Source organism: Micromonospora coxensis (assembly GCF_900090295.1).
Classification (GTDB): Bacteria; Actinomycetota; Actinomycetes; order Mycobacteriales; family Micromonosporaceae; genus Micromonospora; species Micromonospora coxensis.
Map to the genome: position 1 here is coordinate 6353852 of NZ_LT607753.1, position 115343 is coordinate 6469194.

The 115343-nt window shown below is 74.3% G+C and carries 62 protein-coding genes and 2 pseudogenes (2 of these 64 running past the window's edge); 39 read left to right on the forward strand and 25 right to left on the reverse strand.

The window, feature by feature from the left end:
• The 8 genes and pseudogenes from GA0070614_RS28400 to GA0070614_RS28435 form a co-directional block, all read left to right on the forward strand.
• On the forward strand, positions 1 to 678 hold the 3' portion of the coding sequence (locus GA0070614_RS28400) for a type I polyketide synthase (protein ID WP_197701358.1). Its footprint begins 13629 nt before the window's first position; only the last 678 of its 14307 coding nucleotides appear in the window; the start codon falls outside the window, past its left edge; its stop codon occupies positions 676 to 678.
• 47 nt (positions 679 to 725) lie between these two features.
• Positions 726 to 11645 carry a type I polyketide synthase gene (locus GA0070614_RS28405; RefSeq protein WP_088978822.1) on the forward strand — a complete coding sequence of 3640 codons (10920 nt, stop codon included), beginning with the start codon at positions 726 to 728 and terminating at the stop codon, positions 11643 to 11645.
• A 36-nt stretch (positions 11646 to 11681) separates the two neighbouring features.
• Positions 11682 to 16670: a type I polyketide synthase gene (locus GA0070614_RS28410; RefSeq protein WP_088978823.1), complete on the forward strand. Its 4989-nt coding sequence runs from the start codon at positions 11682 to 11684 to the stop codon at positions 16668 to 16670.
• Between the two features lie 46 nt (positions 16671 to 16716).
• Entirely contained in the window at positions 16717 to 26136 is a 9420-nt protein-coding gene (locus GA0070614_RS28415; RefSeq protein ID WP_088978824.1) for a type I polyketide synthase, read from the forward strand.
• 25 nt (positions 26137 to 26161) lie between these two features.
• Positions 26162 to 31612: pseudogene (locus GA0070614_RS31485) on the forward strand (type I polyketide synthase); the annotation flags it as partial.
• Between the two features lie 96 nt (positions 31613 to 31708).
• On the forward strand, positions 31709 to 32743 hold the full coding sequence (locus tag GA0070614_RS28425; RefSeq protein ID WP_088978826.1) for an ABC transporter ATP-binding protein: 1035 nt from the start codon (positions 31709 to 31711) through the stop codon (positions 32741 to 32743).
• Complete coding sequence (locus GA0070614_RS28430; RefSeq protein ID WP_088978827.1) at positions 32740 to 33579, forward strand: ABC transporter permease; 840 nt, start codon at positions 32740 to 32742, stop codon at positions 33577 to 33579. Before GA0070614_RS28425 ends, GA0070614_RS28430 begins: the two co-directional genes overlap by 4 nt.
• Positions 33580 to 33590: 11 nt before the next feature.
• Positions 33591 to 34979, forward strand: coding sequence for a glycosyltransferase (locus tag GA0070614_RS28435; RefSeq protein WP_088978828.1), 1389 nt, complete (start codon positions 33591 to 33593; stop codon positions 34977 to 34979).
• A 71-nt stretch (positions 34980 to 35050) separates the two neighbouring features.
• On the opposite strand, the gene GA0070614_RS28440 is transcribed toward GA0070614_RS28435, so the two are convergent.
• Together GA0070614_RS28440 and GA0070614_RS28445 are read right to left on the reverse strand one after the other, a co-directional pair.
• Positions 35051 to 37855: an ATP-binding protein gene (locus tag GA0070614_RS28440; protein ID WP_088978829.1), complete on the reverse strand. Its 2805-nt coding sequence runs from the start codon at positions 37853 to 37855 to the stop codon at positions 35051 to 35053.
• A 565-nt stretch (positions 37856 to 38420) separates the two neighbouring features.
• Complete coding sequence (locus GA0070614_RS28445) at positions 38421 to 41189, reverse strand: AAA family ATPase (protein ID WP_088978830.1); 2769 nt, start codon at positions 41187 to 41189, stop codon at positions 38421 to 38423.
• Positions 41190 to 42644: 1455 nt separating this feature from the next.
• Here GA0070614_RS28445 and GA0070614_RS28450 point away from each other — a divergent pair.
• A complete protein-coding gene (locus GA0070614_RS28450) occupies positions 42645 to 44021 on the forward strand; it encodes an AMP-binding protein (protein WP_088978831.1) in 1377 nt (458 codons plus the stop codon).
• 103 nt (positions 44022 to 44124) lie between these two features.
• A complete protein-coding gene (locus GA0070614_RS28455) occupies positions 44125 to 44781 on the forward strand; it encodes a 4'-phosphopantetheinyl transferase family protein (RefSeq protein WP_088978832.1) in 657 nt (218 codons plus the stop codon).
• Between the two features lie 39 nt (positions 44782 to 44820).
• On the opposite strand, the gene GA0070614_RS28460 is transcribed toward GA0070614_RS28455, so the two are convergent.
• The gene (locus GA0070614_RS28460) at positions 44821 to 46230 is read right to left on the reverse strand and encodes an acyl-CoA synthetase (protein WP_088978833.1); all 1410 of its coding nucleotides are present in this window, start codon (positions 46228 to 46230) and stop codon (positions 44821 to 44823) included.
• Positions 46231 to 46472: 242 nt separating this feature from the next.
• Here GA0070614_RS28460 and GA0070614_RS28465 point away from each other — a divergent pair, with 242 nt between their 5' ends.
• From GA0070614_RS28465 to GA0070614_RS28485, 5 genes are all read left to right on the forward strand, one after another.
• Positions 46473 to 47201 (forward strand): HAD-IA family hydrolase, encoded by a 729-nt coding sequence (locus GA0070614_RS28465; protein WP_088978834.1) that lies wholly within the window; start codon positions 46473 to 46475, stop codon positions 47199 to 47201.
• A gap of 144 nt (positions 47202 to 47345) precedes the next feature.
• Complete coding sequence (locus GA0070614_RS28470) at positions 47346 to 48287, forward strand: ABC transporter ATP-binding protein (RefSeq protein ID WP_088978835.1); 942 nt, start codon at positions 47346 to 47348, stop codon at positions 48285 to 48287.
• Positions 48284 to 49021 (forward strand): ABC transporter permease, encoded by a 738-nt coding sequence (locus tag GA0070614_RS28475; RefSeq protein ID WP_088978836.1) that lies wholly within the window; start codon positions 48284 to 48286, stop codon positions 49019 to 49021. The genes GA0070614_RS28470 and GA0070614_RS28475 overlap by 4 nt, the downstream gene beginning before the upstream one ends.
• Before the next feature lie 240 nt (positions 49022 to 49261).
• A complete protein-coding gene (locus tag GA0070614_RS28480; RefSeq protein WP_231933422.1) occupies positions 49262 to 49576 on the forward strand; it encodes a DUF5988 family protein in 315 nt (104 codons plus the stop codon).
• 18 nt (positions 49577 to 49594) lie between these two features.
• Positions 49595 to 49975 carry a VOC family protein gene (locus GA0070614_RS28485; protein ID WP_088978837.1) on the forward strand — a complete coding sequence of 127 codons (381 nt, stop codon included), beginning with the start codon at positions 49595 to 49597 and terminating at the stop codon, positions 49973 to 49975.
• 159 nt (positions 49976 to 50134) lie between these two features.
• Here the strand turns inward: GA0070614_RS28485 and GA0070614_RS28490 are convergent, their stop codons facing one another.
• Both GA0070614_RS28490 and GA0070614_RS28495 read right to left on the reverse strand, forming a co-directional pair.
• Positions 50135 to 50968 (reverse strand): glycosyltransferase family 8 protein, encoded by an 834-nt coding sequence (locus GA0070614_RS28490; protein ID WP_157745110.1) that lies wholly within the window; start codon positions 50966 to 50968, stop codon positions 50135 to 50137.
• A 248-nt stretch (positions 50969 to 51216) separates the two neighbouring features.
• Complete coding sequence (locus GA0070614_RS28495; protein ID WP_088978839.1) at positions 51217 to 51993, reverse strand: alpha/beta fold hydrolase; 777 nt, start codon at positions 51991 to 51993, stop codon at positions 51217 to 51219.
• Between the two features lie 68 nt (positions 51994 to 52061).
• Here GA0070614_RS28495 and GA0070614_RS28500 point away from each other — a divergent pair, with 68 nt between their 5' ends.
• Positions 52062 to 55139 carry a BTAD domain-containing putative transcriptional regulator gene (locus tag GA0070614_RS28500; protein ID WP_088978840.1) on the forward strand — a complete coding sequence of 1026 codons (3078 nt, stop codon included), beginning with the start codon at positions 52062 to 52064 and terminating at the stop codon, positions 55137 to 55139.
• Here GA0070614_RS28500 and GA0070614_RS28505 read toward each other — a convergent pair.
• Both GA0070614_RS28505 and GA0070614_RS28510 read right to left on the reverse strand, forming a co-directional pair.
• On the reverse strand, positions 55108 to 55659 hold the full coding sequence (locus tag GA0070614_RS28505; RefSeq protein ID WP_088978841.1) for a dihydrofolate reductase family protein: 552 nt from the start codon (positions 55657 to 55659) through the stop codon (positions 55108 to 55110). The two genes, GA0070614_RS28500 and GA0070614_RS28505, sit on opposite strands and share 32 nt — an antisense overlap.
• Before the next feature lie 109 nt (positions 55660 to 55768).
• A complete protein-coding gene (locus GA0070614_RS28510; RefSeq protein ID WP_269459465.1) occupies positions 55769 to 56137 on the reverse strand; it encodes an acetylxylan esterase in 369 nt (122 codons plus the stop codon).
• Between the two features lie 134 nt (positions 56138 to 56271).
• Between GA0070614_RS28510 and GA0070614_RS31720 the strand changes: the two genes are divergently transcribed.
• Positions 56272 to 56691, forward strand: a complete 420-nt coding sequence (locus GA0070614_RS31720; RefSeq protein ID WP_157745111.1) for a glycoside hydrolase family 3 N-terminal domain-containing protein — start codon at positions 56272 to 56274, stop codon at positions 56689 to 56691.
• A 142-nt stretch (positions 56692 to 56833) separates the two neighbouring features.
• The gene (locus GA0070614_RS28515; RefSeq protein ID WP_172892523.1) at positions 56834 to 57820 is read left to right on the forward strand and encodes a LacI family DNA-binding transcriptional regulator; all 987 of its coding nucleotides are present in this window, start codon (positions 56834 to 56836) and stop codon (positions 57818 to 57820) included.
• 119 nt (positions 57821 to 57939) lie between these two features.
• On the opposite strand, the gene GA0070614_RS28520 is transcribed toward GA0070614_RS28515, so the two are convergent.
• Both GA0070614_RS28520 and GA0070614_RS28525 read right to left on the reverse strand, forming a co-directional pair.
• A complete protein-coding gene (locus tag GA0070614_RS28520; protein ID WP_088978843.1) occupies positions 57940 to 59316 on the reverse strand; it encodes an endo-1,4-beta-xylanase in 1377 nt (458 codons plus the stop codon).
• 76 nt (positions 59317 to 59392) lie between these two features.
• Positions 59393 to 60826 carry a non-reducing end alpha-L-arabinofuranosidase family hydrolase gene (locus GA0070614_RS28525; RefSeq protein WP_197701360.1) on the reverse strand — a complete coding sequence of 478 codons (1434 nt, stop codon included), beginning with the start codon at positions 60824 to 60826 and terminating at the stop codon, positions 59393 to 59395.
• A gap of 358 nt (positions 60827 to 61184) precedes the next feature.
• Here GA0070614_RS28525 and GA0070614_RS28530 point away from each other — a divergent pair, with 358 nt between their 5' ends.
• Positions 61185 to 64214: a tetratricopeptide repeat protein gene (locus GA0070614_RS28530; protein WP_088978845.1), complete on the forward strand. Its 3030-nt coding sequence runs from the start codon at positions 61185 to 61187 to the stop codon at positions 64212 to 64214.
• Positions 64215 to 64383: 169 nt separating this feature from the next.
• Here GA0070614_RS28530 and GA0070614_RS28535 read toward each other — a convergent pair whose 3' ends face one another.
• Complete coding sequence (locus tag GA0070614_RS28535; RefSeq protein WP_088978846.1) at positions 64384 to 65226, reverse strand: S1 family peptidase; 843 nt, start codon at positions 65224 to 65226, stop codon at positions 64384 to 64386.
• Positions 65227 to 65472: 246 nt separating this feature from the next.
• Between GA0070614_RS28535 and GA0070614_RS28540 the strand changes: the two genes are divergently transcribed.
• Positions 65473 to 66726, forward strand: a complete 1254-nt coding sequence (locus tag GA0070614_RS28540) for a glycoside hydrolase family 16 protein (protein WP_088978847.1) — start codon at positions 65473 to 65475, stop codon at positions 66724 to 66726.
• Positions 66727 to 66927: 201 nt separating this feature from the next.
• A complete protein-coding gene (locus GA0070614_RS28545) occupies positions 66928 to 68304 on the forward strand; it encodes an FAD-dependent oxidoreductase (RefSeq protein ID WP_172892524.1) in 1377 nt (458 codons plus the stop codon).
• A gap of 51 nt (positions 68305 to 68355) precedes the next feature.
• Here the strand turns inward: GA0070614_RS28545 and GA0070614_RS28550 are convergent, their stop codons facing one another.
• Entirely contained in the window at positions 68356 to 69129 is a 774-nt protein-coding gene (locus GA0070614_RS28550) for an alpha/beta fold hydrolase (RefSeq protein WP_088978848.1), read from the reverse strand.
• A 251-nt stretch (positions 69130 to 69380) separates the two neighbouring features.
• Between GA0070614_RS28550 and GA0070614_RS28555 the strand changes: the two genes are divergently transcribed.
• The 3 genes from GA0070614_RS28555 to GA0070614_RS28565 all read left to right on the forward strand — a co-directional run bounded on the left by GA0070614_RS28555 (position 69381) and on the right by GA0070614_RS28565 (position 73327).
• Positions 69381 to 70448, forward strand: coding sequence for a DUF2855 family protein (locus GA0070614_RS28555; protein ID WP_088978849.1), 1068 nt, complete (start codon positions 69381 to 69383; stop codon positions 70446 to 70448).
• Between the two features lie 299 nt (positions 70449 to 70747).
• Positions 70748 to 72397 carry a glycoside hydrolase family 10 protein gene (locus tag GA0070614_RS28560; protein ID WP_088978850.1) on the forward strand — a complete coding sequence of 550 codons (1650 nt, stop codon included), beginning with the start codon at positions 70748 to 70750 and terminating at the stop codon, positions 72395 to 72397.
• A gap of 285 nt (positions 72398 to 72682) precedes the next feature.
• On the forward strand, positions 72683 to 73327 hold the full coding sequence (locus tag GA0070614_RS28565) for a dihydrofolate reductase family protein (RefSeq protein ID WP_088978851.1): 645 nt from the start codon (positions 72683 to 72685) through the stop codon (positions 73325 to 73327).
• Between the two features lie 288 nt (positions 73328 to 73615).
• Here GA0070614_RS28565 and GA0070614_RS28570 read toward each other — a convergent pair whose 3' ends face one another.
• A complete protein-coding gene (locus GA0070614_RS28570; RefSeq protein WP_157745112.1) occupies positions 73616 to 74197 on the reverse strand; it encodes a hypothetical protein in 582 nt (193 codons plus the stop codon).
• Between the two features lie 283 nt (positions 74198 to 74480).
• Positions 74481 to 74900: a hypothetical protein gene (locus GA0070614_RS28575; protein ID WP_197701361.1), complete on the reverse strand. Its 420-nt coding sequence runs from the start codon at positions 74898 to 74900 to the stop codon at positions 74481 to 74483.
• 413 nt (positions 74901 to 75313) lie between these two features.
• Between GA0070614_RS28575 and GA0070614_RS28580 the strand changes: the two genes are divergently transcribed.
• From GA0070614_RS28580 to GA0070614_RS28595, 4 genes are all read left to right on the forward strand, one after another.
• Complete coding sequence (locus GA0070614_RS28580) at positions 75314 to 75763, forward strand: Fur family transcriptional regulator (RefSeq protein ID WP_088978853.1); 450 nt, start codon at positions 75314 to 75316, stop codon at positions 75761 to 75763.
• Positions 75764 to 78040, forward strand: a complete 2277-nt coding sequence (gene katG / locus GA0070614_RS28585; RefSeq protein WP_088978854.1) for a catalase/peroxidase HPI — start codon at positions 75764 to 75766, stop codon at positions 78038 to 78040.
• Positions 78041 to 78324: 284 nt separating this feature from the next.
• Positions 78325 to 79233: a phosphotransferase family protein gene (locus tag GA0070614_RS28590; RefSeq protein WP_231933423.1), complete on the forward strand. Its 909-nt coding sequence runs from the start codon at positions 78325 to 78327 to the stop codon at positions 79231 to 79233.
• A 450-nt stretch (positions 79234 to 79683) separates the two neighbouring features.
• Positions 79684 to 85140, forward strand: coding sequence for an ATP-binding protein (locus GA0070614_RS28595; protein ID WP_088978856.1), 5457 nt, complete (start codon positions 79684 to 79686; stop codon positions 85138 to 85140).
• 59 nt (positions 85141 to 85199) lie between these two features.
• Here the strand turns inward: GA0070614_RS28595 and GA0070614_RS28600 are convergent, their stop codons facing one another.
• The 4 genes from GA0070614_RS28600 to GA0070614_RS28615 form a co-directional block, all read right to left on the reverse strand.
• Complete coding sequence (locus GA0070614_RS28600) at positions 85200 to 86099, reverse strand: CU044_5270 family protein (protein ID WP_088978857.1); 900 nt, start codon at positions 86097 to 86099, stop codon at positions 85200 to 85202.
• Complete coding sequence (locus GA0070614_RS28605) at positions 86092 to 86706, reverse strand: RNA polymerase sigma factor (RefSeq protein WP_088978858.1); 615 nt, start codon at positions 86704 to 86706, stop codon at positions 86092 to 86094. The genes GA0070614_RS28600 and GA0070614_RS28605 overlap by 8 nt, the downstream gene beginning before the upstream one ends.
• A gap of 164 nt (positions 86707 to 86870) precedes the next feature.
• Positions 86871 to 88211, reverse strand: coding sequence for a DJ-1/PfpI family protein (locus GA0070614_RS28610; RefSeq protein WP_088978859.1), 1341 nt, complete (start codon positions 88209 to 88211; stop codon positions 86871 to 86873).
• Between the two features lie 63 nt (positions 88212 to 88274).
• A complete protein-coding gene (locus GA0070614_RS28615; RefSeq protein WP_197701362.1) occupies positions 88275 to 88697 on the reverse strand; it encodes a hypothetical protein in 423 nt (140 codons plus the stop codon).
• A 124-nt stretch (positions 88698 to 88821) separates the two neighbouring features.
• Here GA0070614_RS28615 and GA0070614_RS28620 point away from each other — a divergent pair, with 124 nt between their 5' ends.
• The 3 genes and pseudogenes from GA0070614_RS28620 (at position 88822) to GA0070614_RS28625 (ending at position 91163) form a co-directional block, all read left to right on the forward strand.
• Positions 88822 to 89928 carry a GlxA family transcriptional regulator gene (locus GA0070614_RS28620; RefSeq protein WP_088978860.1) on the forward strand — a complete coding sequence of 369 codons (1107 nt, stop codon included), beginning with the start codon at positions 88822 to 88824 and terminating at the stop codon, positions 89926 to 89928.
• 84 nt (positions 89929 to 90012) lie between these two features.
• Positions 90013 to 90164, forward strand: a pseudogene (locus GA0070614_RS31770) (mechanosensitive ion channel family protein); the annotation flags it as partial.
• 81 nt (positions 90165 to 90245) lie between these two features.
• A complete protein-coding gene (locus GA0070614_RS28625) occupies positions 90246 to 91163 on the forward strand; it encodes an SCO6745 family protein (protein ID WP_231933424.1) in 918 nt (305 codons plus the stop codon).
• Positions 91164 to 91284: 121 nt separating this feature from the next.
• Here GA0070614_RS28625 and GA0070614_RS28630 read toward each other — a convergent pair whose 3' ends face one another.
• The gene (locus GA0070614_RS28630) at positions 91285 to 92310 is read right to left on the reverse strand and encodes an LLM class F420-dependent oxidoreductase (protein WP_088978862.1); all 1026 of its coding nucleotides are present in this window, start codon (positions 92308 to 92310) and stop codon (positions 91285 to 91287) included.
• Between the two features lie 16 nt (positions 92311 to 92326).
• Positions 92327 to 92743 (reverse strand): nuclear transport factor 2 family protein, encoded by a 417-nt coding sequence (locus tag GA0070614_RS28635; RefSeq protein WP_088978863.1) that lies wholly within the window; start codon positions 92741 to 92743, stop codon positions 92327 to 92329.
• A 77-nt stretch (positions 92744 to 92820) separates the two neighbouring features.
• On the opposite strand from GA0070614_RS28635, the gene GA0070614_RS28640 reads away from it, so the two are divergent.
• The 5 genes from GA0070614_RS28640 (at position 92821) to GA0070614_RS28660 (ending at position 97002) form a co-directional block, all read left to right on the forward strand.
• Positions 92821 to 93384 (forward strand): PadR family transcriptional regulator, encoded by a 564-nt coding sequence (locus GA0070614_RS28640; protein ID WP_088978864.1) that lies wholly within the window; start codon positions 92821 to 92823, stop codon positions 93382 to 93384.
• 166 nt (positions 93385 to 93550) lie between these two features.
• Complete coding sequence (locus tag GA0070614_RS28645) at positions 93551 to 94291, forward strand: SHOCT domain-containing protein (protein ID WP_088978865.1); 741 nt, start codon at positions 93551 to 93553, stop codon at positions 94289 to 94291.
• A gap of 362 nt (positions 94292 to 94653) precedes the next feature.
• Complete coding sequence (locus GA0070614_RS28650; RefSeq protein WP_088978866.1) at positions 94654 to 95199, forward strand: RNA polymerase sigma factor; 546 nt, start codon at positions 94654 to 94656, stop codon at positions 95197 to 95199.
• A complete protein-coding gene (locus GA0070614_RS28655; protein ID WP_088978867.1) occupies positions 95196 to 96149 on the forward strand; it encodes a CU044_5270 family protein in 954 nt (317 codons plus the stop codon). Before GA0070614_RS28650 ends, GA0070614_RS28655 begins: the two co-directional genes overlap by 4 nt.
• Positions 96150 to 96396: 247 nt before the next feature.
• Positions 96397 to 97002 (forward strand): YdeI/OmpD-associated family protein, encoded by a 606-nt coding sequence (locus GA0070614_RS28660; RefSeq protein WP_088978868.1) that lies wholly within the window; start codon positions 96397 to 96399, stop codon positions 97000 to 97002.
• Between the two features lie 43 nt (positions 97003 to 97045).
• On the opposite strand, the gene GA0070614_RS28665 is transcribed toward GA0070614_RS28660, so the two are convergent.
• Positions 97046 to 98500, reverse strand: a complete 1455-nt coding sequence (locus GA0070614_RS28665; protein ID WP_157745113.1) for a hypothetical protein — start codon at positions 98498 to 98500, stop codon at positions 97046 to 97048.
• Positions 98501 to 98652: 152 nt separating this feature from the next.
• Between GA0070614_RS28665 and GA0070614_RS28670 the strand changes: the two genes are divergently transcribed.
• Positions 98653 to 99213, forward strand: coding sequence for a dihydrofolate reductase family protein (locus tag GA0070614_RS28670; protein ID WP_088978870.1), 561 nt, complete (start codon positions 98653 to 98655; stop codon positions 99211 to 99213).
• A 59-nt stretch (positions 99214 to 99272) separates the two neighbouring features.
• Here the strand turns inward: GA0070614_RS28670 and GA0070614_RS28675 are convergent, their stop codons facing one another.
• The 5 genes from GA0070614_RS28675 to GA0070614_RS28695 are packed head-to-tail and all read right to left on the reverse strand — an operon-like array spanning position 99273 to position 112776.
• Positions 99273 to 99488, reverse strand: coding sequence for an MbtH family protein (locus GA0070614_RS28675; RefSeq protein WP_088978871.1), 216 nt, complete (start codon positions 99486 to 99488; stop codon positions 99273 to 99275).
• A complete protein-coding gene (locus GA0070614_RS28680) occupies positions 99485 to 105016 on the reverse strand; it encodes a non-ribosomal peptide synthetase/MFS transporter (RefSeq protein WP_088978872.1) in 5532 nt (1843 codons plus the stop codon). The genes GA0070614_RS28675 and GA0070614_RS28680 overlap by 4 nt, the downstream gene beginning before the upstream one ends.
• Positions 105009 to 108095 (reverse strand): non-ribosomal peptide synthetase, encoded by a 3087-nt coding sequence (locus tag GA0070614_RS28685; RefSeq protein ID WP_088978873.1) that lies wholly within the window; start codon positions 108093 to 108095, stop codon positions 105009 to 105011. The genes GA0070614_RS28680 and GA0070614_RS28685 overlap by 8 nt, the downstream gene beginning before the upstream one ends.
• Entirely contained in the window at positions 108092 to 111154 is a 3063-nt protein-coding gene (locus tag GA0070614_RS28690; RefSeq protein ID WP_157745114.1) for a non-ribosomal peptide synthetase, read from the reverse strand. The genes GA0070614_RS28685 and GA0070614_RS28690 overlap by 4 nt, the downstream gene beginning before the upstream one ends.
• Complete coding sequence (locus GA0070614_RS28695) at positions 111151 to 112776, reverse strand: condensation domain-containing protein (protein ID WP_088978875.1); 1626 nt, start codon at positions 112774 to 112776, stop codon at positions 111151 to 111153. The genes GA0070614_RS28690 and GA0070614_RS28695 overlap by 4 nt, the downstream gene beginning before the upstream one ends.
• A gap of 169 nt (positions 112777 to 112945) precedes the next feature.
• Here GA0070614_RS28695 and GA0070614_RS28700 point away from each other — a divergent pair, with 169 nt between their 5' ends.
• Positions 112946 to 114550, forward strand: coding sequence for a class I adenylate-forming enzyme family protein (locus GA0070614_RS28700; protein WP_088978876.1), 1605 nt, complete (start codon positions 112946 to 112948; stop codon positions 114548 to 114550).
• On the forward strand, positions 114537 to 115343 hold the 5' end (the start) of the coding sequence (locus tag GA0070614_RS28705) for a non-ribosomal peptide synthetase (protein ID WP_088978877.1). Its footprint extends 2256 nt past the window's final position; only the first 807 of its 3063 coding nucleotides appear in the window; it begins with the start codon at positions 114537 to 114539; its stop codon lies off the right edge, out of view. The genes GA0070614_RS28700 and GA0070614_RS28705 overlap by 14 nt, the downstream gene beginning before the upstream one ends.

Here is a 115343-nt window from a genome sequence, read left to right on the forward strand (position 1 = left end):
CGACGTGAGCCGGCGACGCTGGTGGCCGCCGTCGACTGGGCCCGGTACGTGCCCGGCTTCGTCGCCGTGCGGCCCAGCCCGCTGCTCACCGGCGTCCCCGAGGCCGCGCGCGCCGCCGCCGAGCGGGCCGACGACGCCGTGACCTCCGCCGAGAACCTCGCCACCCTGCTCGCCGGGCAGAGCGACGCCGAGCGGCGCAAGACGCTGCTGGACCTCGTCCGCGGTCAGGCCGCCGCCGTGCTCGGACACGCCGCCATGGACGCCGTCGAACCCGACCGGGCCTTCCGGGAACTCGGATTCGACTCGCTGACCGCCGTGGAGCTGCGCAACCGGCTCAGCGCGGCGACCGGCGTCCGGCTGCCCGCCACGGTCGTCTTCGACTACCCGACCGCCGCCGGCCTCGCCGAGTACGTCCGGGCGGCGATCGTCGACGGCGGGGTGGTCGGCGTCGCGCCGGTCTTCGGCGAACTGGACAGGTTGGAAGCGGCGCTCGCCGGCTCCGCGCCGGACCGCAGCGCCCGGATTCGGATCACCGAACGGCTGCGGACGCTGCTGGCCTCCCTCAACGAGGACGACGTCGCGGCCGGCGGCGGCGGGGACACCGTCGCCGAGAAGCTCCAGGACGCCACCCCGGACGAGGTCTTCGACTTCATCGACCGGGAGCTGGGGGTGTCCTGACGTGATCGCTGCTGGGTCGACGGGTCAACACAAGGAGTGGGCGGTCCATGGCTGACGAGGCGAAACTTCTCGACTACCTCAAGCGGGTCACCGCCGACCTGCACCAGGTGCGCCAGCGCCTGCGCGAGGTCGAGGCCGGTGAGCAGGAGCCGGTCGCCATCGTCGCCATGAGCTGCCGCTTCCCCGGCGGGGTGCGCTCACCGGAGGACCTGTGGGAGGTGGTCGCCTCCGGCCGGGACGTGGTCTCCGACTTCCCCGACGACCGGGGCTGGGACCTGGGCGCGCTGTACGACAGCGACCCGGAGCAGTCCGGCACGTCGTACACCCGGCAGGGCGGGTTCGTGCACGACCTGGCGGACTTCGACCCCGGGTTCTTCGCCATCTCCCCGCGCGAGGCGCTGGCCATGGACCCGCAGCAGCGCTGGCTGCTGGAGACCTCGTGGGAGGTCTTCGAGCGGGCCGGCATCGACCCGCACTCGCTGCGCGGCAGCCGCACCGGCGTCTTCGCCGGCAGCACCGGGCAGGACTACGGCGGCGTGCTGATGGGCGCCGCGCAGGGACTCGAAGGCCACCTGATGACCGGCAACGCCGGCAGCGTCGTCTCCGGCCGCATCTCCTACACCTTCGGCCTGGAGGGCCCGGCGGTCACCGTCGACACCGCCTGCTCGTCCTCGCTGGTCGCCCTGCACCTCGCCGGGCAGGCGCTGCGGCAGCGGGAGTGCACCCTCGCCGTGGTCGCCGGGGTCACCGCCATGTGCACCCCGGCCGCGTTCGTCGAGTTCTCCCGGCAGCGCGGCCTCGCCGCCGACGGCCGCTGCAAGGCGTTCGCCGCCGCCGCCGACGGCACCGGCTGGTCCGAGGGCGTCGGCGTCCTGCTGCTGGAGCGGCTCTCCGACGCCCAGCGCAACGGCCACCCGATCCTCGCCGTGGTGCGCGGCAGCGCCGTCAACCAGGACGGCGCGTCCAACGGCCTCAGCGCCCCGAACGGGCCGTCGCAGCAGCGGGTGATCCAGCAGGCGCTGGCCAACGCCGGGCTCGCCGCCGGCGGCGTGGACGTGGTCGAGGCGCACGGCACCGGCACCCGGCTGGGCGACCCGATCGAGGCGCAGGCGCTGCTCGCCACGTACGGGCAGGACCGGGGGTCGGCGGCGCCGCTGCTGCTCGGCTCGGTCAAGTCGAACCTCGGGCACGCGCAGGCCGCCGCCGGGGTCGCCGGTGTGATCAAGGTGGTGATGGCGATGCGGCACGGCGTCGTGCCGCCCACCCTGCACGTGGACGCCCCGACCCCCCAGGTCGACTGGGAGGCGGGCGCCGTCGAACTGGTCACCGAGGCGACGCCGTGGCCGGCGGTGGACCGGCCGCGCCGCTCGGCGGTGTCGTCGTTCGGCGTCTCCGGCACCAACGCGCACACCATCCTCGAACAGGCCCCCGAGCCGACCCCGGACACCGCCGCGCCGACGGTGGAGCGGCCGGTCCTGCCGGTGACGGTGTCGGCCCGCGACGCCGCCGCGCTCGCCGCGCAGGCCGGTCGTTGGGCGGCCTGGCTGGAGGCCGACGGCGACCTGCGTCCACTCGACGTGGCGTTCTCGTCGGTGGCGACGCGGTCGACGTTGGACAGCCGTGCGGTGGTGGCCACGACGGGTCGGGACGATCTGCTGGCCGGGCTGCGGGCGCTGGCGGCGGGGGAGCCGTCCGGCGCGGTCGTCACGGGTCAGGCCGGAGACCGGGGTCCGCTCGCGGTGCTCTTCTCCGGTCAGGGCGCGCAACGCGCCGGCATGGGCCGCGAGTTGTACGCCGCGTTCCCGGTGTTCGCCGCCGCGTTGGACGAGGTCTGCGCCCACCTGGACCGGCTGCTGCCGCAGCCGCTGAAGCCGGTGCTGTTCGCCGACGAGTCCGGGCTGGTGGACCAGACCGTGTTCACCCAGGCCGGCCTGTTCGCGGTCGAGGTGGCGTTGTTCCGGCTGGTGGAGTCGTTCGGTGTGGTGCCGGACTTTGTGGGTGGGCATTCGGTCGGGGAGATCACGGCCGCGCACGTGGCGGGGGTGTTGTCGCTGGCGGACGCGTGTGCGTTGGTGGCGGCGCGGGGTCGGTTGATGCAGGCGTTGCCGGCCGGTGGTGGGATGCTCGCTGTCGCCGCGGCCGAGGAGGCCGTGGCGGAGTCGATCGAGGGTCTGACCGACGTCGGTGTCGCCGCCGTCAACGGGCCGACCTCCGTCGTCGTCTCGGGTGCGCTCGACACCCTGGACGAGGTGGAACGGGCCTGGAAGGACCGGGGCATCCGGACCCGCCGGCTGACGGTCAGCCACGCGTTTCACAGTCCGTTGATGGCGCCGATGCTCGACGAGTTCCGCGCCGTGCTCGACGGGCTGACCTTCGCCGCCCCGCTGCTGCCGGTGGTGTCGAACCTGACGGGCGCGTTCGTCGACGGCGACGAGGTCCGTACCCCGGACTACTGGGTGCGGCACGTGCGTGAGGCGGTCCGGTTCGCCGACGGCATCACCGCCCTGCGCGCGGCCGGTGTCGACACGTTCCTGGAGATCGGCCCGCAGAGCGTCCTGACGGCGATGACCGCCGACGCGCTCCCCGACGACGGTGTGCTCGCCGTGGCCGCCCAGCGCAAGGACCGCACCGAGGTACAGGCGCTGCTCGCCGCCCTGGCCGAACTGCACGTCGCCGGGGTGCCCGTCACCTGGCAGCCCTGGTTCGCCGACACCGGCGCGCAGCGAGTCGACCTGCCCACGTACGCCTTCCAGCACCAGCGGTACTGGCCCGAGGCGGGCGCCGGGTGGACCGGCGACGTCACCGCCGTCGGCCTGCGCCCCGCGCAGCACCCCCTGCTCGGCGCCGCCGTCGGCGTCGCCCACGCCGAAGGATTCCTGTTCACCGGGCGGCTGGCCCGGCGCACCCACCCGTGGATCTCCGACCACGTCGTCTTCGACACCGTGCTGCTGCCCGGCACCGGCTTCGTCGAACTCGCCCTCCAGGCCGGCGCGCACGTCGGCGCGGACCACGTCCGCGAGCTGACCCTGGAATCCCCGCTGATCCTGCCCGAGACCGGCGGCGTCGACATCCAGCTCTGGATCGGCCCGGCCGACGAGACCGGCTGCCGGTCGGTGTCCCTGCACTCCTCGTCCGACGACGCGCCCGGCGAGGGGGAGCGGGCCTGGACCCGCAACGCCAGCGGCGTGCTCGCCACCGGCCCGGCGAGCCCGACCGGCCCGCCCGGCTGGTCCGACCTGACCGCCTGGCCGCCCCCGGACGCCACCGAGGTCCCCACCGACGACCTCTACCTGAACCTCGCCGCCCAGGGCTACGACTACGGCCCGTCCTTCATCGCGCTGCGTTCCGCCTGGCGGCGCGGCGACGACCTCTTCGCCGAACTGGCCCTGCCGGAGACCCCGGCCGCCGAGGCCGGCGGGTACGGCCTGCACCCGGCGCTGCTCGACGCCGCCCTGCACACCCTCGGCCTGACCACCCCCAGCGGCGAACCGTCCGGCGCCGACGTCCCACCCGGATACGGCCGGCTGCCGTTCTCCTGGAACGACGTCGCCCTGCACGCGGCCGGCGCGGCGGCGGCCCGGGTGCGCGTCTCGCACACCGGCACCGACAGCGTCTCCCTGCTGCTCGCCGACGTCACCGGTGCGCCGATCATCTCCGTCGGCTCCCTCGTGCTGCGGCCGGTCTCCGCCGACCAGCTCCGGACCGCCTCCGGCGGCGGCGCCGAGTCGCTGTACCGCATCGAGTGGACCCCGCTGGCCCTGCCCACCGGCCCGTCGAGCGCCGGCTGGGCGGTCGTCGGGGACGACGCCGGCCTCACCGACGCCGTCGCCGCCACCGGGACGGCCGTCACCGCGTACCCGGACCTGACCGCCCTGGGCGGCGCGCTGGACGAGGGTACGGACGCGCCCGGCGTGCTGGTCGTGCCGTTGCTCGACCCGCCCCCGGCGACCGACGTGCCCCGCGCCGTCGCCGAGGCGACCCACCGGGCGCTCGCCGTGCTCCAACAGTTCCTCGCCGACGACCGGTACGCCGACTCCCGGCTGGTCGTGCTGACCCGGGGCGCGGTCGCCACCGACGCCGACACCGACCTGACCGACCTGGCCGGGGCGGCGGTCATCGGCCTGGTCCGCTCCGCCCAGTCGGAGAACCCCGACCGGTTCCTGCTGGTCGACGTCGACGACGTGACCGGCGGCGCCGCCGCGCTGGTGGCGGCCGTCGGCACCGACGAGCCGCAGGTCGTCATCCGCGCCGGTGTCGCCGCCGGGGCCCGGCTCACCCGGGTGCCGGCCCCCGCCGAACCGCCCGCCGCCCCGTTCGACGGCGACGGGACCGTGCTGATCACCGGCGCCACCGGCACCCTCGGCCAGCTCATGAGCCGGCACCTGGTGACCGTGCACGGCGTGCGCCACCTGATCCTCACCAGCCGGCGCGGCCGGGCCGCCGAGGGAGTCGCCGAACTCTGCGCCGACCTGGCGGCGCGGGGCGCGACCGTCACCGTCGCCGCCTGCGACGTCGCCGACCGGGATGCCCTGGCCGACCTGCTCGCCGGCATCCCCGCCGCGCACCCGCTGACCGCCGTCGTCCACGCCGCCGGTGTCCGCGACGACGGCGTCATCTCCTCGCTCACCCCCGAGCGGATGGACGGGGTGCTGCGCCCGAAGGTCGACGCCGCCTGGAACCTGCACGAGCTGACCGCCGGCCTCGACCTGAAGGCGTTCGTCTCGTACTCGTCGCTCGCCGCCACCGCCGGCGGCCCCGGCCAGGGCAACTACGCCGCCGCGAACGCCTTCCTCGACGGCCTGGCCCACCACCGCGCGGCACACGGCCTGGCCGCCCTCACCCTCGCCTGGGGCCTCTGGGCCGACCGCAGCGGCATGACCACCGAGCTGGACGACGTCCACCTCAACCGGATCTCCCGCTCCGGCGTCGCCGCCATGGAGGCCGAGGAGGGCCTCGCCCTCTTCGACGCCGCCTGCCGTACCCCCGCCGCCGCGCTGGTCCCGGCCCGCCTCGACCTCGCCGCGATGAAGGCGCAGTTCGCCGGCGGCAGCATCCCACCGCTGTACCGGTCGCTGATCCGCGTCCCCGCCCGGGCCGCCACGGCGACCACCACCGGCGCGTCCCTCGTCGGGCAGCTCGCCGCGCTCGGCGACGCCGACCGGCTCACCGCGCTGGTGGAGATCGTGCGCGGGCAGGCCGCCGCCGTGCTCGGCTACCCCGACCCGGCCGCGATCGAACCGCGCCGCGCGTTCAGCGAGTTCGGCTTCGACTCGCTCACCGCCGTCGAGATGCGCAACCGGCTCAACAACGCCTTCGGGATGCGACTGCCGGCCACCCTCGTCTTCGACTACCCGACGCCGCACGACCTGGCCGCGTTCCTCGGCACCGAGATCGCCGGCGCCCCGGTCCCGGTGCCACCCGCACCGGCCACCGTCGCCGTCGGCGACGACGAACCCCTCGCCATCGTCGGCATGGCGTGCCGCCTCCCCGGCGGCGTCTGGTCGCCCGACGACCTGTGGCGGCTCGTCGCCGACGGCGTCGACGCGATCACCGACCTGCCCACCGACCGGGGCTGGGACCTCGACTCGCTGTACAGCGCCGACCCCGACGCCAGCGGCACCTTCTACGCCCGGGGCGGCGGCTTCCTGCGCGGCGTCGACCGGTTCGACCCCGGCTTCTTCGGCATCAGCCCCCGCGAGGCCCTGGCCATGGACCCGCAGCAGCGGCTGCTGCTGGAGACCACCTGGGAGACCTTCGAGTCCGCCGGCATCGACCCGGCCAGCACGCGGGGCAGCAGCACCGGCGTCTTCGTCGGCACCAGCGGCCAGGACTACGGCTCGCTGCTCGCGTACTCGCCGGAGGCCGCCGAGGGATACATGCTGACCGGGATGACCAGCAGCGTCATCTCCGGCCGGGTGGCGTACACGTTCGGGCTGGAGGGGCCGGCGGTGTCGCTGGACACCGCCTGCTCGTCGTCGCTGGTGGCGCTGCACTGGGCGGGTCAGGCGCTGCGCCGGGGCGAGTGCGACATGGCCCTGGCCGGCGGCGTGATGGTGATGGCCACCCCGACCGCGTTCGTCGAGTTCTCCCGCCAGCGTGGGCTCGCCCCCGACGGGCGGTGCAAGTCCTTCGCCGCCTCGGCCGACGGCACCGGCTGGTCCGAGGGCGTCGGCATGCTGCTCGTGCAGCGGCTCTCCGACGCTCGCCGGCAGGGCCGTCAGATCCTCGCGGTGGTCCGCGGCTCGGCGATCAACTCGGACGGCGCGTCCAACGGGCTGACCGCGCCGAACGGTCCGTCGCAGCAGCGGGTGATCCGGCAGGCCCTGGCCTCGGCGCGGTTGTCGACTGCTGACGTGGACGTGGTGGAGGCGCACGGCACCGGCACGACGTTGGGTGATCCGATCGAGGCGCAGGCGTTGTTGGCCACGTACGGGCAGGACCGCGACGGGCACGCGCCGTTGTTGTTGGGGTCGGTGAAGTCGAACATCGGGCATGCGCAGGCGGCGGCGGGTGTGGCCGGTGTGATCAAGATGGTGCAGGCGATGCGGCACGGTGTGGTGCCGGCGACGTTGCACGTGGACGCGCCGTCGCCGCACATCGACTGGTCGGCCGGTGCGGTGGAGTTGGTGACCGAGGCGCGGGCCTGGCCGCAGGTGGACCGGCCGCGTCGGGCGGCGGTGTCGTCGTTCGGCATCTCCGGCACCAACGCGCACGTCATCATCGAGCAGGCCCCGGCCGCGCCGGCCCGCACCGACGACGCCGTCGCCCTGGTCCAGGCCGACGCGACGGTGTGGCCGGTCTCCGCGCGGTCGAAGGCCGCGCTCGCCGGCCAGGCCGCCCGCCTGGCCGGGTACGTGCGGGAGCACGGCGACGTGGACCTGGCTGCCGTCGGATGGTCCCTGGCCACCCTGCGGTCGACGTTCGACCAGCGGGCCGCCGTGGTCGGGTCGACCGTCGACGAACTGCTGACCGGGCTGGACGCCCTGGCCGCCGGCGCCCCGGCCGGCACCGTCGTCACCGGCCTCGCCTCCGGCCACGGCGCCGGCCCCGTCTTCGTGTTCCCGGGTCAGGGCGCCCAGTCGGCGCGGATGGCCGCCGGTCTGGTCGGCCGGACCCCGGTGTTCGACGCGAAGCTCGCCGAATGCCAGCGGGCCCTCACCCCCTATCTCGACGTGGATCTCGTCTCGGTGCTCACGGGCGAGGACGAGTCGTGGCTGGAGCGGGTCGAGGTGGTGCAGCCCGTGCTGTGGGCCGTCGGCATCGCCTTGGCCGCTGTCTGGCAGCACGTGGGTGTGACCCCGCAGGCCGTGATCGGGCACTCGCAGGGGGAAATCGGTGCGGCCTGTGTGGCCGGGATCCTCACCCTCGACGACGCGGCGAAGACCGTGGCGCTGCGGTCGCGGGCCCTGGCGGTGCTGCGGGGCACGGGCACGATGGCCTCGATCGACCTCGCCGCTGACGCGGTCACCGAGCGGCTGCCCGCCTTCGAAGGCGTCGGCGTCGCCGCCGTCAACGGTCCCTCCACGGTGGTCGTCTCGGGCCCGCCGCAGCCGGTGGCGGATCTGGTCGACGCCTGCCAGGCCGACGGCATCCGCGCGAGGCTGATCCCGGTCGACTACGCCTCGCACTCCGCCGCTGTGCAGGAGGTCGCCGAACAACTCCGCGCCGACCTCGCCGACGTGCGACCGCAGCCCGGCCACACCCGGCTCGTCTCCACCCTGACCGGCGACTGGGTCGACCCGGCCACCATGACGGCCGACTACTGGTACGACAACCTGCGCCGCACCGTGCAGTTCGACGCCGCCGTCCGGGTCGCGATCGCGGCCGGGCACACCACGTTCGTCGAGATCAGCCCGCACCCGGTGCTGACCATGCCGGTCACCGCGATCCTCGACGACACCGACACCCCCGGACACACCCTCGGCAGCCTCCGCCGAGGCGACGACGACCCCACCCGGCTACTGACCAACCTCGCCACCGCCCACACCATCGGCCTACCCGTCGACCTCACCCGCGTCCTCGCCGGCACCGACACCGTGCCACTGCCCACCTACGCCTTCGAGCACCAGCGGTACTGGGTGGACCCGCCCGTGCACCGCAGCGGTGACGTCGCCTCCGCCGGCCTCCAGGACGCCGGCCACCCGCTGCTCAGCGCCACGCTGACCTTCCCCGACAGCGAGCGGATGGTCTTCACCGGCCGGCTGTCGGTGCGTACCCACCCGTGGCTCGGTGAGCACCGGGTGATGGACACCATCCTGCTGCCCGGCACCGCGTTCGTGGAGCTGGCCAGCTACGCCGGTGAGCAGGCCGGCTGCCCCACGGTCGAGGAGCTGACCCTGCTCGCCCCGCTCGTCCTGCCCGAACTCGGTGCCCTCCAGGTGCAGCTCACCGTCGCCGAACGCGACGACGACGGCCGCCGCGCCGTGCAGCTGCACTCCCGCCCGTACCGGGACGGCTCCGACGAGATCCTCGCCGACGTGGCGTGGACCTGCCACGCCACCGGCCTGGTCGCCCCCCGGCAGGCCGACGCGCCCGCCTTCGACCTCGGGGTGTGGCCGCCCCCCGGCGCCACCCGGGTCGAGAACGACGACTTCTACTCCGGCATCGAGGCCACCGTCTTCGGCTACGGCCCGGCGTTCCGCGGCCTGCGCGCCGCCTGGACCCGGGGCGACGAGGTCTTCGCCGAGGTGGAGCTACCCGCCGAACACCAGGCCGAGGCGGGCCGCTTCGGCGTGCACCCGGCCCTGCTGGACGGCGCCTTGCAGGCCATGTCGATCGGCGGCTTCCTCGGCCGGATGGGCGACGGCGCCGACGCCACTGTTCCCCGCCTCCCGTTCGCCTGGACCGGGGTGTCCCTGCTCGCCGCCGGGGCCACCGCCCTGCGGGTCCGCGTCGCCGCGGCCGGCGAGGTCGGCGTGACCTTCCAGGTGGCCGACGCCACCGGCGCGCCCGTGCTGCACGTGGACTCGCTGATCATGCGCCGGGTCTCCGGCGACTCCCTCGGCGCGGCCCGCTCCGGCCGGCACGAGTCCCTGTTCCAGGTGGACTGGCCGGCGCTGCCGGTGCCCACCGGCCCGGTGCCGGCGGCCACCCGCTGGGTGGTCCTCGGCGACGACCTGACCCTCGCCGGCGCCTGCGAGTCGGCCGGCGCGCGGGTACGCACCGACGTCGACCTTGACTCCCTCGGCGACCTGCTCGTCGGCGGCGAACCCGCGCCCGAGGCGGTGATCGTCGCCGTCGGCGGCAGCGGCGGGGACGACACGGACCCGGCGCTCGCCGCGCAGGCGCGCGCCACCACGCACCGTACCCTCGCGGCGGTGCGGACCTGGCTCGCCGACGACCGGTTCGCCGGGTCCCGGCTGGTGCTGGTCACCCGCGACGCCGTCGCGGTGGGGGAGCAGCCGGTGGTCGACCTGCGCCAGGCACCGGTCTGGGGCCTGCTGCGCACCGCCCAGCTCGAACACCCGGGCCGGCTGCAACTCGTCGACTGCGACGGCGACCCGGACAGCGCCGCCGTGCTGGCCGCCGCGATCGGTTCCGGGGAGCCGCAGCTCGCCCTCCGCGCCGGGCAGGTGCGCACCCCGCGCCTCGGGCGGGTCCCGGCCGGCGTGGACCTGTTGCCCGGCGGCATCGACCCGGACGGCACCGTGCTGATCACCGGCGGCACCGGCGTGCTCGGCCGCCTGCTGGCCCGGCACCTCGCCACCACCCACGGCGTACGGCACCTGCTGCTGGCCGGGCGGCGCGGCGCGGCGGCCGACGGGATCGGCGACCTGGTCGCCGACCTCGCCGACACCGGTACCCGGGTGACCGTCGCCGCCTGCGACGCCGCCGACCCGGACGCCCTGGCGGCGCTGCTCGCCGGGGTGCCCGAGGCGCACCCGCTCACCGCCGTGGTGCACGCCGCCGGTGTCCTCGACGACGGGGTGCTGGAGTCGATGACCCCCGACCGGATCGACGCCGTGGCGGTGCCGAAGATCGACGCGGCGTGGCACCTGCACCGGCTCACCGAGGGACACGACCTCGCCGCGTTCGTGCTGTTCTCCTCGGCGGCGGCGACCCTGGGCAGCGCCGGCCAGTCCAACTACGCCGCGGCGAACGCCTTCCTCGACGCCCTCGCCGCGCACCGGCGGGCCCGGGGCCTGCCCGGCATCTCCCTCGCCTGGGGCCTGTGGGAGCAGGCCAGCGGCATGACCGGGCACCTCGCCGACGCCGACGTACGGCGCATCGCCGGACAGGGCGCGGCGGGACTGCCCACCGGTCAGGCGCTGGACCTGTTCGACGCCGCGTGGCGGCTCGACGCGGCGGCCGTCGTGCCGATGCGGCTGGACGTCGGCACGCTGCGGACGCAGGCGGAGTCCGGCGCCCTGGCCCCGATGCTGCGCGCCCTGGTCCGGGTGCCGCTGCGCCGCTCGGCCGACGCCGCCGGCGCCCGCACCGGCGGGGTGCCGCTCGGCCAGCGGGTCGCCGGCCTGGCCGGCCCCGAACGGCTCAAGGTGGTGCTCGACGTGGTCCGGGCCAACATCGCCGCCGTCCTCGGCCACGCCGGCGCCGACGCGGTCGACCCGGGCCGGCTCTTCACCGATCTGGGCTTCGACTCGCTCACCGCCGTCGACCTGCGCAACCGGCTCAACGCCCTGTCCGGGCTGCGGCTGCCGGCGACGCTGGTCTTCGACTACCCCACCCCGACCGCCCTGGCCGAACGGCTGGCCGGTGAGATCGCCGCCGACGCGGCGCCCTCCACCCAGCCGCTGTTCCAGGGCATCGACACGGTGGAGAGCCTGCTCAGCACCATCCCGCTCGATCCGGCGGCCCGGGACCGGTTCACCGCCCGCATGCAGGACCTGCTCGCCAAGGCGTCCGACCTCGCCGCCGGGCCCGCGGCCGAGCAGGACCGGCCCGATCTCGACTCGGCCAGCGACGACGAGATCTTCGACTTCATCAGCAAAGAGTTTGGAATCTCCTGAGATGACCGACTTCCGGATCGAGGCAGGTGCGACCCGATGAGCGACGACAAGCTGCGGTACTTCCTCAAGCGGGTGACCGCCGACCTGCACGACACCAGGCGCAAGCTGCAGACCGTCGAGGCGCGCGACGCCGAACCCCTCGCGATCGTCTCGATGAGCTGCCGGTTCCCCGGTGGTGTCCGGTCGCCGGAGGAGCTGTGGGACCTCGTCGCCGACGGCCGCGACGCCCTCACCGAGTTCCCGGCCGACCGGGGCTGGGACCTGGAGTCGCTCTACGACCCGGACCCCAACAAGCCGGGCAAGAGCTACACCCGCGTCGGCGGGTTCCTCGACGACGCCGGGGCGTTCGACCCGACCCTGTTCGGCATCTCGCCGCGTGAGGCGCTGGCGATGGACCCGCAGCAGCGGCTGCTGCTGGAGACGTCCTGGGAGGCCGTCGAGCGGGCCGGCATCGACCCGCTGTCGCTGCGCGGCAGCTCCACCGGCGTCTTCGTCGGGCTGAGCACCTCCAACTACGGCATGGGCCTGCCGCACGTGCCCGAGGGCGTCGACATGTACCTCGGCACCGGCAACACCACGAGCGTGGCGTCCGGGCGGATCTCGTTCACCCTCGGCCTCAACGGCCCGGCCGTCACCGTCGACACCGCGTGCTCGTCCTCGCTGGTGGCGCTGCACCTGGCGGTGACTGCGCTGCGTCGCGGCGAGTGCGACCTCGCGATCGCCGGTGGTGTCACCGTGATGGCCACCCCCGGCGTCTTCGTCGTCTTCTCCCGGCAGCGCGGCATGTCCGTCGACGGCCGGTGCAAGGCGTTCGCGGCCGGCGCGGACGGCACCGGCTGGGGCGAGGGCGGTGGCGTGCTCGTCGTCGAGCGGCTCGCCGACGCCGAACGCAACGGCCACCCGATCCTCGCCGTCATCCGGGGCAGCGCCCTCAACCAGGACGGCGCGTCCAACGGGCTCACCGCCCCGAACGGCCCGTCGCAGCAGCGGGTCATCCGGCAGGCGCTGGCCAACGCCCGGCTCGGCACCGCCGACGTGGACATGGTCGAGGCGCACGGCACCGGCACCACCCTCGGCGACCCGATCGAGGCGCAGGCGCTGATCGCCACGTACGGGCAGGACCGGCCCGCCGACCGACCGCTCTGGCTCGGCTCGGTCAAGTCGAACATCGGCCACACGCAGAGCGCCGCCGGGGTCGCCGGTCTGGTCAAGATGGTGATGGCGCTGCGCAACGGGGTGATGCCGGAGACCCTGCACGTCGACGAGCCCTCCCCGCACGTGGACTGGACCGCGGGGGCGGTGTCGCTGCTCACCGAGACCCGGCCGTGGCCGGAGCTGGGGCGTCCCCGCCGTGGCGGCGTCTCCTCGTTCGGGGTCAGCGGCACCAACGCCCACGTGATCCTGGAGGAGTACCAGCCGCGCGCCGCCGCCCCGGAGACCGTCGACGGGGAGCAGGCCCCCGAGGCCGCCGCCGAGACCACCGGCCGGGCCGGCCTGGTCGACGCGGACGTGACGGTGTGGCCGGTGTCGGCGCGCGCGAAGGCCGCGCTCGCCCGGCAGGCCGAGCGGATCGCCCGGCACGTACGCGCGCACGGCGACGTCGAGCCGGCGGCGGTGGCGTGGTCGCTGGCCACCACCCGGTCCACGTTCGACCAGCGGGCGGCCGTGGTCGGGTCGAGCGTCGAGGAGCTGCTGGGCGGGCTGGACGCCCTGGCCGCCGGCATCCCGGCCGGCACCCTCGTCACCGGTACGGTCACCGGCTCGTCCGCCGGACCCGTCTTCGTCTTCCCGGGTCAGGGCGCCCAGTCGGCGCGGATGGCCGCCGGTCTGATCGGCCGGACCCCGGTGTTCGACGCGAAGCTCGCCGAGTGCCAGCAGGCCCTCGCCCCCTACCTCGACGTGGATCTCGTGTCGGTGCTGACCGGCGACGACGAGTCGTGGCTGGAGCGCGTCGAGGTGGTGCAGCCCGTGCTGTGGGCCGTCGGCGTCGCCCTCGCCGCCGTCTGGCGGTCGGCCGGCGTCGCGCCGGACGCGGTGATCGGCCACTCCCAGGGCGAGATCGGCGCCGCCTGCGTGGCGGGGATCCTCACCCTCGACGACGCGGCGAGGACCGTGGCGCTGCGCTCGCGGGCCCTGGCGGTGCTGCGGGGCACCGGCACGATGGCCTCGATCGACCTGCCCGTCGACACGGTCACCGAGCGGCTGCCCGCCTTCGAGGGCGTCGGTGTCGCCGCCGTGAACGGTCCGTCCACGGTGGTGGTGTCGGGTCCGCCGCAGCCGGTGGCGGATCTGGTGGACGCCTGTCAGGCCGACGGTATCCGCGCGAGGTTGATCCCCGTCGACTACGCCTCCCACTCGGCGGCCGTGCAGGAGGTCGCCGAACAACTCCGCGCCGACCTGGCCGACGTCGCCCCGCAGCCCGGCCACACCCGGCTCGTCTCCACGCTGACCGGTGACTGGGTCGACCCGGCCACCATGACGGCCGACTACTGGTACGACAACCTGCGCCGCACCGTGCAGTTCGACGCCGCCGTGCGTACCGCGATCGGCGCCGGGCACTCCACGTTCGTCGAGATCAGCCCGCACCCGGTGCTCACCATGCCGGTCACCGCGATCCTCGACGACGCCGGCGTCTCCGGGCACACCCTGGGCAGCCTGCGCCGGGGCGACGACGACGCCACCCGGCTGCTGACCAACCTGGCGACCGCCCACACCATCGGTCTGCCCGTCGACCTCACCGCCGTGCTCGCCGCGACCGACACCGTGCCGCTGCCCACCTACGCCTTCGACCACCAGCGGTTCTGGCTGGACGGCAGCGGCGGCGTCGACCTGGAGACCCTGCTCCAGGCCGCGGCCGAACCCACCGACGCCTCCTTCTGGGCCGCCGTGGAACGCGGCGACCTGACCGCCCTCGCCGAGACCCTCGCCACCGAGGACACCCCCGCCGACCGGGCCCTCGACGTGCTGGCCCCCGCCCTGCCGCTGCTCACCTCGTGGCGCCGGCAGCGCCGCCGGCAGTCCGACATCGACCGCTGGCGCTACCAGGACACCTGGAAGCCGCTGACCGGGGTGGCGAACCGGGGCATGAGCGGCACCTGGCTCGTGGTCATGCCGACCGGCGACATCGTCGAGCCCTGGCAGGACGCCGCCGTGGCCGCGATCACCGCCGCCGGCGCGAGCGTCGTCCCGGTGCCCGTCTCCACCACCGACGCCGACCGTGACCTGCTCGGCAAGCTGCTGCGCGAAGCGGTCGCCACCGCGCCCGGCCACGGCGACGACGCCACCGAGGTGACCGGCGTGGTGTCCCTGCTCGCCTTCGACGAACTGGTCCACCCGCTGCACCCGTCCGTGCCCGGCGGCTTTGCCGCCACCGTCGCCCTCTTCCAGGCCCTCGGCGACGTCGGACTGCATGCGCCGATGTGGAGCGTCACCTCCGGCGCCGCCTCCGTCGGCCGTACCGACCTGCTGCGCTCCCCGACCCAGGCGCTGGTCTGGGGCTTCGGCCGGGTCGCCGCGCTGGAGCACCCGCAGCGCTGGGGCGGCCTGGTCGACCTGCCCGAGGCCGTCGACGAGCGCTGCGCCGACCTGCTGGTCGCGGCCCTCACCGCCGCCGGCGAGGAGGACCAGATCGCGGTACGCCCCGGCGGCCTGCTGGCCCGTCGGCTCACCCGGGTGCCGCTCGGCGACAGCCAGCCCGCACACCCGTGGGAGCCCTCCGGCACCGCGCTGGTCACCGGCGGCACCGGCGCGCTCGGCGGGCACGCCGCGCGCTGGCTGGCCCGCAGCGGGGTGGAGAACATCGTCATCGCCAGCCGGCGCGGCATGGCCGCCCCGGGCGCGCAGCACCTCGTCGACGACCTCACCGCACTCGGCGCGCAGGCCACCGTCGTCGCCTGCGACGCCTCCGACCGCGACGCCCTGGCCGAGCTGATCGAGTCGATCCCCGCCGACCAGCCGCTCACCACGGTCGTGCACGCCTGCGCGGTGCTCGACGACGCCATGATCAACGACATCCGGCTGGAGCAGATCGAACGGGTCCTCGCCGCCAAGGTCGACGTCGCGTACCACCTGCACGAGCTGACCCTCGACCTGGACCTGTCGGCGTTCGTCATGTTCTCGTCCTTCGCCGGCAGCGTGGCCAGCTCCGGCGTCGGCAACTACGCCCCCAGCAACGCCTTCCTCGACGCGCTCGCCCAGCACCGGCGCGGCCTCGGCCTGCCCGCCACCTCCATCGCCTGGGGCGCCTGGGCCGGCGGCGGCATGGCCGACGGGCCCCTCGGCGAGCTGCTGCACCGCCACGGTGTGCCCGAGATGGCCCCCGAGGCGGCGATCACCGCGCTGCACCAGGCGGTCGACCACGGCGAGGCGTTCCTCACCATCGCCGACATCGCCTGGGAGAGGTTCCACGTCGCCTTCACCGCCACCCGGCCCGGGCCGCTGATCAGCGACCTGCCCGACGTCCGCCGGCTGCGCGCCGAGGAACGGGTCGCCGCCCCCGACGCCGGGGACGGCCCCGACACGTTGCAGGAGCGGTTGGCCGGGCTACCCGCCGCCGAACGGCTCGCCGTGCTGCTCGGCCTGGTCCGCGGTCAGGTCGCCGCCGTGCTCAACTACCCGTCCGCCGAGTCGGTGGACGAGCACCGGGCCTTCCGGGAGCTGGGCTTCGACTCGGTCACCGCCGTCGAGCTGCGCAACCGGCTCGGCTCGGCCACCGGCGTGGCCCTGCCCGTCACCCTGGTCTTCGACTACCCGACCCCGACCACCCTGGCCGAGTACCTCTTCGCCGAGGTGGCCCACGACGACGTGGTCACGCCGACGGTCCTCCTCGACGACCTCGACCGGATCGCCGACAGCCTCGACGTGGTGGCCCGGGACGAGGCGGCGCGGGTGCGGGCCACCGTACGCCTGCAGGCGATGCTCTCCCGGCTCGGCCAGGACAGCGGCGGCGCCATCGGCCGGCACCTCGACGACGCCACCGACGACGAACTGTTCGCGATGGTGGACAAGGACCTCGGCATCTCCTGACCCCGCTCCGGCTCTCACCCGTCCCTCCCGAGGAAGCGGCACTCCGATGGCCAATGAAGACAAGCTCCGCGACTACCTCAAGCGGGTCATGGCGGACCTCCACGACACCCGCCGCCGGCTCAGCGAGGCACAGTCCCAGGAACTGGAGCCGGTCGCGATCGTGGCGATGAGCTGCCGGCTGCCCGGCGGGGTACGCAACCCGGGCGACCTGTGGGAGCTGCTGCGCGACGGGCGGGACGCCGTCGCCCCGTTCCCCGACGACCGGGGCTGGGATTTGGAGCGGCTCTACCACCCCGACCCCGACCACCCCGGCACCTCGTACGCCCGCGAGGGCGGGTTCGTCGACGGGGCCGGCGACTTCGACCCGGCGTTCTTCGGCATCTCGCCCCGCGAGGCGCTGACCATGGACCCGCAGCAGCGGCTGCTGCTGGAGACGTCCTGGGAGGCCGTCGAGGCGGCCGGCATCGATCCGTCGTCCCTGCGCGGCAGCCGCACCGGGGTGTTCGTCGGCACCAACGGGCAGGACTACGGCACCCTGCTGATGATGTCCCCGGACGGCGACGAGGGACACTCGATGACCGGCGGCGCGGCGGCCGTCGCGTCGGGCCGGGTGTCGTACACCCTCGGGCTGGAGGGGCCGGCGGTCTCCATCGACACCGCCTGCTCGTCGTCGCTGGTGGCGCTGCACCTGGCGGTGCAGGCGCTGCGGGCGGGGGAGTGCGAGCTGGCCCTGGCCGGCGGGGTGACGGTGATGGCCACCCCCGGGCTGTACATCGGGTCGAGCCGGCAGCGGGCCCTCTCGCCGGACGGGCGGTGCCGGTCGTTCGCCGCCGCCGCCGACGGCGCCGGGTTCTCCGAGGGCGTCGGCTGGCTGCTCGTCGAGCGGCTCTCCGACGCCCGCCGCAACGGCCACCCGGTCCTGGCCGTGGTACGCGGCTCCGCCGTCAACCAGGACGGCGCGTCCAACGGGCTCACCGCCCCGAACGGGCCGTCCCAGCGACGCGTCATCAGCCAGGCGCTCGCCTCGGCCCGGCTCTCCACCGTGGACGTGGACGTGGTGGAGGCGCACGGCACCGGCACCACCCTCGGTGATCCGATCGAGGCGCAGGCGTTGCTGGCCACGTACGGGCAGGACCGCGACGGGCACGCGCCGCTGCTGCTCGGGTCGGTCAAGTCGAACATCGGGCACGCGCAGGCCGCGGCGGGTGTCGCCGGTGTGATCAAGATGGTGCTCGCGATGCGGGAGGGTGTCGTCCCCGCGACGTTGCACGTGGACGCGCCGTCACCGCACATCGACTGGTCCGCCGGGGCGGTGGAACTGGCCACCGAGGCGCGGCCGTGGCCGGAGACGGGCCGCCCCCGGCGGGCCGCCGTCTCCTCCTTCGGCATCTCCGGCACCAACGCGCACGTCATCATCGAGCAGCCGACGGAGACCGACGACGCCCTCGCCGCGACGCGGTCCCCGGGGATGGTCGATGCGGCGGTGTCGGTGTGGCCGGTGTCGGCGCGGTCGAAGGCCGCGCTGGCCGGTCAGGCCGCCCGGCTGGCCGGGCACGTGCGCGGGCAGGCCGAGGGTGTGGATCCGGCTGCGGTCGGGTGGTCCCTGGCGACGACGCGGTCGGTGTTCGACCAGCGGGCGGTGGTGGTCGGGTCGAGCGTCGAGGAGCTGCTGTCCGGTCTGGACGCTGTGGCCTCCGGTCTGCCGGCGGGCAACGTGGTGTCCGGTGTCGCTGCGGCGCAGGGCACCGGCCCGGTGTTCGTGTTCCCGGGTCAGGGCGCGCAGTCGGCGCGGATGGCCGCCGGTCTGATCGGCCGGACGCCGGTGTTCGACGCGCGGCTGGCCGAGTGTCAGCAGGCCCTCGCTCCCTACGTCGACGTGGACCTCGTCTCGGTGCTCACCGGCGACGACGAGTCGTGGCTGGAGCGGGTCGAGGTGGTGCAGCCCGTGCTGTGGGCGGTCGGCATCGCTCTGGCGGCCGTGTGGCAGCACGTGGGTGTGACGCCGCAGGCGGTGATCGGGCACTCGCAGGGGGAAATCGGTGCGGCCTGTGTGGCCGGGATCCTCACCCTCGACGACGCGGCGAAGACCGTGGCGCTGCGGTCGCGGGCCCTGGCGGTGCTGCGCGGCACGGGCACGATGGCCTCGATCGACCTCGCTGCTGACGCCGTGACGGAGCGGCTGCCCGCCTTCGAGGGCGTCGGGATCGCCGCTGTGAACGGCCCGTCGACGGTGGTCGTCTCGGGTCCGCCGCAGCCGGTGGCCGCGCTGGTGGCCGCCTGTCAGGCCGACGGTATCCGCGCCCGCCTGATCCCGGTCGACTACGCCTCGCACTCCGCCGCTGTGCAGGAGGTCGCCGAACAACTCCGCGCAGACCTCGCCGACGTCACCCCGCAGCCCGGCCACGTTCGGCTCGTCTCCACCCTGACGGGGGAGTGGGTGGACCCGGCCACCATGACGGCCGACTACTGGTACGACAACCTGCGTCAGACCGTGCAGTTCGACCCCGCCGTGCGTACCGCGATCGGCGCCGGGCACACCACGTTCGTCGAGATCAGCCCGCACCCGGTACTCACCATGCCGGTCACCGCGATCCTCGACGACACCGACACCCCCGGACACACCCTCGGCAGCCTCCGTCGCGGCGACGACGATGCGACCCGGCTACTGACCAACCTGGCCGCCGCCCACACCATCGGCCTACCCGTCGACCTCACCCGCGTCCTCACCCCCACCCGGACCGTCGACCTGCCCACCTACGCCTTCGACCACCACCGGTACTGGCCCGCGCCGCCGCTGTTCCTCAGCCAGGGCGACGACGAGCCCGACATCGACCGGTGGCGCTACCGGATCACCTGGCCGGCCCTGCCCGACCTGCCGCTGAACGGGCTCGACGGAACCTGGCTGGTCCCGGTCCCCGCCGGGCTCACCGACGACCCGCTGGTCGCCGAGGTGCTCGACGCGCTCGGCAGCGTCGGCGCGGACGTCGTACCCGTCGAACTGGACCCGACCGGCGACCCGGCGGCCCTGGCCGACCCGCTGCGCGCCGCGCTCCCCGCCGACGGCGGACCCGTCACGGTGCTGTCCCTGCTCGGCCTGGACGAGCGGGCGCACCCCGAGCACCCGGCCACCTCGCGCGGCGTCACCGGGACCGTCCTGCTGGTGCAGGCGCTCGGCACGCTCGGCGTCGAAGCACCGCTGTGGTGCGTCACCCGCCGCGCCGTCGCCGTCGACGCCGGGGACCCGCCCCCGAACCCGGCCGCCGCCGCGGTCTGGGGCCTCGGCCGCGCGATCGCCCTGGAACACCCCGCCCGCTGGGGTGGCCTGGTCGACCTGCCCGACACCCTCGACCCGTGGACCGGCATGCGGCTCTGCGCGGCGCTCGGCGACACCGGCGGCGAGGACCAGCTCGCCGTCCGCGAGTCCGGCGTGCACGCCCGCCGGCTCACCCGGATCACCGACCCCGAGCCGCCCGCCGACGAGGGCGACGACGCCCGGTGGACGCGCGGCACCGTCGTGATCACCGGCGGCACCGGTGGCCTCGGCGGGCACCTGGCCCGCTGGGCGGCCCGTCGCGGCGCGGCGCACGTGCTGCTGGCCAGCCGGCGCGGCCCGGACGCCCCCGGCGCCGCCGAGCTGGAGACGGAACTGACCGACCTCGGCGCCCGGGTCACCGTGGCCCGCTGCGACGTCACCGACCGCGCCCAGGTCGCCGCGCTGCTCGCCGGAGCGCCCGACGACGCGCCGGTGACCGCCGTGCTGCACACCGCCGCCGTCCTCGACGACGGCATCGTGGACACCGCCACCGCGCGACGCCTGCACACCGTCGCCGCCCCCAAGTGCGCCGCCGCCGTGCACCTGGACGAGCTGACCCGCGACCTCGACCTCGACGCCTTCGTGCTGTTCTCCTCGGTCGCCGGCACCACCGGCAACGCCGGCCAGGGCGCGTACGGGGCGGCCAACGCCTTCCTCGACGCCCTCGCCCAGCGCCGCCGGGCCGAGGGACTGCCGGCGCTCTCCGTGGCGTGGGGCGCGTGGCGCGGCGCCGGGCTGCCCGCCGACAACGAGCGCGCCCAGCAGCGGCTGCGCCGCGGCGGCATGGTCGGCATGGACCCGGAGCTGGCCGTCGAGGCCCTCGCCCGGGCGCTGCGCCGGGACGAGGCCAGCACGCTGATCGCCGACATCGACTGGGCCCGCTTCGCCCCCGCGTTCACCCTGGTCCGGCCCAGCCCGCTGATCGCCGACCTGGCCGAGGTACGCGACGCCGCCCACCGGCTCGCCGAGGAGACCGCCGAGCGGGAGGCCGACACCTCGTCCGCGCTGGCCCGCCGACTCGCCGGGCTCTCCCCGGCGGAGCGCTCCGCGACGCTGCTCGAACTGGTCCGCCAGTGCGCGGCCACCGCGCTCGGCTACGGCGCGGCCGACGACGTCCCCGCCGACCGGCCGTTCCGTGACCTCGGGCTGGACTCGCTCACCGCCGTGGACATGCGCAACTTCCTGGCCACCGCCACCGACCTGCGGCTGCCGGCGACCCTCGCGTTCGACTACCCGAACCCGACGGTGCTCGCCGCGCACCTCGGGGAACTGCTCACCGGCGTCGCCCCGGACACCGTCGCCCCCGCCCCGGCCGTCACGGTCGACGACGAGCCGATCGCCATCGTCGCGATGAGCTGCCGGCTGCCCGGCGGCGCGGACAACCCGGAACAGCTGTGGCAACTGCTCGCCGCCGGTGGCGACGCGATCGGCGAGTTCCCCACCGACCGGGGCTGGGACCTCGACCGGCTCTTCGACGCCGACCCGGAACACGAGGGCACCAGCTACGCCCGCGAGGGCGGCTTCGTCACGTCGGTCGCCGACTTCGACCCCGGCTTCTTCGGCATCAGCCCCCGCGAGGCCCTGGCCATGGATCCGCAGCAGCGGCTGCTGCTGGAGGCGTCCTGGGAGGCGATCGAACGGGCCGGGATCGACCCGCAGGCGCTGCGCGGCAGCCCCACCGGGGTCTTCGTCGGCACCAACTACCAGGACTACCGCAACCTCATGTTCAGCGCCGAGGGCGCGGAGGGGCACCTGATGACCGGCAACGCCGGCAGCGTGCTCTCCGGGCGGGTGTCGTACACGCTCGGGCTGGAGGGGCCCGCCGTGTCGGTGGACACCGCCTGCTCCTCGTCGCTGGTGGCCCTGCACTGGGCGTGCCAGGCGCTGCGCCGCGCGGAGTGCTCCCTCGCCCTCGTCGGCGGCGTCACCGTGATGTCCACCCCCGGGGTGTTCGTCGGCTTCAGCCGGCAGCGGGGACTGGCCCCGGACAGCCGGGTCAAGGCGTTCGCCTCCGCCGCCGACGGCACCAGCTGGGGCGAGGGTCTCGGCGTGCTGCTGGTCGAACGGCTCTCCGACGCCCGCCGCAACGGCCACCCCGTCCTCGCCGTGGTACGCGGCAGCGCGCTCAACCAGGACGGCGCGTCCAACGGGCTCACCGCCCCCAACGGGCCCGCCCAGCAGCGGGTGATCCGGCAGGCGCTGGCCAACGCCGGCCTCACCGCCGCCGAGGTGGACGCCGTCGAGGCGCACGGCACCGGCACCCGGCTCGGCGACCCGATCGAGGCGCAGGCGCTGCTCGCCACGTACGGGCAGGACCGGGCGGACGGCGCGCCGCTGCTGCTCGGCTCGGTCAAGTCCAACATCGGCCACACCCAGGCCGCCGCCGGCGTCGCCGGGATCATCAAGATGGTCCTGGCCCTGCGCTACGGCTACCTCCCGCCGACCCTGCACGTCGACGAGCCGACCGACCAGGTGGACTGGAGCGTCGGCGCGGTCGAACTGCTCACCGAGGGCCGGCCCTGGCCGGTGACCGGGCGTCCCCGCCGGGCCGCCGTGTCGTCGTTCGGGATCAGCGGCACCAACGCGCACACCATCCTGGAACAGGCACCCGACGAGCCCGCCCCGGCCGCCCCGGCGGGGGACCCGGACCGGCTGCCGGTGGTGCCGGTGCTGCTGTCGGCGCGCACCGCCCCGGCGCTGGCCGCCCAGGCCGGCCCGTGGGCCGACCAGCTCACCGGGCCGGAGGCCGCGCCGATGGTCGACGTCGGCTGGTCCTCCGTGGTGTCCCGGGCCGCCCTGGAGCACCGCGCCGTCGTCCTGGCCACCGACCGCATCGCGCTGCGCACCGGGCTGCGCGCCCTCGGCGCGGGGGAGGACTCCCCGCTGGTGGTCACCGGCACGGTCGCCGCCCGGCCGAAGGTGGCGTACCTGTTCTCCGGGCAGGGCGCGCAGCGCGCCGGGATGGGCCGCGAGCTGGCCGCGACGTTCCCCACCTTCGCCGCCGCCCTCGACGAGGTCTGCGCCGCCCTCGACCCGCACCTGCCCCGTCCGCTGAAGCCGGTGCTCCTCGCCGAGCCCGGCACCGACGACGCCGCCCTGCTGGACCGCACCGAGTTCACCCAGCCGGCGATCTTCGCCGTCGAGATGGCGCTGTTCCGCCTGTTGCAGGCGTGGGGGGTACGCCCCGACGCCGTCGCCGGGCACTCCATCGGCGAGTTCGCCGCCGCCCACGCCGCCGGAGTGCTCTCCCTGGCCGACGCCGCCGAACTGGTCGCCGCCCGGGGCCGGCTCATGCAGGCCCTGCCCGACGGCGGGGCGATGCTCGCCGTCGCCGCGACCGAGGCCGACGTGCTCGCCTCGCTCGGCGACCGCGCCGACCGGGTCTCCGTCGCCGCCGTCAACGGCCCGGCCGCCGTCGTGCTCTCCGGCGACGGCGACGCCGTCGAGGAACTGGCCGCCGAGTGGACCGGCCGGGGGGTGCGGGTCCGGCGGCTGACCGTCAGCCACGCCTTCCACAGCCCGCTGATGGACCCGGTCCTCGACGACCTCGCCGCCGTGGCCGGCCGGCTCACGTACCGGGACCCGCAGGTGCCGATGGTCTCCACGGTCACCGGCGGGCCGGTCGACGCGGCCGACCTCGCCGCCCCGACCTACTGGGTCCGCCACGCCCGCGACGCCGTGCGCTTCGCCGACGCCGTCGCGGCCCTGCGCGAGCAGGGCTGTACCGGGTACGTCGAGATCGGCCCGGACGGCGTGCTCACCGCCCTCGCCCAGGCCGTCCTCGCCGACGGTGCCCCGGCCGGCGCCCGGCCCCCACTGGTCGTGCCCACCCTGCGCCGGGAACGGCCCGAGCCGGCCACCCTGCTGCGCGCCGTCGCCGCCCTGCACACCCACGGCGTCAGCCCGGACTGGTCCGCCCTGTACGAGGGCACCGGCGCCCAGCGCGTCGACCTGCCCACGTACGTGTTCGACCGGCAGCGGTACTGGCCGGAGCCGCCGGCCTGGGCCACCCTGCCCGCCGACGACGACCGCACCGAGGTCGAGCGCCGGTTCTGGGCCGCCGTCGAGGCCGAGGACTTCGACTCCCTCGTACACGAGCTGGAGGTGGACCGGGACCAGCCGTTCGGCACGGTGCTGCCGGCGCTGTCGGCGTGGCGGCGGCGCGGCCGGGAACGGTCGCTGGTCGACGCCAGCCGGTACCGGGAGGTGTGGGAGCCGCTCGCCGCGACCCCGGCGGCACAGGAGCCCGGCCGCTGGCTGGTGCTGCTGCCCGCCGACCGGGCCGACGACCCGGACCTGGACTCCTGCACCTGGACCCTCGGCACGGACGTCGCCATCGTGCCGGTCGACACCGCCGCCGACCCCGACGAGCTGGGTGGACAGCTCGCCGACGTGCTCGGCGACGCGCTCGACGCGGGCGACGGTCCACTGTCGATCCTGTCCTTCCTCGGCCTCGACGACGCCCCGCACGCCGAGCACCCGGCGCTGCCCCGCGGCCTCGCCGCGACCGTACGGCTGCTGCAGGAACTCACCGACCTCGACGCGGCGGCCCGACTGTGGTGCGTCACCCAGGGCGCGGTCGGCGTCGACGGGGACGACGCCCCGGTCAACCCCCGGCAGGCGGCGCTCTGGGGCCTGGGCCGGGTGGCCGCCCTGGAGCAGCCCACCCGCTGGGCCGGCCTGGTCGACCTGCCCGCCACCATCGAGAGCTGGACGGCGATGCGGCTCGGCGGGGTCGTCACCGGCGACGGCACGGAGGACCAGCTCGCCGTGCGGGAGTCCGGCGTGCTGGTCCGCCGGCTCGCCCCGGCGGTGACCGAGGGGGAGCCCGAGCCGTGGCGGCCGCGGGGCACGGTGCTGATCACCGGCGGGGCAGGGGCGCTCGGCGGACACGTGGCCCGCTGGGTGGCCGGTGCCGGCGCCGAGCGGGTGGTGCTCACCAGCCGGCGCGGCGCCGACACCCCCGGCGCGGCGCAGCTGCTGGCCGAGCTGACCGACCTCGGCGTGGACTGCCGCGTCGCCCGGTGCGACGCCGCCGACCGGGCCGCCATGACCGACCTGGTCGCCGAGCTGCGCCGGGAGGGCCCGCCGCTGCGCGCGGTGGTGCACGCCGCCGGGGTCAGCGAGGTCGTGCCGTTGGCCGAGACGACGCTGGAGGACCTGGCGTACGTCGTCGCCCCGAAGCTGCTCGGCGCGCAGCTGCTCGACGAACTGCTCGACGGCGTGGAGCTGGACGCGTTCGTGCTCTTCTCGTCGATCGCGGCGGTGTGGGGCAGCGGCGGGCAGGGCGCGTACGCCGCCGGCAACGCCTACCTGGACGCGTTCGCGCAGTGGCGGCGCGGCCGGGGCCTGCCGGCCACCTCGGTGGCCTGGGGGCCGTGGACCGAGTCGGGCATGTTCACCGACGGCGCGCCGGAGCAGCTGCGCCGCCGGGGCCTGCGGGTGATGCCGCCGGGCGTGGCGATGGCCGGGCTGCGGCACGCCCTCGCCGTCGGCGACACCTGCGTCACCGTCGCCGACGTCGACTGGGCGACCTTCCACCAGCTGTTCACCGCGCTGCGGCCCAGCCCGCTGCTGGCCGACCTGCCGGCCGTACGGGCGTTGACCGCTCCCGCCGCCGTGCCGCAGGCGTCCGCGTCGGCCGGCCGGGACCTGCTGGCCGGGCTGCGGGCGCTGCCCGGCGAGGAGCGGCGGGCCGCGGTGCTGGAGATGGTCCGGGTGGACGCGGCGAAGGTGCTCGGGCACTCCTCCGCCGACGCGATCGAGACCGACCGGGGCTTCCTCGACCTCGGCTTCGACTCGCTCACCGCGGTGGAGCTGCGCAACCTGCTCACCGCGGCGACCGGGCACGAGCTGCCCACCACTGTCGTCTTCGACTACCCGACCCCGGCCGGTCTCGCCGACCACCTGTACGCCGAACTGTTCGGCGACCCCGGCGCCGGCGACGGCGACGAGGAGCAGGTCCGCCGGGTCCTCGCCGCGATCCCGCTGGACCAGCTGCGCCAGGCCGGCCTGCTCGACCAGCTGCTCCAGCTGGCCGGCCCGGCCGCCGCGCCGGTGCCCGCCGTCGCGGCCCCGGCGCCGGAGGCGGAGATCCGCGAACTCGACGTCGCCGGCCTGGTCCGGATGGCCCTCGAAGGCACCGACTCGTGACCCGGCCGGCCGCAAGGAGCCCCCGATGAGCGTCTCACTGGACGAGGTCGTCAGCGCGCTGCGCGCGTCCCTGCTCGACAACCAGAAACTGCGGCAGCAGAACCAGCAGCTCGCCGCCACCCTCACCGAACCGGTGGCGATCATCGGGATGAGCTGCCGCTTCCCCGGCGGGGTCCGCTCGCCCGAGCAGCTGTGGGACCTCGTCGCGGCGGGCGGGGACGCGATGGCCCCGTTCCCGGACGACCGGGGCTGGCACCTCGACGCGCTCTACGACACCGACCCGGCCAGCCGGGGCACCTCGTACGTGCGCGAAGGCGGGTTCCTGCCCGACGCCGGGGACTTCGACCCCGCGTTCTTCGGCATCAGCCCCCGCGAGGCCCTGGCCATGGACCCGCAGCAGCGGCTGCTGCTGGAGACGGCCTGGGAGGCGTTCGAGCGGGCCGGCATCGACCCGACCACCCTGCGCGGCGCGCCCACCGGGGTGTACGCGGCCACCAGCAGCCAGGGCGACTACGCGGCCCTGCTCGCCGGGGTCGGCGGCGGCGTCGAGGGCTACCTCGGCACCGGCAGCGCCGCCGCCGTGGCCAGCGGCCGGATCTCGTACGCCCTCGGCCTGGAGGGGCCGGCGGTCACCGTGGACACCGCCTGCTCGTCGTCGCTTGTCGCGCTGCACCTGGCCTGCCAGGCGCTGCGGCTCGGCGAGTGCACCCTGGCGCTGGCCGGCGGGGTGTCGGTGATGGCCACCCCCACGGTCTTCGTCGAGTTCTCCCGCCAGCGCGGCCTGGCCACCGACGGGCGGTGCAAGTCGTTCGCCGCCGCCGCCGACGGCACCGGCTGGTCGGAGGGGGTCGGCATGCTGCTCGTCGAGCGGCTCTCCGACGCCCGCCGCAACGGGCACCCGGTCCTGGCCGTGGTGCGCGGCAGCGCCGTCAACCAGGACGGGGCGTCCAGCGGGCTCACCGCCCCGAACGGCCCCTCCCAGCGCCGGGTCATCACCCAGGCGCTGGCGAACGCCGGGCTGAGCGCCGACGAGATCGACGTGGTCGAGGCGCACGGCACCGGCACCACCCTCGGCGACCCGATCGAGGCGCAGGCGCTGCTGGCCACGTACGGCCGGCAGCGGCCGGCGGACCGTCCGCTGCTGCTCGGGTCGGTGAAGTCGAACATCGGGCACACCCAGGCCGCCGCCGGGGTGGCCGGGGTGATCAAGATGGTGCTCGCCATGCGGCACGGGGTGCTGCCGCCGACCCTGCACGTCGACGCGCCCACCCCGCACGTCGACTGGTCCGCCGGGGCGGTGACCCTGCTGACCGGGACGACGCCGTGGCCGGCGACCGGCCGGCCGCGCCGGGCCGGGGTCTCCGCGTTCGGGGTCAGCGGCACCAACGCGCACACCATCGTCGAGCAGGCCGACCCCGCCGACGCCGGGACCGCCCGGCCGGCCGGGACGCCCGCCCCGGCGGGCCCGTGGATCGTCTCGGCCCGTTCCGCCCCGGCCCTGGCCGGGCAGGCCCGCCGGCTGCTGGCGCACCTGGCCGCCCACCCCGAGCTGCGCCCGGCCGACGTGGCGTACTCGCTGGTCACCACCCGGGCGGCGCTGCCGCACCGGGCCGTGGTGACCGGCGACGACGCCGACGCGCTGCGCGCCGGCCTGCGGGCCGTCGCCGAGGACGCCGCGCACCCCCACGTGGTACGAGGGGTGGCCCGCCCCGCCGGCAAGCTCGCCGTCCTCTTCACCGGTCAGGGCGCGCAACGCCCCGGCATGGGGGCCGAGCTGCACCGCCGCTTCCCGGTGTTCGCCGCCGCCTTCGACGAGGTGGCCGCCGAACTCGACCGGCACCTGACCCACCCGCTGCGCGAGGTGGTCTTCGCCGCGGCCGGCACGCCGCAGGCGGCCCTGCTGGACCGCACCGAGTTCACCCAGCCGGCGCTGTTCGCCTACGAGGTGGCCGCGTACCGGCTGGTCACCGCGTGGGGCCTGCGCCCGCAGCAGCTGCTCGGCCACTCCGTCGGCGAGCTGGCCGCCGCGCACGTCGCCGGGGTGCTGTCGCTGGCCGACGCCGCCGCCCTGGTGGCCGCCCGGGGCCGGCTCATGCAGGCCCTGCCCGAGGGCGGGGCGATGCTGGCGGTACGCGCCACCGAGGCCGAGGTGACCCCGCTGCTCGGCGCCGGGGTGGCGCTGGCCGCGGTGAACGGGCCGACGTCGGTGGTGCTCTCCGGCGACGCCGACGCGGTGCTGGCGGCCGGGGACCGGCTCACCGCCCAGGGCCGGCAGGTGCGCCGGCTGCGGGTCAGCCACGCCTTCCACTCCGCCCGGATGGACGCCGTGCTGGCCGACTTCCGGGTCGTCGCGGAGAAGGTCACCTGGCATCCGCCGACGCTGCCGCTGGTCTCCGACCGCACCGGCGCGGTGCTCACCGCCGCCGAGGCCACCGACCCCGGCTACTGGGTCGACCACGTCCGCGACACGGTGCGCTTCCACGCCGGCATGGCCACCCTCGCCGCCGCCGGTGCCGGCACGTTCCTGGAGCTGGGCCCGGACGGCGCGCTCACCGCGCTGGCCCGGGAGTGCCTGCCCGACGCCGAGGCGGCGGCCTTCGTCCCGGTCGGCCGCCGCGACCAGCCGGAGGCCGCCACCCTGCTCGCCGCCCTGGCCGCCGTCGACCTGCGCGGGGCCGGCGTCGACTGGGCCGCCCTGTTCGCCGGCACCGACGCCACCCGGGTCGAGCTGCCCACCTACGCCTTCGACCACCAGCGCTACTGGCCCGAGCCGGTGGTGCTCGACCTCGACCCCCGGCCGGCGGCCGACACCGCCGACGGCGAGTTCTGGGCCGCCGTGGAGAGCGACGAGCCGGCCGCCCTGGCCGCCGTCCTCGGTGTCGACGCCGAGCGGGGCGCCGCGCTGGCCGACCTGCTGCCCGCCCTGGCCGCGTACCGGGGACGGCGACGCCGCCGCGACGAACTGGACGCGCTGCGGTACCGCGGCACGTGGACCCGGGTCGACCCGCCGCCCGCCGTCGCGCCGGCCGGCGCCTGCCTGGTCGTCGCCGACCCGGACGCCGCGACCGGGACGCTGCTGGCCGCGCTGGCCGCCGCCGGCCTGTCCCCGGTGCGCGTGTCGCCCGACGACCTGCCCGCCGCCGTCGCCGGCGCAACCCCGGCCCTGGTGCTCTCGCTGCTCGCCGTCGACACCACCAGCCGGGACGGCGGGGTGGCGGGTCCGCTGGCCGGCACCGCCACCCTGGTCCGGGTCCTCGCCGACGCCGGGTGCACCGCGCCGGTGTGGTGCGTGACCCGGGGCGCGGTCGCCGTCGACGCCGACGACGCCGCGCCGGACGTCGCCGGGGCGTGCCTGTGGGGGCTCGGGCGGGTGCTGGCGCTGGAGGCGCCCCGGCTCTGGGGCGGCCTGGTGGACCTGCCGGCCGACCCGGACGCCGCCGCGTACGCCGCGCTGGCCCGGGCCGTCACCGGCGACGGCGGGGAGGACCAGCTCGCCGTACGCGCCGGCGGGCTCCACGCCCGACGGCTGGAACGTGCCCCCACCGGCCCGGCCTCCGACGAGGACTGGCGGCCCCGGGGCGCGGTGCTGGTGCACGGGACGGCGGCCGTGCGCGCCCCGCACCTGCTGCGCCGGCTCGCCGAGCACGGCGCGCCCCACCTGCTGCTCGCCGGACCGGACGCCCCCGCCGACCTGGGCGTCGAGGTCACCGTGCTCGACGATCCCGCCGCGCTGCCCGCCGCGCTGGACCGGCTCGCCGCCGCCGGGACGCCGGTGCGCACGGTGGTGCACGTCGCCGACTCCGGCGGCGCCGGCGACCCGGTCACCGCGACCGACCCGGCCGTGCTGGCCGCCGCCGTCGACGCGCAGGTCACCGCCGTGGCGGCGCTCGACGCCGCCGTCGCCGACCGCCCGGTCGACGAGTTCGTCGTCTTCACCTCCACCGCCGCCACCTGGGGCAGCGGCGGCGCGGCCGTCACCGCCGCCACCGGCGCGGGTCTCGCGGCGCTGGCCGCCCACCGCCGGGCCGCCGGCCGGCCGGCGACCGTGCTCGCCTGGGTGCCCTGGGCCGACGAGGTCGCCGATTCGGCCCCGCTGCGCCGCCGGGGCATCCGGCCGCTCGCCGCCGACCTGGCCGTCGCCGCGGTGCGGCAGGCGCTCGGCCGCGGCGACGACGAGGTCGCCGTCGCCGACGTCGACTGGCCCACGTTCACCCCGGCCTTCACCGCGGTACGCCCCAGCGCGCTGCTGCGCGGCGTGCCCGAGGCGGTCGTCGAGCCGTCCGGGCGTGACGGCGCGGAGCCGGCCGACCCGGCCCGGGTGCTGCGCGACCGGCTGGCCGGCAGCGCCGCCGTCGACCGGCACCGCATCCTGCTGGACCTGGTCCGGGCACACGTGGCCACCGTGCTCGGGCACGCCTCACCGGGGGCGATCGAGGCCGACCGGGACTTCCTGGAGCTGGGCTTCGACTCGCTGACCGCGCTGGAACTGCGCGACGCGTTGCGCCAGGACACCGGCGCTGAGCTGTCGGCCACCCTGCTGTTCGACCACCCCACCCCGAGCGCGCTGGCCCGGCACCTGCTCGACCGGATCCTCGGCGCGGACGCGGCCGGCGACCCGGCCGGCGGCCCCGCCGAGGGCGCTCCGGAGGGGGCGGGCGGCATCCTCGGCGGCCTGTTCCGCCAGCCGAAGGCGCGCGAGGACGCGGCCGGGTACGCCGAGCTGCTGGTCAAGCTCGCCCGGTTCCGGCCCGCCTTCACCGAGCCGGCGCAGCTCACCCGCCCGGCCGGCGTGCTGCGACTGGCCGAGGGCCCCGGCGTCCCGGTCGTCTGCTGCTGCACCATGTCGCTGCTCTCCGGCCCGCACGAGTACGCCCGCGTCGCGGCCGGCTTCCGCGGCCGGCGGGACGTGTGGGCGTTGCCCAACCCCGGCTTCGGCGTCGGCGAGGAACTCCCGGCCGACCTGCCCGCCCTGCTGCGGGTGCACGCCGACACCGTGCGGCGCACCGTCGGCGACGGCCCGTTCGTGCTGGCCGGGCACTCCGGTGGCGCGATGGTGGCCAACGTGCTCGCCCGCGAGCTGGAACGCCAGGGCCGTCCGCCGGCGGCGGTGGTGCTGATGGACACCTACCCGGCCGACAGCGAGGTGCTCGGCGGCTGGACGTCGCAGCTGCTCGACGGGATGGTCGAGCGGGACAGCGCGTACACCCCGATGGACGACTACCGGACCACGGCGTGGGCCGGGTACCTGCCGCTGTTCCTGGACTGGCAGCCCGCCCCGATGGACGCGGCGACCCTGCTGGTGCGGGCCAGCCGGCCGCTGGGGGAGTGGACCGGCGAGCCGGACGGCTGGCGGTCGCGGTGGCCGTACCCGCACGAGGCGGTGGACGCGGCCGGCGACCACTTCACCATGGTCGGCGAGCGGGGCCCGGAGCTGGCCGCGACCGTCGACGAGTGGCTGACCGGACGCGGTTGGTGACCAGGGGTGCGGCGCGCCCCTGGCCTGCCCCTAGCACCCCCTATCGACGTGACGGACATCTGTCCCCTGAGGGGACCCGGACGGGAGCATGGCGACGTGGACGAAGCAGTGGTGGTCGAGGAGCTGGTCAAGCGGTACCAGCCCAACATGCCGCCGGCGGTGGACGGACTGAGCTTCTCCGTCGCCGCCGGTGAGGTCTTCGGTCTGCTCGGGCCGAACGGCGCCGGTAAGACCACGACGATCGGGGTGCTGACGACCCGGGTACGGGCCACCTCGGGACGGGCCACCGTCTGCGGGGCGGACGTGGTCCGCGCCCCGGCCGTGGCCCGGCAGTTGCTGGCGGTGGTGCCGCAGCGGGTCAACCTGGACCGGGCGTTGACCGTCCGGCAGAACCTGCTGTTCCACTCGGCGTACCACCGGGTGCCCCGGGCGCGGCGGATCCGGCGGGCCGACGAGCTGCTGGAGCAGATGGGGCTCAAGGACTTCGCCAACGCCCGGACCGACTTCCTCTCCGGCGGCCTGGCGCAGCGCACCATGATCGCCCGGGCGTTGATGCACTCGCCCCGGGTGCTCTTCCTCGACGAGCCCTCCGGCGGCCTCGACCCGCAGTCGCGGCTCTTCGTGCACGACCGGATCGCCGAGCTGAAGCAGTCCGGGGTCACCGTCGTGGTGACCACCCACGACATGGACGAGGCGGAGAAGCTCTGCGACCGGGTCGGCATCGTCGACCACGGCAAGCTGCTCACCCTGGACACCCCGGCCGCGCTGACCCGGACCCTGCCGGGCAGCAGCACGCTGACCCTGGTGGTCGCCGCCGGCGCCCCGGCCGAGGAGGTGCAGGCCGCTCTCGGCAACGTCGCCGACGTCGAGCGGGTGGAGCGGCTGCGCGCCGGCGGCGCGGCCGGCATGCCGATGTTCCCGGGGATGCCGCCGATGCCGATGCCGGAGGCCGCGCCCGACCCGGACGCCACCCTGTCGTTCCGCCTCTACACCGGCACCGCGCCGGCCAACGCCGTGCCGATGGCGTTGAAGATCCTCACCGATCTGCGCTGCGAGGTCCGGGACCTCAGCATCGGCCAGCCCAGCCTCGAAGACGTCTTCATCCACCTGACCGGAAGGGAACTTCGGTGAGCGTCATCGCCCCCGCCAGCCCGCCCACGCCGTCGCCGGCCGTCACGCCCGCGTCGGTGGGAGTGCTGGACCAGCTCGCCACCTTCCGGGCGGTGCTCTGGCGCGACCTGTTCGTCACCGGCCGGGAGCTGGGCGCGTTCTTCGCCCAGGTGTTCCTCCAGCCGCTGTTCATGCTGCTGATCTTCGGCAAGGTGCTCAAGGACCTCGGGTACGCCAGCGACGACTTCGCCAACGTGCTGCTGCCCGGCGTGATCGCGCTCAACGCCTTCCTGATCGGCCTGGAGAACACCGCGCTGCCGATGGTGATGGACTTCTCCTTCACCCGGGAGATCGAGGACCGGCTGCTCGCGCCGATGGCCGTCCCGCTGGTCGCCTTCGAGAAGATCGTCTTCGGGGCGATCCGGGGCCTCGTCGCCGGGATCGTGCTCATCCCGATCGGCATGCTCATGCTCGGCGTCACCTGGCCGCTGTCGACGGTGTTCCAGGTGCTCGGGGTGCTGGTGATCGGGGCGTTGGTCGGCGCGGCCATGGGGCTGACCTTCGGCACCCTGGTCCCGCCGCACCGCATCCAGATCATGTTCACCGTGACCCTGACGCCGCTGATGTTCACCGGCGCCACCCAGTTCCCGCTGCGGGCCCTGGACTCGCTGCCCTGGTTCCAGGTCATCTGCGCGATCAACCCGCTGACCTACGTCAGCGAGGCCACCCGGTCACTGGTCGCCCCGCCGGGGGTCCAGTCGGTGCCGCTCTGGCTGGACCTGCTCGTCCTGGCCGGGGTGTTCGTGCTGTTCACCACCGTCGGCATCCGCGGCTTCATGCGCCGGGCGATGGACTAGGGGCCGGCGCGGTGACGGCCGACGACGGCGTGCTGCTGATCGTCAGCTCGGGCAGCTCCGGGCTGTTCAACCCGCTGCTCACCCTGGCCGGCGAGCTGAAACGCCGGGGGACGCGGCGGGTCCGGTTCGCCTGCACCGACGAGCGCCGGGCCGACATCGAGGGCCTGCCGGGCGACGGGGACGTACGGTTCCTGTCGCTCGGCCCGCCCCGGCTCGAGGTACGCCCGGAGCACTGGGACGACGAGACCCACCGGCGGATGTCGACCGGCTCGCGGGTGGACAACTTCGCCAGCTACGTCGACATCTCCGTCGACTACACCCACCTGCACGAGCTCTACGAACGCTGCCTGGAACTCGTCGACGAGGTGGGGCCGGCGCTGGCCGTGGTCGACTCGTTCGCCTCGTTCGGCATGGACGCGATGACCACCCGGGGCGTCCCGTTCGTCATCAGCGTCTCGGTGCCGCCGTCGAACTTCCTGCAGGACAATCTGCCGCCGACGTACCCGGTGCCGCTGTCCGGCCTGCCGCTGCACATGAGCCCGGGCCAGCAGGCCGCCAACGGCCGCCACCGGGAGGCGCTGCTGAGGACCCTGATGGAGCCCGAGCGGCTGGCCCGCAACACCGCCGCCGCCGAGCGCCGCCGGGCCGCCGGGATCGACAACGTCGAGCTGCGCCCCTCCCGGTACGCCGAGGCGGCGCAGGCGTTGCTGGCGTACACGGTCTTCGGCCTGGAGTACCCGTTCGCCACCGCCCCGGCGAAACTGCGGATGGTCGGCTCGATGGTGCCCCGGGAGATCCCCGCGAGCCCGGACGGCGCCGACCTGCGCGCCTGGCTGGACGCCCACGACTCGGTCGTCCACATCGGATTCGGCACCATCATGCGCCCGTCGGCCGCCCAGGTGGCCGCGCTGGTCGAGGTGGCCGCCCGGATCGGGCCGGAGCACCACGTGCTGTGGAAGCTGCCGGCCGAGCGGCAGCGGTTCCTGCCGCCCGCCGCCGACCTGCCGGCCAACCTGCGCATCGAGTCGTGGCTGCCCTCGCAGGTCGAGGTCCTGGCCCATCCGCACGTCCGGGTGTTCTTCAACCACGCCGCCGCCAACGCCGTGCACGAGGCGGCCTGGTTCGGTGTGCCGCAACTGGTGATGCCGTTCTGGTTCGACTGCCACGACGGCGCGGTGCGGGTCGTCGACGCCGGGGTGGCGCTGGCCGTCGAGCACGACGACGCCCTCGACGTCGCCGACATCGTGGCCAAGCTGCGCCGGCTGCTCACCGAGCGGACCTTCGCCGACCGGGCGGCGCTGTGGCGCCGGCGGCTGCGGCAGGCCGGCGGGGTGAACGCCGCCGCCGATCTGGTGCTGCGGCTGCGTGACGAGGCGACCCGGCCGGTCGCCGCCCGCTGACCTCGCCCCCCCTCGCACGACGGCGCGCCCCGGTGGTCCTCCACCGGGGCGCCGTCGTCGGGTACGGGCGCTCACACCGCCGCGCCGGAGACCTCCTCGGCCAGCGGCTCGGCGTGCCCGACGAGCCGGGCCGGCAGGTCGGTGCGGCGCTTGACGTCCAGCTTGCGGTAGACCCGGGTCAGGTGCTGCTCCACGGTGCTGACCGTGATGAACAGCTTGCTGGAGATCTGCCGGTTGGTGTGCCCCTGGGCGGCCAGCGCGGCCACCCGGCGCTCGGCCTCGCTCAGCCCGTCCTCCGGCTCCGGGGTCTCCGCCGTCGGGTACCCGGCCGGCGCGCCGGCGCCCGGCTCGCGGCGGACCAGCCGCTGGGCCAGCACCGACGCCCCGCAGTCCTGCGCGAGCTGGTACGCCCGGCGGACCAGCAGCCGGGCCCGCGCCGAGTCGCCGGCCCGTTGCAGGGTCTGGCCGGTGTCGCCGAGGGCCCGGACCAGCTCCAGCCGGTCCCCGCAGGACTGGAGCAGGTTGACCGCCTCGGAGAGCAGCTTGCGCCGGTGGTCGGGGGCGGCGGTGGTGGCGAGCAGCCGCAGCGTACGGCCCCGGGTCCGGTCGTCCACGCCGTGCGGCACCCGCAGCTGCTCCTGCAGCAGCTGGGTGGCGTGCGTCTTGTTGCCGATGCCCAGCTGCACCCGGGCCATCTCCAGCCGCCACGGCGCCAGCCCGGCCACGTCCACGCCCCAGGTGCGCATCAGCTCGCCGCAGCGGCGCAGATCGGCGCTCGCCGCGTGCGGGCGGCCCAGCGCCAGGTGGTGCCGCGCCCGGGCGGCCAGGTAGTGCAGGCCGAGCGGGGTGCGGAACATGCCCGGGGGCACCGGCTGGGCCAGCCAGCGGTCGGCCTCACCGAACCGGCCGGCCTCGGTCGCGCAGGCGATCAGCGTGGCCAGCGGCCCGGCGACGGCCACCCCCCAGGCCGGCGGCGGGACGTCCTCCAGCGCCGCCCGGGCGTGGTCCTCGGCGCCGGGCAGGTCACCCAGGCGCAGCGCCGCCTCGGCCCGCAGCGCCCGGATCACCGCCCGCCACACCGGGGCGTGCCGTACGGCCGGCCGGTCGAGCAGCAGGTCACCCCAGACGGCGACCCGGTCGGCGCGGCCCGACCAGAGCAGGGCCAGCAGCGGCGCGGTCAGCAGGGGCAGGGTCCCGTCGTCGCCGTGGTGCCGGTGCAGCATCTGCTCGGCGGCGGTGACGGCGTCGTGCTCGCCGGTCGGGGTCAGCGCCGCGGTGAGCGCGGCCAGCGCCTGCAACTGGGGACCGCCGGTGCCCACCCGGCCGCCGGCGCCGGCGGCGTCGCGCAGGTTCGTCAGGTGCTCGGGGTGGGAGAGGCAGAGCAGCAGCCGCATGACGCGCAGCCGGCCGGACGCGCCGGTGGGTCCGTCGTCGTCGGCCGTGCAGCCCTCGACCAGCTCGGCGGCCTCCTCCGCCCGCCCCTGCCAGAGCAGGTACGGCACGGCGGTCAGCGCGTCTCCGGCGGGCCCCCGCCCGGCGCGGACGGTCTCCACCAGGTGGGCGAGCTGCCCGGTGACGGCCAGCGGGTTGACCTGCCAGCGGGCGCTGACCATCATCGCGGCGGTGGCGGCCCGCTGCGGCTCGTCCACCTCGGCGCGGGCCACCAGGCGCAGGCAGGTGGCGGCCACGTCGGGCCGTCCGGAGGCCAGCGCGTGGGCGGCGGCGTCCTGCAGCACCGGCACCGTCCAGCCGGCGTCCGCCCAGCCCGCGGCGACCAGGTGCTCGGCGACCGTGGTCGGCTCCGCGCCGTGCTCGTGCAGCACCTCGGCCGCCCGCTGGTGCATGCCCCGCCGCTCCTCGGGGGACATGTCGGCCAGGATCGAGCGCAGGATCCGCGGGTGGCGCAGCTGGTCGCTGTCCATCAGGCCCGAGGTGCGCAGCACCCGTACCGCCGGCACGGCCGCCTCGGGCACCATGTCGAGCAGGTGGCCGAGCAGGTCCGTCGGGGTCGGCCGGTTCAGCACCGCCAGCGCCTGCGCGACCCGCCGGACGCCGGGCTCGTGGCGGTAGAGGCAGCCGAGCACCGCCTGGTCGAAGGCGTCGCCGAAGGCGAGCTCCGGCGCCGGGTCGTCCGTCCCGTCCGGGCTCCGCTCGTCGATCAACGCGCGGGTGAGCAGCGGGTTGCCGCCGGTCATGCTGAGGCAGCGCTCGGCGGTCTCCCGGGCGGTCCCGGCCTCGTCGTCGACCAGGCGGGCGATGGCGTCGACGGTCAGCGGTGGCAGCGTGATCCGGGAGAAGTGCGGCTGGCTGAGCAGCTCGGCGCGGAACAGCGGGTGCGCCGGGCGCAGCGCCGACGCCTCGGCGAGCACCACCATGATCGGGGCGTGGCGCAGCCGGCGGGTGACGTAGAGCAGGCAGTGCAGGGAGGCGGGGTCGGCGTGGTGCACGTCGTCGACGAGGAGCACGAGCGGTCCGGGGCCGGCGAGGTCGAGCAGCGCGGTGAAGAGCCCGTGCAGCAGGGGCGCCCAGGCCCGGTCCCCGGCGGACGACGCGTCCGCGCCCGGCTCCGGCAGGGGTACGGCGACGGCGTCGCGCACCAGGCCGTGCAGCCGGGCCGAGGTCTCGTCGTCGAAGCGCGCGCTGTGCAGCAACTGCTCCAGCACCCCCAGCGGGAGCCCGCGTTCCGCCCGGGAGCCCGCCGCGGCGACCGCCCGCCCCCCGGCGGACGCGGTCCACTCGCTGAACGACTCCAGCAGGCTCGTCTTGCCGCTGCCCACCGCCCCCGTGACGAGCGCGACCTGTCCCCGCTGCTGCTCCTCACAGGCGTGGAAGGCCCGCCGCAGCCGGGCGATCTGTTCTTCTCGCTGTACCAGCACCGTGTCGACCTCTCTCCCGCGCGGTGCCGCACCAGACGCACCGATGCTGGCCGACGCCGCCCCCCCAGTACCGGACGGTGGCCGCTCCGCCCCGTGCACCCGGTCAGGACCGCGGGTAGGGGTGGACGCACCCGGCCACCGAGCCGGGTGGACATGACTGTCCTCATCGGACCGCGCCTTCCCCCGACGGCGAGCGATCCGGTTGCAGGGAGTCTGGCACCGGCTGCGGCGTGCGACAACGGGCTCGGGACCCCATCGTTCCTTCCGTAAGCGTGCGGCCCTCGTGGCACGTTAGGGGTTGCGCCACAAGGGGTCAGGGGGGTGTGCTGCCGGTCGTGCGGCGGCAGGTGTCGTCGTGGTGCACAGCAGGTTTCGCGCGGGTGGCGCCGGCCGGTGTCCGTCGCGCCGGCAGGTCGATGGGACCGCCGTCGGTCGAGATCGCCACCGTGACCCCGGCTGGAGCGGCGGCGGACGCCGTCCGCCGGCCGTTTGCCGGGGCCGGGACATCCGGGCAGGGGGCAGCGGCGTACGGGCGCACGGCCCGCCTCGCCCGTGGGCCGGGGAGTCAGCGGCCGGGGCGCAGCCGGGCGGCCAGTTCGCTGCGGGACTGGACGTCGAGCTTGCGGTAGATCCGGGTCAGCCGCTGCTCGATGGCGCTGACCGTGAGGAACATCCGCTCGGCGATCTCCCGGTTGGTGTGCCCCTGGGCGGCCAGCGCGGCCACCCGGGACTCGGCCTCGCTGAGCCCCGTCACCAGCAGCGCCGCCTCGCCGCCGGGGTCGACGGAGCCGTCCCGGGCGGTGGCGGCGGGGCGCAGCACGGGTACGCCGCACTCCTGGGCGAGCGTGCGGGCCGCCCGGGAGGCGTCCCGCGCCTGCCGCAGGTCACCGGCCTGCTGGTAGGCCTGGCCCAGGTCGGTGAGGGTGTGCGCCAGGGTCATCCGGTCGCCGCACTGGCGCAACAGCCGGACGGCGGTGCGCAGGTGCCGGACCCGGTCGGGCCCGTCCTCCGTCGCGGCCAGCACCCGCAGCGCGCCCGCCCGGTACCGCACGTGCATCGGCCGCAGCAGCCCCAGCTGTTCCCGGACCAGCCGTTCGGCCTGCTGCCGGCGGCCCATCATCAGCAGCGCCCGCGCCGACTCGGTGCGCCACGGCACGAGGGCCGGCAGGTCGAGTCGCCAGGACGTCATCAGCTGGCCGCAGAGCTGGAAGTCCGCCAGCGCGGTGTCCGGGCTGCCGGAGGCCAGCGCGTGCGCGCCGCGGGCGTGCAGGTAGTGCAGGCCGAACGGGGTCTCGAACAGCGCCGGTGGCACCGGGACCCGCAGGCAGGCCGCTGCCGCGTCCCACTCCTGCAGGCCGGTCAGGGCCCCCAGCCGGACGGCGAGCGGCAGGCCGACCACCACACCCCACCCCTTCGGCGAGAGCCGGTGCAGCGCCCCCTCGGCCAGGTCCCGGGCCCGGGTCAGCTCACCCCGCCGGCCGGCGACGACCGCCGACAGGACGGCGATCATGGCCGTCGGGGTGGGGTGTCCGCGGTCGGCGGCCGCGCGTTCCAGCCGTTCGCACCAGTCCCCGGCGAGGTCGAGCCGGTCGGCGTAGATCATCGCGGTGACCGCGCAGACGGCGGTCCACATGCTCGCCTCGTCGTCGAGTCCGAGGGTGGCCAGGGCACGTTCGGCGTCCTCGACGGCGCCGGTGTCGCCGCGTTCGAGCACGGACCCCAGCATGGTGACACCGCGCAGGCGGCGCTTGACCCGGGCCAGGGTCAGCGGGTCCCGGCCGGCGACGTGCGGTCGGCCCCGGTCGCACACCGCGATCCCGGGATACAGGGTGGCCATCCACCCCCTGGTGACGAGCAGTTCGGCGGCGGAGCGCGGGTCGTCGCTGTCGGCCCGCCGGTCGAGGTGGCGGATGAGTTCGACCGCCCGGTCGATCTGGCCGTGCCACAGCAGGTACTGGATCGGCCCCGCCGCCTGTCGGCCACCCAGGTGGCCCGCCTGCACGGCGGTGGCGACCCCCAGCAGGTGGGGGACGGCGGCCTGGGGGTCGAGGCGCCATTCGGCGCGGGCCAGGCCGGAGCGGATCCGGGCCCGCAGGCACTCGTCGGCGCAGTCGCGGTTGGCGCGGCGCAGGAACCGCCGCGCGGTGTCCACCTCGCCGTCGATCATCGCCTGTTCCCCGGCGTCCAGCAGCGTCTGGGCCATCCAGGGCTCGTCGAGGGCGTCGGTGCGGACCAGGTGCGCGGCGACCCGGGCCGGTGGCGCGCCGTCGGAGTGCAGCAGGCAGGCGGCGGCCCGGTGCAGCCGGGCGCGCTCCTCCACCGTCATGCCGTCGAGCACCGCCTGGCCGACCGCCGGGTGGGACAGCCCGTCGTCGGTGATCAGGCCCGCGCTGGTCGACGCGTCGATCGCCCGTAGGTTCCACTCCGAGCGGAGCCCGACGAGGTGGGAGAGCAGGGGGCCGTGCAGCGGCTCCTCGGTCACCGCCAGCGCACGGGCGGTCTCCAGCACCAGGCGGTCGCAGCGGTAGAGGCAGCTCAGCACCGCCTCGCGGAACGCCTCCGCGGCGACCGGCCGGTCCGCCCGTCCGCCGGCGGCCTGGTGGTCGTCGGCCAACGCCTGCACAAGCAGGGGGTTGCCGCCGCTGATCCGGTGCGCCTCCTCGGTGATGGTCCGGGCCACCGGCACGCCGAGCCGGTCGGCCAGGACCCGGTACGTTCCGTCCCGGCTGAGCAGGGGTAGCCGGACGCGGTGCAGACGCGCGGGCTGCAGCAGCTCCGCGTAGACGGTGGGATGCCACGGCCCGGTCCGGGGCGACTCGCTGAGGACGATCAGCAGGGGGAGCCCGGCCACCCGCCGGGCGGCGTAGTCGAGGCAGCGCAGCGACGGCACGTCGGCGTGGTGGACGTCGTCGATCGCGATGACGAGCGGTTGCCGCCCGGCCAGTTCCAGCAGCTCGCCGCCGAGCGCGGCGATGATCGGGGCGAGCTGCTCCTCGTCCTCGTCCGCCTCGGTCCAGGCGACGGCGCCCTGGTCGATCAGCCGCCCGATCCGGTCGCGGACGGCGTCGTCCAGCGTGGCGGTGCGGACGAGTTGGCGGACCACCTCCAGCGGCACGGTGCGCTCGGCGCGGGAGGCGCTCGCGCCGACGAATCCCACGCCGGCCTCGACCGCCCGCCGGGCGAAGGCGTGCAGCAGGCTGGTCTTGCCGGCGCCGACGGGCCCCGACACCGCGGTCACCGGCGGGGTGGCGGGAGACGGGCCGCCGGGTCGCAGCAGGTCGCCGAGGCGGTCGGTGAGGACGTCGAGCTGCGGGCTCCGTTCGACAAGTGTCATGGGCGGCGTCCCGTATCGCGCACGGTCACCGCAGCCACCCGGTGACCCGTCCGTCCGGGGTCCGCCTGCTCTCCCACTCGCGTCCGAGCCCGCCCGATCCTCGACACATTCTTGCATCCGAAAATATAGCCAGCGATTCTACGTCGCATGGAAGTCATCGACCAACGTGCCTGGTCTGTAGCTTCGACATCCTGCTTCCACCTGCTAATTCGGCAATTCGACGAGCCGCCCCGGACACATCCCTCGCTATCGATCATCATGCATCGTGGGAGTATGTCAGCCCGGCAAATGGGCGGCAAGTCGAGGTTTGTAAAGGATAGGCAAACATCCGTTTGGGTGCACGCGGACCGGTGGTCGCCGCCCGGCGGGCCCGGCGGTGGACAGTTGTGACCCGGATTCGGAACGTGACGTCGCCGGCGTCAGTGGTCGGTTGGTGTCGTTTCTCGGGGTTGCCGGCAATGGGGCGGAAAACATCTCGCCGCCCCGATGGCCCTTCTGGTGGCGCTTCTCCGGTTCGGGCGGCTGATCCGCTCCCGGCGCTCCGGCCGGTCCAGCGCGCGCTCCCGGGTGCGTCGGTGCCGGTCCGGTCGGCGCGTCGTGACCCGCCGCCCCGCCGCCGGTCGGCGCGACCCGGCCGCCTTGGCGGGGCGGATGTCCTGCTCAGTCCGGGCGGCGCCCCGGCTCCGCCGCCGCCCGCGCGTTGCGGTGCGGGGGTCGGCGCCCACCCGCCGCGCCGGGCCGGCGGGTGGGCGCCGATCCGCGGTGGGCCGTCGGCTCCCGGCCGGGGCGGAGGTCGACGCCGGAGCGGGGGCGGTTGATGACGGAGTGCATCCGAAATATCTTTCGCGTTCGCTCCGGTGGTGTCGCCGAATCGGCGAAGGGCGGGTTTCCGGCGGGCGTCGTGCGAGTGGGAAGATCCCGATCCGCGTCATCACCCCGGCTTGCCCGATTCGGGTGCCTGATTGTCATTTCGTGTAACTTGCCGTTAAAGAATGACTATGACGTGTCGAGTGAATCCGGAATTGACGCGTCGGTGGCGGGCCGCTGTTACCGGCCGGACGGACACAGCTATTTACGACGATCAAAGCATGGGTCATGGAACCTGTTCCGCCCGGTCGTCCGGAAATGGTATTCGGCGCTGTCCGCCGGTGGTGCGCGTGCCTGCCGTTCCACCAGTTGTCGGGCCACCGGGAAATCGCGCCGAGCGCCGCGCCGGGGCACCCGCCGGACCCCGTCCCACCTGCCCCGGCCCGTGCCCGGCGGATCACCCACCGGTGCGCGGCCGTCACGGCTAGGGGTTGTGCCGGTCCTTAGTAGAGCCTAATTTCGAGGCATCCGCGCCGACGGCCGAGCCACAGGATATGGGGCGTGGGCACCCATGACCTGAAGGTTTTTTGGCGTGGCGACCCAGCCGCTGGCGAAACTCGTCACCGCCCTCGACAGGGGTTAGGTCGGATGACACTGCTGCCGGCGCTGCGGGGATCCGGCGCCGATCGGGCCGACGCGCTCCGGGTGGCCGGCAGGGCCCTCTCCAGTGAGGACCTGCTCGGCTGCGTCAACGCCGTCGCGGACCGGATCCGGGGCGCCCCCGCGGTCGCGGTCGAGGCGACCCCCAGCCTGGAGGCCCTGGTCGGCATGGTGGGCGCCGTCCAGGCCGGGGTGCCCCTGGTGCCGGTGCCCCCGAGAGCCGGCGCGGGCGTGCGGCGCCGCATGCTGCGCGAGTCCGGGGCGGCGGCCCTGCTCGGCGGCGTACCCGACGTGCCCGCACTGCCCGTGGTGCCGGTGGACCTGCGCCAGCGGTCCTGGACGGAGCAACCCGAACCGGCGCCGGACGCGGACGCGGTCATCCTCTACACCGGCGGTGTCTGCGGGCCGTCCCGCGGGGTGCGCATCTCCCGGGCCGCGATCGCCGCCGACCTCGACCTGCTGGCCCACGCCTGGCGGTGGAGCGGGGACGACGTCCTCGTCCAGGGCGCACCGCTCTTCCGGGCGTACGGCCTGGTGGTCGGCCTGCTCGGCGCGCTGCGGGTGGGCAGCCGGTTCGTCCACCTGGACCGGCACGCCGCCGCCGGGCCGGTCGGCACGATCTACCTGGCCGTACCCGATCAGTGGGACCGGATCTCGCGTGACCGTCCCTGGGCCCGGGGCCTGTCCTCGGCGCGGATCCTGGTCTCCGGCGACGCGCCGCTGACCCCCGCCGTGACCGAACGGCTGCGGCTGCTGACCTCGCACTCACCCGTCCAGGGGTACGGCACCACGGAGACCCTCGTCGCGGTGACCGGACGCGCCGACGCCCGCTGCGCTCCCGGCGTCGCCGGCACGCCCCTGCCCGGCGTCCAGACCCGGATCCTCGACCCCGCCGGTCGGCCGGTGCCCGCCGACGGCGAGTCGGTGGGCGCGTTGAGCATCCGAGGGCCGACGCTGTTCAGCGGCTACCTCGGCGGCGCGGGGCCGGCGTCCGCCGACGGGTGGCACGCCACCGGCGACCTGGCCACCGTCACCGCCGACGGCCTCCACCGGATCATCGGCCGGCCCGGCGCCGACGTGGTCCGCGCCCGCGGCGGCCTGGTGCACACCGGGCAGGTCGAGGAGGTGCTGCGCAGCCACCCCGGGGTCCGCGACGCCGCCGTGGTGGGCACTCCGCACCGTGTCCTCGGCGAGCAGGTCACCGCGTACGTGGTGGCCGAAGGGCTCACCGCCCAGGTGCTCGTCGACCACGTGGGTCGGCTCCTCTCGGCCGGGCAACGACCCCGCGCCGTCCACTTCGTCGACGAGCTGCCGCGCGGCGCGCAGGGGCGGATCCGCAAGTCGGCGCTGATCGCGGCGGGTTGACCGGGCCGGAGGGTGCGGCACACCCGTACCCGACCCCTATCGGCCCCGCCCCGGCCGGGCTACCGGGTGGCGGGCGGCGGCCCGCCGCCTAGCATCGGCCGGTGTGATCGAGCGGATCCTCCCCCCGGCCGTGGCGGTCGTCGAGTCCTTCACCGACCCCGTCGGGCTGCCCCTCTTCCCCGAGGAGGAGACGGTGGTCGCCAACTCGGTGCCGAAGCGTCGCCGTGAGTTCACCACGGTGCGCGACTGCGCCCGCCGGGCGTTGGGGCAGCTGGGCATCGCCCCGGCCCCGATCCTCCCCGGCGTGCGGGGCGCCCCCGGTTGGCCGGCCGGGGTGGTCGGCAGCATGACCCACTGCGACGGGTACCGGGGCGCGGTCGTCGCCCGCGCGACGGCGGTCGCCACCGTCGGGGTCGACGCCGAGCCGCACGCGCCGCTGCCCGACGGGGTGCTCGACGCCATCGCCCGGCCCGCCGAGCGGGCCCGGACGGCCGCGCTGGCCGCCGCGCGTCCGGGCCTCTGCTGGGACCGCCTGCTGTTCAGCGCGAAGGAGTCGGTGTACAAGGCGTGGTTCCCGCTCACCGGCCGGTGGCTGGACTTCGCCGAGGCCGACATCGTGGTGGACCCGGCGGGGACGTTCGCCGCCCGGCTGCTGGTGCCCGGCCCGGTGCTCGACGGCGTGCCGGTGACCACCTTCCGGGGCCGCTTCCTGGTCGACCGGGACCTGGTCCTCACCGCCATCGCCGTCCCGACGCCCTGACCCGCCCGTCCCGACGCCCGGCCGGGGGCGACACCGGGGTCAGTCCGCGGTCAACCGGGTCTTCTGCACCTTGCCCAGGGCGTTGCGCGGCAGCGCGTCGACCAGGCGTACCTGCCGGGGACGCTTGTGCGCCGACAACTGCCGGGCCACGAAGTCGATCAGCTCCGCCTCGCCCACCCCGTCGCCCACCACGTACGCCGTCACCTGCTGGCCCAGGTCGGGGTGCGGGGTGCCGACCACGGCGGCCTCCCGTACACCGGGGTGGGCCAGCAGCGCGTCCTCCACCTCGCCGGCGCCGATCCGGTAGCCGCCGCTCTTGATCAGGTCGGTGGCGGCCCGCCCGACGATCCGGTGCCAGCCGTCCGGGCCGACGGTGGCCACGTCGCCGGTACGGAACCAGCCGTCCGGGGTACGGGTCGCCGCGTCCGCGTCGGGCCGGTCGAGGTACCCGTCGAAGAGGGTCGGCCCGCACACCTGCAACTCGCCCATCGTGGCCCCGTCCGCCGTGACGGCGTCGCCCCGCTCGTCGACCACCCGGGTGCGTACCCCGGGCAGCGGCAGGCCGACGGTGCCGGGGCGGCGCGGCGCGTCGGCGCGCGCGCTCACGGTGATCAACGTCTCGGTCATGCCGTACCGCTCGACGACGTGGTGGCCGGTGAGCGTGGCGAGGTCGTCGAAGACGGCCACCGGCAGCGCCGCGCTGCCGGAGACCAGCAGCCGTGCCCCGCGCAGCGCGCGGGCCGCCACCGGGTCGGCGGCGATCCGCGACCAGACGGTCGGCACCCCGAAGTAGAGCGTGCCGGCGGCGGCCGCGTACCGCTGCGGACGGGGCGTGCCGGTGTGGTGCAGCCGGCTGCCCAGGCGCAGCGGACCGAGCACGCCGAGCACCAGTCCGTGCACGTGGAACAGCGGCAGTCCGTGCACGAGCAGGTCGTCCGGCGTCCAGGCCCAGGCGTCGGCAAGTCCGTCCAGGCAGGCGGCGACGGCCCGGCGGGACAGCACCGCGCCCTTGGGGGCGCCGGTGGTGCCGCTGGTGTAGAGGATCAGCGCGGTGGCCGCCGGATCCGGTTCGGCGGGGACGGTGTCCGAGCGGCGGCTCAGGTCGACCGGCACGCGCGGTGGCCCCACCGGTCCGTCCGGGCCCTCGGCGTGCGCCGGCACGAGCATCGCTTCGGCCGCCGAGTCGCGCAGGATGTGGCCGCGTTCGATCGGCCCGGCGTCCGGTGGCACCGGTACGACCGCCGCGCCGGCCAGCAGCGCCCCGACCACTCCCACCACGGTCTCCAGGTCCGCGGTGGCCTCGATCGCCACCCGGTCGACGCCGCGCAGGTCGTCGGCGACCGCGCAGGCGAGCCGGCGCAGCTCCACCCAGGACACCACCCGATCCTCGATCCGGACCGCGTCCGGACGCTCGTCGGTGGACTCGCAGAGCCAGTTCAGCAGCCGCACGGTGCGGGCCCCTTTCCACGGTTCGCCCGGCCGGCGCGGCCACGGTCCGCCCCGGCCGGCGCGTCGGGTCGCTGCGGCCGGAACTCCGATAGGGTCGGTGGGCGACGTCGGCGCCGCCGTGCCGGACGCCCCGACCGTAGTCGGGACACCTCGGCCCGGCCACCCCTACCGGTGCGCGCCGCCGGCTCGCGCCCGCTGTCGAGGAGGTGGCGCCGGTGTCCCGCGCGACGACGGGGCGGCCCGTGCCCGGTGCCGTCCGGGCGGTCGTGTTCGACCTCGACGGCGTGCTGGTCGACAGCCTGGCCGTGGCCCGGGAGGCGTTCGCCCTGGCGTACGCCGAGGTGGTCGGCGACGGCGTCGCGCCGGTCGACGAGTACTGCCGCCATCCCGGCCGCTACCTGCCGGAGGTGCTGCGGATGATGGGCCTGCCGGCGGCGATGGCGGACCCCTTCGTCCGGGAGAGCAACCGGCTCGCGCACCGGGTCGTGCCGCTGCCCGGTGCCGCGGACGTGCTCCGGCAGCTGCGCCGGCGGGGCGTCGCGCTGGCGGTCGCCACCGGCCGCAGCGGCGTCCGGGCCCGGCACGTCCTGGAGCTGGTGGGCCTGCTGCCCCTGCTCGACCAGGTGGTCGGCTCGGACGAGGTGAGCCGGCCGAAGCCGGCCCCGGACATCGTCCTGCGGGCGCTGGAGCTGGTGGACGCCGATCCCGCCGACGCGCTCATGGTCGGTGACGCGCCGGCCGACCTCGCCAGCGCCCGCGCGGCGGGGGCGGTGGCGGTGGCGGCGCTGTGGGGCGAGTCCGACGAGCGGACGCTGCGGGCCGCCGGCCCGGACGTGGCGCTGGCACGCATCGACGAACTGCTGCCGCTCTGCGCGCCGCCGGCCGGCGGACACCGACGGTCACCGTCCGACACCCCTGGCACGTCGCCGACACCCGGAACGACACCCCCGATTCATCGACCGATGGGTTGAACCCGGCCTCGGTTGCCCGGATGATGGGCGGCGTCGGCCGGCCGTGCGTGGGTCGACCTCGAACCGTTCCGCCCACCGACGCCGCGACACCCGAGGGTCCCGCCCTCACGACGGCCCGCGCACGTGACGGAGGACCCACAGCCCATGCCGGCCATCGAAGTCGAGCACCTGCACAAGCGGTACGGCGACAAGGTCGCCGTCGACGACGTCTCCTTCACCGTGGAGCAGGGCGAGATCTTCGGCGTGCTCGGCCCCAACGGGGCGGGCAAGACCACCACCGTCGAGTGCGTGCAGGGCCTGCGCCGCGCCGACCGGGGGACCGTCCGGGTGCTCGGCCTCGACCCGGTACGCGACCGCGCCGAGGTGCGCCAGCGGGTCGGCGCCCAGTTGCAGGAGAGCCAGCTGCCGGACAAGCTGCGCGTCCGCGAGGCCCTCGACCTGTACCGGTCCTTCTACCGCAACCGGGCCGACATCGACGAGCTGCTCACGGACCTCGGCCTGGCCGGGCAGCGCGACACCGCCTTCCACAAGCTCTCCGGCGGCCAGAAGCAACGCCTCTCGGTGGCCCTGGCGCTGGTCGGCCGGCCGGAGATCGCGATCCTGGACGAGCTGACCACCGGCCTGGACCCGCAGGGCCGGCGGGACACCTGGGACCTGGTCGAGTCCATCCGGGACCGGGGGGTGACGGTCGTGCTGGTCACCCACTTCATGGAGGAGGCCGAGCGGCTCTGCGACCGGCTGGCCGTCATCGACTCCGGCCGGGTGGTGGCCATCGACACCCCGTCGGGTCTGCTCACCCGGGTCGGCACCGAGCACCGGGTGCACTTCCGGCCGCTCGACCCGCTGGACGACGCGGTGCTCTCCGCGCTGCCCGAGGTGACCGACGTGCGCCGGGTCGGCGACGAGGTGACCGTCAGCGGTCCGGAGCAGGTCCTGCAGACGGTGCTGTCGACGCTGGCGGAGCGGAAGGTCCGCTACGCCGCGCTCCGCGTCGAGCAGCCCACCCTGGACGACGCCTTCGTCTCGCTGACCGGCCGGGCCACCCGGACCGCCACCCCGCCGACGACCGACGAGAGGTCCTCGTGAACGCCCTGTCCAAGCTCGTCGCCGTCGAGGCCAAGCTGTTCCTGCGCGAGCCGGTGTCGCTGTTCTTCGTCTTCGCCCTGCCGCTGGGACTGATGCTCGTCTTCGGGCTGCCCCGGCGCGGCGCGGCCGCCGACGACGGTGGGCAGCACACCGAGCTGACCTTCCTGCCGGCCCTCGCGCTGGCCCTCACCATCGGGATGCTCGCGCTGTTCACGCTGCCCATGGCGCTGGGCATCTACCGGGAGCGGCGGGTGCTGCGCCGGCTCGCCACCACCCCGGTCCACCCTGCCCTGCTGCTCATCGCCCAGGTCGTGGTCAACCTGGCGATGGGGGTGGCCGGCGCGGTCGTCACCGCGATCGGCGTACGGTTCCTGCTGGACCAGCCGGCCCCGGCGAACGTGCCGGCGTTCGTGCTGGCGTTCCTGCTCGGCGTGGCCTGCCTGTTCGCTGTCGGCCTGCTGATCGCCGCGCTCGCCCCGTCGGCGCGGGCGGCCCAGTCGATCGGGCCGGCGCTCTTCTTCCCGCTGCTCTTCCTCGCCGGCGCCTGGCTGCCCCGCGACCAGATGCCGACCGTGCTGGCCCGCATCGGTGACTACTCGCCGCTCGGCGCCACCGTCGACACGCTCGCCGCCGCGTGGGCGGGCGAGAGCCCGGCGCTGCCGCAGCTGCTCGCCCTGGCGGTCACCGCCGTGCTCGGCAGCGTGCTGGCGACCCGCTTCTTCCGCTGGGAGTGAGCCGCCCCGGGCCCGTGCCGATGCGCGCGCGGCGCTAGGGGGTGGTTAAGGGTATTCGGCGATTGTGACGTGGATTACCTTCAATGGTGAGAAGTGGTCGTCACCGGACCCGGGAAAGCAATTCCCGGGGCTGCGGCACGCCCTTTCCGGGGAGTGCCGGTGCCGCCCTTTCTCGGTAATCCGCGCCGCATGAGCGACCGGCGCACGGCGAGGCGGAACGACGACGACGGAGGTCGTGCGATGACACATTCTTCCGATCCCGCGCCGACTGTCCGGACGGCAGATCCCATCGTCAACGGCGACGACCGGACCGACTGGTCAGTACCGGCCCCATCGATCAGCAGGGAGGCCGTCGGCATCGTCGAGGCGGTGCTGGAGGGCGGGCCGGTGAACCTGCCGGCCGAACTGCGCAGCCACCGGGTCTCGCCGGTGGACGACAAGATCAAGGTGCACCACTACGGCGGGTACGAGCACTTCGAGCGGGACTCCTCCGGGGTCACCGAGGACGCGCCCGTGGTGTTCCGCTGGACCGGGCGCACCCGGATCGCCGAGTAACGGAAGGCGGCAACTCCGATGGGCATCCCGACTCCGCGGCCCGTCCCGTACCTCCTGGTCCGGGACGCGGCCCCGGTCATCGCGTTCTACACCGACGTCTTCGAGGCCGTCCCGATCGAGCGGGAGTGCCTGCTCGACGGGCGGGTCCTGCGCGCCGAACTGGCCGTCGGCGGGCACCGGCTGACGGTCAGCGAGTGGTGCGAGGGGCCCCGGACGGCCGACGGCGGCGAGGGTCAGGTCGTGCTGACCATCGCCCCGGACGACCCGCGGCTGCTGCTCGAACGGGCCCTCGCGGCCGGCGCGCAGCTCGAGGCGGCGGCCGACGGGACGGCGGACGCGGTGTTCCGGGACCCGGCCGGACAGCGGTGGTCGGTGGCCGGCTCCGGCCGACCGGAGTAGCGGTGCCCGTCGCCCACCGGGCGACGAACGACCCGGCCCGGCCGCGTCCCCGCGAGGGGTGCGGCCGGGCCGTTCCCGGTTGCCGCCGGTGCCGGCCCGGCACGGCCGAGCGGGACGGACGCCGGTGCCGGCGCGGGTCGACCGCGCCGGCACCGCTGGTCAACGGCGCGTGGCGGGGGTCAGGCCGCCGCTGCGCCGACGGTGGCGCCAGTACAGGTCGCGCCGGGCGCCCTTCGGGAAACCGGGCTGCCACGGCTTGATCGGGCCCGCCGGGTGGAGGACCGCCGAGTCGGAGAGCTTGCCGCCGAACTCCGGCTCCAGCCGCCACGCCATCAGGTCGTTCCACCGCCTCGGCAGGCGCAGCCAGTTGTCGTACACGGCGTAGTTGAGCGCGTCCTGGTCCGGGTAGCGCGACTCGTGCGCGTGCCGGCCGAGGTACGCCAGGGACCGTTCGGTGACCTCGCACTCCTTCCACCGGTCGACGTCGATCAGCAGCACGCCGGAGTTGAAGTACAGCCCGTACGGATCCAGGTCCCGGTACGTCGCCAGGCCGGGGATGCCGCCCATGTCCAGCAGCCGCCGGTTGAACGGGTCGCGGACCGCGCCGACCGGCACGCCACCCATGTCCACCTCGAACAGCGGCGCAAGGCTGTTGGTGCACATCGTGTCGCAGTCCAGGTAGAGCACCCGGCGCACCTCGGCCGGCAGCGCGGCGGGGACGAGCAGGCGCAGGTACATCGCCGGCGACAGGTAGGCCATCACCGGGTCGTTGCCCTTGGGCAGCTTGACCGGGGAGGTGTCGACGCGCAGGTACTCCACGGTGGCGTCCGGCCCGGCCGCCCGGGCGAGGGCGGCCCGCGCGGAGGCGTTCACGTCGTCGGCCGCGATCAACCAGTACCGCAGTTCCTCGCCGGGGTTCGACTCGGCGACGGTCGACATGACGACGGCGGCGTGCGGCGCGTACGCCGCGTCGAAGGTCAGGGTGAGGTCCACGGGGTGCTCTCCTTCGCACAGGTTGAGCGCAACCCAGCGAAACTAACTCGAATAATGGGATTGCGGCAACGAAGAGTCATTCTTTCGTACCCGTATTCCGGTCGGCCTCCGACGAATCGCTGAGCGGTACCCCAGAATTGACCCCTCAATGGCGGACGGGTGCTGGACATCGGCCCAGGAATTCGCCCCCGGCGGGCTCTCCGGCGGCGATTCCGGCGCATCGGAATGGGGTGGCCGTGCGCCGCCGGTCAGGCGTCGAGGAACTCCTCGACCATCGGGACGAGCCAGCGGGCGCGCTGCGGGAGGCTCGTGTGCGTCGTGCCGGGCAGGACCGCCAATCGGCACGCCGGCAGCCCCGCCAGGTCGCCGGGCACCCCGCCACCGAGCAGCCGGAACATCTCCACGGCGTGCTCCGGCCGGACGATGTCGGCGTCGGCCAGCACGATCATGGTCGGGGCGGCCAGGTCCCGGATCGCCGAGGCCGGCCACTGCGGCAGGTCGGCGTCGAGGCGTCGGACCTTGGCGACCAGGGCCGGCCAGCCGCCCGGGTCGGGCGCGGTGCGCAGGTACTCCTCGTGGAACTCGGAGCCGTGCAGGTGCTCGGGGCGCAGCTGCTGGATCCCGTCCAGCAGCCCGGGGTGCAGCCCCGCGTGGTGGAAGCTCACCGACGCCAGCACGAGCCGACCGACCCGGGACGGGTGGTGGGTGCCGAGCCGCAGCGCCACCATCGCGCCCATGCTCCAGCCGAACACGTCCGCGACCTCGACGCCGAGGTGGTCCAGGAGGCCGACCACGTCCGCGGCGAGCCCGTCGACGGTGAGCGGCCGGTCCGCGTCCGGGGTGCGGCCGTGGGCCTGCACCTCGACGGCGACGACCCGGCGGGTCCTGGCCAGCAGCGGCAGCATCGTGCCGAACGACGTGCCGATGCCGGAGAGGGCGCCGTGGATCAGCACGAGCGGGCGGCCGTGGCCGGCGCCGTGCGACTCGTAGTAGAGGGAGAGGCCGTTGACGGGTGCGTAGCTCATGCGACCACCGTGCGCCCCGGCCCTTACGACTGCCTTCCGACCCGCTTACCGCTTGTAGGGTGGCCCGCATGCGTTTCGGCGTCCTCGGGCCGCTCGCCGTCGTCACCGACACCGGCGAGCCGGTCACCGTGCCGGGCGCCAAGGTCCGGGCCCTCCTCGCCGACCTGGTCGCCCACCGCAACCAGGTCGTCTCCGCCGACCGGCTGATCGACGACCTGTGGGGCGACGACCCGCCCGCCAACGCCGCCGGCGCGCTGCAGGTGCGCGTGTCCCAGCTGCGCAAGGCGCTCAACGACGCCGAGCCGGGGGCGCGGCAGCTGGTCGAGTCCCGCCCACCGGGGTACCTGCTGCGCACCGACTCGGTCGACGCCGACCGGTTCACCGCGCTCGCCGCCGCCGACGACGCGGCGAGCCTGACCGAGGCGCTGCGGCTGTGGCGGGGCGAGCCGTACGCCGACGTCGCCGACGCGCCGTGGGTGCGCGCCGAGGCCGACCGCCTCGCCGAGGCCCGGCTGCTCGTGCGGGAGAAGCTCGCCGAGGCCCGGCTGGCCCGGGGCGAGCACGCGCTCGTCGCGGCCGACCTCGCCGAGCTGGTGGCCCGGCACCCGCTGCGGGAGAGCCTGCGGGTGCTGCACCTGCGCGCCCTGTACGCCGCCGGCCGCCAGTCCGAGGCGTTGGACAGCTACGCCGAACTGCGCACCCGCCTCGCCGACGAGCTGGGCCTCGACCCGTCACCGGAGCTGGTCGCCCTGCACCGGCGGATCCTGGCCCAGGACGGCACGCTGAGCCCGCCGCCGAAGGCGGCGCTGGTCCGCAACAGCCTGCCCGCCCGACCCGACGAGTTGGTGGGCCGGGCCGAGGCCGTCGCCGAGCTGCGTGCGCTGGTGCCCGCTCGCCGGCTGGTCACGCTGACCGGGCCCGGCGGCGTCGGCAAGACCCGGCTGGCCACCGAGGTCGCCGGTGAGCTGTCCGTCCCGGACGGGGTGCACCTCGTCGAGCTGACCGCGTTGCGGCCCGGCGACACCGCCGTCGCCGAGCTGGTCCTGGCCACCCTCGACGTACGCGAGACCACCGGCGCCGACGTCGCCCCCGACGACCGGCTCGTCGCCGTCCTGCGGCACCGGCGGGCGCTGCTCCTGCTGGACAACTGCGAGCACGTGATCGAGCCGGCCGCCGCCCTCGTGTCCCGTTTGCTGCGCGAGACCACCGGCGTCACCGTGCTGGCGACGAGCCGGGAGCCGCTCGGGCTGGCCGCCGAGGTGCTGTGGGAGGTGCCGACGCTGCCCGTGCCGGTCGACGAGGCGGACCTCGACGGGGTCCGCCGCTCGGCGGCGGCCCGGCTCTTCGCGGCCCGCGTCGCCGCGCGACAGCGCGCCTTCCGGCTCGACGAGCGGACCGGTCCGGCCGTCGCCCGGCTGTGCCGCCGCCTCGACGGCCTGCCGCTGGCGCTGGAACTGGCCGCCACCCGGGTGCGGGCGCTCGGCGTCGACGAGGTGGTACGGCGGCTGGACGACCGGTTCCGGCTGCTCGGCACCACCCAGCGCGACGTGCCGGAGCGGCAGCGCACCCTGACCGCGGTGATCGGCTGGAGCTGGGACCTGCTGTCGGCGCGGGAGCGGGCCGTTCTCGCGCGGCTCGCCGTGCACCACGACGGTTGCGCCCTGGACGCGGCCGAGCAGGTCTGCGACGCCGACGTGGACGTGCTGACCCGGTTGGTCGACCGCAGCCTGGTGGTGCTGGACGACTCCGGCCCGGCCCCGCGCTACCGCCTGCTGGAGTCGGTCGCCGCGTTCTGCCTGGACCGCCTCGCCGACGCCGATGCCGACGCGGTGCGGGCCCGGCACGCGGCGCACTACACCGCGCTGGCCGAACGCGCCGACGAGCTGCTGCGCGGCCCGGGCCAGCGGGAGTGGCTGCTGCGGCTGGACGCCGAGGCCGCCAACCTGCGCGCCGCGCTCGGGTACGGCGGCGGGCTGCGGTTGGCCAACGCCCTCACCTGGTACTGGTTCCTGCGCGGCCGGCTCACCGAGGCGCGTCGTGCGCTGAGCCTCGACGGGGACGCCGCCGCGCGGGCCCGAGCCGCGGTGTGGCGGATCGGGTTCACCCTGATGCAGGGCGGCGCCGTCACCAGGGCCGAGACCGACGCGGCCCTGGCCGGGTACGCCGAGGGGCGGGCGACCTGGTTCGTGGCGGCCGCGCTGGTCGACCGCAGCGAGCTGGCCCGCGCCGGCGAGCTGCTGGAGCGGGCCCGGTCCACCGGTGCCGACCCGTGGGTGGAGGCGGCGGTCTGCGTCACCCGCGCCAAGCTGGCGCACGCCGCGAGCGACCTCGCCGGGCTGGAGCGCGACAGCTCCCGGGCGGCGGCGCTCTTCGCCGAGCTGGGCGACCCGTGGGGCCGGTTGCAGGCCATCGAGTGGGTGGGCGGGCTGGCCGAGCTGACCGGCGATCACGCGCGCGCCGCCGCGCTGCACCGCGAGGGTCTGCGCTGGGCCGAGGAGCTGGCGCTCTGGCCCGAGGTCGGCAGCACGCTGTCCTGGCTGGCCTGGATCGCCGTGCAGACCGGGGACCACCGGCAGGCCCGGGAGCTGGCCGAACGCGCCTACCGGCTGGCCGTCGAGCAGGACTCGCCCAGTGCCCGGGTCTTCGCCGAGCTGAGCCTCGGCATCGCCGCGCGCCGCGAGGGCCGGCGGGACGTCGCCGTGACCCACCTGCAACGGCTGGTCGACGCCGGCGGCGACGACGCGCTGTTCCTGCCGATGGTGCTGGGCGAGCTGGCGTACGCGATCGCGGACGAGGACCCGGCGCGGGCGCTCACGCTGCACGCCCGCGCGTACGACGTCGCAGTGGCGATCGGCGCGCCCCGCGACGCGACCGGCGCGCTGGACGGGCTGGCCTCGGCGGTGCCGCAGCCGCAGGTCGCGGCGCGGATCCTGGGCGCGGCGGCGGCCGCGCGGAACACCCGGGTGCCGAGGTCACCGGCGGAACGCCACGAGGTCGAACGGGTCACCGCGCGCTGCGTGGCCGCGCTCGGCGCGGACGGGTTCGCGGCGGCCTACCGGGCCGGGCACGACCTGCGCCCGGACGAGGCCCGGGCACAGGTCGACCCGTTCCTGGTCACCGCGGGACCGGCCGGTAGCAGGCGATGATCACGCCGCTCTTCAGCACCGTCGTCTCGGCCAGGGTGAGCGTGGTCCGGGCGTCGGCCAGCGGCGCGCTCACCGAGGGCCCGCCCTGGAGCACCGGGTGGATCCAGAACCGGACCTCGTCGACCAGCCCCGCCTCGACCAGGGCGTGGGTGACCACCCCGTAGCCGTACATCAGGATGTCCCTGCCCGGCTGGGCCTTGAGCCTGGTGACCTCCTCGATCAGGTCGCCCTGCAACACCTCGGTGTTGTTCCACTCCGGGTCGGTGAGGGTGGTCGAGGCGACGTACTTCTTGACGTTGTTGAAGTAGGCCGCGCCGGTGCTCGGGTCGCTCTCGTCCATGTTCGGCCAGGCGGCGGCGAAGCCGTCGTACGTGCGGCGGCCCATCAGCAGCGCGTCGGCGGCGTCCGTCTGCCGGCCGGCGAAGGCGGCGGCCTCGTCGTCGAAGTACGGCATGGTCCACGCCGGGTCCTCGACGACGCCGTCGAGGGTGATGTAGGTCGAGTTGATGATCCTGCGCATCGTGTGCTCCCTGGGTGGGTGTCTCGGTGACACTGGGAACACTGCCAGGGCCCGCTTACGGTTCGCTTCAGGTGCGCTTGCGGGTGCCCGCGACGACCGCGCGGGGCCGTCAGCGCGGGGCCGTCAGCGCGGGGCCGACCCGGCGGCGGCCGGAACCTCCCGCGACGACCCGAGCACCCCGCCGAGCCACCGCGGCTGCCGCCGGGGTGTGCGAGGCCTCGCCGCCCTCGTGCCCGTTGAACGGGTGGGTGTGCGTCTCGCGTGCCGGTGTCGGCCGGCCGGTCGCCGCGCCGTACTGGTTGTAGGCGGCGAAGCCGGTGCTCGGCGGGCAGACGGTGTCGCACAGGCCGATCCCGAAGTGCGCCGGCGCGCTCGCCCGCCGGGCGAAGGACACCCCGTCGACGTACGACAGGGTGCGCCGGACCGCCTTCTCCGCCTCCCGGTGGTCCGCCAGGTACTGCGCGATCTCCCCGTTCACCAGCCTGGCTGGCCACCGTCCACCCGACCCCGCTGAGCTGGGACGCGTGCTTCGATCATGAGCTGTCGAGGGGATGACCGGCCCGGGTCGGCGCTCGATGCGGACCGCGAGCCTGCACCAGGGGGCCGGCACCGATGCCCGACGTGACCCGTGGCTACTGCTGGGGGCGCACCGAGGGGGCGATCGGTGAGATCCTGTACCTGGTCGGCACCGTCGCGGCGGCCTGCGTCCGGGGCCTGGAACGGACCGGGCTCATCGCCACCCTCCTGCACTTCGGCCGTTGCTCCGCCTCCTCCCGGGACGGACACAGCTCACTCTTGCGTCGTTGGTGCCCAGGAACTATCGCGGCGAGTGCTGGTGGGGGAGCCAAGGTGGTACGACACCGGTTGGTGGAACTCGTACCAGGGACACACCTCATTGGCGCTGTTCGGCAGGCCGACCGGCTCCTGGAGCAGGAAACATGGGCGGCGGCCACGTCGACGTCACCGGCCCGGCGGGGCCTGCCCCTCGGTGGCCTCGCGGCTGTCGGGCCGGGCCCTGGCGTACAGTGTTGACTCCAGCGCTCTACGCCCGCTGAGGCGCGCACCGGTGCCGATGCCGCGAGGCGATCGGGCATCGGGGTGTCCTCTCGCCCCGGCGGGTCGGGGCGACCGGCCGGTGGGCGGGGGGAGTGGGATGGCGGCGCGGGGTCCTGCGATGACGGATGTGGCCCGTCTTGCCGGTGTCTCCCACCAGACGGTGTCGCGGGTGCTCAACGGGCACCCCTACGTCCGGGAGCAGACCCGGCTGCGGGTCGAGGCCGCCATCGCCGAGCTGGGCTACCGGCCCAACCGGGCGGCCCGCGCGCTGGTCACCGGCCGCTCGCAGGTGATCGGCGTCGTCGCGCAGAACACCACCCTGTACGGGCCGGCGTCGCTGCTCGCCGCCCTGGAGCAGGTCGCCGCCGAGGCGGGCTTCGCGGTCAGCGTGGGCAGCGTGCGCGATCTCGACCACCGGTCGGTCTCTGCGGTGGTCGAGCGGCACCTGGCCCACGGGGTCGCCGGTCTGGTGGTGATCGCGCCGGTGGAGTCGGCCGGCGAGGCGCTGGAACGCCTCCCGAAGGACGTCCCGCTGGTGACCGTCGACGGCGATCCGGGCGGGTCGGTGCCGCTGGTCACCGTCGACCAGGTCGCCGGTGCCCGGGAGGCCACCCGACACCTGCTCGATGCCGGCCACCGCACGGTCTGGCACGTGTCCGGACCCTCCGACTGGTTCGACAGCGCCGGTCGTATCCAGGGCTGGCGGGAGGCGTTGCGGGCGGCCGGCGCGGAGCTGCCGCAGCCGGTGCCGGCGGACTGGTCGGCGGCGTCCGGCTACCGCTGCGGGCAGATGCTGGCCCGGATGCCGGAGGTCACGGCGATCTTCACCGCCAACGACCACCTCGCGCTCGGCGTGCTGCGGGCGCTGCACGAGTACGGCCGGCGGGTGCCCGACGAGATCAGCGTGGTGGGCTTCGACGACGTGCCGGAGGCCGCCTACTTCATCCCGCCGCTGACCACCGTACGGCCGGACTTCGCCGCGGTGGCCCGGGCCAGCCTCGACATGCTGCTGAGCCAGATCGAGGGCGGCGCCGGCGGTGAGCTGCGGCAGACCATCGCCCCCACCCTGGTCGCCCGGGACAGCGTCGCTGCGCCGCCGCGCTGACCGACCCGACGCTGCCCGGTCGCCCGTCCGCCGCCCCGGCCCGCGCGCCCGACCGGCTCCATCGGCGCGCGGGCCGGGTGACTGCCGGCCCGCCCCCACCGGGCCGGGCCGGCAGCCGGTCAACCGACGGTGCAGGCCGGGGTGCCGGACGGGCCGGTGCCGGTGCCCTGGAAGCCGAACTCGGTGCTGGCGCCGGCGGCGAGCTGGCCGTTGTAGCTGACGTTGCGGAAGTTCACCGTCCCGGTGCTGCCGCCGGCCTGCGCGCTCCAGGTGTTGGTGACGGTCGCGCCGGCGGGCAGGGTGACCCGTACCGTCCAGCCGTCGACCGGAGCCGCTCCGGCGGTGACCCGGACGGTGGCGACGAACCCGCCGGTCCAGGAGTTCAATGAGACCACGGCGGTGCACCCGCTACCGGTGGGCGGCGGGGTCGTCGGCGGCGGCGTGGTGGGCGGCGGCGTGCCGCTCCCGGCGTTGAGCGCGTCGAGGACGGCCTGGTACGCCGGCTTCCTGTTGCCCGACCGGTCGATCAGCAGCGCATTGTCGGTGCCGCGCCAGGAGTCGCTGTCGCGGACGCCCCACACGGTGATGCCGGTGCAGCGGGCCACGGCCAGACAGGCCCGGGTCACCGCGCCGTACATGGCGGCCTGGTTCGACCCCTGGGTGATGTCCAGCTCGGTGATCTGCACGTCGACCCCGAGGTCGGCGAAGCGTTGCAGGTTGGCCTGGTAGTCGCCGGGCAGCGAGGTGCCCAGGTGCGACTGGAAGCCGACGCAGTCGATGGGTACGCCGCGCGCCTTGAAGTCACGGACCATGTGGTAGATGGCCGTCGACTTCGGGTTGACGCTGTCGGTGTTGTAGTCGTTGTAGCAGAGCTTGGCGTTCGGGTCGGCCGCCCGCGCGGTACGGAACGCCACCTCGATCCAGTCGTTGCCGGTGCGCTGGAGGTTCGAGTCGCGCCGCGCGCCGCTGCCGCCGTCGGCGAACGCCTCGTTCACCACGTCCCAGGAGTGGATCCTGCCCCGGTAGTACGTCGCCACCTGGGTGACGTGGTTGACCATCGCCGAGCGCAGCGCGCTGCCACTCATGCTCTGTGCCCATCCGGGCTGCTGGGCGTGCCACAGCAGCGCGTGCCCCCGGATCTTCATACCGCGCGCCTGGGCGTGGCTGACGATCCGGTCGGCGTTCGTGTAGGTGAACCGGCCCTGGGACGGTTCGGTGGCGTCCCACTTCATCTCGTTCTCGGGGGTGACCGAGTTGAACTCGCGGTCCAGGATGCCGACGTACTGGCTGTCGGAGAGCTTGGCCGCCGCGACGGCCGCGCCGAAGTAACGGCCCTTCTCGGCTGCCGCCGCGCCGAGCGTGGTGGCCGCGCCGGCGGCGGGAGCCGTCACCACCGTGGCGGCGAGGGCGGCGGCGACGGCCGTGAGGGGGATCAGCACCGTGCGTCGACGTCGTGCCGGTGTCCGGCTGCCGGGGCGGTCAGGGATGTCGCGCATCAGAGGTCCTTTCGAGGTGGTGGGTGCGGCGGGTGGACCCGTCCGTCCACCCGCCGTGGGCGTCCGTCGGCGGTGCTCAGCAGGTCGAGTTGGTCTGGGTGAGCAGTCCCAGGCGCCAGGGCAGGTTGTTGTAGTCGCCGCCGGCGTTGGGGTCCATGCCCTGGTAGACGTAGCGCATGGCGCACGGACTGATGGTCAGGGTCTGGTCGGTCTGGGTCCGGATCATCTCCCCGTGGCTGATGTCGCGGGTCCAGGCGCCGGCGGGGAAGGTGACGTTGGAGGCCCGGGCGAAGGGGTTGCCCTCGGTGTCGGCCAGGGCCTGCCACGGCCCGGCGATGTCGCGCGCCGTCCAGGAGCGGAACCAGCGGCGGCCGTCACTGCCGATCGCCTCGTGGATCAGCAGCCAGGTGTCGCTGCCGGCGACCTTGTAGACGTTGGCGGCCTCGAACAGGCGGTTGCGGTCGGCGTCCTGCATGGCGATGACCGGCTGGCTCATGCCGTTGGGGAAGTTCGCCACGCTGGTCTGCGACCGGTAGAGGTGGCCGTTGTCGTCGGAGGAGAACAGGTGGCAGTTGACGCTGTCGCAGATGACCCACATGTCGACCCAGTAGCCGTTGCCGATGTTCTGCCGGATGATCTCCGGCATGCCGCTGTAGAAGTGCTTCGGCGCGCTCCACCCGTTCGGGTTGGCGATGTCGGGGTTGGTGGAATAGGACGCGTTGCCGGTCTGGTAGACCAGGTACCACAGCTTGTGCGGGGCGAAGTAGAACACCTCCGGCGCGGCCCGGTAGCCAACGCCGATCGGGGACTGGTCGAGGTAGTGGAAGGTGGCCGAGCCGGCCTGCGACCAGTCGGTGAAGTTCAGGTACACCAGGTTGTAGCCCGACGACTTCGCCGTGCTGGCGAACACGTGGTACCGCCCGTTGTGGTACACCACCGACGGGTCCTTGATCCCGGCGATGCCGCGACCGTCGGCCTTCGGGCCGATCAGTGCGCCGCTGGAACTCCACCGGAAACTGCTCGGCAGGCTGCCGGTGGGTGGTGGGGTGGTGGGCGGCGGCGTGCTCGGTGGCGGGGTGGTGGGCGGCGGTGTGGTCGTGCCGTCGGTGCAGGGGGTGCCGTTGAGGGTGAAGCCGGTCGGGGTCGGGTTGCTGCCGGCCCAGGATCCGTTGAAGCCGAACGACACGGTGCCGTTGGTGGCGATGCGGGCGTTGTAGCTGACGTTCCTGGCGGTCACCTGGGCTCCGCTCTGTGTGACGGTGGCGTTCCACGCGTGGGTGACCTGCTGTCCCGCGCCGTACGACCAGGCCACCGTCCAGCCGTCCACCGGGTCGCCCAGGTTGGTGACGGTGACGTTGGCGCCGAAGCCGCCCTGCCACTGCGACGACACGGCGTAGTTCACCGCGCAGCCGGTGACGGCGGCGTGTGCGGGCAGGGCCGCGGCGCCGGCGGCGGCGACCAGGCCGGTGGCGGCCACGAGCAGGCTGGCCTTCGCTCTCCAGGTGGGCATCAGGGTCCTTCCTCGATGGTGGGACGGAGGCGGCGACATCGACGCGCGCCGGGGCGCGCCCGGCGATCCGCTGCCGATGGAGGTAGCCGGAATTCACGTGCCGCGGAGCCGGCTGGTGGTGATGGGCGTCGGGGCGGCGTTCTCCCGCCCTGGCGGCACGCGCTGACCGATCTACGGAGCCCGGACTGGTCGCCGGCGGCGGTCCCGGCCATGGTCGGGAATCTGCCACCTGATCAATGACCCTCGATGGAGCGTGCCCTTCGCTCTGGTCCGAAAAATAGCATGTTATCGATAACATGCTCAAGTGGTGGCGACCGGGAGGATCGGCCGACCATTCGATGGTGGCGAGACACGAGACATGGCCGCCACCGTGGACCCTGCGTTGCGGGCCTTCGTCACCATGGAGGAATGGGTATCGAGTGGGGGGAAAGGTGCTACGGCGCCGCCTCCTCCGTGTCGACCGTGCCGTGCGGTGGTGGAGCGCCCGGTGAGTGAGGGACGGCAGGGCGTCGGCGCTGATCGAGAGGGGCGGTCGAGGGCGGGCGGCAGGGCCCGCGTGCCGCACGATGGCGCGGTCATCTCCCAGCAGATCCGGGTGGACGGGGGTTACGGGTACGGTGTCATCGGCGCCGACCTGCACGTCCATGCCGACCGGGGGCCGGTGTACCTGCTCGCCGAACATCGTGGCCCGGTGAGCGCCGACCCGTCGTGGCTGCTCGAGCAGCCCAGCAGGCTCCTGAACGCCCGGTACTCGGTGGTCGACTTCGTCGGGCGCGCCGCAGACATGGACAAGCTCACCGCGTGGCGGGACGAGAGCAACGAGCGTCTCGCGGCGCGGTGGCTCTTCGCCGCAGGCGGCCAGGGCAAGACGAGGCTGGCGCTGGAGTTCGCGGCCGTCAGCGTCGCCGACGGCTGGAAGGTCGTCGACGTCCTCCTCGGCGCCGGCGCTCGACCGTCAGGCAGCCACGACCTGCGCCCGGACGGACACCGCGGCATCCTGGTCCTGGTCGACTACGCGGACCGGTGGCCGCTGTCGTACCTGCACTGGCTGTTGAGCAACTCCCTCTTTCACCAGCAGGTGCCGACCCGGGTGCTGTTCCTGTCCCGCAGCGTCGACGGCTGGGCATCGGTGCGGAGTGCCCTGACCGCGCTCACGGCGGCCACCAGCGAACATCCGCTGGCGCCGTTGTCCGACCCGCCGGGCCGGGACCGGGTAGCCCGCCCCGACGACCGCCTGCGGATGTTCCGCGTGGCGCGGGACGCCTTCGCCCGACGGTACGGACTGGCGCGTGCCGAGGAGATCCCTCCGCCCGTCCCGCTGGACGACCCCGGATTCGGACTGACCCTGAGCCTGCACATGGCCGCCCTTGTCGCGGTCGACGCGCACAGCGCGGGTGCCCGGGCCCCCGCCGACATGGTCGGCCTCTCGGCATACCTGCTGGACCGCGAGCGCGCACACTGGCGCGAACTGTACGAACGCTCACGCGACGGTCTGGAGTTCCGGACTCCGCCTCGACGGATGTGGCAGGTGGCGTTCATCGCCTGTCTGACGGGTGCGACGACATATTCACAGGCGCGGGCGCTGCTGCGTCGGGCCGACATCGACGACCCCGACCCGGTGCTGACCGACCACGCGGTCTGCTACCCGCCGGCCCCGCCGTCCGAGGCACTCGAACCGATGTACCCGGACCGGCTGGCCGAGGACTTCCTCGCGCTCACCCTCGCCGGCCATGACGTTGCCGCCTATCCGGCCGCGCCCTGGGGTACCGCAACCCTGGCGGCCCTGCTGCACCAGGATGCCGACACCGCACCGCCGTTGCCACAGCCGGCCCGCCCGATCACGTTCCTCACCGCCGCGGCGCTCCGATGGCCCCATCTCGCCGCGCACCTGAACGAACACCTGCGGGCGGACCCGACCCTGGCGCTGAGGGGCGGGAATCCCTCGCTCGGCGCGCTCGCCGTGCTCGACGGCATCGACATCGAACTGCTCGACACGATCGCGTGGTGCTTCCCGGACGGTCGGCAGCTGGATCTGGACGTCGGAATGGCGGCCGTCAGCGTACGCATCACCGCGCACCGCCTCGCGGCCGTGTCGACCGAGCTCGAGCGTGCCGCCGTCCTGCAGGACCTGGCCCATCGGCTGTCCTTCGCAGGCCGGTACGAGGAGGCGGCCGAGGCCACCGAGCAGGCCGTCGACCTGCGTCGGGCGGTCGCCCGCCGGCAGCCGGAGCACCGCTCACTGCTCGCGTCGTCCCTGACGAACCTCGGCAACTACCGCACCCGACTGGGGCAGCCGGAGTCGGCGCTGGCCGCACTGCGGGAGGCGACGGAGCTTCGCCGGCAGGCCGCCCGGGCGGACAGCACGGCTCCACGCAGGAGCGCCTTGGCCAACTCCCTGAGCAGCATGGGTATCTGCCTGGCAGCCCTGGGACGGCACCCGGAGGCGTTCGAGGTCACGCGGGAATCCGTACAGCTTCGCCGCCGACTCGCCGCCGAGGACCCGGCGGCGTACAGTCCCGGGCTGGCCTCGTCGCTGCACAACCTCGGCAACAGACTGGCTGCCCTCGGGCGTCATCGGGAAGCGCTCGACGCCACCGGAGAAGCGGTGCGGATCCTGCGCCTGCTCGCCCGGGACAGCTTCGCCGAACACGCCGGTGAGCTGGCCATCGCGCTCGACAATCTGAGCGCGGACCTGTGGCGGACCGGGCGCACCGAGGCGGCGATGGCGACCGCTGGAGAAGCAGCGGATCTCCTTCGACGGCTGGCGCGGGAGAACCCGGAGGCGTTCGAAGAGCGGTACGCGTATCTCCTGAACCGGCTCAGCGACTACTACGCCTCGCTCGGCCGCTACGGCGAGGCGATACCGCCGGCACTCGCCGCAGCTGAGATCTGGCGGCGGCGCGGCGAGACTGATCGCGCTGCCGGCGACGCGCCACTGGCCACCGTGCTGCTGAACCTGTCGGGCCTGTGGGCGCACACCGGCCAGTGGCACGAGGCGCTGGCGGCGTCGATCGAGACGGTGGCCATTCGACGACGGCAGGCGCGTGCCGAACCGGCGCGATACGCCGCCGAGCTGGCAAAGGCCCTGTCGAACCTGGGCAGCGACCTCTACGCGGTGCAGCGTTACCGGGAGGCGCTGGCAGCGGTGACGGAGTCGGTGCGGCTCTGGCGTCAGCTCGCGACGACCGACCGACGCCACGTCCCGTTCCTCGCCGAGAGCTTGTACACCTGCTGCGTCGTCGCGCAGCCCGTCGATCGTACGGCGGCGCGGGACGCGGCGGTGGAGGCCGTGATGTTGTTCGAAGGTCTCGATCTCGGTGCCGGGGACGGCCACCGACTGACGCTGCTGGCCGAGGCACGCAAGCAGGTCGCCGAGCTGCGTGGCTGATGCCGCGGCCGGTAGGTGGGCCGGGTCGACGTGCGCTGGGTGGGCCGGTGTCACCGGCGCCTCGTCGGGGGGGGGGGGGGGGGGGCGACGTCCCGACGCCGCCGGACACGCCGGCACGTCCCGCCGCCGGACGATGGTGGACGGATGCTCTCCGGGCCGCGTGTCGGGTCTACGGGACGGTGACCCCGTACGCGGCCAGCGCCTCGGTGACCGGCTGGTAGTAGGTGGTCCCGCCGGTGGCGCAGGTGCCGCTGCCGCCGGACAGGATGCCGAGGACGGTGCCGGTCGCCGGGGAGTAGAGCGGCCCACCGCTGTCGCCGGGCTCGGCGCAGATGTTGGTGCGGATGAGTCCGGAGACGCTGCCCTCGGCGTAGTTGACGGTCTGGTTGAGCCCGGTCACCGAGCCGCACCGCACGCCCGTGGTCGCGCCGCTGCGGCAGACGGCCTGACCGACGTAGGCGTTGCCGGCGCCGTTGACGGTGAGCGTCCCCGGGTGGGTGTACACCGCGCTGGGGTGGCTGACCGTGCCGGTGTAGCGCACGATGCCGTAGTCGTTGCCCGGGAAGCTGCTGCCGGTACGGCTGCCGAGCACGGTGGTCCGGCTGCTGTCGGCGTACCAGGTGGCGGCGACGCGGGTGCAGTGCCCGGCGGTGATGAAGTAGTGGGTGCTGCCGCTGCGGACGTTGACGCCGAGGGAGCACCGGGTGCCGACGCCGTACACGGCCTGCCCGCCGGCGATGAGCAGACGCAGCCGGCCGGGTTCCCGGCGCACCGTCGCCCCGGCCCGCTCGGCGACCGCGCGTAGCGCACGGGCCTGGCTCTCGGTGACCGACTCGTCGACGGTGAGGGTGGTCCGGCCGGTCGCCGGGTCGGGGCCCCAGGCCGTGCCGGCGGTGCGCACCGCGCTCAGGGTGGGTGCGACGGATGCGCCCGTCGCGCCGTCGTGCGCGGCCGCCGGGGCGGCCGGGACCAGTAGGGCGAGTGCCAGCACGAGGGGCGGAAGACGACGCATGCCATCACCTGCGATCGTTGAATGTCGATGCCTGTTGTCAGCATCCGCCGTCGGCGTCACGGATTCAAGCGCCACCGGCCGCCGGTCCACGATGGTCGGCGCTCCGGCCGTGGCGGAACTGCAAAGAGTGTTGACAGTAGATGAACAAATCGACAGACTTCCCTGAGAGCGCTCTCCCGATCCGGCCCGCTCCGTCCCTCCTGGACGGCCGGCCGGGGGAGAGCGTCCGTCGCCGAGGAGGTTGTCATGGTTCCGACCCGCGCCCGCCGCGCCTGGGCGATCGTCACCGCGCTCGCGGTCGCGATCTCCGTGGCGCTCGTCTGGTGGACCCCGCCCCGACCCGCCGAGGCGGACATCGGCGGCATCACCTGGCAGGACGAGTTCAACGAGCCGGCGGGCACCCCGGTCAACCAGAGCCGGTGGCGGTTCGACATCGGTGGCGGTGGCTGGGGCAACAACGAGCGGCAGTACTACACCAGCAGCACCAGCAACGCCGTGCACGACGGCCAGGGCAACCTCGTCATCACGGCCCGTCGGGAGAACCCGGCCAACTACCAGTGCCACTACGGCCGGTGCGAGTACACCTCGGCGCGGCTGCTGACCGCCCAGACCTTCACCCAGACGTACGGCCGCTTCGAGGCGCGCATCAAGATCCCCCGGGGACAGGGCATCTGGCCGGCGTTCTGGATGCTCGGCAACGACATGGGCAGCGTGGGGTGGCCCGCCGCCGGCGAGATCGACATCATGGAGAACATCGGCCGGGAGCCGAACACGGTCTACGGCACCGTCCACGGCCCCGGCTACTCCGGCGGCGGCGGGATCACCGGCAGCCGGACCATCGGCAGCCCGCTCGCCGACGCCTTCCACACCTACCGGGTCGACTGGCAGCCGAACCTCATCGTCTGGTACCTCGACGGCGTCGAGTACCACCGGGTCGACCCGGGCCGCCTCGGCGGCAACCGCTGGGTCTTCGACCACCCCTTCTTCATGATCCTCAACGTGGCGGTCGGCGGGAACTGGCCCGGCTACCCCGACGCGACGACCCAGTTCCCGCAGCAGATGCTCGTCGACTACGTCCGCGTCTCCGGGTACGTCCCCGGCGGCAACCCGCCGTCGGGCACCACCCGCCTCCGCGGCGCCCAGAGCGGACGCTGCATCGACATCCCCGGCGCCAACCCCGTCGACGGCGCCAAGCTGCAGATCTGGGACTGCAACACCACCGCCGCCCAGGCCTGGACCTTCGCCGCCGACGGCACGGTACGGGCGATGGGCAAGTGCATGGACCCGGCCTGGGCCGGCACCGCCAACGGCACCGAGGTCAACCTGGTCACCTGCAACGGCAACCCGGTGCAACGCTTCACCCTCACCAGCGCCGGCGACCTGGTCAACCTCAGCGCCAACCGGTGCGTGGACGTCCGGGACGCGAACCCGAACAACGGCGGCAAGCTCCAGCTCTGGGACTGCACCGGCGCCGGCAACCAGAAGTGGTCACGGCACTGAGCCGAGCGCCGCGGCCGCCCGCGCGGGGAGGCGGGTGGCCGCGGCACGGCGCCGACTGACCCGGGGTGACGGGAACGGGGACGGCTCGGCCAGCGGGTCTACCCGGCTGCGGGCGGTGGCTGTGCGACGATCGTCGGGCGGACCGGTTCGCCAGCGTGGTCGATGGTCGGCGCCACACCCCGTACCCCCTTGGAGAGCACGATGTCCCGCTCCCCGGCTCGCGTCTTCGCCGCGCTGAACGCGGTGCGGCCCCCCGACGAGGCGTCTCCGGTCCTGGGCAAGGCCGTCGTGCTCGGCGGCAGCGTCGCCGGGTTGCTGGCCGCCCGGGTGCTGTCCGACCACGCGGAGAGCGTCGTCGTCGTCGACCGGGACGACCTGCACGCCACCGGCGTGCGGCCGGGCGTGCCACAGGGGACGCAACTGCACGCGCTGCTGCCCGGCGGCCTGCACCAGTTGGAACTCCTGTTCCCGGGATTCCGCGCGCAGGCCGTGGCGCGGGGGGCGGTCGAGGCGCCCCCCGCCGCCCGGCGCAACTACCTCGACGGCCGGCTGAAGGTCGTCGTCCCCGACGACGACGACAGCCTGGCCGGCAGCCGCCCGCTGCTGGAAGGGCTGATCCGCCAGCGGGTGCTGGCCCTGCCCAACGTCAAGACGGTCACCGCCCGCGCCACCGGTCTGGTGATCGAGGGCGCGGTGACCACCGGAGTCCGGTGCGACACCGGCGGGGGGCCCGGCATCGAGCGCGGCGACCTCGTGGTGGACGCCATGGGGCGCTCGAGCAGGCTGTCGGACTGGCTGGAGCAGTCCGGCTGGCAGCGGCCGGTGACCCGGCGGATGCCGGTGCACCTGAACTACGCCACGGCCGTGTTCCGGCGTGCCGGGACGGACCCGGACCCGGCGGTCGTGCTGGCGTTGCACAGTCCGGGCACGGCCGTCGACGTGGCCGGCGCGGCGTACTTCGCGGTGGAGGACGGCCGGTGGATGGCCATGATGGCCGGTTACGGCGCCGACCGTCCCGGGCGGACCGCCGAGGACTTCGTACGCCGGCTGCGCGAGCAGTTCCCGCCGGAGTTCGGCGAGGTCGCCGCCAACGAGATGCTCGGCGACGTGCGGACCTACGGCCACGCCGACAGCCGGCGGCGGGAGTTCCACGCGCTCACCCGGCTGCCGGCCGGGCTGGTCAGCGTCGGTGACGCGGTCGCGTCGTTCAACCCGGTGTACGGGCAGGGGATGACCGCGGCGGCCCTGCACGCGGCCTGCCTGTCGGTGTACCTGCGCTCCGGCGCCGACCTCGGCGCGCCGGCGCGCCGGTTCTTCGCGTTGCAGAAGGTGGTGGTCGACGCCGCCTGGTCGATGTCGACCTCCGCCGACCTGGCGCTGCCGCACGTCGACGGGCCCTATCCGCGCGGCTACCGGCTCTCCCGGTGGGTGAGCCGGCAGATCGTCGCGGCGACCGTCACCGACGTGGCGATCGCGCGCCGGTTCAACGAGGTCGTCTCCATGCGGGAGCACCCGCGCTCGCTGGCCACACCCGGGGTGATCCTGGGCGCGCTGCGCGCCAACCGCCGGGCACGGTGAGCGCGCGCATCGCCCCGAAGACCTGCCGCGCCGGTCTCCGGCGACCGGTGGTCACTGCCCGAGGAACTCCTCGATCACCGTGACCAGCCGCACCGGGGTCTCGTACATCGCGTAGTGCCCCGCGTTGGCGAGCACCTCGAGCCGGGCGTTGGGGTAGTGGCGCAGCCAGGTCTCGCGCATCGTGTCCGCGCCCAGCGCCGGGTCGTGCTCGCCGACGACGGCGAGCGCCGGCACCGGACTGCCCTTCACCTCGTCGGTGAAGTCGGTCCGCGCCCAGGCGGTGAGGTAGGCGCCGAACGCCTCCGGGGTGGAGTGCGCGAGGGAGAACCGGACCATCTCGTCCAGCCAGTGACCGGAGAGCCGGTTGCCGGTGGTGAGGTCGATGATCGTGCGCCGGTTGTCCGGGTTGGCCGCCGCGCCGTCGAACAGTGCCCAGCTCTGCAGGTCGAAGGGCACCCCGCCGGCCGGGACCGGGCTGATGCCGACGAGGCGTTCGACCCGCCCCGGCGCGTCGGCGAGCACCCGCTGGGCGGCGCTGCCGCCCATGGAGTGCCCGACCACCGAGAACGTGTCCCAGCCGAGGGAGTCGGCGAGGTCCAGGGCGTCCCGGGAGATCTCGGCGAGGCTGAACTCACCGGCCACCGCGGTCCGCGCGCCGTACCCGCGGTAGTCCAGGAACGCCCAGGTGAAGCGCTCGGTGTCGATCAGTTCCGGCAGCCAGCCCCAGCCCTGCGCCGAGCCGAACCACCCGTGCAGGGCCAGCACCGTGCGCGGTCCCCGGCCGACGACGACCGGGCCGGAGCCGGCGCTGTCGCTGATCGTCATGAGGCGACCCCCTTCCACTGCCGCGCAGCCGCGACGTGAGGTGAACGACGGGAGAGCCGGCGACGCGGGCGCCGGCGCCGTGGGATCGACCGTAGTCGGCGCGTGGACCGAACGGAAGGGCGGTCGTCGGCGGGTCCCTCGTCCCCGGGCGTGGCCGGTGCGACACAGTGGACGCCGACGTCGCCGACGAGTGGGATTTTGCACTCCCAGTGCACTTGTCTCGGGCCTGGGCGCCGCCTAGCGTCACCTCCATGCCTGCTTGCTGGACGTTCGCCGTGGCGCGCGACGACCTCGGCCGCACGACGCTCGTCGACGGCGCGACGGCCGAGGTGTCCGAGGGTGAGGCGCTGCTACGCGTCGACCGCGTCGGCCTCACCGCCAACAACGTGACCTACGCGGTGCTCGGCGACGCGATGCGGTACTGGGAGTTCTTCCCGCCCGGTCCCCGCGGGCTCGGACCGCAGTGGGGGCTCCCGCCGCTGTGGGGCTTCGCCGAGGTGGTCGCGTCGACGGTCGCCGGGGTCGCGGCGGGGCAGCGCGTCTACGGCTACCTCCCGTCCGCCGGCCACCTGCTGGTGCGGCCGGGCCGGGTGGACGCGCGCGGGTTCCGCGACGTCAGCGGGCACCGGGCCGAGCTGCCCTCGCCGTACCAGGTGTACCGGTCGAGCGCCGGCGACCCGGCCTACCGGGCGGACCAGGAGGACCTGCTGATCCTGTTCCGGCCACTCTTCTTCACCTCGTTCATGCTCGCCGACCGGGTGGTCGACGACGACTTCCACGGGGCGGCGTCGGTGGTGCTGTCGTCGGCGTCCAGCAAGACCGCCTACGCCACCGCGTTCCTCCTGCGCGGTCGTGGCCCGCGGCTGGTGGGGCTCACCTCGCCCGGCAACCGGGAGTTCACCCGGTCGCTCGGCTGCTACGACGAGGTCGTCGGCTACGACGAGATCGACCTGCTCGACCGGGTGCCGACCGCCCATCTCGACCTGTCCGGGGAGCCGGCGACCCGGGCCGCCCTGCGGCGGCGTCTCGGTGACCGGCTGGTACGCGACGTCGCGGTCGGGCTCACCAGTCGGATCCCCAACGCCGACGCCGCCGGTGAGGTGTTCTTCGCCCCGGTCCAGATGCGCAAGCGGCGCCAGGACTGGGGCGCCGACGAGCTCGACCGGCGTTTCACCGAGGCCTGGCGGCGGTTCGCCGAGGTGGTGGACGGCTGGCTCGACGTCCGCGCCGGCACGGGCCCCGAGGCCCTGCGGGCCGCGTGGGGGGAGGTCCTCGCGGGCCGTACGCCGCCGCGTGTGGGGCACGTCGTCCAGTTCTGATCGCAGGCGCGGCGTCCGGCGGGCGTGCCGGACGCCGATTTTCCGCGGCCCGCAGCGACCGGTCCGGCGCGCGGCGACGGCAGGTTCCGTCGCTGCGCGGCACCGGACCGGCTCCGGGCGCCCCGTCGGCCGTGCGCTTGCCGCCGGCCGGGGCGGCACCACGACGGCATCCCTCGGGCGGGCCGGCGCCGCCGGCACGCGGTCGAGGCCACGGGTGAGGGCGGCGGCCGGCCTTAGCTGCCCGTTAAGTAACCGGCGCGCCGGTTCACCCTGCGGGCCGCACTGGGCAGACTGGGGCGATGATCGCCGCCGACCCGCCCGTCACGCCCGTCCGCCGTCGTCGTACCCCGGTGCTGGTCGCGGTGATCGCCGCGCTCGCCGTGACGGTCACCGCGGGCGCCTGGTCGCTGCGGGAGCGCTCGGGCGGCGACGCGACGGGCCGGGCCGCGGCGCCGGCCGAGGCTGCTTCGGCCGGCGGCGTCCCCGCCTGCGCCGGTCGGCCGGCCCGGCCGACCCGCGAGCTGCGCGGCATGTGGATCACCACGGTGAACAACATCGACTGGCCGAGCCGGCGCGGGCTGCCGGCCGAGACGGTACGCGCCGAGTTGCGCGGCTGGCTCGACCTGGCCGTGCGGCACCACCACAACGCCGTCTTCGTGCATGTCCGCCCGAGCGGGGACGCGCTCTGGCCGTCGGAGTACGCGCCGTGGTCGGAGTGGCTGACCGGGCGCCGCGACGGCCGGGATCCGGGCTGGGACCCGATGGAGTTCATGATCGCCGAGGCGCACGCCCGCAACCTGGAGTTCCACGCCTGGTTCAACCCGTACCGGGGTGGACAGCCGGCCACGGTGGGCGGACCCGGCCCCCGGCTCGACCAGCTCGCGCCGACCCACCCGCTGCGCCGGCACCGCGACTGGGTGGTGACCTATCCCAGCGCCGACCGGCCCGGCAGCCGGCTCTACTTCAACCCGGGCATCCCCGAGGCGCGCGCGTTCGTCGAGGACTCCATGCTGGAGGCGGTCCGCCGCTACGACGTCGACGGGGTGCACTTCGACGACTTCTTCTACCCGTACCCGGAGGCCGGGCAGGACTTCCCCGACGACGCCGCGTTCGTCCGGTACGGCCGGGGCTTCGCCGACAAGGACGCCTGGCGCCGGGACAACGTGAACACGCTGGTCCGCGAGATGAGCGAGCGGATCAAGGCGCTCAAGCCGTGGGTGAAGTTCGGCATCAGCCCGTTCGGCATCTGGCGCAACGCGCGTACCGATCCGGCCGGCTCGGCGACCGCCGGGTTGCAGAGCTACGACGACATCTACGCCGACACCCGGCTCTGGGTACGCGAGCAGTGGCTGGACTACGTCGTGCCGCAGCTCTACTGGCACATCGGGTTCGGCAGGGCCGACTACGCCAAGCTGCTGCCGTGGTGGACGGCCACGGTGCGCGGCACCCGGGTACAGCTCTACATCGGGCAGGCGGACTACCGGGTGGGTGAGCGCGGCGCCTGGCGCGACCCGGGCGAGTTGGACCGCCAGCTCGCCCTCAACCGCCGGCACGGGGTGAGCGGGAGCGTGCACTTCAGCGCCCGGCAGGTCCGCGCCGACCGGCTCGGCGCGGTCAGCCGCTACCGCGACGCGCACTACGCCGCCCCGGCGCTGGTGCCGGTGATGGCGCACCTGCCGGCCACCCCGCCGGCCGCGCCGGCGGTCACCGAGGTGCGGCGGGCGGACCCCGGCCAGGTCGCGCTGACCTGGCGCGGCGACGGCGCGACGAGCTTCGCCGTCTACCGGGTCGACGGCGACGCGGCCCGGCTGGTGGGCACCACCCGGGGCACCGGGTGGGTCGACCGCGCCGCGCCGGCCGGACGTCCGCTCACCTACTGCGTGTCAGGGCTCGATCGCAGCGGCAACGAGGGCCCGCTCAGCGCGCCGGCGCCCGTCGCGGCGGGGTGAGGGACCGTGCCGACGGCTGGTCCCGGGGTGCCCGCCTCCTCGTGCTCGACGTCGCCGGACACGTCCGCTGACGACAGCTCATAGGTGTGGGATGTCCACCCCGGCGCGGCGGCGGCCGGAGGCGTCACGGCGCCGACGCGGTGGGCGGCCGGTGGGCCCGGTAACCGAGCCACCCCCCATACAGTTGTGCTTGCGTGCAGAGCTGGGTGCCGTCGCAGCGATGAGTCCGCCTGCGTCCACAGGTCTACCTGGCGACCGAGACCACCGATGCATCGGGAGTAGGGCATGGGCATCGTCCACATCGAACTGTTCGCGACCCTCGACCTCGTCGGGCAGTCGCCCGGCGGCCCGGACGAGGACCCGGTCGGGTTCCCGTTCGGCGGATGGCAGGCGCCCCTGCTGGACGAGGTCACCGGGGCGCAGGTCGGCGCCGCGTACGAGGGCACGGACGCCCTCCTGCTCGGCCGGCGGACGTACGACATCTTCGCCGCCTACTGGCCGCACCAGGAGGGCGGCGTGGACAACGAGATCGCCACGCTGTTCAACAGCATCCCGAAGTACGTGGCATCGCGCGGCAGGCCCGACCTCTCGTGGGCCGGCTCCACGCAGCTCGGCCGGGATCTGGTCGGCGCGGTGCGCGAGATCCGTGACCGGCACGAGCACGTGAAGGTGGTCGGGAGTTTGAACCTGGTGCAGACCCTCCTGCGCGAGAAGCTCTTCGACCGTCTCGACCTCTGGGTGTACCCGATCGTGCTCGGTGTCGGGAAGAAGGTCTTCGACGGTGGCGCGGTGCCCACGAACGTCACGCTCCTCGAACCGCCGGTGGCCGGCCCGAAGGGCACCGTCTACCTGCGCTACGGGCTCGCCGAGGGCACACCCGGGACGGGGGACATGAGCGCGCCCGATCGTGGCGTCGGGCGCGACGCCTGAAGCGCGCCAGGTGGGCCCGTTTCGTCGGTGGCGAGTCGGCCCGTTCGGCACTGCGTCGTGGCGTCGGCAGTTCGAGGTGCCGACGCCGTGACGAGGTGCCTCGCGGCAGGGCCGCAACCGTCGAGCGACGGCCCGTCAGACCCTGCGGCGTGGTGCTGCCGTCGGGACAGGCTTCGGTCCGCGGTTCCCGGCTCGCCGGTGCGCACCGCATTCGCCGGGTGGCAGGATCGGGCATCCGCGTCGGTGGAAATGCGTGGGTGCCCGATGGGGCGGTGCCCACCTGGGCTGTCAGTGAGCTCTTCTGTCGGTTCGACGTTGTGCTCCGGAAAGACGTATCTGTGGGAGCCGGGGCGAGGTGCCCATCCAGCGGGTCTCACGCGTCCTGACGAGGGGGTGGGTCACCGTTCCGTCGGCGTTGGGCTTGCGGGTTGCCAGTTGCAGTGAGCGGAGTGCTGGCCACCACTCAGGATGGCCCTCCACCGCCTCGGTCAGGACCGGACTCTGCTTCAGCATGTACGCCGGCCACTGATGCCAGGAGTGGGAGAACTGGAAGGCGGGCAGTAGCGCGGCGACCTGCAGTTCACACTCGAGAACGTCGGCGAGCAGTTCCGCGAGGGTCAGTACCCTCTGCCGATCGGCGTCCTGCGGAGTGGAGGGCCTGCCATCGAAGAAATATGGGCGGAGCGATGGATTCTCAAGCAGTCGGTCGTGCCAGGCGCGGGAGATGTTGTTGATCTCCATCAGGGCGGCCGCCGAGCCGATACCGTTGTTGATGCGGCTCTGTCTCGCCACCTCGCGAGTCTGTACGGCAGAGAAGCACAGCGATACCACGACCAGCGCTACACCAACGATGCTGAGGACCGTATCCATCACGTCAGCACGCCCTTTCGAGGACGGGATCTGTCCTCACGCTACGGTGGGGCCGCAACCCTGCGTGGCAGTCGCGCTCCGGTGGGTGTCGGAGCCGTGCCCGGCAGCCATCCCGGCCCGAAGGAGGGCAGGGCTCGCGAGTGTGGTCGGCCGGGCGGAGAGGGTCGGCTCACCCCGATGACGCTTCTGGGCGCGGCGACGGCTGCCGGCTGACGGCCCGCCGCCCCGCGTCGGACCGGCGGCAGTCCGGGCGACTTCGACGCCCTCCGCGGGAAGCTGCGGCTCACGGGTCGACGGGCAGCTCGGGGAGCGGGCCGACGGTGACCAGCGCGGCGAGCGTGAGGGGCTGGTCGCCGTCGCTGTGCCCGAGCACGACCGCGAGGTGTCGGTCTCCCGCCTGGTCGGGTGCCCAGACGTGCAGGTCGCCGTAGAGGTCCTGACGCAGCAGCGCGTCGTAGAGCGGCGGACGGTCCGCCTGCGGGTTCCGGATGAGGTGGTCGACGGTGAGGACGCGGTGCGGGCCCCACTGCTCGTCCAGCCTGCCGGTCACGGTGGCCAGGTGTCGGTCGCCGGCTTCGAGCTGCTCGGTCCACTCCGGGTCGCGCAGACCGGTGAGGTCCCGCCCCTCCCACAGCGGGGCGAGCACGAAGCCGGCGGCGCGGGTCGCCACCCACTCGCCGGTGTGCGGGTCGGAGTCGATCACGGTCGGGCTGCCGGCGGGCGGAACCGGTCCGGTCAGGAGGGCCGTGACGGCTTCGAGGACACGGGATGCGTCGAAGGAAAGGTCACGAACGGCGGTCACGGCACCCATCCTCACCGCAATCCGGCGGATCGCCCAGACGGATCCACGCCAGTAGGGGGCGCCGCGTCCCGCACCCGGGTCCGGGCTGGTCGATATGTCCGATTTCGAGGTGGTCCGCGAAGGGTCGTACGCGGCGCGCCCCCAGGTCGCGTGACGGCTGCTGTCGCGCTGTGGTCGTCACGCCGGCGCCCGGCGGCCGGCGCCGATCGCGCGAGCCGAGGCCGGGGAGGGCCTCGGACGCCCGGATGTGTCGTTGGCCAACTCGCCCGGCCGGAAACTTGATTCATTCCAGAAAACTGGACTAGATTCTGCGTATGACCTCCGACCTCGAGGATCAGTTGCGAGCGGTCTCGCTGCGCGTGACCCGCCCCCGGTTGGCGGTGCTCGCCGCGCTGCGCGACCACCCGCACGTCGACACCGACACGGTGATCGCCCTGGTGCGCGCGGACCACCCCACCGTCTCCCACCAGGCGGTGTACGACGTGCTGCGGGCGCTGACCGCAGCGGGTCTGGTGCGGCGCATCCAGCCCGCCGGTGCGACCGCCCGCTACGAGCGTCGGGTGGGGGACAACCACCACCACGTCGTCTGCCGCTCCTGCGGCACGATCGCCGACGTCGACTGCGCCGTCGGTGAGGCTCCCTGTCTCACCGCCTCCGACGACCGCGGCTTCGCCGTCGACGAGGCGGAGGTCGTGTTCTGGGGCACCTGCCCCGACTGCGCGACCGAGCACCGTTCAGAGATCCACCAGTCCGGAAGGAAGTAGATGAGCGACATCGAGGACAACGCCCCCTCCAGCGCCCAGGGCGTGGACAAGAAGGCGGCGGCCGGCTGTCCGGTCGCGCACGACTCCGTGACCGCACACGGCAGCGAGAGCGAGAACCCGGCGATCGACTCGCCGACGCCGAAGACCGGCGGTCGACCGCGCACCAACCGGGACTGGTGGCCCAATCAGCTCGACCTGTCGGTGCTGCACGCCCACTCCTCCAAGGCCAACCCGCTGGGGGAGGGGTTCCGCTACGCCGAGGAGTTCGCCAAGCTCGACGTCGACGCCCTCAAGCGCGACATCACCGAGGTCCTCACCACCTCGCAGGACTGGTGGCCGGCCGACTTCGGCCACTACGGCGGCCTGATGATCCGGATGAGCTGGCACGCCGCGGGCACCTACCGCATCCACGACGGTCGTGGCGGCGCCGGTGACGGCGGCCAGCGGTTCGCCCCGCTCAACAGCTGGCCGGACAACGCCAACCTCGACAAGGCCCGCCGGCTGCTCTGGCCGGTGAAGCAGAAGTACGGCCAGAAGATCTCCTGGGCCGACCTGCTGGTGCTCGCCGGCAACGTGGCCCTGGAGTCGATGGGCTTCAAGACCTTCGGTTTCGGCTTCGGCCGGGAGGACGTCTGGGAGCCCGAGGAGATCTTCTGGGGTCCGGAGGACACCTGGCTCGGCGACGAGCGCTACGTCTCCGAGAAGGAGATGGCGCCGGAGGTCGGGGCGACGGAGATGGGTCTCATCTACGTCAACCCGGAGGGCCCGAACGGCAACGCCGACCCGCTCGCGGCGGCGCACTTCATCCGGGAGACCTTCGCCCGGATGGCGATGAACGACGAGGAGACCGTGGCTCTCATCGCCGGCGGCCACACCTTCGGCAAGACCCACGGCGCCGGCATCGCCGACGATCACGTCGGCCCGGAGCCCGAGGCCGCCCCGCTGGAGGCGCAGGGCCTGGGCTGGCTGAGCACCTACGGCAGCGGCAAGGGCGCGGACACGATCACCAGCGGCCTCGAGGTGACGTGGACCGACCGGCCGACCCAGTGGAGCAACCGCTTCTTCGAGATCCTCTTCGGCTACGAGTGGGAGCTCACCACGAGCCCCGGCGGCGCGAAGCAGTGGGTCGCCAAGGACGCCGAGGCGATCATCCCGGACGCGCACGACCCGGCGAAGAAGCACAAGCCGACGATGCTCACCACCGACCTGTCGCTGCGTTTCGACCCGGCGTACGAGAAGATCTCGCGCCGATTCCTGGAGAACCCCGACGAGTTCGCGCTGGCCTTCGCCAAGGCCTGGTACAAGCTGCTGCACCGCGACATGGGTCCGGTCAGCCGCTTCCTCGGGCCGTGGGTGCCGGAGCCCCAGCTGTGGCAGGACCCGGTGCCGGCCGTCGACCACGCGCTCGTGGGCGCCGACGACGTCGCCGCCCTCAAGGCGAAGGTCCTGGAGTCGGGTCTGAGCACCGCCCAGCTGGTCTCCACCGCCTGGGCCTCCGCCGCCAGCTTCCGGTCCACCGACAAGCGTGGCGGCGCCAACGGCGCGCGGATCCGTCTCGAGCCGCAGCGCAGCTGGGAGGTCAACCAGCCCGAGCAGCTCGCGACGGTCCTGGCGACCCTCGAGGGCATCCAGCGGGAGTTCAACTCCGCCGGCGGCGCGCAGATCTCGCTCGCGGACCTGATCGTGCTGGCCGGCTCCGCCGCGGTGGAGAAGGCGGCGCGTGACGCCGGGGTCGAGGTCAGCGTTCCGTTCCACCCGGGCCGCACCGACGCCACCCAGGAGCAGACCGACGTCGAGTCCTTCCGGGTCCTCGAGCCGCGCGCGGACGGGTTCCGCAACTACCTGCGGCCCGGTGAGAAGACCCAGCCGGAGGTGCTGCTCGTCGACCGGGCGTACATGCTGAACCTCACCGCGCCCGAGATGACCGTCCTCGTCGGCGGTCTGCGTGCCCTCGGGGCCAACGTCGGCGGCACGCGGCACGGTGTGCTCACCGACCGGCCCGGCGTGCTCACCAACGACTTCTTCGCCAACCTGCTCTCCCCGGGCACCCGGTGGAAGGCGTCGGAGTCCGAGGAGCACGTGTACGAGATCCGCGACCTGGCCACCGACGAGGTGCGGTGGACCGCCACCGCGGTCGACCTCATCTTCGGCTCCAACTCCCAGCTGCGCGCCCTCGCCGAGGTCTACGCCAGTCAGGACGCCCGCGACAAGTTCGTCACCGACTTCGTCGCGGCCTGGACCAAGGTCATGGAACTCGACCGGTTCGATCTCGCCTGATCCGGTCCGCAACACCGAGCCCCGGTCGATCGCGGATGGATCGACCGGGGCTCGGCGCTCGGCAGGCCGACCGCCGTCGTGACCGCTGGCGGGACGGCCACCTGCTGACCGGTCCGCCGAGGACGCCGGCACCGAGGGCCCGCCCGGCACTGTCCACGCTGAGCGGGAACCGTGCCGTGGCCCGCCGCGGCGGCCGATGATCGTCAACCACGCCACGCGCCCGGCGCAGCCGGCCACGTTCGGTCAGGGGTGCGTCAGCGTGGGGCACGAGGACCTCCCGGACGGTGCGGAACCTCCCTGAGGACTCCTGGCAGTGTGAGCTCGACCCTGGCCGGCGGTTGGTGCCGTGCACGAGGCCGGCGGGTAGCGGGACGCGGGTTCGCCGCGTCATCGCACGCGATAATCCTGGCGACGTCGGTGACCGTCCCCGGGAATACTGGTCGCTGATGGATGAGGTCGAAGTCGTCGTCGCCCATTCCGAGCGTGCGACTCTGCGCGTCGGTGACGTGTTCCTGAAGGTGGACGCCGACCAGGGGCGTATCGACGTCGAGGTCGAGGCGATGTCCCTCGCGCCGGTCCCGACCCCGCAGGTCCTGTGGCGCAAGCCGCCCGTACTCGCGATCGCCGCACTCCCGGGGACGACGCTCGGGCGCCTCGGCGGGCCGTCGACCGGGTCGCCGGCGGCATGGGCCGCGGCGGGCGCCGCCATCCGGACGTTGCACGAAGCACCCCTGCCGCCCTGGCCCGGTCGGGCCGGGCGGAGCGTGGGCGCGCTGGCGGCGGAACTCGACGACGAGTGCGAGGTGCTCGTGGCCGACGGTGTCCTCCCCGCCGATCTGGTCACCCGCAACCGCCAGGTCGCCGAGGCCGCCCTGCGGCCGTGGACTCCGGCGTTCACCCACGGCGACCTGCAGATCGCGCACGTCTTCGTCGACGGCGACGAGGTGACCGGCATCATCGACTGGTCCGAGGCGGGCCAGGGTGATGCCCTGTACGACCTCGCCACCTTCACGCTCGGACACGAGGAGCACCTCGACGACGTCATCGCCGGCTATGGCGCCGACATCGACCTCGACGTGATCCACGCGTGGTGGTCGTTGCGAAGCCTGCTGGCCGTGCGCTGGCTGATCGAGCACGGCTTCGACGCCTTCGCGCCGGGCTGTGAGGTCGACGTGCTGAGATCCCGGATGTGAGGCTGCGCGGGCCGGACCGCTGCGGGGGCGTTCTGACGCATCGCGCTGGCCACCCCTGGGGCGATCGCCCGCCCCCACTCTGCGCTGCGCAGTCGTCGCCAGATGACGGCGCAGCCACCGGTGACGAACGCGTGGTGGATGTCGTCGTCGATCTCGCGCGGACCGGCGGCTGGCCATCCACGGGAGTCGGGCCGGACGCGTTCGTGGCGGCGGCCGGCCGGCGTCGCCTCTGGCCCTGAGAGCCGGTCACCGACTGCCGCTTGGTCGTGGTCGGAGGGCGAGCCGCCGGCCCGGGGACCAAAGACTTTTGGTGGTTTCCTACAAATGACGGGTGGGTGGTTCGGTGGGAGCACCATGGCGCATCCGGTCGGCAGGCGGAAGGGTAGCCACTGCCGGGAGTCATCGTCTCACGGCGTGCACGCCAAAGATCTACCAAAAGGGGTCAATCGGGTGTTCAACCGTGTCGCCATCGTCAACCGTGGTGAGGCTGCCATGCGGCTCATCCACGCAGTCCGAGAGTTGGCTGCGGAGACCGGCGTCCCGATCGAGACTGTCGCCCTGTACACCGACGTCGACCGCACCGCGACCTTCGTACGTGCGGCGGACATCGCCTACGACCTCGGTCCGGCGTCCGCCCGTCCGTACCTCGACCTGGTGGCGCTGGAGCGCGCGCTGACGGAGACCGGGGCCGACGCCGCGTGGGTCGGCTGGGGTTTCGTCGCCGAGGATCCGGCGTTCGCCCAGCTGTGCGAGAAGATCGGGGTCACCTTCGTCGGGCCGAGCCCGGAGGCCATGCGCCAGCTCGGCGACAAGATCGGCGCGAAGCTGATCGCCGAGGAGGTCGGTGTGCCGGTCGCGCCGTGGAGCCGTGGCGCCGTCGCGACCGTGGATGCCGCGCGGGCGGCGGCGGCCGAGATCGGCTACCCGCTGATGCTGAAGGCGACCGCCGGCGGTGGCGGGCGCGGCATCCGCGTGATCAGGAACGCCGACGAGCTCGTCGACGCGTACGAGCGCACCAGCCAGGAGGCGGCGCGGGCCTTCGGCAGCGGCGTCGTGTTCCTGGAGCGCCTGGTCACCGGGGCCCGGCACGTCGAGGTCCAGGTGATCGCCGACGGACAGGGCACCGCGTGGGCGCTCGGTGTCCGCGACTGCTCGGTGCAGCGACGCAACCAGAAGGTCATCGAGGAGTCGGCGTCGCCGGTGCTCAGCCCGGCCCAGGCGGCCGAGCTCAAGGCGTCGGCCGAACGGCTGGCCCTGGCGGTCGGCTACCGGGGCGCGGCCACCGTCGAGTTCCTGTACCACCCCGGCGAGCAGGTGTTCGCGTTCCTCGAGGTCAACACCCGCCTGCAGGTCGAGCACCCGATCACCGAGCTGACCACCGGGTTCGATCTGGTCAAGGCGCAGCTGCACGTCGCCTCCGGTGGGCGACTCGTCGGCGAGCCGCCGGTGGAGCGCGGGCACGCCATCGAGGCCCGGCTCAACGCCGAGGACCCCGATCGCGACTTCGCGCCGTCGCCGGGTCGGATCGCGCGGCTGGACCTGCCCAGCGGCCCGGGCATCCGGGTCGACACCGGCGTCAGTGAGGGTGACACCATCCCGGCCAACTTCGACTCGATGATCGCCAAGATCATCGCGTACGGCCGTGACCGTGACGAGGCGCTCGGCAAGCTGCGCCGGGCGATGGCGAACACCACGGTGGTCATCGAGGGTGGGGCGACCAACAAGAGCTTCGTGCTCGACCTGCTCGACCAGCCCGAGGTGATCGACGCCAGCGCGGACACCGGCTGGATCGACCGGGTACGGGGCGAGGGCAGGCTCGTCGCGCACCGGCACTCCGCGGTCGCGCTGGTCGCCGCCGCCATCGAGGCGTACGAGGAGGAGGAGCGCGTCGAGCGGCAGCGGCTGCTGTCGACGGCGTCCGGCGGGCGTCCGCAGGTGCAGCACCGCAGCGGCGGGCCGCTCGACCTGAAACTGCGCGGCGTCAGCTACCGCTTGCGCGTGGCGCGGGTCGGCGCGTACCGGTTCCGGGTCGGCATCGAGGCGGGCGCCGCCGTGCGCACCGCCGACGTCGAACTCGACCGCTTCGACCAGCACACCGGCCACATCGTCGTCAACGGCTCCCGGTACCGCCTGCTCACCGGCACCCACGGACCCGTCCACCTGGTCGAGGTGGACGGGGTGACGCACCGGGTCAGCCGCGACGAGGGCGGCGTCCTGCGTTCCCCCATGCCCGCGCTGGTCGTCGCCACGCCACTGGAGGTCGGCGACGAGGTCGAGGCGGACGCACCGGTGCTGGTGCTCGAAGCCATGAAGATGGAGACGGTGCTGCGGGCGCCGTTCCGGGCGCGGCTGAAGGAGTGCGCCGTCTCGGTGGGCAGCCAGGTGGAGGCCGGCGCGCCGCTGCTGCGGCTGGAGCCGCTCAGCGACGGGGCCGCCGAGACCGCGAGCGGCCCGGCCGCCGTCGCCGTCGAGCTGGACCTGCCCGCCGCGTCGGAGGACGTCCCGGCGTCCCGGCGCAGCCGGCGCGGCCAGGAGGACCTGCGCGGCCTGCTGCTCGGCTTCGACGTCGACCCGCACGACGACCGCCGGGTGCTCGACGACTACCTCACCGCGCGGCGGGCGGCCACCGAGGACGGGCACCGGCCCCTGGCCGAGGAGCTGGACCTGGTCACCGTGTTCGCCGACCTCACCGAGCTGAGCCGCAACCGGCCGACGGGCGAGGACGGCGACGGCCACGTCTTCAGCGCCCGCGAGTACTTCCACACGTACCTGCAGAGCCTCGACATCGAACGGGCCGGCCTGCCCGCTGCGTTCCAGGCCAGGCTCGCCAAGGCGCTCGGGCACTACGGGGTCACCGACCTGGAGCGCTCTCCCGCGCTCGAAGCCGCCGTGTTCCGGATCTTCCTCGCCCAGCAACGGGCGTCCGCCGACGCCACGGTCGTCGCGACGCTGCTGCGCGCCTGGCTGCGGGAGCCGCCGCCGGACGAGACGCTGCGCGAGCCCGCCGGCCTCGCGCTGGAGCGGCTGGTGGCCGCGACGCAGGTCCGCTTCCCGGTGGTCGCCGACCTGGCCCGCGGCGTGGTGTTCGCCTGGTTCGCCCAGCCGCTGCTGCGCCGCAACCGCGCCCGCGTCTACGCCCAGGTCCGCAGCCACCTCCGCCACCTGGACGCGCACCCGGACGCGCCGGACCGCGCCGAACGCATCGCGGAGATGGTCCGCAGCACCGAGCCGCTGGTCCGGCTGCTCGGGCAGCGGCTGGTACGCGACCACCTCGACAACACGGTCATGCTGGAGGTGCTGACCCGGCGCTACTACGGCAACAAGGCCCTCACCGGCATACGTGCCCGCGAGGTCGCCGGCTGCCGGTTCGTGGTCGCCGAGCGGGTGGACTCCAGCGTGGTCTCCACCGCGGTGCGCTTCGACGCGCTGGGCAGCGCGCTGCGCGGGCTCGTCGAGCTGGCCGGTGACGGCGACGCCGTCGACGCCGACATCTACCTCGCCTGGGAGGACCAGCCGGAGGACTTCGACGCGATGGCTGCCGCGCTGCTCGAGGTCATCTCCGCGCACCCGCTGCCGCGCGTGCGCCGGCTCACCACCACCGTCGCGGGTCGTGGCGGCGCGGTCATGCACCACCACTTCACCTTCCGGCCGTCGGGCACGGGGGTCGTCGAGGATCGGCTGATCCGCGGCCTGCACCCGTACATCGCGCAGCGGATGCAGCTGGAGCGGTTGCACAAGTTCGACCTGACCCGGCTGCCGTCGGCGGACGAGGAGGTCTACCTCTTCCAGTGCGTGGCGCGGGAGAACCCGTCCGACGAGCGCCTCGTCGCGTTCGCCCAGGTGCGGGACCTGACCGAGCTGCGCGAGCAGGACGGCCGGCTGGTCGCGCTGCCGACCACCGAGGACACCGTCGCCGCCTGCCTCGACTCGATCCGCCGCGCCCAGTCGCGGCGACCGTCGAAGACGCGCTTCACCACCAACCGGATCGTGATCTACGTCTGGCCGCCCAGCGAGCTGACCCGCGAGGAGATGGAGATGATCGCCGGGCGGGTGCGCCCGACGACCGCGGGCGCCGGGCTGGAGGAGATCCTGTTCATCGCGCGGCAGCGCGACCGCCGGACCGGCGAGCTGACCAAGATCGCGGTACGGATCTCGTTCGACGCCGCGGGCGGCGCCGCCCTGACCGTCGGCGAACCGCCGGTCGAGCCCGTCGAGCCGCTCGACGAGTACCGGCTGAAGGTGCTGCGCGCCAGCAGCCGCAACACGGTGTACCCGTACGAGCTGACCGGCCTGCTCGGCGAGTTCGTCGAGCACGACCTCGACGAGCACCACGCGCTGGTGCCGGTGGACCGGCCGAAGGGGCGCAACAGCGCCGCCATCGTCGCCGGGGTGCTCACCACGCCGACCGCGCGGCACCCGCAGGGCGTCACCCGGGTCGTGCTGCTCGGCGATCCGACGAAGTCGCTGGGCGCCCTGTCGGAGCCGGAGTGCCGGCGCGTGATCGCCGCGCTGGACCTGGCGGAGCGTGCGCGGGTGCCGCTGGAGTGGTGGGCGCTGTCCGCCGGGGCCCGGATCTCCATGACCTCGGGCACCGAGAACATGGACTGGGTGGCCGCGGCGCTCAAGCGGATCGTCGAGTTCACCCAGGCCGGCGGTGAGATCAACATCGTCGTGGCGGGCATCAACGTGGGCGCGCAGCCGTACTGGAACGCCGAGGCTACGATGCTCATGCACACCCGGGGCGTGCTGGTGATGACGCCGGACTCGGCGATGGTGCTCACCGGCAAGCAGTCGCTGGACTTCTCCGGTGGGGTGTCCGCCGAGGACAACTTCGGCATCGGCGGCTACGACCGGGTGATGGGACCGAACGGGCAGGCGCAGTACTGGGCGCCGAACCTGCCGGCCGCACGGGACGTGCTGATGGCGCACTACGACCACACGTACGTCGCGCCGGGTGAGCAGGCGCCGCGGCGGGCCAGCACCACCGACCCCGTGGACCGCGACATCTCCACCTTCCCGCACGACATGCCGGGCAGCGCCTTCGCCACCGTCGGCGAGATCTTCTCCGCCGAGGCCAACCCGGAACGCAAGAAGCCGTTCGACATCCGGACCGTGATGCGGGCGCTGTCCGACCAGGACCACCCGGTGCTGGAGCGCTGGGCGGGCATGGCCGACGCGGAGACCGCGGTGGTGCAGGACGTACACCTCGGCGGAATCCCCGTGTGCCTGCTCGGCATCGAGTCGCGAGCCGTGCCACGGCGCGGCTTCCCGCCCACCGACGGCCCGGACACCTACACGGCGGGCACGTTGTTCCCCCGCTCGTCGAAGAAGGCCGCGCGGGCGATCAACGCGGCCAGCGGTAACCGGCCGCTGGTGGTGCTGGCGAACCTGTCCGGCTTCGACGGCTCACCGGAGTCGATGCGCAAGCTGCAGTTGGAGTACGGCGCCGAGATCGGCCGGGCGATCGTGAACTTCCGCGGGCCCATCGTCTTCTGCGTGATCTCGCGGTACCACGGCGGCGCGTTCGTGGTGTTCTCCAAGGCGTTGAACCCGAACATGACCGTCCTGGCGTTGGAAGGCTCGTACGCCTCGGTCCTCGGCGGCGCTCCCGCCGCCGCGGTGGTGTTCTCCGCCGACGTCAACGCCCGTACGGCGGCCGACCCCCGGGTGCGGGACCTGGAGACCCGCGTGGCGGCCGCGGCCGGCACCGCACGCGCCGCGTTGACCGCGGAACTCGACGAGCTGCGCGCCTCGGTGCGCGCGGAGAAGCTCGGCGAGGTCGCCGCGGAGTTCGACCGGGTGCACAACATCCAGCGTGCCGTCGAGGTCGGCTCGGTGGACGCCGTCATCCGCGCCGCCGAACTGCGTCCGCGCATCATCGACGCCATCGAGTCGCGCCTGCCGTAGGAGGGGCGAGCGAGCGGGCGGGCCGCGAAGAGGCGGCCCGCCCGCTGCTGCTGCGCCGGTCAGCCGGTCTGACCGGCCTTGTCGACGACGGTGAGGGCCTGCACGGACGAGGTGCCCGAGGTGCCGAGGAAGGCGTAGGTCTCCGCGTCGAAGACCAGGACGATGTCCCCCTCACCCCTCGTCGACGGCCAGGCGATGCCGATGCCGGACCGGCCCGCGCCGTCGGTGACGTTCTCGACGGTGCGCAGACCCGGCACCGCTGCCGCGGCCTCGTACAGCGCGGCCCGTGACGCCGGCCGCAGATAGCTCTCGGCGAAGTACATGACGTCCTTGCCGGCGGCGTTCACCGAACCGGGTTCGCCGCTGCCGTGCGTGGCCAGGTAGGCGCGCATGGCCGTTGCGTCGGTCGGCATGTCGGGGCGGTACGCGGGTTCCGGGGTGCACGGCTCGGTCCGGCCCGGTAGCACCTCACCGCCCTTCACCAGGGCGGCCCGCCCGTCGCGGCAGCCCGGAACGGGTGTTTCCGTGCGCTTGCCCGCGGCGGACTCCCGCACCAGGCCGTCGCGGGTGCCGTCCACCGACAGCCAGCTCTCATGGATCGACGGACCGTCCTGGGTGCGGCGGTAGATGAACTGGTCGGCCCGGGGGGTGGCGTCCGGCACCTGGAGCGCCGCCGTCGCCGCGCTGCGCAGCACCTGGGTGGCGTCGGCCCGGGCGGCCGGGGCGTCACCGCCGAACTGGTCGGGGGCGAGCACGAGCACCGAGGTGACCGCCGCGGCGACACCCGCCGCCGCCACCCCACCGAGCACTCCCCGCCAGCTCCGTCGGGTCGGACGCCGGATCGTGGTGGGAGCGGGGGTGGCCGCGGCCATCAGTCGGTTGCGGGCCGGGGACAACGTCTCGGGGGTCGCCGGCGGGGTCTCCGCGCCGAGTTGCCGGAGCAGTTGCAGGTCATCCATTACGCGACATCTCCTCGATGGTGTTGACGGGGTCGCTGCCGAGCGTCTCGCGGAGCAGCTTGCGGGCGCGGTGGAGTCGTGACCGCACGGTGCCGACCGGGATCGCCAGGGCGCTGGCCGCTTCCTCGTAGGTCAGTTCCTCCCAGGCGATCAGCAGCAGGACGTCGCGATCGCCGGTGGAGAGCTGGGCCAGGGCGTCGAACAGCAGGTGGCGTAGCGACTGCGCGGTGACCACGGTGCTGACCCGGTCGGCGTGCGACGCCTCGTTCAGCGCCGGGACGTACGCCTGCCGCAGCCGGTATTCGCGTTCCTCCTCGCGCCGGTGCTGGCCGACGAGGTTGGTGGCGATCCCGTACAGCCACGGCCGGGCGTCCGGGTAGGCGGTGTCGAACCGGTCCCGACGGCGGAACGCCGCCAGGAACGTGTCGGCGACCAGATCGTCCGCGATCCCGGCGCCGAGCCGCCTGGCCAGGTAGCGGTGGATGTACGGGGCGTGCCGGTCGAAGATCACCGCGAAGCTCTCGGGGGTCCGGAGGGACCGTTGGATGACCGCCGCGTCGGTGAGTGATCCGACGTCGACGGTCTCGACTCGTTTCCAGCGATGCATGCACGACCTCTCGTAGTGCCGGGAATCATCACCTGTTATCCGCAGGCGGGGGCGAAAGGGTTCACGGGTCGGTACCGGCGCCGGCGGAGGACACGCGGCAGGGTGGGCGTCGCCTCCGCCCGGTGCGCAGCCCGCACCCGCAGCGGCCATCGCTGCCGCCCGCCTCAGCTCAGCTCTCGTCGCGCTGTCGCCCGCCGCCGCAGGACGCCGCCGACCAGGATCACCGCGCCCGCGCCGATGCCGGCCAGCAGCAGCGGCACCGCCGTGAGACGCCACGGCCACCGGGGACCGCGCAGCTCCGCGTCCGGCACCGGGTACTGCACGGACTTGGCGACCCAGCGAGCGGTGGCGACGTCGTACGTGCCGGCGATGTCGCGCAGCGCGCCGTCGAAGGGGAACTCGCCGGCACGGTGCAGCACGACCACGGGGATCGACGGGTCGCCCAGGACGGCGTGCGGATCGGACGGACCGCCGGGCACCAGCACCCGGTCGTAGCCCGGCTCCGTCGCGTTCCAGGCGGATCGGGGCAGGAATGTCAGGCCGTGGCGTGACCGGACGGCCCGGCCGTCGACGCTGAACGCCCGGAGGCGGGCCAGGTAGGACAGTTCGGTGTAGGGCCGGAAGGCGGCGGCCAGTTCGATCTCTCCCACGCCGTCGGTCAGCAGCACGCCGGTCGTCGGCCGATCCCATCGATAGGCGGCGCTCAGCAGTGCCACCAGGTCACGTGGCTCCGGTTCCTCGGCCGCGACGGTGACCGCGCCGCCGGGCCGGTAGCCGGACCAGTGCAGCGCCCGGGACACCCGTTCGGCCTCCGAGGCGCCGATGAGCCGTTCCACGACGCGCAGCGCACCGTCGATCCCGGACAGCACCCCCGCGGTGGTGATGATGTCGCCGTCGTCGACGAACCGGACACCGCCGGTCCAGCCCACGTCCGGCTCGCCGCGGCGCAGCCCGATCAGCTTGAGCCAGTGCGAGGTGGCCGGGCGGCCGTCGAGGAACCCGGCGTCGGCGAGCACCTCGGCGCCCACGCACACGCTCATCAGGAGCGGGGCTGCCGTGCGGCGCTGCGCCCGTAGCCACTGCACCACCTCGGCCGTGGGACCTTCGAGTTGCGGCACGACGATGACGTCCGGCTGCGCCGGGGCCTGGGCAGCCAGGTCCGCGAAGCTCAGGTCGGGTACGAGGTCCAGGCCGCCCGTCAGTGTCACCGGCTCCGATGTCGGCGCCACGGTCACCACGTTGAACCGGCCGGTCGCCGCGAACACCTCGTACGGGGCGAGTGTGTCGGCGACGTTGGCGCCCGCCGAGGCCAGCACGATGGCCACGGTGGGCCGGCCCGGATCCAGGACGGGCGCCGGACGCTCGGGCAGCGCGACGTCCGGCGTCGGGACGCGCCGGGGGTGGATCTCGCCGGTCGACCGCAGGACGCCCGGCGTCCCGACGGCGGTGGGCACCACGAGCGCCGCCACCATGACGACGACGATGTACGCGATGCGGTGGCGCATGGGTCACGGCTCCTCGCTGGCACTGACGGACGGGGGTGGGGTGCGCCCGGTGCGGCGCCAAGGTCAGCAGCGGCCGAGTCGGTGGCGACGGCGCAGGAGCACGGCGAGCATGGCGATCAGCATGAGCACGTGCACCGCGACCATGAACGCCGTCGGCCCGATCACCTCGGTCCACACCAGAGGCAGCAGGACGACGGGGACGTACATCGCCGCGCACATCTCGAGGATCGCGGCCCGAGGGTGGCGGCGGACGCGCATCCAGACGGCCATGCCGACGGCCATGTCCGTGGCCATCAACAGCAACGCGGTGCCGGGACGCTCGACGAACGAGACGGTGAGTCCGTTCAACGAGCGCAGACCGCCGATCACCGCCATGCCGACGGCCATCGCGATGACCATCTCGACGTAGTGGCGGACCAGTGGGCGCACGACGCGCGCGGCTGCGTGGCGGCTGCGGGTGGGGGTGGTCGGGTTCGTGGGTGCCATGAGCCCACGGTGCGCGTCGGGCGGTCGTCGAGGCGATGCTCGGAGGGGGAGTGGTCCGAATACCTGGGGTGGCTGTCGTACGGACATGTCGCCTGCGGGACCGGGCGAGACGTAGCGTGACAGCGTGGGGACCACACGTCGTGTTCTGGTCGTCGGCTATCCCGCAGCCGAACTGCTCGACATCGCCTGCGTCACGGCGTCGCTGCAGATGGCGAACTACCTGCGGGGGCAGGCGATCTACGGGCTCCGGTTGGCCTCACCCGGCGGCGCCGCGGTCCGCACCGCGACCGGGCTGGTGGTCAACGCCGAGATCGCCCTCGAGCGGGCTCGTGGCCCGTTGGACACGCTCGTCGTCTCGGGTGGGATCGGCTACGTGGACGCGATGCAGGACGAGCGGCTCGTCGCCCACGTCCGCCGACTCGGCCGGGAGGCGCGCCGGGTGGCGTCGGTGTGCACCGGCGCCGGCGTGCTGGCTGCGGCGGGACTGCTCGACGGGCGGCGGGCCGCGACGCACTGGCACCACGCGGCGTACCTGCAGGCGCGGTTTCCGCAGGTGGCGTTCGACAGCGATCCCATCTTCATCAGCGAGGGCGACGTCTGCACATCGGCGGGTGTGACGGCAGCGCTGGACCTCATGTTGGCGTTCATCGAGGCCGACGAGGGTCCGGCGCTGGCCCGAGACGTGTCCCGCCATCTGGTGACCTATCTCCAGCGGCCCGGCAACCAGGCACAGATGAGCATCTTCACGGCCCCGCCCGCGATCAGGCACTCGCTGGTGCGCGAGAGCGTCTCGTACATCTCGTCGCACCTCGGCGAGGATCTCTCGGCCGAGGCGCTGGCACGGCTCGCCGGTGTCAGCCAGCGGCATCTCGCCCGGCTGTTCCTCAAGGAGATCGGCCTGACACCGGCCCGGTTCGTACGGCGGGCCAGGGTGGAAGCGGCGGGGCACCTGCTGACCAGGACCGACCTGACGGTCGAGGCGATAGCCGGCCGCTGCGGCTTCGGGACCGCCGAGGCCCTGCGCCAGGCGTTTCTCGACACCTACGGCGTGTCGCCGTCGCACTACCGTGCCACCGGGTCGACGTCCGGCGGCCGGACGGGCGCCACGGCGCCGCCGGACGGGCGTCAGGGTGGGGTGTCGTCCGGGTCCGCCGGCCCGGTGCCACGCCCGACCCGATCGACCCGACACGCGCCGCCCGTCGCTCCTGGCGACCGCCCTGGGGCGTCCTGAGCAGGCGCCGTCGCTGCGCGACGGTGGACCGGACCGATGATCGACTCGGCTGGTCCGGTGCCGGCGCTCGACCGCCGGGGCCCGGACATCGACTCGGTGTTCATCCTCGCCCTCGGCGTGATCGCCGCGCTCAACCAGATCGGCGTGGCCACCACCGTCGTCACCCCGTCCTGATCGCCGCGCTCGCCACCGTCGCCGGCATCCTCATCGTGGGTGTCGGTGGCGGCCTGGTTCGGGTCGGCGGGTGACAGGACGCCGCCGACGTGGCAACCTACCGGTCGGTAACGTCGTCGGCGGAAGGCAGTGACATGACGGACGTGGCGGACTCCAGGTGGCAGGAGCCGGCGGCGCTCGACCCGGCCGTCGTGCGCCGCGCCTGGCGGGTGGCCGAACCCCTGCACGCGATGATCTACTTCGTGCCGGAGGCGCACGAGCGGTACGCCGCACTCGGTGTCCCCGAGCCGGCCGGCTACTTCGCCTCCCGGGCGGCTGCCCTGGGACCGGTCGGACCGGGACCGGTGGTCGCCAGCTTCTTCAACTTCAACCCGGACCTGGTCGCCCGGGTGCTGCCGGCCGCCTGGGAGCGGACGACGCCGGCGGCCGTGCTGGCCGCCCGGCTGGAGGCCGCCGACGCCGCGCTGACCCGCGCTCTCGGCGACGCGGTGCACGGCCCGGAGATGGTCGAGGCCGCCGAACTGCTCCGTCGCGCCGCCGAGTCCGCCGCCGCCCACCCCGAGGGACGGCCACTGTTCGCCGCCCACGCCGCGCTGCCCTGGCCGGACCAGCCGCACCTGATCCTGTGGCAGGCCCAGACGATGGTGCGGGAGTTTCGCGGCGACGGGCACGTGGCCGCCCTGGTGCTGGCGGAGCTGACCGGACTGGAGGCGCTGGTGCTGCACGCCGCGTCCGGCGAGGTGCCGGTCCGCTTCCTGCGCCGTACCCGGGGCTGGAGCAGCGCGCAGTGGGCCGACGCGGTCGAGCGGTTGCGCGGGCGCGGGTTGATCGAAGGCGACGAGCCGAGGCTGAGCGATCGCGGACGGGCACAGCGGGCGTGGATCGAGGCAGCGACCGACCGTCTCGCCACGTCCGCGTACACCGTGCTCGGCGCCGACGGGTGCGCCCGCCTCGCCGAGTTGACCCGGCCGATGAGCCGGGCCGTGGTCGATGCCGGACTGCTCGACGTCGACAACGCCGTGCCCCCGCGTGCCGACCGGGTGGCGTCCCGCTCGACGTGACCCGGGACGACCGCGCCGGTGCCGGCTGTCGCCTGCCGCGCTGACGTCAGCGGCGAGGTCCGGCCGCGACCGGGCCGTGCCGGTGTCGGGACGGGACGCCGTCCGGGGTCGACGCGTGCCGTCAGTGGACCAGTTCGGCGATCTGGCGCAGCTGCCGTGGGCTGCCCGAGACCAGCAGGCTGGTGATCACGGTCTCGCGCCACCGCTGCATCTCGTCCTTGATCTTCGCGGCCGGCCCGATCAGTGCGATGTCCTGCACCAGCGCGGTCGGCACCGCGGCGACGGCCGCCTGCTTGTCGCCCGCCAGGTACGCCTCGGTGATGAGGTCGCACTCCCGCTCGTACCCGAGGCGGGCGATGACGTCGCGGTGGAAGTTCGTCGACCTGGCTCCCATGCCGCCGACGTACAGGGCGACGAAGGGTCGGATCCGGTCGGCCGCCCGCTCCACGTCGTCGTCGACGACGATCGGCACCGTCGCGGCGACCTCGAACTCGTCCGGCGTGCGGCGGGCGCCCGGTCGGGCGAAGCCCTCGGCCAGCGCGGCCCGGTAGAAGCCGTCCGCCTTGGGGGAGAAGAACAGGGGCAGCCAGCCGTCGGCGATCTCGGCGGCCAACGCCACGTTCTTGGGTCCTTCGGCCGCCAGGTAGATCGGGAGGTCGGTGCGCAGCGGATGGACGGTGGACTTCAGGGGCTTGCCCAGGCCGGTGCCGCCGCGATGCGGAAGCTGATGGAAGTCGCCGTCGTACTGCACCGGGCCACTGCGGGCCAGGACGGCGCGGACGATGTCGATGTACTCGCGGGTGCGGGCCAGCGGCCGTGGGTACGGCTGGCCGTACCAGCCCTCCACGACCTGCGGGCCGGAGGCGCCGAGCCCGAGGATGAACCGACCGCCGGAGAGGTGGTCGAGGGTGAGCGCCGCCATCGCCGCGGCGGTCGGCGTGCGGGCCGACATCTGCATGATGTTGGTGCCCAGCCGCACCCGGGAGGTGCTGGCGCCCCACCAGGCGAGCGGGGTCAGGCAGTCCGACCCGTACGCCTCGGCGGCCCAGACCGAGTCGAAGCCGAGCCGGTCGGCCTCGGCGATGGCCTCCACGACGCCGGCGGGCGGGCCGGAGGACCAGTACCCGGTGGTGTATCCGAGCTTCATCGCACGACCTTTCGTGTCACGGGGCGATGCCGTCCGCGGTGAGGCCGGCGACGACCGCCTCGCTCAACGTGGTGACGGCGGACAGGGGGCGGACCATGACGGTGAACTCCTGGATCAGGCCGTCGTCGTCGAGCTGGAGCAGGTCGAGGCCGTGGATCTGCCGGCCCCGGACGGTCGCCCGGAAGATGAGGACGTGCGACTCGACCGGCCGGCCCGCCGTGCCGATCTCGACCTCACCGGCCAACTGGCCGACGTACCGGAAGTCCTCGAACGTACGCAGGAGCACGCCGAGGAGCCCGTGGACGGTCCGGGCCCCCTCGAGCGGCGTGAACTTCACCGGGCTGAAGAAGCGCACGTCCGGGCTGAACAGCCCGTCGAACGCGGCGAGATCGCCGGCCTCGACGGCGGCACGGAACCGCTCGACTGTCGTCACGACCGCCCCCTCTATAGTCAACGATAGGAGTAGTCATATCACTGACTATGGGGCGAGGGAAGTGGGAGGTGTGACCGATGGCGCTGCGCCACGCCGTGCTGGCGGCCCTGCTCGACGGCGAGTTCAGCGGCTACCAGCTGGCCAAGATCTTCGATGTGTCGCTGTCGAACTTCTGGTACGCGGTGCCCCAGCAGCTCTACGCCGAGCTGGCCAAGCTGGAGCGCGAGGGGCTGATCGTGGGCCGGCAGGTCATCCAGCGGGACCGGCCCAACAAGCGCCTGTTCACGGTCACCGACGCCGGCCTCGCGGAGCTGGCCGCGTTCACCGCGACGCCGTCGAAGCCGTCGTCCATCCGTGAGGACCTGCTCGTCATGGTCCAAGCCGTCGACCGGCTGGACCCGGGCCCGGTCATCGCCCAGCTCGAGGAGCGCGCGGTCACCGCGGCGGCGAAGGTGGAGATCTTCGACCAGATGCTCCGACGGCTGCGTGGCGAACTGGACGAGGAGACGTTCCTGCGCGAGGGCGACCGCATCGGGCCGTACCTGACGTGCCTGCGTGGCCGCCGGTTCGAGCAGGAGAACCGCGAGTGGTGCGAGCAGACCGCCGCGCTGCTGCGCGCCCGGGCGCCACTGCCGGGCTGACCCCGCCACCCCGTGCCGGCGCGCGGGACGGACCGCTGCCCGCCAGGTGCCGCAGCGGATGTCGGACGCCGCGCGGGTCGGCTGTCGGACAGGCCGCCTTGCACCGTGATGCCACCCTTGGCGCGGCCGGCGATCGACGCGGCCTCGACGACTGCCGGGAGCGTGGATGAAGATCGCCGTACGTGAGATCGCAAGCCTGGTGATCGGCACGATCGGCATCGTGCTGCTGGGTGCCGGGCTGAACCACGTGCTCGACATCGGCAGTTGCGCCTCGGGTGGGTCGTATGCCGTCGCACGTCCCTGCCCCGAGGGCACGGCGGTCTGGTTCTGGCTGGCGCTGACCGGTGCGCTGATGTGGATCCTGGGCATCATCGTGAGCGAGCAGAACTTCTCCGCACCGGGCGCCGGGCAGATCCTGTGGACGGCCGGCTTCGCCGGCGGCGGCGTCGCCCTGCTGGTCAAGGTGCTCGTCCAGCCGTCGATGCCGCCGGACGCGCGGCTCGGCGCGTCCATCGTGGCCGCGGTGTTCATTCCGATGGGCCTGGTCGTCGGGGTCGTCGGGCTCGTGCAACTCGTCCGGCAGCGGCGGACGACCGACGGTGCCCGCACCGGTGCCCCACGGCGTCGAGGCGCACCGACGGGTGCCGCGCCCGACCGCTGGTCACGATTCAAGGCCCTGAACGACCTGCGGAGCACCGGCGCGCTCACGCGCGAGGAGTTCGACGCGCTCAAGGCCGACCTGACCGGCGGCCGGCCGGGCGGTCGGCGGCAACCGGCGACCGACCGCGTCGCCCTGATCCGGCAACTGGCCGACAGGCGGGCCTCGGGAGCCCTGAGTGGGGACGAGTTCGAGGCCGGCAAGCGCAGCGTCCTGCGCGGTGAGCGAACCGACTCGCTCGACCGGTGACGTCGACGCCCGGCCGCCGGTCAGGCGGTGTCGACGATCCGGTTCTCCCAGGCCCAGGCGGCGATCTCGACGCGATTGCGCAGACCGAGCTTCGTCTGGATGGTCGACACGCGATCCGTCTCGGTCTCGGCGCGCTGGTCGCGGCGATCGGCCTATGGGGCGTCCAGCGGCGGGTCACCTAGGCGGTACCTCGTCGATCGGGACGACCGGGAACACCGCTCTCTCGGACGTCCACAGCCGGCCCTGCGCCACAGGCACGCGCGCCCGGCTCGCTCAGCGGAGGAGAGAAGGCACCGGTAAGAATCGGCCCCCCGGGCGCAGTACCTGGTGACGAGACACCTTCGGTGAAGGAGAAGGAGCCAGTGACGCATGCCGAACCAGACGAGCGGTTCACCGCCCTCTACCACGCGCACCACTCCCAGGTGTACGCGTACGCGGTGAGCCGGGCGGGACGCAAGCTCGCCGACGACGTGGTCGGGGAAACCTTCCTGGTGGCCTGGCGCAGGTGGGACGCCGTACCTGCCGTACCGCTGCCGTGGCTGCTGGGCGTGGCCCGCAATGTGATCCGCGAACGCTACCGCGACGACATCCGCCAGGCGAGCCTCGCCACCGAGCTGCGCGCGTGGGTCGTGGAGGCGGACGCCGACATCGCCGACAGCGTCGCCGAACGTGCAGCGATGCTGGCCGCGCTCGCGGGCCTCGCCGAGGACGACCGGGAGGTGTTGACGCTGACGGCGTGGCAGGGCCTGTCCGCCAAGGCTGCGGCCCGCGTCGTCGGCTGCTCGACCGCGACGTTCTTCGTACGCCTGCACCGGGCCCGCAGACGCCTGGAACAGGCCATGTCCGACGCCGTCGGGGTGGACCGTCACCGCCCCGTCCGCCTTCCCGATCAGGAGTACGCCCGATGAGTCACCGTGACACCCTGCACGCGCTGGCCGAGGCCCGTCCCCGCAGCCTCGACCCCTCCGGCCGGTCGGACCCCGCCCTGATCACGGCGCATCCCCGGCCCGAATCCAGCACCGGCACCGCGCGGCGGCCGGTGCGCCCGCTCGTGCTCGCGGGCGCGCTGCCCGCGGTGGCGCTCGCCGCGGCGGGCGCCATCCTGCTGAACAACGCGCCCGGGGCGCCCCTGGACCAGCCGGCGGTGTCGTCGCCCGCCCCGGTCGACGTGTCCGCCGACGCCGGCGGCCTGCTGCTGGTCGCCGCCGGACACAGCGAGTCCGCACCCGCCACCACCGGCCGCTACTGGGTGGTACGGGCCGAGCACGGCGAAGGCAGCCGGCGCGCGCAGGACGAGCGGTGGCTGGCCGCCGTGCCGGGCCTGCCCTCGGCCGCGTATGTCCGGCATGCCGACGGTGGCTCGTGGACCTCCCGGCCGATGCAGGGCCACACCGCGCAGAACAACTTCCTTCTCGCCGGTACGCCCCGTTCCGCGCGGGAACTGGCCACACTGCCGACCACCCCTGGGAAGCTCCAGGACAAGCTGCTCGCCTGGTACGCCGACACCGGCGCCACCGAGGGACGCGACCAGTTCCTGTTCCATTCCGGCGCCGCCCTCGTCCTCGACCTGCCGGTGTCCCCGCAGGTGCGCGCGGCGGCGTACCGAATGCTCGCGGCGATGCCCCGGGTGACGTCGCTGGGCCGGGTGACCGACCGGCTCGGCCGGACCGGCGTGGCCGTGGCGGTCACCCGTCGAGGCGACTTCGGCACGGCGCAGACCCGCCTGATCGTCGACCCCACGACCGGACAGGCACTGGCCCGGGAGACCTGGGTCGCGGACCGCCCGACGAGCTGGACCGCGGTGATCGCCGCGCGATGGTCCGACGACGGCCTGCCGGAGGCGTCCGCACTGCGGTGACAGCACCGAGCGCACACGTGGCGGTGCGGCCCGACCGGGCCGCACCGCCACGTCCCTGGTCGCGGTGTCCATCCTCGACAGCATGTCCGAGCCGGTTCGACAGGTCGGATCGGAGCCACCCGTCGACCGCGACGTTGGGGAGTACGGCCCCCTGGCCCCACGGTCCGGCGGGGGAGCGGCGCCCCCGGCAGCCCGGCGGGCCGCCAGGCAGAGGGTTTTCGTCACCCCGCAGCGATAGCCTGCCGTCATGGGGAGTGCCGAGCTGGATGAGTTGATCGTCGCGGACGCCGAGGCGCTGCGCGCGTGGTTGTCGGCCCACCACACCACGTCGCCCGGCGTCTGGCTCGCCCTGACCAGGAAGGGCGGCACGGTCACCACGTTGACCTGGCAGCAGGCGGTCGACGAGGCGCTGTGCTTCGGCTGGATCGACGGGCAGGCCCGTAAACGGGACGAGCAGACCTCCTGGATCCGGTTCACCCCACGCCGGCCCCGCAGCTCCTGGTCACGACGCAACGTCGCCCACGTGGCGCGGCTGGAGGCGCAGGGGCGGATGACGCCCTCCGGCCGCGCGGCGGTGGAGGCCGCGAAGGCGGACGGGCGGTGGGCCGCGGCCTACGCCCCGCCCTCGGAAGCGGAGGTGCCGGCCGACCTGCTCGCCGCCATCGCCGCCGACCCCGCCGCCCAGGCCATGTTCGACGTGCTCACCAAGACCAACCGGTTCGCGCTCATCCACCGCCTCAACGCCGTCAAACGGGCGCAGACCCGCGAGCGGAAGATCGGCGAATTCGTCGCCATGCTGGCCCGCCACGAGACGATCTACCCGCAGAAGGCCATGCCCCCGCGCTCGCCGTGACGACGCCGAGGGTCGACCCGGTGGGGGATCAGGGCAGTCCGGGCTAGGCGGCGAGGTAGCCGCCGCCCGCGTCGGACTGCACGGCCCGGGTGCGGTGGAACGGACCCTTGTCGACCTTCGCCACGGCGGCGGCCACCCCGGACGAGGCGGCCACGCCGCGGACCGCGCCGGCGCCGCCGTCGGTGAAGACCACCCAGGAGGTACGCCGTCTCAGGTCCGCCGAGAGCACCAGCACCCACGCGTCACCACCGGCGTACGGGGCGAGGCGGCGGCCCCCGAGGATGATCCGGGACCGGTCGGCGATCTGGTACGCCGACACCCCGCCGGCGTAGACCCGCCCCGACTCGTCCGCGGTGATCGCGTACGGCTTGATGGTGTTGCCCTTGTCGCCCTTGCTGTCGATCCGGCTGATCACCACCTGCCCGGCGAGATGGCGTCCGCTGGCCGGGTCGAGGCGGGCGAGGTAGGTGTAGTGCGCGTCGGACGTGTTGGACGCCTGGGTGAACATGTCGATCACGACGTTCGGCGCGGGCCGGGTCGGATCGGCGGCCGAGCGGGCGAAGATGCTGTTGCCACCGGCGGTCTCCCCGGCCAGGTAGAGCTTCCCGTCGCGGCCCATCGCCACCCGGTCGGCCCGGCTGTCCGCGCACAGGTCACCGAGCCGGTCGGCCGGATGGTCGTACGCGCGCCAGCGCAGTTTGCCGCGCCGGTCGTAGGCGTGCACGTAGGCGATCTGCACCGGCACGCACGGGCCGGACTGCACCTGCCGGAACCCGCTGACGAAGACCAGGCCGCTGCGGTCGTCGACGGCGACGTCGCTGACCGTACGCCCCTGCGGCCGGATGGTGGACAGCGTCGCGCCCGTCAGGTCGTACACGGTGACGGTCGTGCCGGCGAGCGCGGCGACCGTGCCGGCGGCCCCGACCGCGACGCGGCTCGCGCTCCTGCCGCGCTGCCAGCGGGCGGCGCCGGCCCGCGCGTCGAGCAGCCACACTCCCCGGTCGGTGGCGACCGCGATGTCGCCACCGTCGCGGCGGACCTCGAGGTCCGCCACGGTGCCGGCGAGCCGGGTGACGCCGAGCACCCGACGTCCCGCCCCGTCGAGGCGCACCACGGCACCCGCCCCGCCCCGGCCGAGGGTGGTCGTGGCGCCACCGGTCAGGCCGGTGAACCGTCCACCGACGACCAGCTCGCACGAGTTCGAGACGTCCACCGCGGTGGCGACGTCGTCGCCGTCGCGGCCGAGGTACGACGCGGCGGTCGGGTCCAGCGAGCTGGCGGACCTCGGCGCCGGCCGGGGATCGGGGCAGTCGACCGGTGTGGCCCTCGGCGACGCGGCGGTGGGCGCGGCGCTCGCGCCGGCCGGCGTGGGCGGGGCCGCACCCGGCCCGGCCCAGCGGGGAGCCTCGGCGGCCGGTTCCGCCTGACAGGCGGTCGTCAGCAGGGTCAGCACCGTGACCGTCGACAGCAACCGGCGGCGATGCGCAGTCGTGTGCACGGGGCTGGATGGTACAACGCGAGGTGCGCGTCGCCCGGATCCGACGGTCGACGCAACCGGCCGGTCGGCCGATCGATGAGTTTCGGGTCGTGCGGAGGTCAGAGCCTGCAGGACACCGGCAGACGTGACGCGCTCGTACCCGGAGGGGACGCATGGCAAAGCTCATCTACTCGATGATCACCTCGCTCGACGGCTACGCCGAGGCGGCGGAGGGCGACCTGGGCACCGGGGCCGCCGAGGATCCGGAGGTGCACACCTTCATCAACGATCTCTACCGCCCCGTCGGCACGTACCTCTACGGCCGGCGGATGTACGAGACGATGGTCTTCTGGGAGACCGCGCACACCGAGCCCGACCTGCCGCCGCACATCCTGCAGTACGCCCGCGACTGGCAGGCCGCGGAGAAGGTCGTGTACTCCACGACGCTGGAGTCGGTGTCCAGCGCGAAGACCCGGATCGAGCGGACCTTCGACCCGGACGCGGTGCGCAGGCTCAAGGCCGAGTCCGATCACGACCTCACCGTCGACGGCCCGAACCTCGCCTCCCAGGCGATCGCCGCCGGCCTGGTGGACGAGTACCACCTGTTCGTCACCACCAGCGTGGTCGGCGGCGGCAAGCGGTTCTTCCCCGACGGCGTGCGCCTCGACCTGCACCTGGTCGAGCAGCGGGCCTTCGACAGCGGACTGATCTACGCGCGCTACCGGACCCGCTGAGCCGCGCCGGGCGGTGAGCCGCGCCGGGCGGTGACACTGCCCGGGCGGCCCGCCGTCGGCTACGCGGTCGGCCCGACCTGCTCGCCGAGCGCCTGGCGCACACTGCGCGGCCGCATGTCGGTCCAGACCTCGTCGATGTGCGCCAGGCACTCCTGCTCGGTGCCGCGGAAGCCGGTCGGGTGCCAACCGGCGGGCACCTCGCGGTCCTCGGCCCAGATCGAGTACTGCTCCTCGTCGTTGACGACGACGAGGACGGCCGGCTCGGTGCTGCTCATACTCGCTGTACCTCTTTCTTCTCGGGTGCGGGCGTGTCGACGCGGTGACCGGGCACCGCGTCCCGGGCGGTGCCGTCCCGGCCGGTCGCCTGGCGCGCCTGTTGGATGATCTCCAGTCCGACCAGGTCGTCCGGTGGCGCATCGGCGACCTCGTGGTCGAAGCGGCGCAGGGTGCGGGTGCGCCGCGCCAGCACCACGATCAGCGCCATGACTCCGGCGAAGACCACGTACATCAGGGCCGTCCCGCGGCCCTCGCCGGTGCCCAGCAAACGGCCGGCGGTGCCCGCCAGCGGCCCGTCGTGGGCCATCAGCGGTTCGAAGAGCCCGCTGCCCACGGGCGCGACCACCCCGAAGCCCAGCGGCAGGGTCGACCACGAGATGACGGTGTTGAGCGCGAACACCCGGCCGTGGTAGCGCTGCGCGACCTTGACCTGCACGGTCGTGAAGTAGATGCCGTTCATGACGTTGAGGGCCAGGCTCATCGCGAAGGCGCCCGCGCCCACCACCCACAGACTGGGGCGTAGGCCGGGGATGACGCAGCAGACCGCCAGGACCATCGCCGCGGCCAGCATGCCGCGCATGCGCAGCCGGCGCGGGCCGCCCCACATGCCCATCAGCAGCCCACCGGCCACCGCCCCGAGCCCGCCGCAGACCGCCACCTGGCCGGCCTCGGCCATCCCCCCGAACGACATCGTCAACGGTGTCAGCAGGATGAACAGCGGCGACAGGAAGATGTTCAGCACGGCGAAGAACAGCAGCATCGCGCGCAACCCACGATGGTCCCAGGAGTACCGCAGGCCGGCCCGGATCTCCGCGGCCAGGCTCTCGCGCCGCTTCCACGCCGCCGTCGCGGGGAAGCGGACGAACGCGGTGACGGCGATCGCGACGGCGTACCCGGCGATGTCCAGCAGCAGGATGCCGCCGAGGCCGATTGTGGCCATCAGGGCGGTGGCCAGCAGGGGCGCCATCACGGCGGCGCCGCCGTTGATCATCTGGACGATGCCGTTGGCGTGTCCGAGGTAGTGCTTGGGCACGAGTTGGGGGATGGCCGAGCCGTAGGCCAGGCGTTGGAAGGTCAGCGCGACGGACAGCACGGTGATCAGCGCGTAGATGTGCGACACCTGGAGGTTCCCGGTGGCCAGCAGCAGACCGAGGGCGACCTGTGTGCCGCCGGCGGCGCAGTCGGCGGCGAGCAGCACCCGCTTGCGGCTGGTGCGGTCGACGATCGCGCCGGCGAGCGGGGCGATCAGCAACCCGGGCACCAGGCCCAGCACGGTGAACAGCGCGAACTGGGCCAGTGACCCGGTGGTCAGGTAGATCCAGATGGGGATGGCGAACTCGGTGAGCGCGGAGCCGGTGATGGAGACGAGCTGACCGGCGGCGACGGCGAGGAACCGGCCCATGCTCGGGGCGACCTCGGGTGTCGGCGTGGCGGGCGCCTGCGGCGCGCCGTCGCCCTCGTCGCGGTGGGAGGCGTCCGCGACCGTGCTGGACTCGCCCGCCAGCCACCAGGTGCGTCCCGGTCGGCGGGCGTGCCGCTCGGTGGCGGTCGGGTCGCCGAGCGCGGGGTGCACGGTGGTGACGATCTGCGCGAGTTCCTCGGCGCGGTACTTGAGGTAGAAGTGGCCGGCTTCGTCCAGCACGACCAGTGCTGCCCGGTGGCTGAGGAAGTGCCATTCCCGGAAGCGTTCGGAGGCGAACTCGGTGGCGGGGTCGCGGTCGCCGACCACCGAGACGACCGGTGCGGCGATCCGGTCGATGCCGTCGTGCAGCATGGCGCTGAACCGCTGCTCGGCGACGTCGCTGTCGCGGCGCATGTTGCGGATGACGCGGTGGGCCTGTTCCTGGTCCAGCTCGGCCATCTCCAGCCCCAGGCCGCGCAGCCAGTTCTCGTAGACCCGGTGGCCGGTCAGCCGCTCGCGCCGGGCCAGCCTGGACAGCAGTTGCATGGCGCGGCTGGTGGGCCGGGCGAACGGGAAGATGGCACCGATGTAGACGGCGTCGAGGGACCGTCCGGTCGCCTCCAACCGGCGGGCCAGTTCGACCGCGACGGCGCTGCCGATGCCGCAGTGCCCGTAGAGGGCGATCGGTCCGTCGATCCGGTCGAGGATCTCGGAGACGCACCGGTCGATCAGCTCGTCGAAGGGGAGCGGGTCCTCGTCGGCGCCGAGATCGTGCCCGGGGATGGTCACCGCGAACAGCCGGTGTCCGGCCGGCAGCGCGTCGGCCAGCGGCTGGTACACCACCGCGCTCCCACCGCCGTACGGCACGCAGACCAGGGTCAGGTCGGTGTGGGTGTCGGCGGCGGTGCGGGTCAGCTCGTTGAGCAGGTGCCGCGGCCGGTCGGGCCCGGCCTCGGCGAGGGCGGCCAGCTCCCGTACGGTCGGCTGCTGGAACAGGTCCATCACGCTGATCCCGGCGCCGACGCGGGTCCGCAGGTGGGCCACCACCTGGATGGCCAGCAGCGAATGCCCACCGAGGTCGAAGAAGTCGTCGTCGAGCCCGACCCGGTCGACGCCGAGCACGTTCTGCCAGACCTGGGCGATCGCCACCTCGGTCGGGGTCTGCGGCGCGGCCGAGGTGGCGGGAGCGACGCGTTGCGGCGCCGGCAGTGCGGCGCGGTCGAGTTTCCCGCTGGGGCCCAGGGGCAGCGCGTCGAGGTGGACGAAGGCGGTGGGCACCAGGTGGTCCGGCAGGCTGCGCTTGAGCGCGGCCCGCACGGCGGCGGGATCGTCTGGCTGTCCGGTGAGGTAGCCGACCAGCCGCTGGTCGCCGGGGCGGTCCTCGCGTACCACGACGGCGGCCTCGGCCACCCCGGGCAGCGCCGTCAACGCGGCCTCGATCTCACCGGGCTCGATCCGGATGCCGCGCAGCTTGATCTGGCGGTCGATGCGGCCGAGGAACTCCAGCGCGCCGTCCGGGCGGCGGCGGGCCAGGTCACCGGTGGCGTACATGCGCGAGCCCGGCGGGCCGTACGGGTCGGGCCGGAAGCTGCGCGCCGTCGCGGCCGGGCGGCCCAGGTAGCCGTGGGCGAGGCCGACGCCGGCGATGAACAGCTGACCGGGTACGCCCGCCGGCAGCATCCGGTGGTGCTCGTCCAGCACGTACAGGCTGATGTTCTGGATGGGGGTGCCGATCGGCAACCGGGCGACGCCGACGCCCTGCTCGGGTGGGCACGGCCAGGCCGACACGTCGACGGCGGCCTCGGTGGGACCGTAGAGGTTGTGCACCTCGACGGCGAGCCGCTCGTGCAGCCGGGCCGCCAGCGCCGGTGGCAGCTCCTCGCCGCTGCAGATGACCCGGCGCAGCGAGGTGCAGCGTTCGATGTCGGACTCGGTGAGGAACGCACCCAGCATCGACGGCACGAAGTGGGCGGTGGTGACGCGTTCGGTGGCGATGACGTCGCGCAGGTAGCCGGGGTCCTTGTGCCCGCCGGGGCGGGCCAGCACCAGACGTGCCCCGGCGATGAGCGGCCAGAAGAACTCCCACACCGACACGTCGAAGCTGGCCGGTGTCTTCTGCAGCACCGCGTCGTGCGCGCCGATCCGGTAGGTCTGCTGCATCCAGTGCAGCCGGTTGCAGATCGCCTGATGGCTGACGAGCGTGCCCTTGGGCAGGCCGGTGGAGCCGGAGGTGTAGATGGCGTACGCGCCGTCGTGCGGCCCGGCCAGCGGGATGGGATTGGTTCTCGGCTGGTCCCGCCACGCGTCCGGGTCGTCGAGGTGCAGCACCGTCGCCGCGTCCGGGTCGGGCGGGTCGAGCCGCCGCTGGGTCAGCAGCACCGCCGCACCCGAGTCGGCGAGCATGTACCGCAGCCGCTGGGGCGGATAGTCCGGATCCAGGGGCAGGTAGGCCGCACCGGACTTGAGCACGCCGACCAGCGCGGCGATCAGGTCCAGGGACCGTTCGGCGTGCACCGCGACGATCGTTCCCGGGCCCGCGCCGGCCCGGCGCAGCCGGTGGGCGATCCGGTTGGCGCGGGCGGCCAGCTCACCGCGGGTCAGTGCGCCCTCCGGGGCGGTGACCGCGATCTGCTCCGGCGCGTCGGCCAGCCCGGCCTCGATCAGGGCGGGCAGCGTGGCGTCCGGGGCCAGGTCGACGACCGGGCCGCGGCTCGCCGCGAGCGCCTCGGCCTGCGCGGGTTCGTCGAGCCAGGCCAGCCGGGACAGCGGCGTGTCCGGGTCCCGGCTCACCGCCGCCAGCAGTGCCCGGAAGGCGGTCGCCCACGCCTCGACGCCGGCCGGGTGGAACAGGTCCGGGTTGTAGATGAACTGGCAGTGCCAGCCGTCCGGGCCCTCGGTGACGTACAGCTCCAGCTCGAACCGGGTCGCCCAACTGCCGACCGGGTAGCCTTCCACCCGCAGCGCGGCCGGGTCGGGCACGGCCGGGCCGTAGTTCTGCAGCGCGAACAGGACCTGGAACACCGGCGGCCGGCTCACGTCGCGCGCCGGGTCCAGCGCGGTGACCAACTGCTCGAACGGCAGTTCCTGGTGGGCGAACGCGTCGAGGGTGCTGGCGCGCACCCGGTCCAGCAGCTGCGTGAAGCTCGGGTCGCCGTCGAGGTCGGCGCGCATGGCGAGGGTGTTGACGAAGACCCCGACGACGTCCTCGAGTTCCGGGCGGTGGCGGCCGGCCACCGGGGTGCCGACGGCGAAGTCCCGTTGACCGCTGAGCCGCGCGAGCAGCGTCTGGAACGCGGCCAGCAGCAGCATGTACGGCGTGGCCGCGTGGTCGTGGGCCAGTGCCGTGAGCCGTCGTACGGTCGAGGCGTCGACGCTCACCTGGTGCTGGGCGCCGGCGAAGGTCTGCTGCGCCGGGCGGGGCTTGTCGGTGACCAGGTGCAGCGCGGGCACGCCGGCCAGTCGCGGCACCCAGTACGCCAGGTCGCGCTGCGCCGACTCGCCGGTACGCGTGGCCCGCTGCCAGGCGGCGAAGTCGCCGTAGCGGACGGCCGGCTCCGGCTGCGGCGCCTGCCCGCCGACGAGCCCGAGCAGCTCACCGAGCAGCAGCTCCGCGGACCATCCGTCACAGGCCAGGTGGTGGACGGCGAGCACGAGGATGTGGTGTTCGGGCGCCAGCCGGATCAGCAGGCCCCGCAGCAGCGGCGCGTCGGCGGGATCCACCGGTCGGGCCAGCTCGTCGTCGACCAGGGCCTGCGCCTGCTGTTCACCGGTGGCCGACACCACTCGCAGCACCGGGTCGGCGTGCGCGGCGAGCACCGCCAGCGGACGGCCGTCGTCGGTGGCGGGGAAGCCGGTGCGCAGCGCCTCGTGCCGGGCGATGAGGTGGCCCAGCGCCTCGCGGACGGCGTGCGGGTCGAGTGGTCCACGGATGCGGCGCACCACGGGGATCGTGTACGCGCGGGTGCCCGGCGCGTACTGCTCCATGAACCACAGCCGCTCCTGCGGGTACGACAGCGGCGGGTCGGCCTCGGTGCGCCGGGGGATGGCCGGGCTGCCGGCGCGGGGCCTGCGGCGCAGGCGTTGGGCCAGCAGGGACTGCGCCTCGGCGGACAGCTGCTCAGTCATTCCCGACCTTTCCGGCAGCGACCGGCGCGTGGCCGTCCGCCGCTTGTTCGATGTCGGCCAGCACCAGGGCGGTGATCCGGGCGGCCAGCTGCGCCACCGTGCGGTGCTCGAAGAGCAGGCGCAGCGGCACCTCGACCTCGATCGCGTCGGCCAGCCGGGCGGCGACCCGCAGGGCGTGCAGGGAGTGCCCGCCGAGGGCGAAGAAGTCGTCGGACGCGCCGATCGTCGGGTGGCCCAGCACCTCGGACCAGACGTCGGCGACCAACTGCTCGGCGTCGTCGCGGGGCGGCACGTGGCCGGCGGCGTCGAGCGGGGCGGGCAGCGCCGTCCGGGCCAGTGCCGCCCGGTCGACCTTGCCGTTGCTCGTCAGGGGGAGTTGCGCGAGCGCGACGACGTGCGCGGGCACCAGTCGGTCGGGCAGCCGTGCGGTCAGCCGGGCCCGCAGCACACCGGGATCGGCCAGGTCGGCCACCACCCACGCGACGAGCGCCTGGTCGCGGACGGTGACGGCGGCTGCCCGTACCTCCGGCTCGGCCATCAGGTGGCGTTCCACCTCCGCCGGCTCGATCCGGTAGCCGCGGATCTTGACCTGGTCGTCGGTGCGGCCGAGGAAGTGCAGCATCCCGTCGGCGGTGCGGCGCACCCGGTCGCCGGTGGCGTAGAGGCGGGCGCCGGGCGGCCCGAACGGGTCGGGCACGAACCGGCGCGCGGTCTGGCCCGGGGCGCCGCGGTAGCCGCGGGCCAGGCCCGCGCCGCCGAGGTAGAGCTGGCCGGGCACGCCGGGCGGCACCGGCATCAGGTGGCGGTCCAGCACGTGCGCGTCGGTGTCGTCGAGCGGCAGTCCGATCGGCGGGTCGTCGTGGGCGTCGGTCACCTCGACGGCGGTGGCGATGACGGTGGCCTCGGTCGGTCCGTACGTGTTGACCAGCCGCACCCGGGGCCCCACGGCGCGCCGCCAGGCCGAGACGGCGGCGGCGTGCGCCGCCTCACCACCGATGATCAGCAGCCGCAGCGCCGGTGGCCAGCGGGTCGACTCCCGCATCGTCAGCTCGTGCCAGTAACTGGTGGGCAGGTCCAGCACGGTGAGGGTGGCGGCCAGCGGGGTGGACAGGAAGTCCGGCAGCAGCTCGCCGCGCTGCGGCCCGAGGACCACGGTGGCGCCGCCGGCCAGGGCGGGCAGGATCTCCTCGACGTGGGTGTCGAAGGAGAGCGAGGCGAACTGCAGCACCCGGTCGCCGGGGCCGAGCTGGTACTCGCGGGCCATCCAGCGCACCCGGGCCGCCACCGCCTGCCGGGTCAGCATGACGGCCTTGGGCGCGCCGGTCGAGCCGGAGGTGTGGCACAGGTAGGCCAGCTCCAGCGGGGGCACCGCCCGGTCGGGCGCGGGGCCGGCGGGGCCGGGCAGCTGCGTGATCCGACCGGCGTCGAGCAGCAGGGTGGCCCCGCTGCCGGCGATGAGCACGTCGTGGCGGGCCGGTGGGTCGGCCGGGTCGAGGCAGGTGTACGCGGCGCCGGCCCGCAGCACCGCGAGCAGTTCGACGACCAGCTGCGCGCCGCGTTCCCCACGGACCGCGACCGTCGTGCCCGGTCCGGCGCCGCACGCGCGCAACCGGATCGCCAACGCCTCGGTCCGTGCCGCCAGCGCGGCGTAGCTGACCTCGTCGTCGCCGTCGATCAGGGCGGTCGCGTCGGCGGTGGCGGCGGCCTGCGCCAGGATCAGGTCCATCACGTCCGGGGCGGGTTGCTCCGGTCGCCGGCCCCGCCCCGCCGCGACCAGCCGGGCCGACTCGTCCGGGGTCAGCATCGCCAGCCGCGTCACCCGCTGCTGCGGGGCGTGTGCCGCGGCGGTGAGCAGGCGGCCGAGCCGGTGGGCCAGCTGCTGCCCGGTCGCCTCGTCGCAGGTGCGCAGCTGGTGGCCCAGCAGCAGGCGCAGGCACCCGTCCGGCAGGTCGAGCGCCTCCAGCGTCACCGGTGTCTTGGCCTGCCGCAGTCCGGTGGCGACCGGCTGCGCGTGCAGGCCGTCGAAGGTCGCGGTGGGCGCGGCGGGGTTGTCCAGGACGAACAGCGCGTCGAACGGCGCGTTGGCGCCCAACTCCTCGAAGGGCAGGCCGGGGTGGGCGTACGCGGTGAACAGGTCGTTGCGGTTGCGGCGCAGCAGGTCCGCGAAGGTCGGGTCGTCGCCGAGGTCGGCGCGCAGCAGGACGGTGTTGCTCAGGTAACCGATCAGGGGCTCGAACTCGCTGCGGTCCCGGCCGGCCAGCGGCGCGGCCACGCACAGGTCGCGTTGGCCGCTGTGGCGTGCCAGCAGCACCTGGAAGGCGGTGAGGAGCACCAGGAACATCGTGGCGCGCTGGGCGCGGGCCAGCTCGCGCAGCGCGGGGACGACGTCCGCCGCGAGGGGCACCGGGTGGAACGCGCCCGCCGAGGCAGGCGCGTCGGTGTCGGTGGCCAACCCGGTCAGGTCCAGCCGCGCCGCGCCGGCCAGCCGGTCGCGCCAGAAGTCGCGGTCGGCTGCGGCGCGTTGCCGGGCGTACGCGGCGTAGTCCCGGTAACGGGCGGACAGCGTGGGCAGCGCCGGTGGACGCCCACCGCGCGCGGCGTTGTAGAGCTCGGTCAGCTCCGCACCGAGCACGGTGAGCGACCAGCCGTCTCCGGCGATGTGGTGCAGCACCAGGGAGAGCACGTGCTCGCCGGCGGCCAGGCGGTAGAGCGTGGCGCGCAGCGGAGCCGCCGCACTCAGGTCGAACGGCCGTTCCAGGTCCTGGCGTACCGCGGCATCGGCGGCGGACGGCGGGTCCGGCGTACCGCTGAGGTCCACCTCGTGCAGCGGCCAGCGTCCGACTGCCGCGACCAGACCCGTCGCCACCCCGTCGAGTTCGGTGTAGCGGGTGCGTAGCGGCTCGTGCCGGCGGGTCAGCTCCCGCAGCGCGTACGACAGCGCCGCCACGTCGACGTCGCCGCGCAGCCGCAGGGTGAAGAACATGTGGTAGGCGGTGTCCGTCGGGTCCAGCCGGTGCAGGAACCACAGCCGCTCCTGCGCGGGCGCCAGCGCGAACGGCTGCTCGGTGCCGGCGGTCACCGGGTGCCCTGCACGAACTGGCTGAGCCCGCGAATGGTCGGCGCGTCGAAGAACGCCGACAGCGGCAGGTCCACCTCCATCCGCTCGCGTACCCGGGCGGCGATCCTGGCCATGGTCAGCGAATGTCCGCCCAGGTCGAAGATGTCGTCGTCGGGACCGATCGAGGTACGTCCCAGCACCTCGCACCAGATGTCGTGCATCTGCGCGGCGGCGCCCACGTACTCGGGTGCGGGCGTCGCCGCCGGGGTGGCGGGTTCGGTGGGCAGCGCCGAGCGGTCCAGCTTGCCGTTGGGGGTCAGCGGCAGCGCCGGCAGCACCAGCACCACGGACGGCACCGCGTACCCGGGCAGCACCGTGGCGAGCCGGGCGCGTACCTGCTCGGGGTCGACGTCGCCGGTGACGTAGCCCAGCAGGCGATCGCCGTGCAGCGCGGCGGCGGCCTCGCGAACGCCGGGCGCGGCGCGCAGCGCTCCTTCCACCTCACCCAGCTCCAGCCGGTGGCCGCGCACCTTGACCTGCTGGTCGCCCCGGCCGAGGAACTCGAGGCCACCGTCGGCGCGGTAGCGCACCAGGTCGCCGGTGCGGTACATGCGGGAGCCGGGCGGGCCCCACGGGTCGGGCACGAACCGTTGCCCGGTCAGGCCGGGCCGGTGCAGGTAGCCCAGCGCGACACCGGCGCCACCGATGACCAGTTCGCCGGGCACGCCGATCGGGCAGAGGCCGCCGGACGGGTCGAGCACCCGCAGCCGGGTGCCGGGGATCGGCTCGCCCAGCGACACGTGCGCCGGCTCGGCGGGAACCTCCCAGCACGCCGACCAGATCGTGGTCTCGGTCGGGCCGTACATGTTGAACAGTCGCGCGGTGGCGCCGCGCAGCTGCCGGGCCAGCGGCAACGGCAGCGCTTCGCCGCCGACCAGCGCGGTCACCTCGGGCAGGTGGGGTGCGCCGGCCAGCAGCACCTGCCAGCCCGAGGGGGTCGCCTGGACGTGGGTGACCCGTTGCCGGCGGGCGAAGCCGACGACGGCTGCCCCGTCGCCGGTGGCGATCTCCTCGCCGCAGACGGCGACGCGGCCGCCGGTGGCCAGCGGCAGGTACATCTCCAGGCCGGAGATGTCGAACGACACCGAGGTCAGCGCCAGCCAGGCCGCGTCCGGGCCGGTGCCGCCGACCCGTGCGGCGGTGGCGTCGAGGAACGCGGTCAGGCAGGCGTGGCTGACCGCGACGCCCTTCGGACGGCCGGTGGAGCCCGACGTGTAGATGACGTACGCGGTGTGTCCGCCCTGCGGCGCGGGAGGCGTGGCGGTCGGCTCGGTGCCGGCCTCGTCGACGCGGACCGCGGGGGTGTCGGACTCCGCCGGCAACTGTGCCGCCGAGCGGGCGTCGACCAGCACGCACGCCGCGCCGGAGTCGCGCAGCGCCTGCGCGGTGCGTCCGGTCGTGTAGCGCGGGTCCAGCGGCACGTAGGCCGCGCCGGCACGCCAGACGCCCAGCAGCGCGGCGATCAGCATCGGGCCGCGGGGCAGGAAGACACCGACCACCCCGCCGGGGCGCACCCCGGCCGCCCGTAGCCGCGACGCCACCCGGTGGCTGTGTTCCGCCAGCTCGCCGTAGCTCCACTCGCCGCCGTCGAAGCAGACGGCGGGCGCCTGCGGCGAGCGGCGGGCCCGGTCGAGGAACCGGTCGAGGACCGTCGCCCCGGCCGTCGACGTCAGCGTGCCGCCGTCACCGCGCTCGCTCAGCAGCCGGCTCTCGGCGGGGGAGAGCATGTCGACCGCGCCGACCGGGGCGTCCGGCGCCGACAGCAGCCGGCGCAGCAGGGTCACGAACCGCTGGGCCAGCCGCTGCGCGGTGTCCGCGGTGAACAGGCCGGCCGAGTAGCTGACGTCCAGGCGGGCGCCGGCGGGGCCGCGCCAGATCTCCATCGCCAGGTCGCACTTGGCCTGCGCGTGGTCGATGTGGTACGTGGCGCCGTCGGCCGCGCCGAGCGAGAACGGCTGCGGCTGCTCGTACTGCAGGGAGAACATGGCCTGGTAGACGGGGGTACGGGAGCGGTCGCGCGACACGTCGAGTTCGGCCATCACCTCCGCGAACGGCAGCTGCTGATGGCTGAACGCGGACAGGCACCGGGCGCGCACCCGCTCGACGAGGGTGTGGAAGCTGGGAGTTCCGGCCAGGTCCGCCCGGATGGCGATGGTGGTGGCCAGACAGCCGATGACGCGTTCGAACTCGATCTGGTCGCGTCCGGCCACCGGGACGCCGACGCAGAAGTCGTCCTGGTTCGCGTGCCGGGCCAGCAGCACCTCGTACGCGGCGAGCAGGATCATGAAGGTCGTGCACCGGTGTCGCCGGGCGAAGGTGTCGACCTGCGTGAGCAGTTCGGCGGGCAGCTCCAGGCGGTGCAGGCCACCGGTGGTCGTACGGACGGCCGCGCGCGGCAGGTCGACGGGGAGTTGCAGGTCGGCGACCCCGGCCAGCTCCTCGGCCCAGAACTTCCTGGCCTGCTCGATGGAGTGTCGGCCGGTGTCGCCGCGCAGCGCCGCGACGTAGTCGCGGTGGGCCGGCTCCGCGGGGCGGGCCGGCGGCGTCGCCCCCTCGACGAATGCCTGGTACGCGGCGGCGATCTCGTCGCCGACGATGCGCATCGACAGCCCGTCGGCGGCGATGTGGTGGACCACGAGGCACAGGATGTGCTCCGCCTCGCCCAGCCGCAGCAGGGTGACCCGCAGCGGCGGCCCGGCGGCGAGGTCGAACGGTTCGCGGACGCGGTCGAGCACGAGCCGGTGCGCGGCCTGTTCGGCGTCGGCCTCGTCGATCTCGACGTGTTCCACCTCGACCGGCGCCGGTGCGGTCACGTCACCGACGGGTACGCCGTCGTGGTCGAGGTAGCGGGTGCGCAGCACCTCGTGGCGGGTGACGGTCGCCGCCAGGGCGCGCGCGAGCGCGTCGGCGTCGAGCGGGCCGCGGAGCCGGTGGACCCAGTAGATGTTGTAGGAGGCGTCGCCCGGGTCGAGCCGTTGCAGGAACCACATCCGTTCCTGCTGCGGGGAAAGGTCGATCACTGCGGGGCTCCCGGGGCGCCCGTGGTGGCGGCGGCCAGCTGGTCGTGGAAGGCGGCGGCCAGGTCGGTGGCGGTCCGTGCGGTGAAGGTGTGGTGGTTGTAGACGACCGCGGCGTGCATGCTGCCGTCCTGTTGTTCCTCGACGATGAGTTCCGGGGTGCTCAGGTCGTCCTCGCCGCCGGGGGTCGGCCAGTCGAGGTCCTCCTGCTCGCGGGGGACGGGGAACGCCGCGGAGCGCAGTCCCGGGAAGAACGGAGCGCCGCCCCAGCTCTCGTAGTGGATGCGGGCCGGGTAGGGCACCAGGGGCGCGGTCTCGTGGTAGGCGTGCAGCTGGTGGTTCGCCGCGTCGAGCGCGCTGTCGCGGACCCGGCCCAGCATGGTGCCGAAGTCGGGCGCGCCGGAGGTGTCCACGCGGATCAGCAGGGACTGCACGAGACAGCCGATCAGCGCGTCGTGCTCGGGTGCGATCCGGCCCGGCACCGGCGACATCAGCACGATGTCGGTCGCGCCGCTCCACCGCGACAGCGTCAGACTCCAGCAGGCCGCGACCGCCATGAAGGGCGTTCCGCCGTGGTGCTGGGCGGCGGCGCGCAGCCGCGCGGTGAGTGCGGCGTCGATGACGAACGGGTGGCGGCGTCGGGAGAACCGGTTGCCGGCACGCCGTCCGGGGAAGGGCGTCAGCGATCTCGGCGCGTCGTGCAGGACCCGTTTCCAGTGCTCCCGGTTCAGCTCCCACTGCCCGGCCGTGAAGGCGCAGTAGCCGGCGTAGTCCATGGCCAGTGGGCGTAGCGGCGGGGCACTGCCGGCGCGCAGCGCCGAGTGGAGCAGCCCGAGTTCGCGCAGCAGCACCCCGAGTGACCAGCCGTCGAAGACGAAGTGGTGCACGCTGAGGACCAGGACGGTGTCGTCGTGGTCGATGCGGATGACGAGTGCGCGGACCAGGGGGTCGCGGACCAGGTCGCCGACCCGGTTGCGTTCGGCGCGGGCCAGCTCGGTGGCCGCGGCGAGGCGCTGCTCGGTGGTGTCCCCGTCGGCGGTCACCACCTCGACGGTGGGTGGCAGGTGCTCGGCAGTGGACAGCGTGATGCCGCGCCCCGCCACTCGGGGCTCTGCCACGGTACGCAGTGGTTGATGGCGCGCGGTCACCAGTTCCAGGCAGCGGTGCAGCAGCTGCGCGTCGAACGGTTCGCGGATGCGGATCGCGGTGCAGATGGCGCCGGGGTCGCGGGCCGGTTCGGTCGCGAACATCCAGTCCAGGAACTCCCGTTGCTGCGTGCTCAGTGGCACGGTCGCCGGCTGTTCCTGGACGTGGGCGGTCGTGGTCGGCGGTGTCGCCGCGGAGGTGCGGGCGGCGGCGTCGATCCAGGCCGCCTGCCCGGCGAGCACCGGCCGGTCGAAGGCGAGCTTCGCGTCGGCGCGTACCCCGAAGACGCTGGTGACCTGGTTGGCCAGTTGGGTGGCGCGGAACGAGTCGCCGCCGAGGGCGAAGAAGTCGTCGTCGCGTGCGACCGCCGGCACCATCAGCAGCCGGCGCCAGATCGCGGCCAGCGTCGATTCGGTCGGGCTCGGGTCGGCGTCCGGCAGGCGGACCGGCTCGGCTGGTTGCGCAGGTGTCATCGTCATGGACTTGCCCCCGTGGCATTGATCGCCGGTGGTTCCGGCACGCCGGTCACCGACTCTGCGTCATCGCCCGAGGCTTGTGCAAGACCATGCTGAAAGATTCTGAAGCATCTTTCATCGGTGGATCCGGCGGTGTTAGTGTCCGGAGCCCACAGCCGATGCGAGGTCCGCAATGCCTGCTGCCCCACCCCTGACCGTGCCAGGTCTGCTGCGTGCCCGGGCCGAGCGGAACCCCGCACGGACGGCCATCATGGACAGTCGCGGCGGACGTCTGACCTTCGCCGACTGGCAGCGGGACGCCCAGGCCGTCGCCCACTCGTTGTCCCGCCGTGGCGTGCGGCGCGGTGATCGCGTCGCCTTGCTCTACGACGACGACTGGTGCGGGTACGCGGTCGCCTTCTGCGGCGTCGTCGCCACCGGCGCGGCGGCGGTGCCGGTGTCGGCGAGCCTGTCGCCGGTACAACTGCACGACCTGCTGCGCCGGGTCGGCGCGACCGCGGTGCTGCACCAGGATGGACGCCCGGTGCCGGACGGCGCCTGGTGGAGCGCCTGCGGCAGCGACCTGGCCGCCACCGCGACGTCCGTCCCCGGTGCAGAGCCCGACACGCCCGCGCCGGACGACGTGGCGCAGATCGTGTGCACGTCGGGCAGCACCGGCGAACCCAAGGACGTCGCCGCCAGCCACGCCAACCTGTGCCACGGCCAGGTGCTCGACCCCCGGCCGAGACGCTACGCGCACTCCCAGCTGATGGTGCACGCCTTCCCGATCGGGACCAACGCCGGGCAGATGATGCTGATCGAGGCGCTCACCGCCGCTCCCACCCTGCTGTGCGCGGGCCGCTTCGACGCCGACCGCTTCTGCGCCCTGATCGCGCGGCACGACGCGGGCACCGTCTTCCTGGTCCCGTCGATGGCGGCGGAACTGTTGCGCAGCCAGGCCCACCGGCGGCACGACCTGTCCTGCGTACGACTGCTCAGCTCGTCGGCCGCCGCGCTCCCGCCGGCCACCGCCCGTGGCCTGACCGAGGCGTTTCCGCAGGCCGTGCTGGTCAACTACTACACCTCGACCGAGGCGGTGCCGGCACAGATCAGCATGATCGTCGACCCCGGGCGACCGGAGGCGCTGGGCCGCCCGGTCAGCAGCCACGACCTGCGCATCACCGACGACCTGGGCCGGGAACTGCCGCCCGGGGAGGTGGGCGAGGTCTGGCTGCGCTCCGACGCCCCACCTCGCGCCTATCTGGGCGACCCGTCGGGCAGCGCGGCGGTGTTCCGCGACGGGTGGGTCCGGATGGGAGACCTGGGCCGGCTGGACTCCGACGGATTCCTGATCCTGGTCGACCGCGAATCCGACGTCATCAAGTCCGGCGCGCTGAAGGTCTCGACCCTGCGCATCGAGGCGGCGCTGCTGGAGCATCCGGCCGTCGCCGAGGCCGCCGCGGTCGGCGTGCCGCATCCGGTGATGGGCAGCGTGCCGGCGGCCGTGGTGCGGCTGGACCACCCGGTCGACCTGGACGAGGTCCGCGACTTCCTGTCCACCCGTTTGTCGCGGGCGGAGCTGCCGGTGCGGCTGCTCGTGGTGGACCACCTGCCCCGCAACGCCACCGGCAAGCCGATCAAGCCCGAGATCCGGCGGCTGCTCGAACCGCCGGTGCGCCGACAGCCACCGGCGCCGGCTCCCGCCGCCGCCGTCACCGACCCGTTCGGGCGGTCCTTCCTGGCCACGCTGACCACCGATCCCGCCGTCACGGAAGAGAGTCACGATGAACACCAGTGATCCGTACGGTGCGCCCGCGACGGCCGCCGAGAGCGGCATCTGGTTCACCGAACGCATGGGCGGGCTGGGCACCGTCTACTCGATGCCGTTCGCGATCACCTTCGACGGCCCGCTGGACGACGCCGCGCTGGCCGGCGCGATCCGCCAGGTGGTCGCCCGGCACCCGGTGCTGGCCGCCGCCTTCGTCGAGCGCGACGGGCTGCCGGTACGCGTGGCCGCCGCGACGCCGCCGCTGCTGACCACGGTGGACCTGCGGTTCGATCCGGGTCACGCGCCGGCGGTCGAGCGGGCGGAGATCGAGCGGCCCTTCGACCTCGCGCGCGGTCCGTTGCTGCGCTGCACCCTCATCCGGTTGGCCCCGCAGCGGGCCAGGCTGCTGGTCGTCGCCCATCACCTCGTCTTCGACGGTCAGTCGACCTCCATCTTCGTCGACGATCTGGCGGCCGCGTACGCCGGTGAGGTGCTGCCCACCCTCGACACCGCGCCTGACGAGGGGCCGGCGGAGCTGCTCCCCGGGGCGAAGCGGTTCTGGGCCCGACACCACACCGGCGGGACCGACGTGGTGCTGCCGGGCCTGCGCGGCACACCCGGGACGGCCGGGCCGGGCGAGGCCGTCACCTTCGACCTCGACGACAGCCTGTGGGCCGCGATCCGCGCGACCAGCCGCCGGCTCGGGCACACCACCTTCGTGATCACACTCGCCAGCTGGCTGCTGCTGTTGCGCCGCTACGGCAACGAGACGCCGGTGATCGGCGTCGACCTGGGCACCCGCTCACCCGCGCAGCGCCACCAC

Coding starts and splice junctions, on each gene's coding strand:
- GA0070614_RS28545 (WP_172892524.1), top strand. CDS start 66,928: ATGTCCCGCTCCCCGGCTCGCGTCTTCGCCGCGCTGAACGCGGTGCGG.
- GA0070614_RS28565 (WP_088978851.1), top strand. CDS start 72,683: ATGGGCATCGTCCACATCGAACTGTTCGCGACCCTCGACCTCGTCGGG.
- GA0070614_RS28680 (WP_088978872.1), bottom strand. CDS start 105,016: ATGACTGAGCAGCTGTCCGCCGAGGCGCAGTCCCTGCTGGCCCAACGC.
- GA0070614_RS28485 (WP_088978837.1), top strand. CDS start 49,595: ATGGGCATCCCGACTCCGCGGCCCGTCCCGTACCTCCTGGTCCGGGAC.
- GA0070614_RS28700 (WP_088978876.1), top strand. CDS start 112,946: ATGCCTGCTGCCCCACCCCTGACCGTGCCAGGTCTGCTGCGTGCCCGG.
- GA0070614_RS28450 (WP_088978831.1), top strand. CDS start 42,645: ATGACACTGCTGCCGGCGCTGCGGGGATCCGGCGCCGATCGGGCCGAC.
- GA0070614_RS28405 (WP_088978822.1), top strand. CDS start 726: ATGGCTGACGAGGCGAAACTTCTCGACTACCTCAAGCGGGTCACCGCC.
- GA0070614_RS28415 (WP_088978824.1), top strand. CDS start 16,717: ATGGCCAATGAAGACAAGCTCCGCGACTACCTCAAGCGGGTCATGGCG.
- GA0070614_RS28605 (WP_088978858.1), bottom strand. CDS start 86,706: ATGCATCGCTGGAAACGAGTCGAGACCGTCGACGTCGGATCACTCACC.
- GA0070614_RS28410 (WP_088978823.1), top strand. CDS start 11,682: ATGAGCGACGACAAGCTGCGGTACTTCCTCAAGCGGGTGACCGCCGAC.
- GA0070614_RS28610 (WP_088978859.1), bottom strand. CDS start 88,211: ATGCGCCACCGCATCGCGTACATCGTCGTCGTCATGGTGGCGGCGCTC.
- GA0070614_RS28670 (WP_088978870.1), top strand. CDS start 98,653: ATGGCAAAGCTCATCTACTCGATGATCACCTCGCTCGACGGCTACGCC.
- GA0070614_RS31720 (WP_157745111.1), top strand. CDS start 56,272: ATGCCCGACGTGACCCGTGGCTACTGCTGGGGGCGCACCGAGGGGGCG.
- GA0070614_RS28560 (WP_088978850.1), top strand. CDS start 70,748: ATGATCGCCGCCGACCCGCCCGTCACGCCCGTCCGCCGTCGTCGTACC.
- GA0070614_RS28480 (WP_231933422.1), top strand. CDS start 49,262: ATGACACATTCTTCCGATCCCGCGCCGACTGTCCGGACGGCAGATCCC.
- GA0070614_RS28570 (WP_157745112.1), bottom strand. CDS start 74,197: ATGGATACGGTCCTCAGCATCGTTGGTGTAGCGCTGGTCGTGGTATCG.
- GA0070614_RS28445 (WP_088978830.1), bottom strand. CDS start 41,189: ATGACACTTGTCGAACGGAGCCCGCAGCTCGACGTCCTCACCGACCGC.
- GA0070614_RS28520 (WP_088978843.1), bottom strand. CDS start 59,316: ATGCGCGACATCCCTGACCGCCCCGGCAGCCGGACACCGGCACGACGT.
- GA0070614_RS28555 (WP_088978849.1), top strand. CDS start 69,381: ATGCCTGCTTGCTGGACGTTCGCCGTGGCGCGCGACGACCTCGGCCGC.
- GA0070614_RS28630 (WP_088978862.1), bottom strand. CDS start 92,310: ATGAAGCTCGGATACACCACCGGGTACTGGTCCTCCGGCCCGCCCGCC.
- GA0070614_RS28615 (WP_197701362.1), bottom strand. CDS start 88,697: ATGGCACCCACGAACCCGACCACCCCCACCCGCAGCCGCCACGCAGCC.
- GA0070614_RS28470 (WP_088978835.1), top strand. CDS start 47,346: ATGCCGGCCATCGAAGTCGAGCACCTGCACAAGCGGTACGGCGACAAG.
- GA0070614_RS28515 (WP_172892523.1), top strand. CDS start 56,834: ATGACGGATGTGGCCCGTCTTGCCGGTGTCTCCCACCAGACGGTGTCG.
- GA0070614_RS28525 (WP_197701360.1), bottom strand. CDS start 60,826: ATGCCCACCTGGAGAGCGAAGGCCAGCCTGCTCGTGGCCGCCACCGGC.
- GA0070614_RS28675 (WP_088978871.1), bottom strand. CDS start 99,488: ATGAGCAGCACCGAGCCGGCCGTCCTCGTCGTCGTCAACGACGAGGAG.
- GA0070614_RS28530 (WP_088978845.1), top strand. CDS start 61,185: ATGGCCGCCACCGTGGACCCTGCGTTGCGGGCCTTCGTCACCATGGAG.
- GA0070614_RS28580 (WP_088978853.1), top strand. CDS start 75,314: ATGACCTCCGACCTCGAGGATCAGTTGCGAGCGGTCTCGCTGCGCGTG.
- GA0070614_RS28645 (WP_088978865.1), top strand. CDS start 93,551: ATGAAGATCGCCGTACGTGAGATCGCAAGCCTGGTGATCGGCACGATC.
- GA0070614_RS28655 (WP_088978867.1), top strand. CDS start 95,196: ATGAGTCACCGTGACACCCTGCACGCGCTGGCCGAGGCCCGTCCCCGC.
- GA0070614_RS28550 (WP_088978848.1), bottom strand. CDS start 69,129: ATGACGATCAGCGACAGCGCCGGCTCCGGCCCGGTCGTCGTCGGCCGG.
- GA0070614_RS28640 (WP_088978864.1), top strand. CDS start 92,821: ATGGCGCTGCGCCACGCCGTGCTGGCGGCCCTGCTCGACGGCGAGTTC.
- GA0070614_RS28695 (WP_088978875.1), bottom strand. CDS start 112,776: ATGACGATGACACCTGCGCAACCAGCCGAGCCGGTCCGCCTGCCGGAC.
- GA0070614_RS28505 (WP_088978841.1), bottom strand. CDS start 55,659: ATGCGCAGGATCATCAACTCGACCTACATCACCCTCGACGGCGTCGTC.
- GA0070614_RS28660 (WP_088978868.1), top strand. CDS start 96,397: ATGGGGAGTGCCGAGCTGGATGAGTTGATCGTCGCGGACGCCGAGGCG.
- GA0070614_RS28500 (WP_088978840.1), top strand. CDS start 52,062: ATGCGTTTCGGCGTCCTCGGGCCGCTCGCCGTCGTCACCGACACCGGC.
- katG (WP_088978854.1), top strand. CDS start 75,764: ATGAGCGACATCGAGGACAACGCCCCCTCCAGCGCCCAGGGCGTGGAC.
- GA0070614_RS28535 (WP_088978846.1), bottom strand. CDS start 65,226: ATGCGTCGTCTTCCGCCCCTCGTGCTGGCACTCGCCCTACTGGTCCCG.
- GA0070614_RS28600 (WP_088978857.1), bottom strand. CDS start 86,099: ATGGATGACCTGCAACTGCTCCGGCAACTCGGCGCGGAGACCCCGCCG.
- GA0070614_RS28540 (WP_088978847.1), top strand. CDS start 65,473: ATGGTTCCGACCCGCGCCCGCCGCGCCTGGGCGATCGTCACCGCGCTC.
- GA0070614_RS28495 (WP_088978839.1), bottom strand. CDS start 51,993: ATGAGCTACGCACCCGTCAACGGCCTCTCCCTCTACTACGAGTCGCAC.